The sequence below is a fragment of the Qingrenia yutianensis genome (genome assembly GCF_014385105.1).
GTDB classification, from domain to species: domain Bacteria; phylum Bacillota; class Clostridia; order UMGS1810; family UMGS1810; genus Qingrenia; species Qingrenia yutianensis.
The window spans coordinates 173,014-268,698 of record NZ_JACRTE010000002.1 but is presented as its reverse complement, the minus strand read 5'-3'; the positions used below and the strand labels follow the sequence as shown (position 1 = coordinate 268,698).

The 95,685-nt window shown below is 43.6% G+C and carries 112 protein-coding genes (1 of these 112 only partly in view); 74 read left to right on the top strand and 38 right to left on the bottom strand.

Translation table 11 applies throughout. The features are described 5' to 3' along the window. The 9 genes from H8706_RS12405 to H8706_RS03245 all read right to left on the bottom strand — a co-directional run. A partial coding sequence (locus tag H8706_RS12405) for an IS3 family transposase (protein ID WP_394354513.1) occupies positions 1 to 263 on the bottom strand: 263 nt, incomplete at its 3' end. Continuing rightward, a complete protein-coding gene (locus H8706_RS12400) occupies positions 218 to 532 on the bottom strand; it encodes an IS3 family transposase (protein ID WP_394354512.1) in 315 nt (104 codons plus the stop codon). The genes H8706_RS12405 and H8706_RS12400, both read right to left, overlap by 46 nt. Positions 533 to 642: 110 nt before the next feature. Beyond that, positions 643 to 954, bottom strand: coding sequence for a transposase (locus H8706_RS03275; RefSeq protein ID WP_262431467.1), 312 nt, complete (start codon positions 952 to 954; stop codon positions 643 to 645). Between the two features lie 152 nt (positions 955 to 1,106). Further along, positions 1,107 to 1,451, bottom strand: coding sequence for a TnpV protein (locus H8706_RS03270; protein WP_002593326.1), 345 nt, complete (start codon positions 1,449 to 1,451; stop codon positions 1,107 to 1,109). Beyond that, entirely contained in the window at positions 1,448 to 4,363 is a 2,916-nt protein-coding gene (locus H8706_RS03265) for a DUF4368 domain-containing protein (RefSeq protein WP_262431466.1), read from the bottom strand. The genes H8706_RS03270 and H8706_RS03265 overlap by 4 nt, the downstream gene beginning before the upstream one ends. Continuing rightward, entirely contained in the window at positions 4,360 to 4,830 is a 471-nt protein-coding gene (locus H8706_RS03260; RefSeq protein WP_262431465.1) for a PcfB family protein, read from the bottom strand. The genes H8706_RS03265 and H8706_RS03260 overlap by 4 nt, the downstream gene beginning before the upstream one ends. A gap of 57 nt (positions 4,831 to 4,887) precedes the next feature. After that, complete coding sequence (locus H8706_RS03255; RefSeq protein ID WP_262431464.1) at positions 4,888 to 9,933, bottom strand: S-layer homology domain-containing protein; 5,046 nt, start codon at positions 9,931 to 9,933, stop codon at positions 4,888 to 4,890. A 112-nt stretch (positions 9,934 to 10,045) separates the two neighbouring features. Further along, positions 10,046 to 10,927 carry a helix-turn-helix domain-containing protein gene (locus tag H8706_RS03250; RefSeq protein ID WP_262431463.1) on the bottom strand — a complete coding sequence of 294 codons (882 nt, stop codon included), beginning with the start codon at positions 10,925 to 10,927 and terminating at the stop codon, positions 10,046 to 10,048. Between the two features lie 50 nt (positions 10,928 to 10,977). Next, positions 10,978 to 11,148: a hypothetical protein gene (locus H8706_RS03245; RefSeq protein ID WP_262431462.1), complete on the bottom strand. Its 171-nt coding sequence runs from the start codon at positions 11,146 to 11,148 to the stop codon at positions 10,978 to 10,980. 431 nt (positions 11,149 to 11,579) lie between these two features. Between H8706_RS03245 and H8706_RS03240 the strand changes: the two genes are divergently transcribed. The 5 genes from H8706_RS03240 to H8706_RS03220 all read left to right on the top strand — a co-directional run bounded on the left by H8706_RS03240 (position 11,580) and on the right by H8706_RS03220 (position 16,594). Beyond that, the gene (locus H8706_RS03240; protein ID WP_262431461.1) at positions 11,580 to 13,079 is read left to right on the top strand and encodes an acyl-CoA carboxylase subunit beta; all 1,500 of its coding nucleotides are present in this window, start codon (positions 11,580 to 11,582) and stop codon (positions 13,077 to 13,079) included. 16 nt (positions 13,080 to 13,095) lie between these two features. After that, positions 13,096 to 13,464: an OadG family protein gene (locus H8706_RS03235; RefSeq protein WP_262431460.1), complete on the top strand. Its 369-nt coding sequence runs from the start codon at positions 13,096 to 13,098 to the stop codon at positions 13,462 to 13,464. Between the two features lie 18 nt (positions 13,465 to 13,482). After that, positions 13,483 to 13,869 (top strand): biotin/lipoyl-containing protein, encoded by a 387-nt coding sequence (locus H8706_RS03230; RefSeq protein ID WP_178347638.1) that lies wholly within the window; start codon positions 13,483 to 13,485, stop codon positions 13,867 to 13,869. Between the two features lie 164 nt (positions 13,870 to 14,033). Next, positions 14,034 to 15,152: a sodium ion-translocating decarboxylase subunit beta gene (locus H8706_RS03225; protein WP_394354514.1), complete on the top strand. Its 1,119-nt coding sequence runs from the start codon at positions 14,034 to 14,036 to the stop codon at positions 15,150 to 15,152. A gap of 38 nt (positions 15,153 to 15,190) precedes the next feature. After that, on the top strand, positions 15,191 to 16,594 hold the full coding sequence (locus tag H8706_RS03220; RefSeq protein WP_262431458.1) for an oxaloacetate decarboxylase subunit alpha: 1,404 nt from the start codon (positions 15,191 to 15,193) through the stop codon (positions 16,592 to 16,594). 47 nt (positions 16,595 to 16,641) lie between these two features. Here the strand turns inward: H8706_RS03220 and H8706_RS03215 are convergent, their stop codons facing one another. Next, the gene (locus H8706_RS03215; RefSeq protein WP_262431457.1) at positions 16,642 to 17,448 is read right to left on the bottom strand and encodes an AraC family transcriptional regulator; all 807 of its coding nucleotides are present in this window, start codon (positions 17,446 to 17,448) and stop codon (positions 16,642 to 16,644) included. A gap of 129 nt (positions 17,449 to 17,577) precedes the next feature. Between H8706_RS03215 and H8706_RS03210 the strand changes: the two genes are divergently transcribed. Beyond that, entirely contained in the window at positions 17,578 to 18,534 is a 957-nt protein-coding gene (locus tag H8706_RS03210) for an HAD family hydrolase (RefSeq protein WP_262431456.1), read from the top strand. Positions 18,535 to 18,581: 47 nt separating this feature from the next. Here the strand turns inward: H8706_RS03210 and H8706_RS03205 are convergent, their stop codons facing one another. From H8706_RS03205 to nifJ, 10 genes are all read right to left on the bottom strand, one after another. After that, entirely contained in the window at positions 18,582 to 20,234 is a 1,653-nt protein-coding gene (locus H8706_RS03205; RefSeq protein ID WP_262431455.1) for a sensor histidine kinase, read from the bottom strand. Further along, positions 20,231 to 20,908 carry a response regulator gene (locus tag H8706_RS03200; protein ID WP_262431454.1) on the bottom strand — a complete coding sequence of 226 codons (678 nt, stop codon included), beginning with the start codon at positions 20,906 to 20,908 and terminating at the stop codon, positions 20,231 to 20,233. The genes H8706_RS03205 and H8706_RS03200 overlap by 4 nt, the downstream gene beginning before the upstream one ends. 30 nt (positions 20,909 to 20,938) lie before the next feature. Next, entirely contained in the window at positions 20,939 to 21,592 is a 654-nt protein-coding gene (phoU, locus tag H8706_RS03195) for a phosphate signaling complex protein PhoU (protein WP_262431453.1), read from the bottom strand. Then, positions 21,592 to 22,347: a phosphate ABC transporter ATP-binding protein PstB gene (gene pstB, locus H8706_RS03190; protein ID WP_262431452.1), complete on the bottom strand. Its 756-nt coding sequence runs from the start codon at positions 22,345 to 22,347 to the stop codon at positions 21,592 to 21,594. The genes phoU and pstB overlap by 1 nt, the downstream gene beginning before the upstream one ends. Next, positions 22,344 to 23,207 carry a phosphate ABC transporter permease PstA gene (gene pstA / locus H8706_RS03185; RefSeq protein WP_262431451.1) on the bottom strand — a complete coding sequence of 288 codons (864 nt, stop codon included), beginning with the start codon at positions 23,205 to 23,207 and terminating at the stop codon, positions 22,344 to 22,346. The genes pstB and pstA overlap by 4 nt, the downstream gene beginning before the upstream one ends. A 3-nt stretch (positions 23,208 to 23,210) precedes the next feature. Further along, on the bottom strand, positions 23,211 to 24,101 hold the full coding sequence (gene pstC, locus H8706_RS03180; protein ID WP_262431450.1) for a phosphate ABC transporter permease subunit PstC: 891 nt from the start codon (positions 24,099 to 24,101) through the stop codon (positions 23,211 to 23,213). A 61-nt stretch (positions 24,102 to 24,162) separates the two neighbouring features. Then, positions 24,163 to 25,014 (bottom strand): phosphate ABC transporter substrate-binding protein, encoded by an 852-nt coding sequence (locus H8706_RS03175; RefSeq protein ID WP_178347628.1) that lies wholly within the window; start codon positions 25,012 to 25,014, stop codon positions 24,163 to 24,165. A 168-nt stretch (positions 25,015 to 25,182) separates the two neighbouring features. Beyond that, a complete protein-coding gene (locus tag H8706_RS03170) occupies positions 25,183 to 25,863 on the bottom strand; it encodes a VanW family protein (RefSeq protein WP_316636457.1) in 681 nt (226 codons plus the stop codon). A gap of 3 nt (positions 25,864 to 25,866) precedes the next feature. Continuing rightward, positions 25,867 to 26,808 (bottom strand): peptidoglycan binding domain-containing protein, encoded by a 942-nt coding sequence (locus H8706_RS03165; RefSeq protein ID WP_262431448.1) that lies wholly within the window; start codon positions 26,806 to 26,808, stop codon positions 25,867 to 25,869. 141 nt (positions 26,809 to 26,949) lie between these two features. Next, positions 26,950 to 30,468, bottom strand: a complete 3,519-nt coding sequence (nifJ, locus tag H8706_RS03160) for a pyruvate:ferredoxin (flavodoxin) oxidoreductase (RefSeq protein ID WP_262431447.1) — start codon at positions 30,466 to 30,468, stop codon at positions 26,950 to 26,952. Positions 30,469 to 30,756: 288 nt separating this feature from the next. Between nifJ and H8706_RS03155 the strand changes: the two genes are divergently transcribed. Further along, positions 30,757 to 32,511 (top strand): Rqc2 family fibronectin-binding protein, encoded by a 1,755-nt coding sequence (locus H8706_RS03155; RefSeq protein WP_262431446.1) that lies wholly within the window; start codon positions 30,757 to 30,759, stop codon positions 32,509 to 32,511. 2 nt (positions 32,512 to 32,513) lie between these two features. Here the strand turns inward: H8706_RS03155 and H8706_RS03150 are convergent, their stop codons facing one another. Together H8706_RS03150 and H8706_RS03145 are read right to left on the bottom strand one after the other, a co-directional pair. After that, positions 32,514 to 33,002, bottom strand: a complete 489-nt coding sequence (locus tag H8706_RS03150) for a TspO/MBR family protein (RefSeq protein WP_262431445.1) — start codon at positions 33,000 to 33,002, stop codon at positions 32,514 to 32,516. Beyond that, positions 32,999 to 34,045: a nucleoside recognition domain-containing protein gene (locus H8706_RS03145; RefSeq protein ID WP_262431444.1), complete on the bottom strand. Its 1,047-nt coding sequence runs from the start codon at positions 34,043 to 34,045 to the stop codon at positions 32,999 to 33,001. Before H8706_RS03145 ends, H8706_RS03150 begins: the two co-directional genes overlap by 4 nt. A gap of 73 nt (positions 34,046 to 34,118) precedes the next feature. Between H8706_RS03145 and H8706_RS03140 the strand changes: the two genes are divergently transcribed. The 8 genes from H8706_RS03140 to ppdK all read left to right on the top strand — a co-directional run bounded on the left by H8706_RS03140 (position 34,119) and on the right by ppdK (position 41,745). Further along, positions 34,119 to 34,385, top strand: a complete 267-nt coding sequence (locus H8706_RS03140) for a YabP/YqfC family sporulation protein (protein ID WP_262431443.1) — start codon at positions 34,119 to 34,121, stop codon at positions 34,383 to 34,385. Positions 34,386 to 34,395: 10 nt separating this feature from the next. After that, entirely contained in the window at positions 34,396 to 35,589 is a 1,194-nt protein-coding gene (gene yqfD / locus H8706_RS03135; protein ID WP_262431442.1) for a sporulation protein YqfD, read from the top strand. Between the two features lie 4 nt (positions 35,590 to 35,593). Next, the gene (locus H8706_RS03130) at positions 35,594 to 36,577 is read left to right on the top strand and encodes a PhoH family protein (protein ID WP_178347620.1); all 984 of its coding nucleotides are present in this window, start codon (positions 35,594 to 35,596) and stop codon (positions 36,575 to 36,577) included. Further along, positions 36,574 to 37,062, top strand: coding sequence for an rRNA maturation RNase YbeY (gene ybeY, locus H8706_RS03125; RefSeq protein ID WP_262431441.1), 489 nt, complete (start codon positions 36,574 to 36,576; stop codon positions 37,060 to 37,062). The genes H8706_RS03130 and ybeY overlap by 4 nt, the downstream gene beginning before the upstream one ends. Positions 37,063 to 37,075: 13 nt before the next feature. Next, a complete protein-coding gene (gene era / locus H8706_RS03120; protein WP_262431440.1) occupies positions 37,076 to 37,966 on the top strand; it encodes a GTPase Era in 891 nt (296 codons plus the stop codon). Positions 37,967 to 38,054: 88 nt separating this feature from the next. Continuing rightward, positions 38,055 to 38,195, top strand: a complete 141-nt coding sequence (locus tag H8706_RS03115) for a YqzL family protein (protein ID WP_178347617.1) — start codon at positions 38,055 to 38,057, stop codon at positions 38,193 to 38,195. Next, positions 38,155 to 38,925: a DNA repair protein RecO gene (gene recO, locus H8706_RS03110; protein ID WP_262431439.1), complete on the top strand. Its 771-nt coding sequence runs from the start codon at positions 38,155 to 38,157 to the stop codon at positions 38,923 to 38,925. The genes H8706_RS03115 and recO overlap by 41 nt, the downstream gene beginning before the upstream one ends. A 189-nt stretch (positions 38,926 to 39,114) precedes the next feature. Next, a complete protein-coding gene (gene ppdK / locus H8706_RS03105) occupies positions 39,115 to 41,745 on the top strand; it encodes a pyruvate, phosphate dikinase (RefSeq protein ID WP_262431438.1) in 2,631 nt (876 codons plus the stop codon). 238 nt (positions 41,746 to 41,983) lie between these two features. On the opposite strand, the gene H8706_RS03100 is transcribed toward ppdK, so the two are convergent. Beyond that, positions 41,984 to 42,718, bottom strand: a complete 735-nt coding sequence (locus H8706_RS03100) for a copper amine oxidase N-terminal domain-containing protein (RefSeq protein ID WP_262431437.1) — start codon at positions 42,716 to 42,718, stop codon at positions 41,984 to 41,986. Between the two features lie 210 nt (positions 42,719 to 42,928). On the opposite strand from H8706_RS03100, the gene proC reads away from it, so the two are divergent. From proC to H8706_RS02880, 44 genes are all read left to right on the top strand, one after another. Further along, the gene (gene proC, locus H8706_RS03095; RefSeq protein WP_262431436.1) at positions 42,929 to 43,708 is read left to right on the top strand and encodes a pyrroline-5-carboxylate reductase; all 780 of its coding nucleotides are present in this window, start codon (positions 42,929 to 42,931) and stop codon (positions 43,706 to 43,708) included. Positions 43,709 to 43,768: 60 nt separating this feature from the next. Then, positions 43,769 to 44,353, top strand: coding sequence for a stage II sporulation protein M (locus tag H8706_RS03090; protein ID WP_262431435.1), 585 nt, complete (start codon positions 43,769 to 43,771; stop codon positions 44,351 to 44,353). 40 nt (positions 44,354 to 44,393) lie between these two features. Beyond that, positions 44,394 to 45,275 (top strand): site-specific tyrosine recombinase XerD, encoded by an 882-nt coding sequence (xerD, locus tag H8706_RS03085; protein WP_262431434.1) that lies wholly within the window; start codon positions 44,394 to 44,396, stop codon positions 45,273 to 45,275. A 427-nt stretch (positions 45,276 to 45,702) separates the two neighbouring features. After that, positions 45,703 to 46,014, top strand: coding sequence for a 30S ribosomal protein S10 (rpsJ, locus tag H8706_RS03080; RefSeq protein WP_178347610.1), 312 nt, complete (start codon positions 45,703 to 45,705; stop codon positions 46,012 to 46,014). 110 nt (positions 46,015 to 46,124) lie between these two features. Then, on the top strand, positions 46,125 to 46,757 hold the full coding sequence (gene rplC, locus H8706_RS03075; RefSeq protein ID WP_178347609.1) for a 50S ribosomal protein L3: 633 nt from the start codon (positions 46,125 to 46,127) through the stop codon (positions 46,755 to 46,757). Between the two features lie 25 nt (positions 46,758 to 46,782). Continuing rightward, positions 46,783 to 47,406, top strand: coding sequence for a 50S ribosomal protein L4 (rplD, locus tag H8706_RS03070; protein ID WP_178347608.1), 624 nt, complete (start codon positions 46,783 to 46,785; stop codon positions 47,404 to 47,406). Further along, positions 47,406 to 47,696: a 50S ribosomal protein L23 gene (gene rplW / locus H8706_RS03065; RefSeq protein WP_178347607.1), complete on the top strand. Its 291-nt coding sequence runs from the start codon at positions 47,406 to 47,408 to the stop codon at positions 47,694 to 47,696. Before rplD (H8706_RS03070) ends, rplW (H8706_RS03065) begins: the two co-directional genes overlap by 1 nt. Before the next feature lie 24 nt (positions 47,697 to 47,720). Further along, on the top strand, positions 47,721 to 48,554 hold the full coding sequence (gene rplB / locus H8706_RS03060; RefSeq protein WP_178347606.1) for a 50S ribosomal protein L2: 834 nt from the start codon (positions 47,721 to 47,723) through the stop codon (positions 48,552 to 48,554). 39 nt (positions 48,555 to 48,593) lie between these two features. Further along, a complete protein-coding gene (gene rpsS / locus H8706_RS03055) occupies positions 48,594 to 48,872 on the top strand; it encodes a 30S ribosomal protein S19 (protein WP_262431433.1) in 279 nt (92 codons plus the stop codon). Positions 48,873 to 48,914: 42 nt separating this feature from the next. Beyond that, the gene (rplD, locus tag H8706_RS03050) at positions 48,915 to 49,601 is read left to right on the top strand and encodes a 50S ribosomal protein L4 (RefSeq protein WP_262431432.1); all 687 of its coding nucleotides are present in this window, start codon (positions 48,915 to 48,917) and stop codon (positions 49,599 to 49,601) included. Further along, positions 49,601 to 49,891, top strand: a complete 291-nt coding sequence (rplW, locus tag H8706_RS03045; protein WP_178347607.1) for a 50S ribosomal protein L23 — start codon at positions 49,601 to 49,603, stop codon at positions 49,889 to 49,891. The genes rplD (H8706_RS03050) and rplW (H8706_RS03045) overlap by 1 nt, the downstream gene beginning before the upstream one ends. Positions 49,892 to 49,915: 24 nt before the next feature. Next, complete coding sequence (gene rplB, locus H8706_RS03040; protein WP_178347606.1) at positions 49,916 to 50,749, top strand: 50S ribosomal protein L2; 834 nt, start codon at positions 49,916 to 49,918, stop codon at positions 50,747 to 50,749. A 39-nt stretch (positions 50,750 to 50,788) separates the two neighbouring features. After that, positions 50,789 to 51,067, top strand: coding sequence for a 30S ribosomal protein S19 (gene rpsS, locus H8706_RS03035; protein ID WP_178347605.1), 279 nt, complete (start codon positions 50,789 to 50,791; stop codon positions 51,065 to 51,067). A 42-nt stretch (positions 51,068 to 51,109) separates the two neighbouring features. Beyond that, positions 51,110 to 51,463 carry a 50S ribosomal protein L22 gene (rplV, locus tag H8706_RS03030; protein WP_178347604.1) on the top strand — a complete coding sequence of 118 codons (354 nt, stop codon included), beginning with the start codon at positions 51,110 to 51,112 and terminating at the stop codon, positions 51,461 to 51,463. A 16-nt stretch (positions 51,464 to 51,479) separates the two neighbouring features. Continuing rightward, positions 51,480 to 52,157 carry a 30S ribosomal protein S3 gene (rpsC, locus tag H8706_RS03025; protein WP_178347603.1) on the top strand — a complete coding sequence of 226 codons (678 nt, stop codon included), beginning with the start codon at positions 51,480 to 51,482 and terminating at the stop codon, positions 52,155 to 52,157. A gap of 3 nt (positions 52,158 to 52,160) precedes the next feature. After that, a complete protein-coding gene (rplP, locus tag H8706_RS03020; protein ID WP_178347602.1) occupies positions 52,161 to 52,601 on the top strand; it encodes a 50S ribosomal protein L16 in 441 nt (146 codons plus the stop codon). Further along, the gene (gene rpmC, locus H8706_RS03015) at positions 52,591 to 52,791 is read left to right on the top strand and encodes a 50S ribosomal protein L29 (protein WP_178347601.1); all 201 of its coding nucleotides are present in this window, start codon (positions 52,591 to 52,593) and stop codon (positions 52,789 to 52,791) included. Before rplP ends, rpmC begins: the two co-directional genes overlap by 11 nt. Positions 52,792 to 52,869: 78 nt before the next feature. Continuing rightward, positions 52,870 to 53,124: a 30S ribosomal protein S17 gene (rpsQ, locus tag H8706_RS03010; RefSeq protein ID WP_178347600.1), complete on the top strand. Its 255-nt coding sequence runs from the start codon at positions 52,870 to 52,872 to the stop codon at positions 53,122 to 53,124. Between the two features lie 23 nt (positions 53,125 to 53,147). After that, complete coding sequence (gene rplN, locus H8706_RS03005; protein ID WP_178347599.1) at positions 53,148 to 53,516, top strand: 50S ribosomal protein L14; 369 nt, start codon at positions 53,148 to 53,150, stop codon at positions 53,514 to 53,516. Between the two features lie 21 nt (positions 53,517 to 53,537). Next, on the top strand, positions 53,538 to 53,864 hold the full coding sequence (rplX, locus tag H8706_RS03000) for a 50S ribosomal protein L24 (protein ID WP_178347598.1): 327 nt from the start codon (positions 53,538 to 53,540) through the stop codon (positions 53,862 to 53,864). A gap of 23 nt (positions 53,865 to 53,887) precedes the next feature. Beyond that, on the top strand, positions 53,888 to 54,433 hold the full coding sequence (rplE, locus tag H8706_RS02995) for a 50S ribosomal protein L5 (protein WP_178347597.1): 546 nt from the start codon (positions 53,888 to 53,890) through the stop codon (positions 54,431 to 54,433). A 16-nt stretch (positions 54,434 to 54,449) separates the two neighbouring features. Continuing rightward, positions 54,450 to 54,635 carry a type Z 30S ribosomal protein S14 gene (locus tag H8706_RS02990; protein WP_178347596.1) on the top strand — a complete coding sequence of 62 codons (186 nt, stop codon included), beginning with the start codon at positions 54,450 to 54,452 and terminating at the stop codon, positions 54,633 to 54,635. 51 nt (positions 54,636 to 54,686) lie between these two features. Further along, the gene (gene rpsH / locus H8706_RS02985; protein ID WP_178347595.1) at positions 54,687 to 55,085 is read left to right on the top strand and encodes a 30S ribosomal protein S8; all 399 of its coding nucleotides are present in this window, start codon (positions 54,687 to 54,689) and stop codon (positions 55,083 to 55,085) included. A gap of 27 nt (positions 55,086 to 55,112) precedes the next feature. After that, the gene (gene rplF, locus H8706_RS02980) at positions 55,113 to 55,658 is read left to right on the top strand and encodes a 50S ribosomal protein L6 (RefSeq protein ID WP_178347594.1); all 546 of its coding nucleotides are present in this window, start codon (positions 55,113 to 55,115) and stop codon (positions 55,656 to 55,658) included. Positions 55,659 to 55,701: 43 nt separating this feature from the next. Beyond that, positions 55,702 to 56,052, top strand: a complete 351-nt coding sequence (gene rplR / locus H8706_RS02975) for a 50S ribosomal protein L18 (protein WP_178347593.1) — start codon at positions 55,702 to 55,704, stop codon at positions 56,050 to 56,052. Positions 56,053 to 56,097: 45 nt separating this feature from the next. Continuing rightward, complete coding sequence (gene rpsE / locus H8706_RS02970; RefSeq protein ID WP_178347592.1) at positions 56,098 to 56,598, top strand: 30S ribosomal protein S5; 501 nt, start codon at positions 56,098 to 56,100, stop codon at positions 56,596 to 56,598. A gap of 41 nt (positions 56,599 to 56,639) precedes the next feature. Next, positions 56,640 to 56,819 carry a 50S ribosomal protein L30 gene (gene rpmD, locus H8706_RS02965; protein ID WP_178347591.1) on the top strand — a complete coding sequence of 60 codons (180 nt, stop codon included), beginning with the start codon at positions 56,640 to 56,642 and terminating at the stop codon, positions 56,817 to 56,819. 20 nt (positions 56,820 to 56,839) lie between these two features. Then, on the top strand, positions 56,840 to 57,280 hold the full coding sequence (gene rplO / locus H8706_RS02960) for a 50S ribosomal protein L15 (RefSeq protein WP_178347590.1): 441 nt from the start codon (positions 56,840 to 56,842) through the stop codon (positions 57,278 to 57,280). Between the two features lies 1 nt (position 57,281). Then, complete coding sequence (gene secY, locus H8706_RS02955) at positions 57,282 to 58,529, top strand: preprotein translocase subunit SecY (RefSeq protein WP_178347589.1); 1,248 nt, start codon at positions 57,282 to 57,284, stop codon at positions 58,527 to 58,529. A 26-nt stretch (positions 58,530 to 58,555) separates the two neighbouring features. Continuing rightward, positions 58,556 to 59,188, top strand: coding sequence for an adenylate kinase (locus H8706_RS02950; protein ID WP_178347588.1), 633 nt, complete (start codon positions 58,556 to 58,558; stop codon positions 59,186 to 59,188). A gap of 2 nt (positions 59,189 to 59,190) precedes the next feature. Then, positions 59,191 to 60,237, top strand: coding sequence for a preprotein translocase subunit SecY (secY, locus tag H8706_RS02945; RefSeq protein WP_262431431.1), 1,047 nt, complete (start codon positions 59,191 to 59,193; stop codon positions 60,235 to 60,237). 26 nt (positions 60,238 to 60,263) lie between these two features. Next, positions 60,264 to 60,896, top strand: coding sequence for an adenylate kinase (locus tag H8706_RS02940; RefSeq protein ID WP_178347588.1), 633 nt, complete (start codon positions 60,264 to 60,266; stop codon positions 60,894 to 60,896). Between the two features lie 2 nt (positions 60,897 to 60,898). Then, positions 60,899 to 61,648, top strand: a complete 750-nt coding sequence (gene map, locus H8706_RS02935; RefSeq protein WP_178347587.1) for a type I methionyl aminopeptidase — start codon at positions 60,899 to 60,901, stop codon at positions 61,646 to 61,648. Between the two features lie 46 nt (positions 61,649 to 61,694). Further along, positions 61,695 to 61,964 carry a KOW domain-containing RNA-binding protein gene (locus H8706_RS02930; protein WP_178347586.1) on the top strand — a complete coding sequence of 90 codons (270 nt, stop codon included), beginning with the start codon at positions 61,695 to 61,697 and terminating at the stop codon, positions 61,962 to 61,964. 29 nt (positions 61,965 to 61,993) lie between these two features. Next, complete coding sequence (gene infA, locus H8706_RS02925) at positions 61,994 to 62,212, top strand: translation initiation factor IF-1 (RefSeq protein ID WP_178347585.1); 219 nt, start codon at positions 61,994 to 61,996, stop codon at positions 62,210 to 62,212. Between the two features lie 106 nt (positions 62,213 to 62,318). Next, positions 62,319 to 62,432: a 50S ribosomal protein L36 gene (gene rpmJ / locus H8706_RS02920; protein WP_178347584.1), complete on the top strand. Its 114-nt coding sequence runs from the start codon at positions 62,319 to 62,321 to the stop codon at positions 62,430 to 62,432. Between the two features lie 114 nt (positions 62,433 to 62,546). After that, positions 62,547 to 62,915, top strand: coding sequence for a 30S ribosomal protein S13 (gene rpsM / locus H8706_RS02915; protein ID WP_178347583.1), 369 nt, complete (start codon positions 62,547 to 62,549; stop codon positions 62,913 to 62,915). A gap of 18 nt (positions 62,916 to 62,933) precedes the next feature. Then, positions 62,934 to 63,323, top strand: coding sequence for a 30S ribosomal protein S11 (gene rpsK, locus H8706_RS02910; protein WP_178347582.1), 390 nt, complete (start codon positions 62,934 to 62,936; stop codon positions 63,321 to 63,323). Between the two features lie 17 nt (positions 63,324 to 63,340). Continuing rightward, a complete protein-coding gene (rpsD, locus tag H8706_RS02905) occupies positions 63,341 to 63,967 on the top strand; it encodes a 30S ribosomal protein S4 (RefSeq protein ID WP_178347581.1) in 627 nt (208 codons plus the stop codon). A 49-nt stretch (positions 63,968 to 64,016) separates the two neighbouring features. Then, the gene (locus H8706_RS02900) at positions 64,017 to 64,973 is read left to right on the top strand and encodes a DNA-directed RNA polymerase subunit alpha (RefSeq protein WP_178347580.1); all 957 of its coding nucleotides are present in this window, start codon (positions 64,017 to 64,019) and stop codon (positions 64,971 to 64,973) included. Positions 64,974 to 65,003: 30 nt separating this feature from the next. After that, positions 65,004 to 65,345: a 50S ribosomal protein L17 gene (gene rplQ / locus H8706_RS02895; RefSeq protein ID WP_178347579.1), complete on the top strand. Its 342-nt coding sequence runs from the start codon at positions 65,004 to 65,006 to the stop codon at positions 65,343 to 65,345. 279 nt (positions 65,346 to 65,624) lie between these two features. Beyond that, positions 65,625 to 66,641, top strand: coding sequence for an ABC transporter substrate-binding protein (locus H8706_RS02890; protein WP_262431430.1), 1,017 nt, complete (start codon positions 65,625 to 65,627; stop codon positions 66,639 to 66,641). A 64-nt stretch (positions 66,642 to 66,705) separates the two neighbouring features. Continuing rightward, positions 66,706 to 67,605 carry an ABC transporter permease gene (locus tag H8706_RS02885; protein ID WP_262431429.1) on the top strand — a complete coding sequence of 300 codons (900 nt, stop codon included), beginning with the start codon at positions 66,706 to 66,708 and terminating at the stop codon, positions 67,603 to 67,605. After that, positions 67,598 to 68,371, top strand: coding sequence for an ABC transporter ATP-binding protein (locus tag H8706_RS02880; RefSeq protein WP_262431428.1), 774 nt, complete (start codon positions 67,598 to 67,600; stop codon positions 68,369 to 68,371). Before H8706_RS02885 ends, H8706_RS02880 begins: the two co-directional genes overlap by 8 nt. A gap of 45 nt (positions 68,372 to 68,416) precedes the next feature. Here the strand turns inward: H8706_RS02880 and ytfJ are convergent, their stop codons facing one another. From ytfJ to H8706_RS02855, 5 genes are read right to left on the bottom strand one after another with little or no spacing between them, the layout of a single operon-like run. Further along, positions 68,417 to 68,860: a GerW family sporulation protein gene (gene ytfJ, locus H8706_RS02875; protein WP_262431427.1), complete on the bottom strand. Its 444-nt coding sequence runs from the start codon at positions 68,858 to 68,860 to the stop codon at positions 68,417 to 68,419. A 12-nt stretch (positions 68,861 to 68,872) separates the two neighbouring features. After that, positions 68,873 to 69,514 carry a DUF2953 domain-containing protein gene (locus tag H8706_RS02870; protein ID WP_262431426.1) on the bottom strand — a complete coding sequence of 214 codons (642 nt, stop codon included), beginning with the start codon at positions 69,512 to 69,514 and terminating at the stop codon, positions 68,873 to 68,875. Positions 69,515 to 69,526: 12 nt separating this feature from the next. Beyond that, positions 69,527 to 70,162 (bottom strand): SMC-Scp complex subunit ScpB, encoded by a 636-nt coding sequence (gene scpB / locus H8706_RS02865; protein WP_262431425.1) that lies wholly within the window; start codon positions 70,160 to 70,162, stop codon positions 69,527 to 69,529. Between the two features lie 9 nt (positions 70,163 to 70,171). Further along, the gene (locus H8706_RS02860; RefSeq protein ID WP_262431424.1) at positions 70,172 to 70,927 is read right to left on the bottom strand and encodes a segregation and condensation protein A; all 756 of its coding nucleotides are present in this window, start codon (positions 70,925 to 70,927) and stop codon (positions 70,172 to 70,174) included. A gap of 9 nt (positions 70,928 to 70,936) precedes the next feature. After that, positions 70,937 to 71,602: a site-2 protease family protein gene (locus H8706_RS02855; RefSeq protein WP_262431423.1), complete on the bottom strand. Its 666-nt coding sequence runs from the start codon at positions 71,600 to 71,602 to the stop codon at positions 70,937 to 70,939. Positions 71,603 to 71,744: 142 nt separating this feature from the next. On the opposite strand from H8706_RS02855, the gene H8706_RS02850 reads away from it, so the two are divergent. From H8706_RS02850 to H8706_RS02830, 5 genes are all read left to right on the top strand, one after another. After that, on the top strand, positions 71,745 to 72,032 hold the full coding sequence (locus H8706_RS02850) for a Dabb family protein (RefSeq protein WP_262431422.1): 288 nt from the start codon (positions 71,745 to 71,747) through the stop codon (positions 72,030 to 72,032). A gap of 71 nt (positions 72,033 to 72,103) precedes the next feature. Then, entirely contained in the window at positions 72,104 to 73,705 is a 1,602-nt protein-coding gene (locus H8706_RS02845; protein WP_262431421.1) for a spore germination protein, read from the top strand. A 30-nt stretch (positions 73,706 to 73,735) separates the two neighbouring features. Continuing rightward, positions 73,736 to 74,809, top strand: coding sequence for a GerAB/ArcD/ProY family transporter (locus tag H8706_RS02840; RefSeq protein ID WP_262431420.1), 1,074 nt, complete (start codon positions 73,736 to 73,738; stop codon positions 74,807 to 74,809). After that, positions 74,802 to 76,016: a Ger(x)C family spore germination protein gene (locus tag H8706_RS02835; RefSeq protein ID WP_262431419.1), complete on the top strand. Its 1,215-nt coding sequence runs from the start codon at positions 74,802 to 74,804 to the stop codon at positions 76,014 to 76,016. The genes H8706_RS02840 and H8706_RS02835 overlap by 8 nt, the downstream gene beginning before the upstream one ends. 15 nt (positions 76,017 to 76,031) lie before the next feature. Further along, positions 76,032 to 76,193, top strand: a complete 162-nt coding sequence (locus H8706_RS02830) for a hypothetical protein (protein WP_262431418.1) — start codon at positions 76,032 to 76,034, stop codon at positions 76,191 to 76,193. 67 nt (positions 76,194 to 76,260) lie between these two features. Here H8706_RS02830 and groL read toward each other — a convergent pair whose 3' ends face one another. The 4 genes from groL to H8706_RS02810 all read right to left on the bottom strand — a co-directional run bounded on the left by groL (position 76,261) and on the right by H8706_RS02810 (position 79,923). Continuing rightward, positions 76,261 to 77,901: a chaperonin GroEL gene (gene groL, locus H8706_RS02825; RefSeq protein WP_178348557.1), complete on the bottom strand. Its 1,641-nt coding sequence runs from the start codon at positions 77,899 to 77,901 to the stop codon at positions 76,261 to 76,263. 33 nt (positions 77,902 to 77,934) lie between these two features. Beyond that, positions 77,935 to 78,219: a co-chaperone GroES gene (locus tag H8706_RS02820; RefSeq protein ID WP_262431417.1), complete on the bottom strand. Its 285-nt coding sequence runs from the start codon at positions 78,217 to 78,219 to the stop codon at positions 77,935 to 77,937. Positions 78,220 to 78,450: 231 nt separating this feature from the next. Further along, a complete protein-coding gene (gene ychF, locus H8706_RS02815; RefSeq protein WP_178348559.1) occupies positions 78,451 to 79,548 on the bottom strand; it encodes a redox-regulated ATPase YchF in 1,098 nt (365 codons plus the stop codon). 219 nt (positions 79,549 to 79,767) lie between these two features. Next, on the bottom strand, positions 79,768 to 79,923 hold the full coding sequence (locus tag H8706_RS02810; RefSeq protein ID WP_262431416.1) for a copper amine oxidase N-terminal domain-containing protein: 156 nt from the start codon (positions 79,921 to 79,923) through the stop codon (positions 79,768 to 79,770). Between the two features lie 188 nt (positions 79,924 to 80,111). On the opposite strand from H8706_RS02810, the gene H8706_RS02805 reads away from it, so the two are divergent. The 9 genes from H8706_RS02805 (at position 80,112) to gpmI (ending at position 88,040) form a co-directional block, all read left to right on the top strand. Then, complete coding sequence (locus H8706_RS02805; protein ID WP_262431415.1) at positions 80,112 to 80,549, top strand: dehydroquinate synthase/iron-containing alcohol dehydrogenase family protein; 438 nt, start codon at positions 80,112 to 80,114, stop codon at positions 80,547 to 80,549. 197 nt (positions 80,550 to 80,746) lie between these two features. Beyond that, positions 80,747 to 81,256 (top strand): VanZ family protein, encoded by a 510-nt coding sequence (locus H8706_RS02800; RefSeq protein WP_262431414.1) that lies wholly within the window; start codon positions 80,747 to 80,749, stop codon positions 81,254 to 81,256. Further along, entirely contained in the window at positions 81,240 to 81,719 is a 480-nt protein-coding gene (locus H8706_RS02795; RefSeq protein ID WP_178348562.1) for an Lrp/AsnC family transcriptional regulator, read from the top strand. Before H8706_RS02800 ends, H8706_RS02795 begins: the two co-directional genes overlap by 17 nt. Before the next feature lie 44 nt (positions 81,720 to 81,763). Further along, positions 81,764 to 82,903 (top strand): aminotransferase class I/II-fold pyridoxal phosphate-dependent enzyme, encoded by a 1,140-nt coding sequence (locus H8706_RS02790; protein WP_262431474.1) that lies wholly within the window; start codon positions 81,764 to 81,766, stop codon positions 82,901 to 82,903. Then, on the top strand, positions 82,900 to 83,394 hold the full coding sequence (gene trmL, locus H8706_RS02785; RefSeq protein WP_178348563.1) for a tRNA (uridine(34)/cytosine(34)/5-carboxymethylaminomethyluridine(34)-2'-O)-methyltransferase TrmL: 495 nt from the start codon (positions 82,900 to 82,902) through the stop codon (positions 83,392 to 83,394). The genes H8706_RS02790 and trmL overlap by 4 nt, the downstream gene beginning before the upstream one ends. A gap of 17 nt (positions 83,395 to 83,411) precedes the next feature. Then, on the top strand, positions 83,412 to 84,266 hold the full coding sequence (locus H8706_RS02780) for a DegV family protein (RefSeq protein ID WP_178348564.1): 855 nt from the start codon (positions 83,412 to 83,414) through the stop codon (positions 84,264 to 84,266). Positions 84,267 to 84,413: 147 nt separating this feature from the next. Continuing rightward, positions 84,414 to 85,601 (top strand): phosphoglycerate kinase, encoded by a 1,188-nt coding sequence (locus H8706_RS02775; RefSeq protein ID WP_178348565.1) that lies wholly within the window; start codon positions 84,414 to 84,416, stop codon positions 85,599 to 85,601. Between the two features lie 87 nt (positions 85,602 to 85,688). Beyond that, positions 85,689 to 86,435, top strand: coding sequence for a triose-phosphate isomerase (gene tpiA / locus H8706_RS02770; RefSeq protein WP_262431413.1), 747 nt, complete (start codon positions 85,689 to 85,691; stop codon positions 86,433 to 86,435). An 87-nt stretch (positions 86,436 to 86,522) separates the two neighbouring features. Continuing rightward, entirely contained in the window at positions 86,523 to 88,040 is a 1,518-nt protein-coding gene (gene gpmI, locus H8706_RS02765) for a 2,3-bisphosphoglycerate-independent phosphoglycerate mutase (RefSeq protein ID WP_262431412.1), read from the top strand. Positions 88,041 to 88,104: 64 nt separating this feature from the next. On the opposite strand, the gene H8706_RS02760 is transcribed toward gpmI, so the two are convergent. The 6 genes from H8706_RS02760 to asnA form a co-directional block, all read right to left on the bottom strand. After that, positions 88,105 to 88,776 carry a dTMP kinase gene (locus H8706_RS02760; protein WP_262431411.1) on the bottom strand — a complete coding sequence of 224 codons (672 nt, stop codon included), beginning with the start codon at positions 88,774 to 88,776 and terminating at the stop codon, positions 88,105 to 88,107. After that, positions 88,777 to 89,511, bottom strand: coding sequence for a WecB/TagA/CpsF family glycosyltransferase (locus H8706_RS02755; protein ID WP_178348569.1), 735 nt, complete (start codon positions 89,509 to 89,511; stop codon positions 88,777 to 88,779). Between the two features lie 76 nt (positions 89,512 to 89,587). Then, the gene (locus tag H8706_RS02750) at positions 89,588 to 90,922 is read right to left on the bottom strand and encodes a glucosyltransferase domain-containing protein (RefSeq protein WP_262431410.1); all 1,335 of its coding nucleotides are present in this window, start codon (positions 90,920 to 90,922) and stop codon (positions 89,588 to 89,590) included. Continuing rightward, positions 90,903 to 91,628 carry a glycosyltransferase gene (locus H8706_RS02745; RefSeq protein WP_178348571.1) on the bottom strand — a complete coding sequence of 242 codons (726 nt, stop codon included), beginning with the start codon at positions 91,626 to 91,628 and terminating at the stop codon, positions 90,903 to 90,905. The genes H8706_RS02750 and H8706_RS02745 overlap by 20 nt, the downstream gene beginning before the upstream one ends. A 120-nt stretch (positions 91,629 to 91,748) precedes the next feature. Next, entirely contained in the window at positions 91,749 to 93,839 is a 2,091-nt protein-coding gene (locus H8706_RS02740) for a glutamine synthetase III family protein (RefSeq protein ID WP_262431409.1), read from the bottom strand. An 18-nt stretch (positions 93,840 to 93,857) separates the two neighbouring features. Beyond that, the gene (asnA, locus tag H8706_RS02735) at positions 93,858 to 94,865 is read right to left on the bottom strand and encodes an aspartate--ammonia ligase (protein ID WP_262431408.1); all 1,008 of its coding nucleotides are present in this window, start codon (positions 94,863 to 94,865) and stop codon (positions 93,858 to 93,860) included. A gap of 298 nt (positions 94,866 to 95,163) precedes the next feature. Here asnA and H8706_RS02730 point away from each other — a divergent pair, with 298 nt between their 5' ends. Beyond that, positions 95,164 to 95,685, top strand: partial view of a carbamoyl phosphate synthase small subunit gene (locus H8706_RS02730; protein ID WP_262431407.1) — the beginning only. 540 nt of this gene lie beyond the right edge of the window; only the first 522 of its 1,062 coding nucleotides appear in the window; its start codon is at positions 95,164 to 95,166; the stop codon falls past the right edge of the window.

The window sequence follows — 95,685 nt, the reverse complement described above, 5'->3', positions numbered from 1 at the left end:
GGTTTGTCTGCCGCAAAATCTCTTTTAAGAAGATTTGGCGAAACGGCATAATTATGTTTGGAGTTTGTAGTAATTTTGAAGGCTCTTTTGCGTATTGAGTGTATGTTATATAATTTCATAAGTCGGTGTACGGTGTTTCGAGAGCACGGACACTCTTTTCTTATCATTGCAGCCAAAGTATCAAGCCCGGCTGCCGGATACCTCTCATGAAGTGATATTAAAATACGCAAAAGTTTTTGTTCGTGCAGTTTACGAGCTGACACGCTGCGATTTTTCCAAGCATAATAGCCGCTCCGAGAGATTTCGAGCAAACGGCATAATTATGTTTGGAGTTTGTAGTAATTTTGAAGGCTCTTTTGCGTATTGAGTGTATGTTATATAATTTCATAAGTCGGTGTACGGTGTTTCGAGAGCACGGACACTCTTTTCTTATCATTGCAGCCAAAGTATCAAGCCCGGCTGCCGGATACCTCTCATGAAGTGATATTAAAATACGCAAAAGTTTTTGTTCGTGCAGTTTACGAGCTGACACGCTGCGATTTTTCCAAGCATAATAGCCGCTCCGAGAGATTTCGAGCAGACGGCATAATTTATCTATAGAGACCTCGGAGCAAATAGCATCAATAAAATGATACTTATCTTCTATAGTTTTGAAAATATGCCGACGGATTTTTTTAATACATCAATGACCTCATCTTTCTCGGCAAGCTGCTTGCGAAGCGAGCGTATTTCCGTTTCAAGTTCACGCTGACGCTTGTCGTTACGATTTTGTCTGTCGGTCGCACCGGGTTGAAAACCTGCACGTTTGAGCCATGATTTGAGGGTTTCAACGCAAATACCAAGCTCGGCGGCAACTTCTTTTGATGGGCGGCCTTGTTCAGTAACCATTTTGATTGCGCCACTCTTGAATGTTTCGTCATAACGAGGTGGCATTGTTCCTTTTTTGATTGACATAAAAATTCCTCCTGTGATTTTGAATTTGTTTGCGTCCATTTCATTATATCACACTTTTTTCTGTCCATCAAATCTGGGAAGACGGCAAATTCTACCGCAACTTTGGACTACATGAGAAAAGTCCGAACAGTTTTCTGCCCGGACTTCCTCGCTCAATCATAAATCAATTCCACTTTCACAATCTCCTCTGCCTGTGCCTTGCAAGCGTTCATCTGCCGCACCCATTCCATTTGGTTTTCGGCTTTCAGTTGCTCGGTCACGCCGTTTTGCTCTGCCAGTGACCGCACGATCAGCTCCATGCGGTTTCGTGCTGTTTCGTCAATCTCGGCGCAATGCTCAAAGAGCTTGTCGGATAGCACCAGCTCATTGAACAGTATCGGACGGTGCATTTCCAGATACGCCTTGCGAAGTCTGCCGTAGTGTCCGAGGGGCTTGGTCTTGCGGATAATGATGTTTGGGATAAGATAATCGCCGTTCTGTGTGTAAGTGATATTCATGCTGTTTGTACTCCTTTCATCGGCTCTCTCTGCGGTAAACTGCTGACAGGGACGAACACGCCCTTTGCAATGTCCTCCGCACGAATGGCGGCTTTCTTGGCTTCGATTTCTGCCTTTTTCCGCTTTTTGATTTTGTCCTCGTATCGCTTCTGTGCTCCGCTGGCTTTCCGCTTCAAGTAGTTCTGGTGGAGCCTGTCCTTGCGTTCCTCACGCTTGCGGATTTCCTCTAATTCCTCCGGGGTAAGCTCCACTTCGCCAAACGCAGGGGGAACGAAACGACCCACGAAATTGAAGTAAATCTCGACCTCCTGTGTGGTCTGAATACTGCCCTTGCGGTCACGCTCATGCACAAGGATTTTCTCAATAAACTCATTGAGCATGGCAATCGTCAGCTTGTCGAAGTTCTCATACTTGTCAATCAGAGCGATAAAACGGTCAGCGTCCTTTTCGTGCTTCTCGTAGCTCTTGATAGCCTTTTCCAGAACAGAGATTTCAGCGGTAAGCTCGGTCTGCTCCTTTTCATATTGAGCGTCCAGAGTGGCATATCTGCTGTCAGACAGCTTTCCTAAAATGTTGTCCTCATAGATTTTGCAGAGCAGGACTTCCAGCTCGGAAACTCTCTGCTTTGCGGTGGCAAGGCGTATCCGCTGTTTCTTGACCTCTGCCGTCTGCTGGCTGGACTGCGCTTCCTGCACCACTCGGACAAACTCGGCTCTGTCATGCTTCGCATACTCGGCAATAGCTTTGAGCATTTCGGAAACAAGGGACAGTACCACATCTTCATTGATACGGTGCTGTGTCGTGCAGAGCTTTCCAACTGGGACTTTGCTGTATTGGGAACAGGTATATTGAGAAATACGCTTGCCGTTGTTGGTACGGTGGACATACATCTTGCCGCCGCAATCGGCACAATAAAGCAAGCCTGTGAGGGGAGCTGCTTCGCCCCAGCCGTCCGGGTAGCGTCTGACATTCCCACGGATTTTCTGCACAAGGTCAAAGGTCTGCTGGTCAATGATAGCTTCATGGGTATTCTCGAAAATTGTCCATTCGTCCTCCGGGACATAATGGCTTTTCTTGTCCTTGAAGTGCTTTCGGGTCTTGAAGTTGATGGTGTGTCCCAGATATTCACGCTTTTCAAGAATGTTGCAGATGGTGGAAGAACCCCAGCCGTACACATCTTTGAAGGTCTTATTTTTGTTCACGCCCTCGCCGTGCCGGGCAAGGTAAGCGGACGGAATGAGGACTTTTTCTTCTTTCAGCTTGCTGGCGATCTGATACGGACCGTAGCCGTCAATCGTCATGGCAAAGATGCGCTTGACCACCTCGGCGGCTTCGGGGTCAACCAACCATTGGTCTCTGGCTTCGTTCCAAAGATAGCCGTAAATGACCGTGCCTGTGAGGTGCTTGCCGGACTTGCCTTTGGACTGGAAAGTGGAACGGATTTTACGGCTGGTGTCTCTGGCGTAGTATTCGTTCATAATGTTGCGGAAAGGGGTAAAATCATCGTCCCCTCTGGCACTGTCCACGCCGTCATTGATGGCGATAAGGCGAACGCCACGCTGACGCAGGATTTCCATAATCTGACCGACTTTCAGATAGTCACGACCCATGCGGCTCATGTCCTTGATGCACAAATACTCCACATTCCCGGCTTCCACTTCTTTCATCATTGCTAAAAATCCGGGACGGTCAAAGCAAGTACCACTAATGCCATCGTCCGTGAAATGGACAATGTTTGTAAAGCCCTGCCGTGCGGCGAACTCCTCCAACATTGCCTTTTGATTGGATATGGAATTGCTCTCACGCTGTTGGTCATCATCTTTGCCAAAGTCATCACGGCTCAGTCGTTCGTACAGAGCTGTGATTTTCTCATTTTTTCTCATAACTTGCGCTCCTTTCTTCGGTTTTAGGTTGTGTGTTCTAAGAGACTTCCCAACCGCTTGATTAAGAAGTCTTTTAGAGCATACAACACCGGCGGCCTGTTTGAATTTGACATATTGCTTAACCGCAAAATGCTCCGGCTCACGCTCTGCGAGCCTGTCAAATAGCATATCCACGGGACTTTTGTAATTTTCGTCGTCCTCACGGGCTTCACTTGCGTTGATTAAATCCAAAAGCGTGATGAAGTTCTTTTCTTCTTCGGGCGCTTCATAGTAAATGTAGCCGATTAGAGCGCAATACAAAAGCCGTTCCGCCTTAACCCAAAAATCCTCGCCCGACTTTTCGCCGTCGCCTTTGGTGTTTGCGATTATGACATTTACCAGCTTCAAAATATCCTTTTCGCTGCGAATATAGGCAAAGGGATTGTAGTGCATACTCTTTTTGAAATTTATCGTATTGAGTGAACGGATTTTGTAACCGCCTTTTTGCAGCATTTTTCCGCACTCGACAAGGATAGTCCCTTTCGGATCGGTCACACAGTAGCTTGTCGTCATCTGCATAAGATTTGGTTTTACAAAAAATCTTGTTTTTCCGCTGCCGCTGCCGCCGATTACAAGCACATTCTTGTTTCGTGCAAATTTCAGATTTTTCGGACGGCTGTTCATTGTCAGCCGTTCCGTGTTCGTCAGCAGAATATTGTTGTAAAAATCCGCGTCAATGTACGGCTTAATATCCTCCGGCGTACCCCAGCGTGCAGAGCCGTATTCAATGCCTTTTCTGAATTTCTTTGCGTTTTTGCTCCGCAGATACAAAATGCACTTGACCGCTAACGCTCCGACAATTCCGGCGGAAATATCGGTAAAATGAAAAGAGAGCAGCGGCGCTTTTGTAAGCTCCGATACTCCCTTAACAACCGATATTAAAATGTTTTCTTCCGACAGCCGCACGGTATATGACAGTTTATCGAATATCCAAAAGAAAATGAGAAACGGCAGATTTGAAATGATTTTTTTCTTATCCGCTGCCGTCATCGCTCAATGCTCCTGTCTTTGATTTTTTCACGGTCTTTATGCTGTGATTTTACTATTTCCGCTAACTTGCGGATAGCCTGTCTAACAGAGGGCTTTTCTTTCTGCCGTAATATTTTCTGAGAATACTCGTTAAACGCCATTGTCAGAACATCTGCGTCCCTACCTTTGAAAAAGACAAGGTATCGGGGCGGCTTTTCGGAATTATCTTTTTTGAGTGCAAAGTCAATCCCGTACTTTTTCGCCGTAGATTCAAACGACCTGATATTTTTATCGGTAATTTCAATGTTTGAAAGAGCCGTGTTGTGTTTCATCAGGTCTCTGATTGTCTGCCTGCCGTGCTTTAAGTCCGGCAGTTTTCCTTTGCGGTGATTTAGGTAAACGGAAATCGCTTTTGCAAGCGTCCGCCCGGTAATTTTGCTGCCGGATATGGCAAGCGCAATCGTTTTCTTTTCAATTTCTTCCTGCAATAAGCAACACCTCCTTGAAAATTTGTCAATTTATGCTCAATTTTTGCTCATTGACATTTATTTTACCCAAGTTTCGGAATTGTCGTGAGAATTTGCAAGGTGTGTGTTTGCCGATTCGCATATTGAATAAAATGCCCAATGCGAATTATTTTTAAGGTCGGTAAATTTATTCAGCAACGAGAGATTTTTATTGATATACCCCTCGTCTGCAATTCTGCCGGTTGCCTTGTTTACGACGGTTACGACCTCCGCACGGGTAATAGCGTTATCGCCCTTGAATGAGCCGTCAGCGTAGCCATTAAGCCAGCCTGCGTGTTTTGCATAAGCAATGTCAGCATACGCCCAATAGTTACTTGCAACATCGGTGTATTTAACGGTGTAGCTGCCTTTTTTAACCTTATTAAACAGAGAATTAAATCTGACCGTCATAGCCACAAATTCCGCACGGGATATATTTTCGTCCGGCTTAAAAGTGTTGTTGTCATAGCCTTTGATAATGCCGTATTTTTCGATATATCCTATAAATTTTGAATACCATTCACTTGACTTAACATCTGCAAAATCGGATTTGCCGCTTATTTTTTCGCCTTTCTGTTCGGAAATAAGCCTTGCGAAAATTGCAGCAGCTTCGGCACGGCTCATATTGTTATCGGGGCGGAAAGTGCCGTCATTATACCCGAAAATGTACGCCGTATGTGTTTTTCCCGGAATTGTTACAACACCGTTTTTATCTGTCGTTCCTGTTGCTTCGCCTTTATTTCTGTCTTTGAGCAGAACGGTAACATTCTCTTTTGCGTTGCCTTTGTTATCGGTTACGGTAACAGTATAAAAGTTTCCGTTATCAAGCGTTTTTCCGTTCGGCAGGATAATTGTTATATTTCCCTTGCTGTCGGTGCTCTTTGAGAAGTTTGTAACGGCTTTTCCGTCCTTGTCAGTGATTTTAACATTTACGGTTGTATAATATCCGCCGCCGGAGCTGCCGCCGCGACCGCCGCCACCGCCGGAAGATGAGCCGCCGCCACCTGTTGACTTAACGGGAAGTGTAACCTTGCCGTTTGCGTCGGTAGTAGCCGTCTTTTCGGTTGTCTTGTCCTTAATTGTAACAGATACACCCTTTATAGCTTTGCTATCCTTATCAAGAACGGTTACGGTTGTCTGATTATCCATTGTTAAGGTCTTGCCGTCGGGAAGCGTAACAAAAATTTTTCCGTCCTTAATTTCAATAAATGCGTTCTCAATCTTGCCCTTTGTGTCCTCAACGGTAATGTTGTATTCTGTTTTCGTTTCCTCTGTGTCGTCCTTGCCGTCGCCGTCTGTGTCCTTGCCCGGTGTAGTTTCGGAAATGTCTGTATTTCCGTCCTTATCCGTTACGCCCTCGCTTGCAGGGGGAATATAGATTTTGCCGTCTTTGTCGGTAACAGCCGTTGCGGTTTTAGGCTCCGCTGCATTTTCGGCAGTTTCGGAAACGGTTTCTTTTACGGTTACGGAAATATCCTTAACCCCCTTGTTATCCTTATCAAGCACGGTTACGGTTATTCTGTTGCTATGCTCAATTTTTATATTTTCGGGAAGTAAAACCGAAATTGTACCGTCAGCAGTTAAGGTTATATATGCGTTTTCGATTTTTGACTTTACATTCTCAACGATAATTGTATAGCTGCCGACTTTTGCAATGCCGTCCTTGTCTGTGTAGTCCTCGCTCATAGGCGGCACAACGATTTTTCCGTTTTCGTCCGTCTTGTCCGTAATGGATTTTTCCGCAGCGTCCGAAACGGTAACGGAAATGTCTTTCAGCGGTGCGCCGTCCTTATCAAGTACGGTTACGGTAATTCGGTTTGCATAGTCAATCATATTTTCAGCCGGAAGTTTTACGCTGAAAGAATTATCCTCATTCAGAGTAACAAGAGCGTTTTCGATATAACCCTTTTCGTCATTTACGAAAACATAATAATTCTGCAAATTAACCTTTCCGTCTTTATCGGTAATTCCCGAATTTACGGGCGGTACAGTCAGCTTTCCGTACATATCGGTCGTGCCTTTTTCGATATAGTCCTTGTCGGCTATTACGATAACAGATACACCCTTTTGAGGATTGCCGTTTTGGTCGGTAACGGTGATAATTGCAGGGCTGTCCTGTGTCAAAATCAAACCGTCGGGCAGCTTCACAACAATGTTATTGCTTTCGCCAATGTAGGTTTCGCAGTTCGGGATTGTAACATTGAGCTTATCCGTAACTTTGATAACATAGGTAAATTTGCTGTCGCCGTCGTCTTTTCCGATAGTTCCGTTGTCGTCGCCTGTCGAGGATTTTTTGTCGGGAGCGATAAACTGTCCGTTTTCGTCCGTTACGCCTGTTGCGTTATTGCCGTTGTCGTCTGTAACAAAGATATTCAAACCCGTTGCTGCTGTCTGCTTTTCGGTATTGAATACGGTTACTGTCGTTCTGTCCGCAAAGTCAAGCAGTCTGTTTTTCGGCAAGCGGATTGAAATGTTATCGTCCTTGTTAATCGTGATTTCGGAATTAAACACGGGCTTGTTGTTCTTGTCCGTGAGAATGACGGAATATTTGCCGATTTCAGCCTTGCCGTCCTCATCCGAATTATCCTTTGCCACAAGCTGCGGAATATCCGCAGTCTGCAATATCGCTTTACACTCAATACATTCAATATGCTTTCTGCCGCCGTGCTCAATGGTAGCCGCTTCGTCAATTATCCATTCTGACGGTGCGTGCCCCTTTGCATTTTTGTAATCACTCTTAACCGTGTCGCCGCACACCTCGCAAACGGAAGTTGTAAATCCGATTTCGGTACAGGTCGGCTCGGTTACGGTCTTTTTGTAAGTATGAGCGATTTTATCGGTATATTCGCCTTTGTAGGTATCGCCGCAATCGCAAGTGAAAATGGTATATCCCATTTCCGTACAAGTCGGAGCAATTACGGTTTTAGTGTAATTATGGTTTTTATGCTCGGTATAATCTCCGATGTACTCTTTACCGCAGTCTGGGCAAGTGTAAACCGTGTAGCCGTGCTCGGTACAAGTTGGGGGAATAACCTTTTTGTCATAATTGTGTTCGGTTTTATCCGTATAGTCCGCAACATAGCTATCGCCGCAGTCAGCACAGGTGTAGGTGGTATATCCAAACTCCGTGCAAGTCGGTTTTGTGATTACGACATTGTAATTATGCGGTTTCTTTTCGGTATAGTCTGAAATATAGCTATCATCACAGTCTACGCAAATATATCTTGTAAAGCCGTGTTCGGTGCAGGTAGGCTCCGTAACATTTGCATTGTAATTGTGCGGAAGTTTATCCGTGTAATCGCCAACATAACTGTCATCGCAGTTATCGCATTTATATTCCGTATATCCCATAGCCGTACAAGTAGGCTTAACAACATTTTCTGAATAGCTGTGTCCTTTTGGTAATTCTAAAACCGTACCGCACTTTTCGCAAGTCCGGGGATCTGTGCAGGTCGCCGCCTTGCCGGGTGTGTGTCCCGTTGCGGATTCCGCTTTAATCATTTTTTCCGAACAGTTATCGTTTTTACAACGGTATTCAATTACGCCGTCAGCGGTACAGGTGGAATAAGTAACCGAATATCCCTCGTCCCAATTATGACCTGTCGGCTCGGTGTAGTCGCTGACATAATTTAAGCCGCACATCGTACAAGTTGAAGTTGTGTAACCTTTATCGGTACAAGTCGGTTCTTTGGTAATACGCTCATAAGCGTGTGAGATAATCGGCGTCATATCTGTTATATATGAATTACCGCAAATTTCGCAGATGTGATTTGTATAGCCTACATTTCTGCAAGTGGGTTGTACTTTTTCAGTCTTGTATTTATGCTCACCGACGGGAGTTGTTTCCTCATAAAAGCTGCCGCATTTGTCGCAGAGGTTTAATTTCAAGCCGCCTTGCTTGCAGGTTGCTTCACGAATTGTAATTGCCTTGTAATTATGTCCGGTCGCTTTGGTGTAATTTCTCTTGTCAAGATTTCCGCAGCCATCGCATTGCCAGCGTTCATAGCCGAGGTTATCACAGGAGGGAGCAACGGTTTCCAAATATCTGTAATCGTGTTCGTGTTTTTCGGGAAGTACAATAACAGTTCCGCCGCTGTTATCGTCCTTTTTGTCCTCCAGCAGCCACACATACGATACACCGTTTTCCGTCATTGTTTCGCCCTGATACTTATATGAGATTTCATAGTACACGGGATAATATCCGGCGTCGGTGTAGTTCGGAGCAGAAGTGAGATTGCATTTGCCTGCACTCGTTCCGTAGCGAATACTTGTATGTACGCCGCTGTCCGACAAGTCGCTGACGGTTACGGTGTGGGATTTATTATCCGCATTTCCGTAGTATGACGAAACAACAGATTTTGCGGTTACATACTCGCTTGTGGAATATCCGCAGTCATCGCATTTTTCGGATATGAAAAAACGGTTGTTGCCAATCTGACCGTCAACCGTTTCTGTAAAATTGTGTGATTCTCGTTTCTCGGAGGCTCTTGCTTTCGTACCCTTGCAAAACTGACAATATCGTCCGGCTTTTAACACTGTTGTATGATAATTCTCGTTATATGGTGTGTATGTGGTATTGTCAAAGTCCAAGAAAAAATTGTGGTCGCAGGAGTTTAAGCCATAAACATTACGGCTGAATCCGTATGCGTCTTTGCCGTCAACGGAGTTTATTGTTCCGCAGGTCTGACAAATTGATTTTGTCCAATGATATGTTGAGTAGCTTGCGTCTTGATTCGGCCGCCCGCTGTCAAGGTTGCCCTTTGTTTTTCCGTCAACCATAGTTCCGTCCGAAAATTTAACGCCCCTGTTTAATGCGGTTGTTCCGCTTTTGGTATATTCGGGCGTTCTGTAAGTAAGCATTATCGTGTCTTTGTTACATACCGTGCACCAGCTTGTTTCCTGCGTGATAGTCGCATTAAAATCAAGCTCGTTTGTTCTGCCGTTTGCAGATACCCATATATCCGCAGGATCGACATATTCGTTTACCTGTGCCGCATAGGTCGTTATCGGCGTAAATCCCGAAAGCAGCGTTGACACCGCCAATGCCGCCGACAGAATATTTTTTAATTTGCTTTTGAAATTCATTTTATTTTTTCCTTTCTCGATTTTATTAAAACGCGTTTTATCTGTATCAAAGCCGTTTATTTAAGGCGGTCTGCACTTTTTGTAATCTGATTTTCTCATAGACAAAACCGCCTTAAAAATGTTTCATATCGTGATTGACCTTCGCTCTGTAATAGCTGTCAATGGTGGAGGGGGCGTTAAACAGAGCCGCAAGCATATATTTTTTGATATTGCGAATATCCGTTGTGTTTTCCCTCATACAGTCGATAACATACTCGATATGCTCAGAATTTAATTTTAACAGCTTTGATTTCACGATTGCCGCCGGGTAGGTATCGCCGGCAATGACAAGACTTGCTTTCTGTGTGCAAACCGTTTCTGTCATAAGGTCAACGATTTCGTCAAGCATAGCAGCGTCACGGTTAAGGTTGACGCTTAAAACATCATAGTCGATATTTTCTTTGATTATCTGTCTGTATGTTTCCACCTCATCATATCCAATCCTATCCGATTTTTCTTTTGTGGGCTGTGCCGCATTTGTCGGCTCCGGCTCTTTTTGATATGATTTGATAGGATAAGTATTTGATATATCCGTATTTAATTCTTTTTTATTTAATCTATTAGTATTTAATTGTGCGGTGTTTTCCGTACACGGCATTTCCGTATCTGGTATATCCATATACGGATTTTCCGTATATGGCTGTGCCGTATCGGGATTGTCCTGCGGCTTTTCAAATATGACATATTCCGTATCGGTAATCTTGCCTTTTTCATCACGGAGACGGTTGCGCTTGATATATCCTGCACGCTCCAATTCTTTTAATGCCGTTCCGATACTGTCAACACCCTCTTTGCATATTGCCGCAAGTCCTCTGGTGGTATAATTCCAATCCTCCGGCAATGACAAAATCAGCGACAAAAGTCCTTTCGACTTTAAGGATAAACTTCTGTCCTTTAAGTGAAAGTTTGACATCACGGTGTAGTCTTGCGTCTTGTTTATTCTGAAAACTGCCATTACAAAAAATCTCCTTTCCTCTGAAATTAAAAAAGCGTCGGGATTTTTTATCAATCCTGACGCTCTCGGTCTGTATTTTCTTTTAACGGTTTGAACATTGCGCAGCTCGTTCCTTTGTGACAATGAATGTACGGGCAAAACGGACTTTTATTATCGAGTAAATAGGTGTCATAGCCCGTCTGACATTTAGGGCATAGCTGCTCGTTATTTTTCTGTTTCATTTTCAAAATTCCTTTCGTTTCAAGGTACAAAAAAAGACAGATATTTCTATCTGCCGTTTTTCAAATATTTTGTTTTGTGCTTGCAATTCAAAAGATTTTCAACGGTTATATCAAAGGTCTTTCCGTCAAAAGTAGTAAATTAGTAGTAAATTTGCTTTGAAAATCTTTTGAATGTGCCTATTTTACAGGTTTTCTTGAAATAATCTTAATTTTTATACAAAAAATTAAAAAATAAAAAAAGGAAACAGAGGGAAAATGTCGAATATATAAGAATAAGGCGTTGAAGTTGGATTTATTGGAAAAATCAGGTAAAATCGCAATTTTTACGCAGGGTTTTAAGATTTTTTTCTTTGGGAAAAATCCCTTAAAAACAATACATTCCGGCAATCGCGCAATGCGAAATATGCCGAAGAAAAGAGGTTCTATTTTTTATGCACAGTCTTGATACTTTAAGAGCCGAGCAGGAGAAAATTTTGTCGCTCGGCGGTAAGGCTCGGATTGAAAAGCAGCACAGCTTGGGCAAAATGACGGCAAGGGAGAGAATAAACGCGCTCATCGACGAGGGTACTTTCGTTGAATTGGACGCATTTGCCGGTCAGAGAGCAAACATTGATTATTCAGACAAAACGCTTGCTGCGGACGGAGTTGTTTGCGGTTACGGTGCGGTTAACAACCGTCAGGTGTGCGTTTTTGCACAGGATTACACCGTACTCGGAGCGTCGCTCGGCGAAGTCGGCGCAGAAAAAATTGTTAAGGTTATGGAGCTTGCCTCCAAAACGGGCGTTCCCGTTATCGCACTTGCAGAAAGTGCAGGTGTAAGGCTTTCCGAGGGGCTTGACGCTTTAAACGGCCTTGGAAAAATCCTTAAAACAAGCGCAAAAATTTCGGGCGTTGTTCCGCAGATTTCAGCGGTTATGGGTCCGCTTGCCGGTGTTGCGGCGGCGTATTCACAGCTTTGCGATTTCACGCTCGTAACAGAAAAGAACACAGCGGTATTTTTGAACGGTCCGCAGGTTGTAAAGGGCAGTACAAATGCCGACATCACCGCGGAAAATCTCGGCGGTGCGGCGGCTTGTGCAAAGTCGGGCAAGGCGCATATTGTGTGCGAAAACGATGCCGACTGCATTGAAAAAATCAAAGCGCTTCTCGATTATCTTCCCGATAACAATTTGAGCGCATCGCCTTTTGGCGGTGAGAATGACGACATCAACAGAACGAGCGAGGTTTTAAACTCGGCAGATACAGAAAATCTCGATATCCGCACGGTTATAAACGAAATCAGCGACGCATCGAGCGTTCTCGAACTTTCAAAAGATTTTGCACCGAACGTTGCGACCGCACTTGTAAAACTCGGCGGTGAGAGCGCGGCAGTTGTTGCGGCAAGCGGTGAGCTTGACATTACAGGGTGCAAAAAAGCATCACGTTTTGTAAGATTTGCCGACAGCTTTAACATTCCCGTTGTGACAATCACAAACGTTACGGGATTTAAAGCGGACAAAAACGAGGAGGACGCGAACAGTCTTGCATCGGCTGCAGAGCTTATCAGTGCGTATGCCGAGGCTACAACAGCTAAAATCGACATTATCGCAGGCTCGGCTTGCGGAGGAGCTTATCTTGCTCTCGGCTCGAAATATATCGGCTCCGATATGACAATCGCTTGGCCGGGTTCCGAAATTTCGGTTCTCAATTCGTCGGCGTGTGCAAATATTATGTTTAAAGATGACATTGCTGAAAGCGACGATCCTCAAAAAGAGCGCGACGCAAAAATCGCAGAATATAAAGAAAACTCAAATGCGTATTCGGCGGCAAAAAGAGGCTATGTTGACAGCATCATCGAGCCGGCGCTCACGCGTCCTGTTGTAATTTCCGCTTTGGAAATGCTCGCCGGAAAACGTGAGTCGGGACTTTCCAAAAAGCACAAAAGCAATTAAGGGATAGGTGATATATATGGTAAACTGGGGCAATGCCTTATTGGTTGTTGTTTTGGGTATGGGCATAGTTTTTATCGTCCTTGCGCTCATTATGTTCGTTCTTATCATAATGGAAAAAGTTCTTGCGCCGAAGGTTAATAAAGACGTTAAAACTGCCGAAAAAACCGAAACGGTTCAAAAAGCACCCGAAACCGCACCGAAAAGGGCTGTTGAAGCAAAAACAAACGGCGACGGCGAAATTATTGCCGCGATAACCGCCGCAATCTGCGCGTCGCTTAATACTTCATCATATAACATTAGAATTAAATCGTACAGAAAACTCGGCGAGAGCGCGTCTGCGTGGAACAGAGCGTCGCGAAACGAGAATGTTTACAAGGGATTTTAAGAAAGGGGTTTAAAAATTATGAGAAAGTTTAATATAAAAGTAAACGGAACTGCATACGAAGTTGAGGTTGAAGAAATCGGCGGTGCAGTATCGAGCGCACCTGCTGTGAGCGCGCCCGTAAGCGCACCTGCCGCGGCGCCTGCTCCCAAAGCAGAGGCTCCCAAGGCCGCCGCTCCGTCGGGAAGTGCAGGAAGCGTAAAGGTTGAGGCTCCTATGCCGGGTACCGTTTTGAGAGTTAACGTAAACGTGGGCGACACTGTTGAAGAAGGTCAGGCGGTTGTAATTTTGGAGGCTATGAAAATGGAAAACGAAATTGCCGCACCGAAGTCGGGAACAGTTGCGTCCATCAACGCAACACAGGGTTCTGCCGTTAACACCGGCGACCTTTTAATCACCCTTAACTGATTTGGAATTTTTAATTTAACTGACAGAAAGGGTGAAAAATTTTGGGAGATTTATTTATTAAAGGTATAACAAGCTTTATGCAGAGTACGGGTATCGCCCGAATTTTCGCCGCGACGCAAAACAGTGCAATCGCCTTTGCAGGGGTAGATTTCGGCACAATTATTATGATTTGCATTGCTTGCGTACTGCTTTATCTTGCTATTGTAAAAGGCTTTGAACCGCTTCTTTTAATGCCGATTGCTTTCGGTATGCTCCTTGCAAATATGCCGGGCGCAAACATTATGCACAACGAAATGTTTGTCGGCACGGGAAACGAAGAACATTTTGTGATGAATTTTTCGGATATTCTTCACAACGGCGGTCTTTTCGATTTGCTTTATCTCGGTGTTAAGCTTGGAATTTATCCGTCGCTGATATTTATGGGAATAGGCGCTATGACAGACTTTTCTCCGCTTATTTCAAACCCCAAAAGCCTTCTTTTGGGTGCGGCGGCACAGCTTGGTGTATTTACGGCATTTTTGGGCGCGCTTGCGCTCGGGTTCACAATGAACGAGGCTATGAGTATCGGTATTATCGGCGGTGCGGACGGCCCGACGGCGATTTTGGTTACAAAAACGCTCGCTCCCATGCTCCTTCCGGCAATCGCTATCGCGGCATATTCGTATATGGCGCTTATCCCGATTATTCAGCCTCCTATTATGAAACTTCTCACCACCAAAAAGGAAAGAAGCATTAAAATGGAAAACCTGCGCCAGGTAAGCAAAACGGAAAAAATCATTTTCCCGATTGCCGTTTCCATTATCGTTGCTTTAATCGTTCCCGACGCAGTACCGCTCGTTGGTATGCTTATGCTCGGCAACCTTTTCAAAGAGTCGGGCGTTGCGGACAGACTTTCAAACACCGCACAGAACGAGCTTTGCAACATCGTAACGATTTTCCTCGGCGTAACGGTCGGCGCAACCGCGTCGGCAGACAGTTTTCTTAAGCTCAAAACGCTTTACATCATTCTTCTCGGACTTTGTGCGTTTTGTTTCAGCACTGCCGGCGGTGTGCTTTTCGGAAAACTTATGTGCAAGGTTACAAAAGGCAAAATCAATCCTCTTATCGGCTCGGCAGGCGTTTCTGCCGTTCCTATGGCGGCGAGGGTTTCGCAGGTTGTCGGACAGAAAGAAAACCCGACAAACTATTTGCTTATGCACGCTATGGGTCCTAACGTTGCAGGTGTTATCGGCTCCGCGGTTGCGGCAGGCGTGTTCCTCACAATGGCTAAATTTTTAGGATAATTATTTTTAGATATTCACTTTTAAGGAGGTAGATATATATGGCAAAAAATCCCGTTAAAATTACCGAAACGGTATTAAGGGACGCTCACCAGTCGCTGATTGCAACAAGAATGACGACCGACGAGATGCTTCCTATCATAGACAAAATGGACAAAATCGGCTATCATTCGCTTGAGGCTTGGGGCGGTGCAACTTTCGATTCGTGCCTTCGCTTTTTGAATGAGGACCCGTGGGAAAGACTCCGTAAAATCAGAGCGGCGGCGAAAAACACAAAACTTCAGATGCTTTTCAGAGGTCAGAACATTTTGGGTTACCGCCACTATGCCGATGACGTTGTTGAATATTTTGTTCAGAAATCAATCGCAAACGGCATTGACATTATGCGTATTTTCGACGCATTGAACGACGTAAGGAACCTTAAAACAGCAATCAACGCGTGCAAAAAGGAAAAAGGTCACGTTCAGGCAACTGTTTGCTACACAATAAGCCCTGTTCACACCATTGAAACATACACAAAAATGGCGAAACAGCTTGAAGAAATGGGTGCAGACAGCATCTGCATCAAGGATATGGCGGCGCTCCTTGTTCCGTACGAGGCATACAAACTTGTAAAAGCGCTTAAAGAAACGGTTAAAATCCCCATTCAGCTCCACACGCACTGCACAAGCGGTGTCGGCGAAATGACGTATCTTAAAGCAATCGAAGCAGGTGTGGACATTGTGGACTGTGCAATTTCTCCGCTTGCGCTCGGCACAAGCCAGCCGGCAACAGAACCGCTCGTTGCCACACTTCAGGGCACAGACAGAGATACCGGTCTTGACCTCGGCGCGCTCACCGAAATTGCGGATTACTTCAAACCGCTCCGCGAAAAATATCTTGAAAGCGGTCTTATGAACACAAAAGTTCTCGGCGTTGACATCAACACGCTTTTGTATCAGGTTCCGGGCGGTATGCTCTCAAACCTTGTTTCACAGCTTAAACAGGCAAACGCAGAGGATAAATTCGACGAGGTGCTTAAAGAAGTTCCGCGCGTAAGAAAAGATTTCGGCTATCCTCCGCTCGTTACGCCTACAAGCCAGATTGTCGGCACACAGGCAGTTTTGAACGTTCTTATGGGCGAGAGATACAAAATGGTTACAAAAGAGTCGAAAGGTCTTGTTAAAGGCGAATACGGCAAAACTCCCGTTCCCGTAAGCGACGAAATCAAGAAAATCATTATCGGTGACGAAAAGCAGATTACCTGCCGTCCTGCGGATAACATCAAGCCCGAGCTTGACAAAATCAGAAACGAATGTAAAGAATATATCGAACAGGACGAGGACGTTTTGTCGTACGCTTTGTTTGACAGTGTTGCAACGAAGTTTTTTCAGCAGCGTCAGGCGGCAAAATATAAGGTAGACTCCTCGCTTGCAGATGTAAACGACAAAGTTTATCCCGTTTGATTTTAACAAAAAAGCGAATGATTTTAACAAAAAATCATTCGCTTTTTTTATTTCATAATTTTTGACGGCGGTGCGGAAAAACGTTTTTTGAACATTCGCGAGAACACCGAGAACGACGAAAACCCCGAACTGAAACACACCTGCGTCACTGAAACATCGGTAGATGTCAGCAGTGCATAAGCGTAGTCAAGACGGAGATTGTTTATATAGTCGTTTATCCCGACACCGAAAGTTTTGTTGAAAAGATGGCTGAAATAATTTTTGCTGTATCCCGCACTTTTTGAAAGTTCGTCAAGGCTGATTTTTGCGCGGAAATTGCGGTTTATGTATAAAATACTGCGGTATATCGACCTGCTTGCGGTCGGCTCTTTCGGCACAATTTTAAGCTTGTCGTAAATTGTGAGCATCATACATTCGCAAAGATTGCGGATATACCGAATGTTCAGATTGGCGTCCGAGGTCGGTTTTTGCGCGATAAGCTCAAAAACGGGCGCAAGACGGTCAAATTCCTCGTCGCTCAAACGGCAGGTGAGCATTTTGCCCGACGCGAAAAAATCGTAAACAAACGTCGGCGAAATGACCTGCTCGGTATACATAATATTTATCAGCGTGATAGGCTCAATCACCTTTATAGAGTGAAAATCGGACGGCGAGAGCATATAAACGTCGCCCTTTTTGAGCGTGTATGTATAGCCGTTCACCGTGTGAATTGCTTTGCCCGACAGTATAAATTCGATTTCAAAATAGTTGTGCGTGTGAATTTCAACGTCGGTCGTTTTTGTTCGCTTTATCGCCGAAATTTTAAAATTTTCGTCAATTTCGTATTTTTTTTCAAGATATGCCGTGCCTTTCATTTTTGATCAGCTCCCAACACCATTATAATATATCACCGTAATATTTGCAATGTTTTTGTTGAAAAAATTATATTTAACGTTATGCGCATTTGGTATAATAAGCCTGTAAAAAATTTTGGAGGTAAAACTATGCTGAAAATTAAAAATACAGGCGCAAAAATTGTTGTAAACGATTTTGCGGAGCACGAAATTACATACGCTTTTCACGATATTGACGGCACTCATTCGCTTATCCGCGAGTGGCCGCCGGTTATGAGCATTTGCTTGTTTGACGTTATACAAAACGGTCTTTCGGACGATTTTGACAGTGAGGAAAATGAAAAACGTCTTATAAATCTTGCAGGAAAAGAGCCTCACCCCGAAACCGACAGATTTTGCGTTGAGTCGGCAGGGCTCTCGGCGCTCACACAGATGGAATGGGCAATCAGACGTGCGGTTGAGGATGGCAAAATTTCGGTTGACTGCGACAAAGAAAAAAATTCCGAGATTATTAAAAGAATTTGGAACGGCGAGGAGCAGTTTGACGGTTTCGGCGAGAAAAAGGAAATGCTCGATATGCTGACCGAAAAAACACCGCGCCTTTTTAAGCTTTATGAAAAGGTTTTAAACGGATACTGCCGTGACAAAAACCTTGCTGACGCGATTAAAAATCCCGATAAATACCGTGTAGGCGGTTCGATGGAGTTTATGAAATTTCTGCACGGCAACGGCGTAAAAAACTATTTTGTGACGGGCGCGGTTGTTGAGAAAGGTATGGGAATGTGGGAAGAGGTTGTCGGACTCGGCTACCCGATAGGCAAGGGCGAAATCGCCGAGGATATTATCGGCTCGACCTGGACGGAAAAGCTCCCGAAAGAGGTTATTATGAAGCATTTGCGCGAAAAACTCGGCATTGACGGCAAAAATATTTTAGTTGTCGGCGACGGCAGAGCGGAAATTCTTGCAGGCGCGGAAATGGGCGCGGTGACGGTGAGCAGACTCCCCGAAAGCGCAAAGGAACAGCGTGCACTGCACAAAAAACTCGGCACGAATATTATTGTTGAGGACTACAACAACGAGGAATTTAAAAAACTTTTCAGTAAATAATGAAAAAACAACCCCGAAATCAAACGATTTCGGGGTTTATGTTTATATCAGTTTATCGGAAAATCGACGGTTATTTCCGTGCCCTCGCCGAGCGTGCTTTTAATACTTACTTTTGCGTTTAAGCAGTCCGCCGCGTGTTTTACAATCGAAAGCCCCAGTCCCGTACCGCCGGTTTGCTTTGAATGGCTCTTGTCCACACGGTAAAAACGCTCGAATACGCGCGAAATATGCTCATCGCTTATGCCTATTCCCGTGTCCGCAACGGTGAAATGCGCAAATTTTCCGTCGTTTGCAACCGAAATTTTAACTTCTCCGCCGTGCTTGTTGTATTTCACCGCGTTTTCGCAAAGGTTTCTCACAATCTCGTACACAAGGCGGCGAACACCCTTTATCACGGTGTTTTCGCCGTCAAGCGAAATTTTAATGTCCTCTGCGTCCGCCATAGGTTTTAATTCCTCTGCGGTCGACTTTGCAATTTCAAGAAGGTCAACGTTTTCAAATTCAAGCTGTTGTTTTTCGTCCAGTGCGGAAAGGCGGATAATATCGTCAATCAGCGCGACAAGGCGCTGTGCCTCGGTGCGTATGTTCCTTGCAAAACGCGGAATGTCGTCTGTCTTAACCAAGCCGTTTTCAATAAGCTCGGCACTGCCCATTACCGACTGCAAAGGCGTTTTTAATTCGTGCGAAACGTTCGCGGTGAACTCTTTTCTGTTGCGCTCTGCAAAAACTTTGTCGGTTACGTCAAATGCTAAAATAACCGTTCCGATTATGTTTCTTCTGCCGATTTTGCTCACATTTACGCGGTATTCTCTGCCGTTTCGGCTTATCGACGTTTCGCTTTTTCCGTTTTCGTCAGCCTGTTTTATCGCGTTGTCAATGTCAATACTGCGGTCGGTCAAAAGAAAACTTCTGCCGATACACGATTTGTCGGTGTTGAAAAGTTTCATCGCCGATTTGTTCGCACAAATCACGGCTTCGTCCTCGTCAAGCAAAACGAGTGCTTCGTTCATATTTTCTATAACCGCGTCAAATTTTTTGCGGTTTTGCTTTAGCTCTTCAATCTGATATTTTATCCGCCTGTTTTGCTGTTCAATGTGCAGAAGGAGAGGGGATATTTCGTCGTAAACGTCGTTGTCAAGCGGTTTTTCAAGGTCAAGGTTGTTAAGCGGTTCGACGATTTTTTTGGACATTCTGCGCGAAAGGAGCGCCGACAGAATGATTGCAAACACAAAAATTATTACAATCGGGTGAAGTATTCCGAGCACGAGCGTCAGCACCGAATACTGTGTTGCGGAAATTCTTAAAATACAGCCGTTTGAAAGTTTTTTCGCGCGGTAAAATGTTTTTTCGAGGAGTGTCGACGAAAAACGTTCGCTCTCGCCCTCGCCATTTTGCACAGCGTCGCGGATTTCGGTTCGGTCGGCGTGATTGTCCATTGCACCGGCGTCCGCGTTTGTGTCGTAAATAACCTTGCCGTCAGCTCCGATAAGCGTCAGACGGTAATCGCTTTTTTGAAGATTTTCAAGGTAAGAAACCCCCTCGCGCCCGGTTGCGGCATACGCAAGCTCAAGCTGGGATTTCAGCTGATTTTGCATAGATGCGCTGAAATAATTATACAAAACTCCCGTAATGATGACTGCCGCCGCCAAAAAAACGCAGACTGCAACGGCAAGTGTAGAGCGGAAAATTCTCTTTGTCATACGTTTACCTCCATACGGTACCCTACACCGCGCACGGTTGTGATGTACGAGGCGCAGACACCGATTTTTTGCCTTAACGTTCTTATGTGCATATCAACGGTGCGCGTTTCTCCGCAGTAGTCCATACCCCAAACGGCGTTAAACAACTGCCCGCGCGTATATGCCACGCCGATGTTGGACATAAAAAGCTTTAAAAGTTCAAATTCTTTCAGGGTGAGGGTTACGTTTTCGCCGTTCGCGGTAACGGAATGTTCGCGCAGATTGAGCGTGAGAAGTCCGTGCGAGAGTATGTAATCGCCGCCTTTTGGCGCACTTCGGCGCAGAACCGCCTTTATACGCGAGGTCATTTCAAGCATACCGAACGGTTTGGTTAAATAATCGTCCGCACCGAGGTCAAGACTTTGAATTTTGTCGTATTCCATACCCTTTGCGGTTGCCATTATAACGGGCAAATCCTTGGTTTTTTCGTTTGCCTTCAGCCGTTTTAAAATTTCCACACCGTCGGTGTCGGGGAGCATAATGTCAAGCACAACAAGGTCGGGAATTTCTGCCTCCAGCGCGGTGAAAAACGTTTTGCCGTCCTCAAATCCGCTTGCGTCAAAGCCCGTCGCTTTGAGGGTGTAAACCTCAATGTCACGGATAGACTTGTCGTCCTCAACACACCATATTTTCATAACCTATCAACTCCTGTTTCTTTTGACTGATTAAAGTTCGTCAACACCTTTGTGAATACCCGTTACCGAAAATTCCACCCACTCGGCAATGTTCGTCGCGTGGTCGCCGATACGTTCAAAATATTTCGCAATCATCACAAGGTCGATTGCATATTCGCCGTCGTCAGGATTTTTTGAAATCATTTCGATAAGCTCAGTTTTGATTTTCTTAAAATAATCGTCTACAACGTCGTCGTGCGAAATTACCTTTTTCGCAATTTCAACGTCCTGTTTAACATACGCGTCCACGCTTTCGGTGACCATTTTTATTGCCGCGCGCGCCATATTTTCAATATCACCGCATTTTCGGTCGGTGCGTTCGCCCATAAATCCGATAATCTCGGCAATATCCGACGCCTGGTCGCCTATGCGCTCCATATCGGTTATCATTTTAAGCGCCGCGGAAATCTGCCTTAAATCGCGCGCAACGGGCTGTTGCTGAAGGAGCATTTTAAGGCACATAGACTCAATGTCGCGCTCCTTTTGGTCTATTTCATCGTCGAGCGGAAAAATCTTTTTCGCCGTTTTAATATCGCCCTCCGCAAGCGATTTTGCCGCAAGCGCGATAACCTGCTCGCACAGAGCGCCCATTTCTATAAGTTCTTTGTTAAGATTTGCAAGCTGCATATCAAATTTACTTCGCATTATCCGAACCTCCCCGTAATATAATCCTCTGTTCGTTTGTCCTTAGGATTTGCAAACATCTTTTCGGTTTCGCCGTATTCCACAAGCTCGCCGAGCAGGAAAAATGCCGTGTTGTCGGATATACGCACCGCCTGCTGCATATTGTGCGTAACTATGATTATAGTATAGCATTTTTTCAGCTCGCTTGCAAGTTCTTCTATTTTAGATGTTGAAATCGGGTCGAGCGCGCTTGTCGGCTCGTCCATAAGAAGAATTTTCGGTTCAACCGCAAGTGCGCGCGCAATGCACAGCCTTTGCTGCTGACCGCCCGAAAGTCCGAGTGCGCTTTTTTTGAGTCTGTCTTTAACCTCGTCCCAAATCGCCGCGCCTTTTAATGATTTTTCAACTATATCGTCAAGTTTTGCTTTGTTTTTTATGCCGTGCGTGCGCGGACCGTAAGCGATGTTGTCGTAAATGCTCATCGGGAACGGGTTAGGTTTTTGGAAAACCATACCGATTTCCTTTCGCAGTTCGTTTACGTTAACCGCCGGGTCAAAAATGTTTTGTCCGCCGTATTCCACGTTTCCCTCAATGCGGACGCCCGGAACAAGGTCGTTCATTCTGTTTATGGTTTTTAAAAATGTGGATTTTCCGCAGCCCGACGGCCCGATAAGCGCGGTTATGCTTTTTTCGGGGATTTCTATGTTGATGTCTTTGAGCACCTTGGTCTGCCCGTACCACAAATTAAGGTTTTTAACCGAAATTATGCCGTTCATATGTTTCTCCTTTTCTCAAAATATTTGCCGGTGAGTGCTGCCGCAAGGTTTATGATAAGCGTTAAAAGCATAAGTATAGCGGCAATCGCGAATGCAACGCCGAATTCGCCCTGTTCCTTTGCGTAAACGTAGAGCGCTACGGTGAGCGTTGCGCCTGCGTTTCCGAGCGCGTCTTTCATACCGTTTAATGCGTGCGCAAAACCTGCCGTAAATAGCAGTGCCGCCGATTCGCCGAGTATTCTGCCGACCGAGAGTATACAGCCTGTTATTACACCGTCAACACAGCCCGGAAGAACAACCGTGCGCACAACGTGCCATTTGCCGGCTCCCAGTCCGAACGCGCCCTCGCGGTAGCTTTGCGGAACGGTTTTAAGGCTTTCCTGTGTCGTTCGCATAATCGTCGGCAAATTCATTATAACAAGTGTTAAACTGCCGGCGAGAAGCGATGTTTTCATATTGAGAAACCGGCAGAAAAACAACATTCCCACAAGTCCGTATATTACCGACGGTATGCCCGAAAGCGTTTCCGCGGCGTATTCGATTACCGCAACAATTTTTTTGTTGGACGCGTATTCGGTGAGATATACCGCCGCGCCGACGCCGAGCGGAAGCACGATTGCAAGCGTTGCGATAACGATATAAACAGTGTTTAAAATATCGGGAAGTATGCCTATTCTTTCGGTTAAATAGCTCGGTGCGGTGGACAAAAACTCCCACGATATGTTCGGTATGCCTTTTGCAAACACGAAAATCATAAGAAAAAGCACCAGCGCGCTTGTGATAATTACAGAAAGCATCATAAGCGTTTTAAGTGTGCCGATATATATTTTTCGTTTTTTTGATATTTGATTTGAAAGCATATTTTATTTCTCCTTATCGCGCTTTAAAAGGAAATTCAAAGCCGCGTTTATAAGCATTATAAACAAAAACAGTACCAGTGCGATTGAAAAAAGCGCCTGTCTTTGAAGTCCTGCCGAGTAGGACATTTCGCTCGCAACGGCGGTTGTCAAAAAGCGCACGCTTTCAAAGATTGACGGCATATTGGGCGCATTGCCCGATACCATCATAACTGCCATTGCCTCGCCGATTGCACGTCCCACGCCCAGCACAACCGCCGCCGCGATACCGCTTTTTGCCGCCGGGACGGACACCCTGAAATATGTTTCTATATCGGTCGCGCCGAGTGCAAGCGATGCGTCCTCATATTCTTTCGGCACTGCCTCAAGCGCCGTGAGCGACACTTTTATTATGGACGGCAAAATCATTATCGCAAGCACGATTATCGCCGCGAAAAGGCTTGAGCCGTCGGGAAGATTGAAAACTTTTCGGATTGCCGGCACGAGAAAAAGCATACCCACCAAGCCGTATACAACCGACGGGATACCCGCGAGCAGGCTGACTGCCGATTCGACCGCGTTTTTGAGCTTTTTCGGCGCAAGCTTTGCAAGATACACCGCTGTGAAAAAGCCGAGAGGCACGCCGATGAGTATTGCTCCGCCCGTGCCGTAAATGCTTGTTAAGATAAACGGAAGTATGCCGTACTGCGGTGCTGATGCGGTCGACGCCCAGGTTTTGCCGAACATAAATTTGAAAAATCCGATTTTGAGTATTGCCGGCAAGCCCGAAATTATAAGGTAAACCGTGATGAGAAGCACGCTCCCGACGGTGATTAAACCGAGTATTAAAAACACCGCGTGGATAATGTTTTCCGCGTCAATAAGCTTTTTTTTGAATGTAAGTTGTGTGTTTTTCATAATTTAACCCTTAATCCTCTCTAATGCTGAAAAAGGCGGTTTTGCACCGCCTTTATGGTTTTCAGTTTGCCGATACCGCTCCTGCTTTGCTGATGATTTCAGACGCTGAAGATGATGTTGCGTAATCGAAGAATTTCTGTGCGGTTTCGGATAAGGGTGTGCCTTCTTTTGTAACCAGCACAAACGGACGCTGAACAACATACGAGCCGTCTTTTACCGTGCCTTCGGAGGGTGTAACTCCGCCGACTTTAAGTGCTTTTACAGTGTCTTTTACCGACGCGAGCGAGGCATATCCGATTGCGTTCGGGTTCTGCGCCACCGTTGTGATAACGTCGCCTGTTGAGGTAAGTTCCTGACGGTATTTGCATTTGTCTTTTGTGTCGGTAATGCTTTCAAAACCGTCCCTTGTACCGCTTCCTGCTTCTCTGCCGATAAGAACGATTTCGCCGTCTGCTCCGCCGACTTCGCTCCAGTTTGTAATTTCGCCGGTGTAGATTTTCTTAATCTGCTCAACCGTTAAATCTTCAACCTTGCTCTGCGGATTTACTATGATTGCAATTCCGTCGTATGCAAGGATTGTTTCTTTAAGTCCCGATGCTTTTTCGTCGTCTTTAAGCGCACGGCTTGAAAGTCCGATGTCGCATCTGCCCTCCGACACTGCGGTAATTCCCGAGCCGGAGCCTGTGGGATTGTATGTGAATGTTACGCCTGCGTTCTGTTCTTTAAACGATTCGCCGAGTGCGCCGATAACTTTTTCCATTGACGTTGAACCGTCTGTCGATACCGTGCCCGATATCTTTGACGAGCCTTGACTGTCTGCGCCGTTGTCACCGTTGTTCTGACAAGCTGTCATTGCTGTGCACGCGAGAAGTGCGCACATAATGAGTGCCGCTAATTTTTTTGTTCTTTTCATAATGTAAAACCCCTTTACAATTTTATTTTTTATCCTTTTCCTTTTTACAATTCTAATTTTAAACTGCGATTGTCAAATCGGAAAGTCAGCTTTTGTAAAGTTTTTGTAAAATGAAAAAAGACTGTTTTCATAAGGAAAACAGTCTTAAAATTCTTTTGTTTTACATTGCTACTGCTGGATTGTGTCGTCGCCGACGTAGGTTTCGCCGAATGCCGCCGCGGCAGGTGTGTCGGCAATTTCGTTTTTCTTTGTGCCGACAAGTTCGATTTGCGTTATTGCCGAGTAGTTACTGCGCGAAATTTTGTTTGTCCCCTGGCTTTCGCCGTTAATGTAAACCGTTTTGAACGTGTCAACAACACTGCCCTCACTGCCTGCCTGCTTAACCTTGCGTTTGCCGTCGGGGAGAGTGCTGTCCTCAACTTCTTTCACCGTAAACGGCGTGGTGCTGACGGTCTGTGTGGTGATTTCCACCTTTTTGTTTTGCAGTTTAATGCCGTAAACCGAACAGGTCAAGCGTCCGTTTGACGCACTGCAGCCAAGCTTTATGGGATAACCCTGATTGTTTGAAAATTTAAAGTCGATACTGCCGTATGACACCGTTGCGTCGCGTCCTGACGGGACATATGAAACTGGCATTGAGTGGTTTGTTCGGTAAACGATTTTTAAATCAGAGTAAAGCGCCGCGTTGTAAAGGGTAGTGGAAACCTGGCAAATTCCTCCGCCTATGCCGTCCACAATTTCACCGCCCTGATAAACCTTTGCGGTTTTAAAGCCGGTTTGCGCCGAACGCTGACCGACAACGCCGTTGAACGAAAACTGCTGACCCGGCATAAGCACAAGTCCGTTGATTTTCTACGCCGCAAGCGCGATATTGTGCGAGCGTTCGTAGTTTCCCGCGTTGTAAACGGTGGAAAAACTGCCGAGCGTGTCGGACAGCTTGTTGTCGATAAACCACTGCGTGGTTTTTTCGGGCTGTGTGATTTCTACCGGTATGCTGTACGGCTCAATGTTATGCTTGTTTTGGTCGAGAATTTTCTGCGCCTCGTTAACGTCAAAGGTTACGCCCGTGACGTGCTCTGAAAAATGAACTTCGCCGTTTTCGTGCGAAAATTCCACATCTTTCGGCTCTTTGTGAAATTCGTCGTAAAGCGCCTGTGCAGTGGGAATTTTCGGTTTGATTTCGGTGATTTTCACCTCAATTTTATCAGTTAATTTGTTTTTTGAAACAACTTTTTCAACGTCTTTTTTTATTTTATCAATGTCAACTCCGTTGCCTTTTTTGCCGTTTTGAATGACAAGATTGCCGTCTTTAAGCTCGGTTACCGTATCGGTAACGGGATTTTCGACATCTGTTGCTTTCTCTTTTAAAATATTGTAAAGCTTTTCCTGGTCAAAGGTGATTTCCACAGGAATTTCCTTTTTGAAAAGCGAATATTTTACCGCATTAAATCCACGGCTTATAAAATTTTTGCCTTTGCCTGCCTGATATGCGTTTTCGCTTGTTTTGTCAAGGTCGTATTTTAGGTCAAAATCTGCACCGTTAACCTCAAAATCGGTGTTTTTGTATGTAAAAATCACATTCGTGTTTTCGGGCGAGTATTTTTCTTCGAGTGCCGTTTTGATGTCAGCGGTATTCTTTTTCCCGACGCACAAATCGTTGACATATATTTTGCCGTATGCAGTGTCTGTTTTAGCCAATACTCCCGCAATCGCACAAAGCGACGCGATAAGCACGGCGATAACTGTCAAAACTATGATTTTCGCATTTTTTCTGCGCGCCTTTTTTTCACTCATTATTGAAATTCACCTCATAATAAAAACTATATAAAACTAAAAATCTTCTTATTAAATATATTCGTGCAAAATAAAATTTATCATAAATCCCGTCCGAGATAATTCGGGCGGGATTATGATATTTAAGCGGATAAATTTTAATTATTTATCTGCCATTCTTTTGTAAACTTCGTATCTGTCTTTGAGGTCTTTTTCAGCCTTTTCAAAGAGTTGAGCAGCGATTTCCGGATGAGCCTTCTTAAGAAGGAGGTATCTGTTCTCGCCGTTCATAAAGTCTGTAACCGCGCCTGTGGGTTCTTTAGAATCAAGGATAAACGGATTTTCGCCTTTCTCTTTGAGTTCGGGGTTAAATCTCCACAAATGCCAGTAACCTGTTTCAACAGCCTTTTTCTCCTCAAGGATTGTGTTAGCCATACCAACCTTGATACCGTGGTTGATACAGGGTGCGTATGCAATGATAAGCGAAGGACCGGGATAAGCTTCAGCTTCTTTGATTGCCTTGATAGCCTGGTTCATATTCGAGCCGATAGCAATCTGTGCGACGTATACATAGCCGTATGTTGTAGCAATCATACCGAGGTCTTTCTTCTTAACTTTTTTACCCGATGCGGCAAATTTTGCAACAGCCGCGGTCGGTGTAGCCTTTGAGGACTGTCCGCCGGTGTTGGAGTAAACTTCTGTATCTACAACGAAGATGTTGATGTCCTCGCCCGATGCGAGAACGTGGTCCAATCCGCCGTAACCAATATCGTAAGCCCAGCCGTCGCCGCCGAACGCCCACTGCGAACGTTTAACGAGGAAGTCTGTTCTGTCTGAAATTTCTTTAAGTTCGGGCATTGTAAGATCTGCCGATTTGATAAGCTCTTTAATGTCGGAAGCCGCCGCTTTCGATTTTTCAGCGTCGTTCATACCGTCAATCCAAGCTTTGAAAGCGTCTGCAAGTTTAGAGTCAACGCCTTTTTCAATAGCCGTTTCCATTCTTGCTTTAAGAGTGTTTCTTACTTTCTTAACCGCAAGAATCATACCCATACCGAATTCAGCGTTGTCCTCGAAGAGCGAGTTAGCCCAAGCAGGACCTCTGCCGTTTTCGTCTTTGCAGTAAGGCATACTCGGTGCGCTGCCGCCCCAAATTGAAGTACAGCCTGTTGCGTTTGCAATCATCATTCTGTCGCCGAAGAGCTGTGTGATAAGCTTAATGTAAGGTGTTTCACCGCAGCCTGCGCAAGCGCCGGAGAACTCAAGGTAAGGTTTCGCGAACTGTGAGCCTTTAACCGATGCTTTATCCATAAGGTTGTCTTTAACCTTAACAGTCATAGCGTAATCCCAGTTGTCAGACTCTTTTTCAACCATAGGATCAAGCGGTTTCATAACGAGAGCCTTCTCTTTTGCCGGACATACCTGTGCACAAACACCGCAGCCCAAGCAGTCACGGGGGCTGACCTGAATACGGAATTTGAGTCCTTTAAGCTGAGGACCGATAGCGTCTTTTGTTTCAAAGCCGGCAGGAGCTGCAGCCGCCTCGGCGTCGTCCAAAAGAACAGGTCTTATAGCCGCGTGCGGACATACGAGTGAGCACTGGTTACACTGGATACATTTTGCAATATCCCAGTCGGGAACGTTAACCGCAACGGTACGTTTTTCAAATTTCGATGTACCCTGCTCGAAAGTACCGTCCTCGTAGCCGAGGAATGTGCTTACAGGAAGTTTGTTACCTTTCTGTGCGTTAACGGGTTCGCAAATCTTTTTAACGAATTCCGGAGCGTCGGAGGTGTGAGCCTCTTCTTCTTTAGCGTCTTTCCACGATGCGGGAACTTTAACCTCGTGGAGCGCCTCAACAGCGCCGTCAACCGCGTCGCAGTTCATTCTTACGATTTCGTCGCCTTTTTTGCCGTAGGTTTTCTTGATTGCTTCTTTAATAAGAACAACTGCCTCGTCAAACGGGATAACGTTTGCAAGTTTGAAGAATGCGCCCTGTGTTACCATATTTATTCTTGTGGGTCCGAGACCTACTTTAACGGCAACGTCAACAGCGTTGATTGTATAGAATTTAATATCGTGGTCAGCGATATATTTTTTAACGTGAGCAGGAAGCTTTTCATCAAGCTCGTCCTCCGACCATACACAGTTGAGGAGGAATGTTCCGCCCTGTTTCAAACCTTCGAGAACATCATACTGATAGATGTAAGCAGGCTTATGACAAGCGATATAGTCAGCCTCGTCGAGGAGGTATGTTGACTTAATCGGTTTTTTACCGAAACGCAAGTGCGACATTGTTACGCCGCCGCTCTTTTTGGAGTCGTAATCAAAATATGCCTGTGCATAAAGGTCGGTGTTGTCGCCGATGATTTTGATTGCGTCTTTGTTGGCACCAACGGTACCGTCGGAACCGAAGCCCCAGAATTTACATCTTGTTGTGCCCTCGGGAGCAGCGTTAATTCTGTTGCCGAGTTTGAGCGAAAGATGTGTAACGTCGTCGTTGATACCGATTGTGAAGCTGTTGATAGGCTCTTTAGCGTCGAGATTATCGTAAACCGCAACAATCTGTGTCGGTGTGGTGTCTTTTGAACCCAAACCGTAACGTCCGCCTACAATCATCGGAGCGTTTTTCTTTCCGAAGTAAAGGTTGCAAACGTCAAGATAAAGAGGCTCGCCGAGCGAACCGGGCTCTTTTGTTCTGTCGAGAACTGCGATTTTTTCAACAGTTTCGGGCATTACATCAAAGAAATATTTAGCCGAGAACGGTCTGTAAAGGTGAACTTTAAGAACGCCGACTTTCTGACCCATAGCGTTGAGGTAGTCAACCGTTTCTTCAATAGCTTCGCAAACAGAACCCATTGCAACGATAACTTTTGTTGCGTCGGGAGCGCCGTAGTAGTTGAAGGGTTTGTACTCTCTGCCTGTGATTTTTGAAATTTCACCCATATAATCGTTAACGATATCGGGAATTTTTTCGTAGTATTTGTTAGCAACCTCTCTGCCCTGGAAGTAGATATCCGAGTTCTGCGCACTTCCGCGGAGAACGGGGTGTTCGGGGTTTAGCGCTCTGTCTTTAAACGCTTTAACAGCGTCCATATCGATAAGCTTTTTGAGGTCTTCATAGTCCATAACCTCAATTTTCTGAATTTCGTGCGAAGTTCTGAAACCGTCGAAAAAGTGGAGGAACGGAACTCTGCCTTTGATAGCTGCAAGGTGAGCGATACCTGCCAAATCCATAGTTTCCTGAACACTGCCCGAAGCGAGCATTGCATAGCCTGTCTGACGGCAAGCCATAACGTCCTGATGGTCGCCGAAAATGTTAAGTGCGTGAGCAGCGAGCGCTCTTGCGCTTACGTGGATAACGGAGGGGAGCAATTCACCCGCCATTTTATACATATTCGGTATCATAAGAAGAAGACCCTGCGAAGCGGTAAATGTGGTTGTGAGCGCACCGCCCTGGAGTGAGCCGTGAACTGCGCCCGCCGCACCTGCCTCGGACTGCATTTCGCAAACGTCAACGGTCTGACCGAAAATGTTTTTCTGACCTTTCGAGCTCCATTCGTCGACATATTCTGCCATTGTTGACGAAGGAGTGATAGGATAGATAGACGCTACTTCTGTGAACGCATAGGCGCAATGCGCGGCGGCACAGTTACCGTCCATCGTTTTGAATTTCTTTGCCATTTTTTAAGCCTCCTTAAAATATTGCCATACCGGTTTTTAAAACCGATATTGTTACACAACTAATAACCCTTGTATTATAACACGTTTTTTTAAAATTTTCAAATGTATTTTTTAAAATATACATTCAAATCGGCAAAAAAATTAAATTTTGTGTATTTTTTATATATTTTAAACTTTTGAATTGTATAAAATTGTGGGTTTTATACACCAAAATTATTTATTTTCAATAAAACTTGATAACCTTAGGCGGAATATGTTAATATAAACAAGGAAAAAACTTTTTAAGGAATGAGAAATATGGCGCTTGACGGCAGTGTGCTTTGCGCGCTGAAAAACGAATTTACAAAAAAACTTATCGGCGCAAGGGTTGAAAAGGTTTATCAGCCCGAACGCGACGAAATAGTTTTGTCAATAAGAAATTTTAAGGACAGTTATAAGTTGCTTTTGTGCGCGCACCCGTCATTTGCGAGGGTGGGTTTTATCAGCGTGACAAAGGATAATCCCGATACTCCGCCTCTTTTTTGCATGCTTTTGCGAAAGCACCTTTGCGGAGGAAAAATCGTCGGAATAAGGCAGGTTGACTTTGAAAGAATTATAGAATTTGACGTTGAAAGCTATAACGAACTGGGCGATTTGTCGGTTAAAACGCTGATTTGCGAGATTATGGGAAAACATTCAAACATAATTCTCACCGACTGCAGCAGAAAAATTATCGACAGTATTTTTCACGTTGACATCACAATGAGCCGTGTAAGGCAGATTATGCCCGGGCTTATCTACGAAAACGCGCCGTCGCAGGGAAAGCAAAATCCGCTTGAGGCCGGTTATAACGATTTTCTGTCCGCAATCGGCGAAATTCAGGGCGGTTACGACAAAAAAATTATGTCGTCGTTTATGGGAATAAGTCCCTTAACCGCACGCGAAATCGCATACCGCGCACTCGGCGCGGATACCGAAATAAGCTATGAAAACGACAAAAAAGTTGCGGACGAATTTTTCAAAGCTTTTAAGAGAATTGAAAAAGGCGAATTTTCGCCCGTTGTGCTGACCGACGCGCAAAGCGGAAAAATGCTTGAATTTTCGGCGCTCGGCATAAACCAGTACGGCGAAATGGCGGAAAAAGAATATTTTGAGTCGATGAGCCTTGCGCTGGAAAGTTTTTATGAGAAAAAGGCGGCAAAAGAGAGCGTAAAGCAGAAAACCGCAGATATTACCAAGGTGATTTCAAACAATCTTGCAAGGTGCAGAAAAAAACTTCAGCTTGAGTGCGAAACGCTTGAAAAATGCAAAAAAAGAGAGCTTAACAAGGTTAAAGGCGACCTTATCACCGCGAACATTTACCGCATAAACAAGGGCGATAAAAAAGCGGTTTTGGAGAATTTTTACGACGGCGGAAAAATAATTGAAATCGCGCTTGATGAAACGCTCACACCGTCGCAGAACGCGCAGAAATATTATAAAAAATACAACAAGGAGAAAACCGCCGAGGCGGAAACGCTTGTTCAGAAAAAACTCAACGAGGCGGAAATCGACTATCTCGAAACGGTTTTGCTCAATATGGAAAACGTTGAAACAAAAGAGGAAATCGCGCAGATTAAAGAAGAACTTGTCGAGCAGGGATACCTTAAAAAGCGCAATATAAAAGGAAAAAAGAAACAGGCACAGATAAAGCCTATGGAATTTGTAAGCAGTGACGGATATGAAATTTTTGTCGGAAAAAACAACAAGCAAAACGACTATGTGACGCTCAAGCTTGCGCGTTCGACCGATATTTGGCTTCACACAAAAACCATTCACGGTTCGCACGCGGTTATTAAAACAGGCGGTGACGAAAACATTCCCGAACGCACAATTTTTGAAGCGGCAATGATTGCCGCTTATTACAGCAAGGGCAGAAACAGCGCGAACGTGAGCGTGGACTACACGGCGGTTAAAAACGTAAAAAAACCGTCGGGCGCGAAACCCGGTATGGTTATTTATGTGAATAACAAAACCGCGGTAGTTACACCCGACGAGAAAACCGTTGAAAGTTTAAAGAAGTAAATTTATTTGTTCAGCCACCAAATCGATATGTTTAAAACGGTTGCAAACAAAATCCACAAAACAAGCGGCAGGTAGAGATAACCTGCTGCTTTATTTATGTTATAAAACTTGAAAAACACAGTTATTGCGGTGAAAAGCGAAATTATAATCACAATCACCGACAGCCACAGATTGTTGAAGTTAAAGAAAATAATCGGCCATAAAAACAGCAGAACAAGATTGAAAATGTATGTTTTAAAGCTTTCGGACACGCCGGAATTGTCTATTCCGCTCTTTACAATCAAAAACGACGCTATGCCGATGAGAATATACAAAATTGTCCATACAATGCCGAAAATATATGCCGGCGGTGCAAACGGCGGTCTTGTGAGGGTGTTGTAAAAATCCTGCGAATTACGCGTTAAAAACGCGCTCAAACCGCCCGTGCCGAGGCTGATTGCAAGGCAGATTAAAAACTTTTTTAAATTTTTTGCGTTAAACGTTTTTATCATATTTTTTCGTCCTTTCCGTTTTTGTGTCTTAATAAAATTATATTCAAATAAAACAGATATATTCCCAAAATTACCGTGCATACAAGCGATGCTATGTTGAGCGAAACCGCGGTTTTTTCAAATGCGGACGAAAATGTTTTGAACGGCAGAGGCACAATTTTTATTGCGATAAGCGCGTAGACAAACGCGAAAACCGAGTGGATAAACTTTGCAGAAACGTATTTTTTAAGCGAAAGCGAATATTTTGACAAAATTCCGTAGGTTTGCATATGCACCGAAAGTCCGCCCCAAGACGAGAAAAATGCGGAAAAAACAAATTTTTGCCAAAGCGGAAAATCAAGCAGTGAAATTTTTTTCAGTGCGTTTGTTATCTCGAAAATTCCTACGATAAACGGATTTTTGACAAACGACGTCAGCACCGCGAAAAAAATCACATATCCGAAAACGTTCAAAATCGTGCCGACGCTCTCCTCAACCGCGGTGACGAATATGTTTTCGTTCACAGCCGTGTTTTTCGGCGCACTGCCGTGAACGATGCTTTTTTTATCAATACCTTTTCCGCGGAAGATTATTCCGACGGAAAGCGCGGAAAGAATGTGAACCGCATACAGCAAAATTCCGGCGGACGGGCACATAAGCATACCGGCGCCCACCGCGCCGATTAAAAAAAGAGGTCCGGAATTATTGCAAAATCCGCAAAGACGCTGTGCCTCGTCCTTTGTAATAACTCCCTCGCCGTAAAGCTCCGCCGCGGTTTTCGCGCCGACGGGGTAACCGCACAGAATACCTAAAATTATCGGCACAATGCACCCTCCGCTCATATTAAAAAGCGGTTTTGTGACGAATGCAAGCTTTTTCGCCAGCAGGTCAGCACCGCCCGACAAAATGAAAATCCGCGAAAACACAAAAAACGGAAACAGCGACGGCAAAAGCGTGTAAAGGCACATATTAAGAGCGTCGGACGCGCTTTTTGTGCACTGCGCCGAAAAAACGCAGGTCAGCACGATAAACGCAAACGCAGAAAACGGGATAAGTTTTTTCATAAATTCCACCTCTTTTTGTTATGTATATTCAAAAAATGCCGAGCATATTATTTAAAGACGGGGGGCAGGCAATATGAAACGGAAAATCAAACAGAAAATAAAGGAAACTCTTGCGTTTCCTGCCGAGGTTATAATGGATTCGCCCAAAATTGTGCTGGAGGCAAATTACAACGTCTGGATTGAAAACTATATCGGGATTATAGAATATTCCGACAAAGAAGTGAAGGTGAACACTGCCGATTTTATTGTTAAAATCACGGGCGAGAGCCTGCTTATGGATTTTGTCACAAACGAGGATTTGAGTATTTCGGGAAAAATTACTTCGGTGGTTTACGAGTGAGGTGTGCCTTTTGTTTGTAAGATTTTTCAATTTTTTAAGAGGATATGTGTTTTTGGGCGTTAGGGGATTTTTTCTTGAACGCTTTTTAAATTTGTGTTTAAAAAAAGATATTTGCTTATGGGACGTAAAATACGGCGGTGAAAACAATCTTGAAATGAAAATGAGCATAAACGGCTTTAAACAGGTGCGCGGTGCGGCATACAAAACGCGCTCCGAGGTGAAAATAAAAAAGCGGGCAGGACTGCCGTTTATCATACAAAAGTACAAAAAGCGCAAGGCGTTCGCGGCGGGATTTTTAATCGCGGTGATTTTGTTTTCCGCGCTTTCAAGCTTTATCTGGCGCATAGACGTTACAGGAAACGAAAAAGTTCCCGAAAGCGTTATAATAAACCGCCTTGCCGAGCTTGGGTTCAAGGTCGGAACACCGCGGTTTAATGTGGACGTTTACCGCTTGCAGAACGAAATTTTAAAGAAAGAAAAAGCGCTTTCGTGGCTGTGGGTAGACATTAAAGGCACGCGCGCGAATGTGTCGGTGAAAGAAAAGGTGCCGGCGCCCGAAATTGTGGACGATACCGTGCCGTCGAACATTGTTGCGTCGAAAGACGGGCTTGTGACGCGCGTTGTTGCGTTAAACGGCGAAGCGTCGGTGCGCGAGGGCGATATTGTGGACAAAGGCGATTTGCTGATTTCGGGAATTGTTTCGCTCGGCGAGGCAGGCGAAAAAATCGGCTCGGCGCGCGGTGAGGTGACGGCGCGGACGTGGTATTCAAAAGACGGCGAATTTCCGCTTGAAAAGGTTGAATACATACGCACCGACAAAAAAATTTCAAAAAACACTGTAAATTTTTTCGGTTTTGATGTATCATTATATATAAAGGACGAAATTCCATTTGAATTTTACGACAAAGAGAGCAAAACGTCCGCTTTCCATATCGGCAAAAACTTCTTTTTGCCGTTGTCGAACAAAAAAGATGTGTATTACGAAAAAAATAAAATAGAAACAAAGTTGACAACCGAGGGCGCTTTGGTGTATTATGGCGGTATAATAAAAAAAGAACTTGACAAAGAAATCGGAAAAGACGTAAAGGTTGTGAACGCGAGCACAGACCATATGATGCAGAAAAACGGAAAAATTTATATAAAAGTGACGTATGAGTGCATACAGAGCATAGGCGAGAATGTGAAAATAGAAAACGGAGGTTAACGGCTTGGAGAGAAACATATCCTTACAAAACGGCGAGCAGATTTTGGCGGTGTTCGGCGATTTTGACAAAAATCTTAAAAAAATTCAGACTGCGTTTGACGTGAGCATTGTAAACCGAGGCGGCGACATTAAAATAAGCGGCGGCGAAACGGGCACGGCGCTTGCGCAAAAGGCGATAGAGAGTCTTGCGAAAATTTTTAACACCGAGGGTGAAATTACCGACCAGGCGGTGAACTACACAATCGACAGCGTGCGCGACGGAATTGACCACGAGGCGCTTTACGGCAGCGACTGCGTGTGCATTACGGCAAAGGGAAAGCCGATAAAAAGCAAGACTATGGGACAGAAAAAATACGTCGAGGCAATAAAAAACAACACCATAACTTTCGGTATCGGCCCTGCCGGCACGGGAAAGACCTATCTTGCTGTTGCGCTGGCGGTTAAGGCGTTCAAAAATAAAGAAGTGTCGAGGATAATTTTAACGCGTCCGGCGGTTGAAGCAGGCGAAAAGCTCGGTTTTCTGCCGGGCGACTTGCAGAATAAGGTAGACCCGTATCTGCGCCCGTTATACGACGCGCTGTATGAAATGTTCGGATTTGAAACCTATCAGAAACACGTCGAGCGCGGAAGCATTGAGGTTGCACCGCTTGCGTATATGCGCGGACGAACCATAGACGACAGTTTTATAATTCTGGATGAGGCGCAGAACACCACGCCCGAGCAGATGAAAATGTTTCTTACGCGCGTCGGCTTTAATTCGCGCGTTATCGTCACCGGCGACGTCACGCAGATTGACTTGCCGGACGGCAAAAAATCAGGACTTAAAGAGGTTGAAAAAATACTCAAAGATATTGACGGCATAAGCTTTTGCTATCTTTCGGACAAGGACGTTGTGCGCCATCAGCTTGTCCAGAAAATCATAAAAGCGTACGACAGGTTTGAGCAAAAGAAACTTGCAAGGCAAAACGAAAAAAGGGGAAACAGATGATAAGAATTTTTACCGATAACACCCAGGACAAAATCGAGGTCACGGACGCGCTTGAAAAGCTTATAAAAAGCGTTGCCGAGGGTGTTTTGGAGTTTGAAGAAATAGACGAAAAATGCGAAGTAAACGTTATGTTTGCCGACAATGAGCAAATACGTGAAATCAACCGCGAACAGCGCAGCATTGACCGCGCGACCGACGTTTTGTCGTTTCCGTTTCTCGATGCTAAAAACGGTGACATAACCGTGTCGGACGAGGATTTTTACGAGGGTTATCTGTCGCTGGGCGACATTGTTATTTCGCTTGAACGCGCAAAAGAACAGGCGGAGGAGTACGGTCATTCGTTCGAGCGCGAGGCGGGATTTTTAACCTGTCACAGTATGCTTCATCTTTTGGGATACGACCACATAGACGAGGCGGACAGAGCGATTATGCGCAAAAAAGAGGAGGAAATCCTCAAAAAATTAAAGCTTACAAGAGATGAATAAAGAGGTTGAATTTATGGAAAACAAAAATTTTAAATCGGGATACGTCGGCATTGTGGGCATACCGAACGTTGGAAAAACCACGCTTTTAAACGCGCTTATAGGTCAGAAAATAGCGATAATTTCGCCCAAACCGCAAACCACGCGCGGAAAAATTTTGGGTATTATGTCGGAGAGCGGTATGCAGGCGGTTTTTCTCGATACACCGGGATTTCACAAGCCTAAAAACAAGCTTGGCGAAAATATGCTCAAAGCCGTTAACGAAACAATCGGCGAGGCGGATTTTGTTCTCGTTGTGGTTGAGCCGACCGACGAGGTGAGAAACGCCGAACTTGAAATTATCGAAAAAACAAAGAACATACCTGCGATTTTGGTCATAAACAAGTGCGATACTGCAAGAAAAGACGCGCTTTTGCCCGTTATAGAAAAATACAGCAAACTGCGCGAATTTGCCGAAATTGTGCCGATAAGCGCAAAGACGGGCGACGGCATAGACGCACTTAAAGAGGAAGTAAGAAAACTTCTTCCCGAAGGCCCGATGTACTATCCCGAAGATATGGTGACCGACCAGCCCGAAAAGCAGATTGTCGCGGAAATCATAAGGGAAAAGACGCTTTACACGCTTGATAAAGAAGTACCGCACGGCATTGCGGTGGAAATCGTCAAAATGAAAGAGGAAAAAGACATTGTTTCCATTTCCGCAAACATTTTCTGTGAAAAAGACTCGCATAAGGGTATAATTATCGGGAGCGGAGGAAGAACGCTCAAAAGAATAGGCTCGCTCGCACGGCGCGACTGTGAGAAATTACTGGACAAAAAAGTGTTTCTGGAGCTTTGGGTAAAGGTTAAAAAGGACTGGAGAAATTCAAACTTTTTAATGAAAGAATTTGGGCTTAAAAACGACTAAATTTTTAATTTGCCAAATTTTTATAAACATCAAAAATCTTTTTTCGGACAAGCTAAAAGCATAAAAATATGCTTTTGGAGGGATTTTTGTGGAGGAAAACTTTTTTTGGAGTGTATTTGAAAAAACAGGCAATGTTGAGAGCTATCTCGGCTACAGGGAAATTTGCGATTATGAGGGAGCAATAAAGAATGATGAGCAAGGCAAGGGGACTGATTCTGAAAGTAAATAAGCTGTCCGACAACGACGCGCTTTTTACCGTTTTATGTGAGGATATGACAAAAATAACCGTCATAGCAAAGGGCATAAGAAGTATGAAACACAAATCTTTTTCCGCTATGCAGCAGTTTTGTTACAATGATTTTGAATTAAACGGGAGCGGCGGATTTTTCTCGCTTTCGAGCGCCGCCCTGCTTAATAATTTTTACAATATCCGTTCAAGCGTGGACAAGCTCAGTTTCGGTGCGTATCTTGCAGAGGCGGCAAAGGTTGCGTCTGAATATTTGGAGGGCGACAACGAATATTTCCGCTTTTTGCTCAACTGCCTTTATTTTATCGAAAATGCCGAGAAAAAAGCGGTTAACGGCGACGTTTTGACCGAACTTAAAAGGATAAAAGGAATATTTGAGCTTAAAACGGTGTCGGACGCAGGGTTTGCCCCGTCGCTCGATATGTGCGCGCACTGCGGTGCGAAAACCGACCTTGAATATTTTGACGTTTCGGCAGGCGGAGCTGTGTGCAAAAACTGCTCCGGCGACGGTTCGGTGAGAATTTATCCCAAACTTTCGGGATTTATGAAATTCATTCTCGCAAAAGATATGAAAACAGTTTTCAATACGTCAAATATCGGCAAGGCGCTTATAGAAGATTTGAATTATATAACCGAAAAATACTTTCAATTCAGGCTTGAATATTACTTCAAAAGCCTTGATTATTTGAATAAAGTTATTGAAAATATGTAATGTGTTGTGAAAAATACATAAAAATCAATCTTAAAATCCAATAAATTACATTAAAAATTACAGAAATTTAACGAACAAAGTAATTTTTAAAAAAAACAGTGGAAATTTTTCAAAAAATGGTTTAAAATTATAGAGATGCGAAGAATAAAGTACAAAGTGTCTAAATTTAACTAGGGGGTAATTGATTAAATGGCTAAAAAGTATGTTTACCTTTTTTCCGAAGGTGATGCCTCAATGAGAAATCTCTTGGGCGGCAAAGGTGCCAACCTCGCAGAGATGACAAGACTCGGAATGCCTGTTCCGCAGGGATTTACCGTTACTACGGAAGCCTGCACAAAGTATTACGAGGACGGAAAGAAAATCAATGATGAAATCCAGGCTGAAATTATGGAGTACATCATAAAAATGGAAGAAATCACGGGAATGAAATTCGGCGATACCGAAAATCCGCTCCTCGTATCGGTACGAAGCGGTGCAAGAGCGTCGATGCCCGGTATGATGGATACCATTCTTAACCTCGGTCTTAACGAAACCGTTGCCGAAGTTATGGCGAAAAAGTCGAACAATCCCAGATGGGCTTACGACTGCTACAGAAGATTTATTCAGATGTATTCCGACGTTGTTATGGAAGTCGGCAAAAAATATTTTGAACAGCTCATCGACGAAATGAAAGAGAAAAAAGGCGTAACCCAAGACGTTGAGCTTACCGCTGAAGATTTGAAAGAGCTTGCAAATCAGTTTAAAGCTGAATACAAAGCTAAAATCGGCGAAGATTTCCCGGACGATCCGAAGGAACAGCTTATGGGCGCTATCAAAGCCGTATTCCGTTCGTGGGACAACCCGCGTGCAAACGTTTACAGACGTGACAACGACATTCCTTATTCGTGGGGTACTGCCGTTAACGTTCAGATGATGGCATTCGGTAATATGGGCGATACATCGGGTACCGGTGTTGCGTTCACAAGAAACCCTGCTACAGGTGAAAAGAAACTCTTCGGTGAGTTCCTTCTTAACGCACAGGGCGAGGACGTTGTTGCAGGTGTAAGAACACCGCAGCCGATCGACCAGCTCAAAGACGTTATGCCCGAAGTTTACAACCAGTTTGTAGACATCTGCTCTAAACTTGAAAACCATTACCGCGATATGCAGGATATGGAATTCACAATTCAGGACAAAAAACTTTATATGCTCCAGACAAGAAATGGTAAAAGAACGGCTGCCGCTGCTCTTAAAATTGCTTGCGACCTTGTTGACGAGGGTATGATTACAGATAAAGACGCGGTTAAGATGATCGACCCGAGAAACCTCGATTCGCTCCTCCATCCGCAGTTTGACCAGGTTGCGCTTAAGAAAGCCGACGTTCTCGGCAAAGCGCTTGCCGCATCGCCCGGTGCCGCTTGCGGTAAAGTTGTATTCACGGCTGACGACGCAAAAGCTTGGGCTGAAAAAGGCGAAAAAGTCGTTTTGGTACGTCTTGAAACTTCGCCTGAAGATATTGAAGGTATGAAAGCCGCACAGGGTATCCTCACTGTAAGAGGCGGTATGACCTCTCACGCAGCGGTTGTTGCAAGAGGTATGGGTACTTGCTGTGTATCGGGCTGCTCCGATATTATTATGGACGAAGAAAACAAAAAGTTCGTTCTCGCAGGCAAAACCTTTACAGAGGGTGACGAAATCTCCATCGACGGTTCGACAGGTAACATTTACGACGGTATTGTTCCCACAGTTGAAGCTTCTATCGGCGGTGACTTCGGCAGAATTATGGCTTGGGCTGACAAATACAGAACTCTTAAAGTAAGAACAAACGCAGACACACCGGCTGACGCTGCAAACGCAGTTAAACTCGGCGCTGAAGGTATCGGTCTTTGCCGTACGGAGCATATGTTCTTCGAGGGCAACAGAATTGACGCATTCAGAGAAATGATTTGCGCTGACACTGTTGAAGAAAGAGAAGCTGCACTTGATAAAATTCTTCCTATGCAGCAGGGCGACTTTGAAAAACTCTACGAAGCTTTGGAAGGCAACCCGGTAACAATCCGTTTCCTCGATCCTCCGCTCCACGAGTTTGTTCCCACAGAGGAAGCTGATATTGAAATTCTCGCAAAAGCACAGGGTAAAACAGTAGGCGAAATCAAAGACATCATCAACAGCCTCCACGAAGCTAACCCGATGATGGGTCACAGAGGATGCCGTCTTGCGGTAACTTACCCCGAAATTGCTAAAATGCAGACAAAAGCGGTTATCCGCGCTGCTATAAAAGTTCAGAAAGCACACCCCGACTGGAAGATTGTTCCCGAAATTATGATTCCGCTCGTATGTGAAGTTAAAGAGCTTAAATTCGTTAAAAACGCGGTTGTTGAAACTGCTGACGCTGAAATCAAAGCATCGGGCATCGATCTTAAATATGAAGTTGGTACTATGATTGAAATTCCGCGTGCGGCTCTTACAGCTGACGAAATCGCAAAAGAGGCTGATTTCTTCTGCTTCGGTACAAACGACCTTACACAGATGACATTCGGTTTCTCGCGTGATGACGCAGGCAAATTCCTCGAGTCTTACTATGATACAAAGATTTTCGAGAACGATCCGTTTGCTAAACTCGACCAGAACGGCGTAGGCAAGCTTATGGAAATGGCTATCAAACTCGGTAAGCCTGTTAATCCGAAACTTCACGTTGGTATCTGCGGCGAACACGGCGGCGACCCCTCGTCTGTTGAGTTCTGCCACAAGATTGGTCTTGACTATGTATCCTGCTCGCCGTTCAGAGTGCCGATCGCACGTCTTGCGGCTGCACAGGCTAAAATCAACGAACTTAACTAATCGATTTTCGGTTTGTTAAAACAATAATTAAAAGCCTTTCCGTTTATCGGAAAGGCTTTTTCTGTTGTGCTTTTTTGAGCTGATGTGCAATTTTTATGTTCGTATGTTCTTGAACGGCGGTGCAGTGCCGGTTATGAAAGAGCAAATTATAAAAGTACAAAACGCCCCGCAAATTTTGCAGGACGCCTTGTAAGGGTGTTATGAATTTGATATGGCAGAAATTTGCCGTTAAAGCTAATTATTGTTTATCCGATTTTCCAACTGCGATTGTTACTTTTTCGTCGGATTTTCCCGCTTCAACCGTGTTGTTTGTTTCGGCTTCGCCTTTGGTAATCATATCGGTAATGTGCAATTCGCCGTTCTTCACCTCAATGTATTTATCCAAAACGTCGGTAAAAAAGCTTGCCGGGACGTATGTTTTGTCATCAACAAGAACGGGCGCGCAATCAAGCTCGAGAGCTTTCATTCTGCCTTTGATGTATTTGTTTTCGCCGAGCGTAACCGAGAACATTCCTGAATTAAGTACCGCGGTGTTGGTGTCTTCCTCCCATTCAACGGTCAAGCCGTCAGCCTCTGCAAGTTCACGCAGGGGGAGCATAACAACACCGTCTTTAACAACGGGAGCGCCCTTGATTTCAGCGCCGTCCGTGCCGAAAACAATTTTCGAAAGCGTAACCGCTTCCGCTTTATAGGGCACGCCTTCTTCGCCGTTCTCCGAAATAAGCATAATGCCGTTTTCACCAATTTGATTTTCGTCTGCTGCAACGGGAATTGAATCTTTTTCCAATGAGGTGAGCGCTGCTGTGAGGTTGGGGTCGCCGCCGTCGTAAACGGGCGCAGCATCAGCCTCGGTGGCAGGGAGGGTAACTACGAGGTCGTCGTAATTTGCGGATTCGTCGGAGTTTGCAAATGCGGCAATCGCAGATGCAGGAATGGTAAGTGCAAGTGTTAAAGCCAAGATTTTCTTTTTCATATTATGTACTTCCTTTCTTTTTGCATTTTTCGTTTTGCCGTAAGCAAATTCAAAATGCTTTTATTTTTTTGTTATCACTTATTAGACGTTTGAAGCTTAAAAAAGTTCCGTAAATTTTAAAAATTTTTTAAAAAATTTTAAATTTCTATATACAAAAAATTTAAATTGTGCTAAAATAAACTTATATTCATATAAGAAACGGTGATTTTTATGACAAACAAAATTTTGGGATTTATAGGAACGGGCAATATGGGTTCCGCGATAATCGGCGGAGTTATCGGCAAAACCGATACCGTAAATGCCTATGATATAAAAAAGAATGAAAATCTGGCGGTTAATTATAAGGAAAGCATTGCGGATTTGGTAAATCCGAGCGGTGTTATCGTTTTGTGCGTTAAGCCGAATATGTTTGAAACAGTGCTTGCGGAGGTGAAAAACGCCGACTACAAGGACAAGCTTTTTATATCAATTGCGGCAGGAATTACAAAGGATTATATAAAAGAAAAACTCGGCGATGTAAAACTTGTGCGCGTTATGCCCAATCTTCCGCTTTGCGTGGGCGAGGGTATGAGCGTTGTTTGCCCCGATGACGGTTTGCCGGACAGCGATATGGAAATTGTAAAACTGATTTTTGAGTCGTCTGGCAAAATGTGCATTATGAGCGAGGATTACATCAACAAGGCTATTGCGGTTAACGGGAGCGGCCCGGCATACGTGTTTATGTTTATCGAGGCTATGGCGGACGCACTTGTGAAAAACGGCGTTGACCGAAAAAATTCGTATACGCTCGCGGCGCAGACGGTGCTCGGCTCGGCAAAAATGATGCTCGAAACAGGACTTCACCCCGGCATTTTGAAGGATATGGTCTGCTCGCCCGCCGGTACAACCATTGACGCGGTAATCGACCTTGAAAAAACGGGTTTCCGTCACGCGGTGATGAGCGCGGTTCAGAAATGCACCGACAAATCTGTTGAAATGAGCAAAAAATAAGGTTATATTTTGTCCTTCTCCTCATATAATTTATTATTAAAACATATGAGGAGTGGGAAAATGAAACGTGCGGCAGAATATTTAAAACGGAATTCTTACATATATATAACGGCATTTGTGCTGTTTGTAATCGGCGTGTGCATCGGTGCGCTCGGCGCGGCAGGCATTGAGGGCGGTGAGCTTTCGTCACTTAAAGAATATGCGGAAAGTTTTTTCGGCAGTGCGCAGAAAATCGCGCACGCGGAGGTTTTCAGAAAATGCGCGGTTAAAAATTTTGAACTCGTCTTTGTGTGCGGATTTTGTGCGATGTTTGTCTTTACAATGCCGGTATGCTTTGCCGCGGTGGGATTTAAAGGCTTTACAACGGGATTTGCGGCAGGATTTATATTAAAAGCGTTCGGCTCAAAAGGTGCGCTTTTTATTTTTTCGTCATTTATACCGTCGCTCGTGTTTTTAATTCCCGTTATGTTTCTGATGTGCGGATTTTGCGTGCGTTTTGCGTTTATGTGCCATAAAAATACAGCAAGACGCAAAAAAGAGCTTGTGCCGTTTGCGCTTTCGATGTCGGCAATGTGGGCGGCTATGAGCATTATTGATTTAACCGACAGTTTTGTGTCGGAATTTGTTGTAAAAGGAATATTTTAGTTGTTATACGGGGCATAAAGCCTTACGAAAGGATAAAAAGATGGCGGATTTACTTGACGATTTTGCCGAATATATGCAGTCTGAACGAAGCTCGTCAAAAAGCACTGTTCAGGCTTATATGCGCGATATAAAGCAATATATGGTTTATGCGAAGGACAACCTTGTTGACGTTACAAAGGCGACGAGGCAGAATGTTTTGTCGTACGTTATGTATCTCGAACGGAGCGGAAAGGCTCCGTCCAGCGTGACGAGGGCGGTTGCCGGGATACGTATGTTCTACAAGTATCTTCTAAAGGAAGGAAAAACGAGGGACAACCCTGTTTACAGATTAAAGCTTCCCAAGGGTGACAAAAAACTTCCTGATATTCTCACGGTGGAGGAAGTTGACCTGCTTTTGAGCCAGCCGTCGCAGTCGACGTTTAAGGGCAAGCGCGACAAAGCTATGCTCGAACTTATGTATGCGTCGGGAATGAAAGTGTCGGAGCTTGTGTCGCTCGGCGTTGACGACGTTGACATTGATTTGGGATTTGTAAAATGCGTGTCGCTTCCGCACGCGAGAATTGTTCCGCTCGGTGCGCCGTGCATTGCCGCGCTCGCCGACTATTTGCAGTACGCAAGGTTTTATATGATAAAAAGCGAGGGCGAGAAAAAGCTTTTTGTAAATTGCAGCGGAACAAAAATCACGCGTCAGGGATTTTGGAAAATTATAAAAGAATATGCGAAAAAAGCGAATATCGACAAGGACATCACACCGCATACGCTCCGCCATTCATTCGCGGCGCATCTTATAGAAAACGGCGCGTCGCTTTCGGCGGTGCAGGAGATGCTCGGACACAGCGATATTGCCTCAACTCAAATGTATTCGCGCCTTGCACGTCCGAGAATTAAGGACGTTTACACAAAAGCTCACCCGAGAGCGTGAAAAGCGGCGGAAAAGAGCTGATTTTGCCTGCTTTTTCGTTAAAAATGACGAAATTATGCACATAAATTTTATATATCTGCAAATATATTTTGTGTATATTTAACGAAATTTTGAAAAATATGCCGTTTTCGGTGTTAAAAGTTAAAAAAAACTTGCAAAAATGTTGTATATGATGTAAAATATACGAGTGTGGCTTGACATACGATGATGCGGGAGGTTACGGCAATACGCCAATTTCCGCGGAGAATGTCCGAATCATTGAACTCGGGCGGCTTGCATCACAGTACAATATTTTTGTGTTGTATTATGCCCGGTTTGCACGTGTCAAAACCGGGATTTATAATGCAAAAAGCGTGAAACACACGGCTATGTGTACTGTTTGTGATGTCGTAATGCACAACAAAATTACGATAAGGAGGTACTACAAATGGCTAATCAGAAAATCAGAATTAAGCTTAAAGCTTATGACCATCAGTTGGTTGACCAGTCGGCACAGAAAATTGTGGAAACAGCGCAGAGAACGGGCGCTAAAGTTTCGGGCCCTATCCCGCTTCCGACAAAGAAAGAAATCGTTACAATCCTGCGTGCGGTTCACAAGTATAAAGATTCCCGTGAACAGTTCGAAATGAGAACTCACAAAAGATTGATTGACATTCTTGAACCCACTTCAAAAACAATCGACACATTGCTTAAAATTTCATTGCCCGCAGGCGTTGATATTGAAATCAAGCAGGTGTGATTGAATTTTAACATCAAGGTATAAGACAGCGTGACTGCAGAAAAAAGTGCAGTCGGTCAATGTTGGAGAGAATATCTTCAACCAATAACCGAATCAGGAGGAAGAAAATTATGCAAAAAGCAATTTTAGGAAAAAAGCTTGGAATGACTCAAGTTTTTGCAGAAGACGGCACAGTAATTCCCGTTACCGTTGTTCTTGCAGGTCCTGTAACCGTTACACAGCTTAAAACTGTTGAAAACGACGGCTACAAAGCGGTTCAGGTTGGTTTTACCGACATTCCCGAAAGAAAGGTAAACAAGCCTTTGAAAGGTCATTTTGACAAAGCGGGCGTCAGCTATAAGAAAACTTTAAGAGAGTTCAGATTTGACGGCGGCGTTGAATACAATGTCGGCGACGAGATTAAAGCTGATGTATTTGCCGCAGGCGATAAAATCGACGTTACCGGTACGAGCAAAGGTAAAGGTTTTGCCGGCACAACAAAAAGATGGGGAACTCACAGAGGCCCTATGTCGCACGGCTCAGGCTATCACAGAGGCGTAGGTTCTATGGGTGCTTGTTCAACTCCTTCGAGAGTTATGAAAAACAAAAAGCTCCCCGGACATATGGGTGTTGAAAAGGTTACAATTCAGAACCTTGACGTTGTTAAGGCAGACGCTGAAAACAACCTTCTTCTCATTAAAGGAGCAGTTCCCGGCCCTAAAGGCGGATTGTTGAAAATAGTAAACACAGTTAAAAGCAAATAAGATTTTTAGAAAGGAGGACTAAAATATGCCTAAAGTAGGTTTATATAAAATGGACGGAAATAAAGTCGGCGACATCGAGCTGAACGAAGCGGTATTCGGTCAGGAAGTAAACAAAAGCGCTTTGCATCAGGTTGTCGTTAACTATCTTGCAAATCAAAGACAGGGCACGCAGAGCACCAAAACTCGTTCAGAGGTTTCGGGCGGCGGTATCAAACCGTGGCGTCAGAAAGGTACAGGCCGTGCAAGACAGGGCAGTATCAGGGCTACACAGTGGATTAAGGGCGGTATCGCATTAGGTCCCAAACCCAGAGATTACAGCTACACTCTCAACAAAAAACTTAAAAGAGTTGCTCTTAAATCGGCGCTCAGCGCAAAGGTTTTGGAGGACGAAATCAAAGTTGTTGAAGATATGAAGGTTGAAGGCTACAAAACAAGTGTTATCGCTAATATGCTTAAGAGTCTTGATGTTAACTCAAAGGCGCTTATCGTTACTTGCGACAAGGACGATTTAATCGTTAAATCGGCAAGAAACATCAAAGGCGTTACACCTACATTTGTAAATGTTTTGAACGTTTACGATATTTTAAGTCACGACCAGCTTATTATCGCTAAAGAAGCGGTAGCAAAGATTGAGGAGGTGTTCGCATAATGTTTGCACACGACATCATCATTAGACCGATAATCTCTGAAAAGAGTATGGATCAGTTGGCTGATAAAAAATACACCTTCGAGGTTAGAAAAGACGCCAACAAAATTGAAATCAAAAGAGCCGTTGAAGAAATCTTCAATGTAAAGGTTGTGTCTGTCACAACATCGAATGTTCTCGGAAAAATTAAGAGAATGGGAGCAACTTCGGGTAAAAGAGCGGATTGGAAAAAGGCAACCGTTAAACTTTCGGCTGACTCCAAGACGATTGAATTCTTTGAAGGCTTGGCTTAATAACGAAAAAGGAGTGTAACGAAAATGGCGATTAAAAAATTTAATCCTACTTCTCCTGCACGCAGATTTATGACGGTGTCAACCTTTGAGGAAATCACAAAGGCAGAGCCGGAAAAATCGTTGCTTGAACCTCTTAAAAAGAATTCAGGCAGAAACTCTTACGGCAGAATTACTGTTCGTCACAGAGGCGGCGGGAACAAGAGAAAATACAGAGTTATAGATTTTAAGAGAAACAAAGACGGTATGAACGCTAACGTTATCGCAATCGAGTACGATCCCAACAGATCGGCAAACATTGCGCTTATCGAATATGAGGACGGCGTAAAGAGCTACATCATCGCTCCTTACACACTCAAAGTAGGTGACGTTGTACGTTCGGGATCTGACGCTGATATTAAGCCGGGTAACGCGCTTATGATTGCAGACATCCCCGTTGGTACCTTAATTCACAATATCGAGCTTGCTCCGAATAAGGGCGGTCAGCTTGTAAGAAGTGCCGGAAACTGTGCACAGCTTATGGCTAAAGAGGGCAAATTTGCCCAGGTAAGACTTCCTTCGGGCGAAGTTAGAATGATAAGAATTGACTGCAGAGCTACAATCGGTCAGGTAAGCAACCTCGACCACGAAAATATTTCTATCGGTAAAGCCGGAAGAAAAAGACATATGGGTTGGAGACCTACCGTCCGCGGTGTTGTTATGAACCCCTGTGATCACCCCCACGGCGGCGGTGAAGGTAAATCTCCTGTCGGTATGCCGAGCCCTGTTACTCCCTGGGGTAAACCCACACTCGGTTACAAAACACGTAACAAGAAGAAACAGAGCAACAAATTTATCGTTAAGAGAAGAAACGCAAAATAATATAAAACTTATTTTTATATTTCGGAAGGAGGTTTATCAATGGGCAGATCGGTTAAAAAAGGTCCCTTTGTCGAAGAACGTCTTTTAAAAAGAATTATTGATATGAACGACGCAGGTGAAAAGAGAGTTATCAAAACCTGGTCGAGAGCGTCCACAATTTTCCCTGAAATGGTAGGACACACAATCGCGGTTTATGACGGCAGAAAACACGTTCTGGTTTATGTGAGCGAGGATATGGTCGGTCATAAGCTCGGCGAATTTGCACCCACAAGAACTTTTAAAGGTCACGCAGGCGCAAAAACAACCGGAGTTAAGTAATTTTAATAAAATATCCTATTACTTGAGAGGAGGATTTATTTAATGGAACAGACAGTTTCAAGCGAAGCAAGAGCAAAAGTTAGCTATGCTCGCATTTCTTCGAGAAAAGTTAAAATCGTTATTGATTTAATCAGAAACAAATCTGTCGGCGACATCGAGCTGAACGAAGCGGTATTCGGTCAGGAAGTAAACAAAAGCGCTTTGCATCAGGTTGTCGTTAACTATCTTGCAAATCAAAGACAGGGCACGCAGAGCACCAAAACTCGTTCAGAGGTTTCGGGCGGCGGTATCAAACCGTGGCGTCAGAAAGGTACAGGCCGTGCAAGACAGGGCAGTATCAGGGCTACACAGTGGATTAAGGGCGGTATCGCATTAGGTCCCAAACCCAGAGATTACAGCTACACTCTCAACAAAAAACTTAAAAGAGTTGCTCTTAAATCGGCGCTCAGCGCAAAGGTTTTGGAGGACGAAATCAAAGTTGTTGAAGATATGAAGGTTGAAGGCTACAAAACAAGTGTTATCGCTAATATGCTTAAGAGTCTTGATGTTAACTCAAAGGCGCTTATCGTTACTTGCGACAAGGACGATTTAATCGTTAAATCGGCAAGAAACATCAAAGGCGTTACACCTACATTTGTAAATGTTTTGAACGTTTACGATATTTTAAGTCACGACCAGCTTATTATCGCTAAAGAAGCGGTAGCAAAGATTGAGGAGGTGTTCGCATAATGTTTGCACACGACATCATCATTAGACCGATAATCTCTGAAAAGAGTATGGATCAGTTGGCTGATAAAAAATACACCTTCGAGGTTAGAAAAGACGCCAACAAAATTGAAATCAAAAGAGCCGTTGAAGAAATCTTCAATGTAAAGGTTGTGTCTGTCACAACATCGAATGTTCTCGGAAAAATTAAGAGAATGGGAGCAACTTCGGGTAAAAGAGCGGATTGGAAAAAGGCAACCGTTAAACTTTCGGCTGACTCCAAGACGATTGAATTCTTTGAAGGCTTGGCTTAATAACGAAAAAGGAGTGTAACGAAAATGGCGATTAAAAAATTTAATCCTACTTCTCCTGCACGCAGATTTATGACGGTGTCAACCTTTGAGGAAATCACAAAGGCAGAGCCGGAAAAATCGTTGCTTGAACCTCTTAAAAAGAATTCAGGCAGAAACTCTTACGGCAGAATTACTGTTCGTCACAGAGGCGGCGGGAACAAGAGAAAATACAGAGTTATAGATTTTAAGAGAAACAAAGACGGTATGAACGCTAACGTTATCGCAATCGAGTACGATCCCAACAGATCGGCAAACATTGCGCTTATCGAATATGAGGACGGCGTAAAGAGCTACATCATCGCTCCTTACACACTCAAAGTAGGTGACGTTGTACGTTCGGGATCTGACGCTGATATTAAGCCGGGTAACGCGCTTATGATTGCAGACATCCCCGTTGGTACCTTAATTCACAATATCGAGCTTGCTCCGAATAAGGGCGGTCAGCTTGTAAGAAGTGCCGGAAACTGTGCACAGCTTATGGCTAAAGAGGGCAAATTTGCCCAGGTAAGACTTCCTTCGGGCGAAGTTAGAATGATAAGAATTGACTGCAGAGCTACAATCGGTCAGGTAAGCAACCTCGACCACGAAAATATTTCTATCGGTAAAGCCGGAAGAAAAAGACATATGGGTTGGAGACCTACCGTCCGCGGTGTTGTTATGAACCCCTGTGATCACCCCCACGGCGGCGGTGAAGGTAAATCTCCTGTCGGTATGCCGAGCCCTGTTACTCCCTGGGGTAAACCCACACTCGGTTACAAAACACGTAACAAGAAGAAACAGAGCAACAAATTTATCGTTAAGAGAAGAAACGCAAAATAATATAAAACTTATTTTTATATTTCGGAAGGAGGTTTATCAATGGGCAGATCGGTTAAAAAAGGTCCCTTTGTCGAAGAACGTCTTTTAAAAAGAATTATTGATATGAACGACGCAGGTGAAAAGAGAGTTATCAAAACCTGGTCGAGAGCGTCCACAATTTTCCCTGAAATGGTAGGACACACAATCGCGGTTTATGACGGCAGAAAACACGTTCCGGTTTATGTGAGCGAGGATATGGTCGGTCATAAGCTCGGCGAATTTGCACCCACAAGAACTTTTAAAGGTCACGCAGGCGCAAAAACAACCGGAGTTAAGTAATTTTAATAAAATATCCTATTACTTGAGAGGAGGATTTATTTAATGGAACAGACAGTTTCAAGCGAAGCAAGAGCAAAAGTTAGCTATGCTCGCATTTCTTCGAGAAAAGTTAAAATCGTTATTGATTTAATCAGAAACAAATCTGTCGGCGAGGCACTTGCAATTTTGAAATTCACACCCAAGGCTGCTGCCGAAATAGTTGAAAAACTTTTAAAATCTGCTGTTGCGAACGCAGAAAATAATCATAATATGGACGTTGAAAAACTTTATGTTGCCGAGATTTTCGCAAATCAGGGTCCGACATTAAAGAGAGTTCAGCCCAGAGCACAGGGCAGAGCGTTCAGAATAAGAAAAAGAACAAGCCATATTACTGTTGTATTGAAAGAGAAAGAATAAGAAGGAGGTAAGAGTTTTGGGCCAAAAAGTACATCCGCACGGATTAAGAGTAGGCGTTATCAAAGATTGGGATTCCAAATGGTACGCTAATAAAAAAGACTTTGGTGATAATCTCGTAGAAGATTATAAAATCAGAAAGTTCCTTAAGAAATCACTTTTTGCTGCAGGTATTGCAAAAATTGAAATCGAAAGAAACGACAATAAAGTAAGAATTAACATTTTCTCGGCTAAACCCGGTATCATCATCGGCAGAGGCGGCGCAGAAAAAGACAAAATTAAGGCAAACGTAGAAAAACTCATCAATAAAAACGTTATTATCAATATCGTTGAGGTTAAAGGTGCTGAAGCAAACGCACAGCTCGTTGCAGAAAATATTGCTGCACAGCTTGAAAGACGTATTTCCTTCAGACGTGCTATGAAACAGTGTATGCAGAGAGCTATGAAGCTCGGCGTTAAAGGTATCAAAACCTCTGTTTCGGGACGTTTGGGCGGTGCTGAAATTGCAAGATGCGAACAGTATCACGAAGGTACTATTCCGCTTCAGACTTTGAGAGCCGACATTGACTACGGTTTCTATGAAGCTGATACAACTTACGGCAAAATCGGCGTTAAGGTTTGGATTTACAAAGGCGAAGTTCTTAAATCAAACAAACCCAGCAAGCCGGCTGCCGCTAAAGGCGAAGGAGGTAAATAATCTATGTTGTTACCTAAAAGAGTAAAATACAGAAGAGTTATGAGAGGTCGTATGACCGGTAAAGCAACAAGAGGAAATAAAGTAAGCCACGGCGAGTATGGTATTCAGGCTTTGGAACCCGCTTGGATTACAAGCAACCAGATTGAGGCTGCCAGAATTGCAATGACACGTTATATCAAAAGAGGCGGTCAGGTTTGGATTAAAATATTCCCCGACAAGCCGGTAACGGAAAAACCTGCTGAAACTCGTATGGGTAGCGGTAAAGGTTCACCCGAATACTGGGTAGCTGTTGTTAAACCGGGCAGAGTAATGTTTGAAATCGGCGGCATTAGTGAAGATGTTGCAAAAGAGGCGCTCCGTCTTGCTATGCACAAGCTTCCGGTAAAATGTAAAATTGTTTCCCGCCAATCTCAGGAAAGTGACGGTGATTCGAGTGAAAGTTAATGAAATCAGAGATTTTGCAGATATGGAATTGGAGCAGAAGCTCACAGAGCTTAAAGCCGAATTATTCAATTTGAGATTTCAGCTTGCTACAAACCAGCTTGACAATCCCAAAAGAGTAACAGAGGTTAAAAGAACGATTGCAAAAATAAAAACAGTCCTTCGCGAAAGAGAGTTAAAACAATCTGTTTAATGTAATTCTGATTGGCAGATAAGATAATTCTGAAGGAAAAACCGTATTTTATTTTGTAAAAAGGAGGATTTAAGCAAAGTGGAACGTAATTACAGAAAAGTTCGTATAGGCAAAGTTGTAAGCGACAAAATGGACAAAACAATCGTTGTTGCCATTGAATACAACGTTAAACACAGCTTGTACGGCAAAATCGTTAAAAGAACTTATAAATTAAAAGCTCACGATGAAGAAGGCGTTGCAAAGATCGGCGATAAGGTTAAAGTTATGGAAACCAAACCTATTTCCAAAGACAAACGCTGGAGATTGGTTGAGATTTTAGAGAAAGCTCAATAATACTCGGAAAGGAGAGGTTTGTAGTGATACAGCAACAAACTTTGTTAAAAGTTGCCGATAACACAGGTGCGAAAGAAATTATGTGCATCAGAGTGCTCGGCGGCAGCAAAAGAAGATTTGCCAACATTGGTGACACTATTATTGCTTCGGTTAAAAAAGCAACACCAGGCGGTGTTGTAAAAAAAGGCGAAGTTGTTAAAGCCGTTGTTGTAAGAAGCGTTAAAGGCTTAAGAAGAGCAGACGGCACATATATTAAATTTGATGAAAATGCGGCTGTTATAATCAGAGATGATAAAACTCCGAAAGGAACTCGTATATTCGGACCCATCGCCCGTGAATTAAGGGAAAAAGAGTATATGAAGATATTGTCTTTGGCACCCGAAGTTTTATAAGACAAGGAGGCGTTTTGGTTAATGAGAACTAAAGTTCATATTAAAAAAGGGGACGACGTTATTGTTTTATCCGGTGTTGACAAAGGCAAAAAGGGTAAAGTTTTAAGCGTTATTCCCAAAGAAAGAAAAGTAATCGTTGAAGGCGTGAATATGGCTACAAAGCACAAAAAGCCCAAGAGCCAGACAGATCCGGGCGGAATTATCCACCAGGAAGCTCCGATTTATGCCTGCAAGGTTATGCACGTTTGCAACAAGTGCGGAAAACCGACTCGTATCGGTCACAAGATTTTGGCTGACGGCGAGAAGGCAAGAGTTTGCAAAAATTGCTTGGAAGTTTTTGATAACTAATTAAGAGAGGAGGATTTTCGCTTATGGCAAGCAGATTAAATGCGCATTACGAAAACGAAGTTAAAAAAGCGCTTATGGAAAAATTCGGCTACAAAAGCCCGATGGAAATTCCTAAATTAGAAAAAATCGTTATAAATATCGGCGTCGGCGAAGCTAAAGACAACTCTAAAGCTTTGGACGCAGCGGTTAACGACCTTGCGCTTATCACAGGTCAGGCTCCCGTGGTAACAAAGGCACGCAATTCGGTTGCTAACTTTAAAATCAGAGAGGGTATGAATATCGGCTGCAAGGTTACACTCCGCAAAGATAAGATGTATGAGTTCCTTGACAGACTCTTCAATATCGCTCTTCCCCGTGTAAGAGACTTCAGAGGTATCAACCCCAACTCTTTCGACGGCAGAGGAAACTATTCTCTCGGTATTAAAGAGCAGCTCATATTCCCTGAAATCGATTACGATAAAATCGACAAAATCAGAGGTATGGACATTATTATGGTAACTACCGCAAAAACAGATGAAGAAGCACGCGAACTTTTAACACTTATGGGTGCTCCGTTCATCAGAGCGTGAGAGGAGGAAATAAATCGTGGCTAAAAAAGCGATGGTATTAAAACAGCAGAAAAAGCAGAAGTATTCTACAAGAGAATACAACAGATGCAAAATATGCGGACGACCTCACGCATACCTCAGAAAATACGGTATTTGCCGTATTTGCTTCAGAGAATTGGCTTACAAAGGTCAAATCCCCGGCGTAAGAAAAGCAAGCTGGTAAGGCTTTGAAAAAATATATTCGGATTAGATTTTAAAAAGGAGGTAGCACAATATGCAGATAACCGATCCTATCGCTGATATGCTTACCCGTATCAGAAACGCAAATTCATCAAAACATGAATCAGTTTTAATCCCTTCTTCTAAAATGAAAGTTGCAATCGCTAAAATTCTTGACGATGAAGGTTATATAAACGGTTATGAAGTTATAGATGACGGTAAACAGGGCGTTATTAAAGTTACTCTTAAGTACGGCGCTAACAAAACTAAAGTTATTACCGGCATTAAAAGAGTGAGCAAGCCCGGTCTCAGGGTTTATGCCAACAAAGAAGAAATGCCTAGAGTTTTGAGAGGTCTTGGTATTGCCATTGTATCCACTTCAAAGGGTATTATGACAGACAAAGACGCGAGAAAGAATAACGTAGGCGGCGAAGTTTTGGCATTTATTTGGTAGTATTTTTACTAATTGGAGGTGAACACATTGTCAAGAATAGGCAGAGCACCGATTGACATTCCAAGCGGTGTAGAAGTTAAAATAAATCCCGATAACGAGGTTATCGTCAAAGGCCCTAAAGGTACATTGACAAAGAAACTCCACAGGGATATGATTATAAAAACCGAAGGCGCGGTTTTGGTTGTTGAAAGACCTTCCGAGGATAAGGCGCACAAAGCTTTGCACGGTCTTACAAGGTCGCTTTTGGCAAATATGGTGACGGGCGTAACCGAAGGCTTTTCAAAAACTTTACAGATTAACGGTGTTGGTTACAGAGCCGCAAAACAGGGTAAAAAGGTTGTTTTAAACCTTGGCTATTCGCACCCCGTTGAGGTTGAAGATTCTGATGATTACACATTGGAGGTTCCCGATCCGAACACAATCATTGTTAAAGGTATTGACAATCAGATTGTCGGTGAGGTAGCAGCTAAAATCAGAGAAAAAAGACTTCCCGAACCCTACAAGGGCAAAGGTATCAAGTATGCTGATGAAGTTATCAGAAGAAAAGAAGGTAAGACCGGCGCTAAAAAATAATTGTACGGTCTTTGAAAAGTTTAAGAAAGGAGCATAAGCTTTTATGATAAAGAAACAGAGCAGTAACGTATCAAGATTGCGCAGACATAAAAGAGTCCGCAAAACTATCTCGGGTACGGCGGAACGTCCCAGACTTAACGTATACAGAAGTCTTAAAAATATCTATGCTCAAATTATCGACGATACAACAGGCACAACACTCGTTGCGGCTTCCTCGCTTGATATGGAAGCAGGCGGAAACAAAGACGCTGCAAAAGAAGTTGGCGCACTCGTAGCTAAAAAAGCTCTTGAAAAAGGTATCAGCGAAGTTGTATTCGACAGAGGCGGATATATATATCACGGCCGTGTAGCGGCTCTTGCGGAAGGTGCAAGAGAAGGCGGTCTTAAATTCTAATTTTTGAAATTTATACATTACTCTAAAAGGAGGTTAACAGCTTTTATGGAAAACATTGATGTAAACGCTATGGAATTAAAAGAAAAAATTGTTAGCATAAATCGTGTTGCAAAGGTTGTTAAAGGCGGCAGAACCTTTAGATTCAGCGTTTTGGTTGTTGTCGGCGACGAGAACGGTCATGTCGGCGCAGGCACCGGCAAAGCTGCTGAAATTCCCGATGCAGTCAGAAAAGCGATTGACGATGCTAAAAAGAATATGATTACAGTACCGATTGTAAACACAACTATTCCGCACGAGAAAATCGGCGTTTTCGGTGCGGGCAGAGTGCTTTTAAAACCTGCCGGTTTAGGTACAGGCGTTATCGCCGGCGGCGGTGTAAGAGCAGTGCTCGAGCTTGCCGGTATTAAGAATATCAGAACAAAATCTCTGCGTTCAAACAATCCGCGCAATATGGTTAATGCGACGATTGAGGGCCTCAAAGAAATGATGGTTGCTGAAGAAGTGGCTAAATTAAGAGGCAAATCGGTTGAAGAATTGTTGGGTTAATTTAGCAGGTACGCTAAAAAATATTGCAGGAGGAAATGAAAATGGCAAAGATTAAAGTAACTTTGGTTAAAAGCTTCCACGGCTGCAAAAAAGACCAGATTGCAACCGTAGCCGCTTTGGGCCTTAAGAAAATACGAGATGAAAAAACACATGAAGATTGTCCTCAAATCAGAGGTATGGTTACAAAAATCAAGCACTTGGTTAAGGTTGAGGAAATATAAACTAAAAGGAGGTGTCTTGTATGAAATTATTTGAACTTGCTCCAAGCAAAGGCGCTGTTAAGGACAGAAAGAGAGTCGGCAGAGGTCACGGTTCGGGCAGCGGAAAAACATCGGGCAGAGGTCATAAAGGACAGAATGCCAGAAGCGGCGGCGGTGTAAGAGTCGGCTTTGAAGGCGGTCAGATGCCTATTTACAGAAGATTGCCGAAACGCGGCTTTACAAATATCTTTGCTAAGGAATATGTTGAAGTAAAAATTTCAGATTTGAATAAATTTGAATCCGGTGCAGTTGTAGACGCTCAAGCTTTGAAGGAAGCCGGAATCATTAAAAAGGTTTGCGACGGCGTTAAAGTGTTGGGTAACGGTGAAATAAACGTTAAACTCACAGTTAAGGCTGCGAAGTTTACAGAAGCTGCTAAGGAGAAGATTGAAGCAGCCGGAGGAAAGGCTGAGGTGATGTAAGGTGTTTCAGACCATTAGAAATGCTTGGAAAATCCCGGACCTTAGAAAAAAGATTTTGTTTACTCTGTTTATGATTGCGGTATTCAGACTCGGTTCCTATATTCCGGTCCCCGGTCTTGACAGAGGCGCGCTTCAGAGTATGATAGGCGAGGGCAATAACCTTTTCGGTATGCTCGATTTGTTCTCGGGCGGTGCGTTCGGTAATGCAACCATTTTTGCAATGAGTATTACCCCGTACATCAACTCGTCGATTATAATTCAGCTTTTGACAGTTGCAATCCCTGCTTTGGAACGTCTTGCCAAAGAGGGCGAAGAAGGAAGAAAAAGACTTGCTTCCTGGACAAGATACGGCACGGTTATTTTGGCGTTTATCCAGGCAACCGGTTTGTATTTTGCACTCCGCAGCGGTTTAACCAACAGCGGTGTTGTACCGTTCATCTTGGTTACCTTCTCGTTTACGGCAGGTACGGCATTTCTTATGTGGCTTGGAGAGCAAATCACCGAGTACGGCGTAGGAAACGGTATTTCGATTATCATCTTCGCAGGTATCGTATCGAGAGTTCCGAGCTCTGTTATCGGCCTTGTTAACAACTTCAAGGCAGTTCAGGGTGCACAGGGAATTATCTCGCTCGCTGCGATTGTAATTGTATCGGCGGCTTCGATTTTGCTCGTTGTATTCATCAACGATGCTGAAAGAAGAATTCCCGTACAGTATGCAAAGAGAATGGTAGGACGTAAAATGTACGGCGGTCAGAGCACACATATTCCGATTAAAGTTGCTATGGCAGGCGTTATCCCGATTATCTTTGCGATGTCGATTTTGTCTTTCCCGCAGACGATTGCACAGTTTATGGGCAAAAACATTCAGATTTTTAACACCACATCGTGGTGGTACATTGTATTGTACTTTGTGCTTATTATCTTCTTCACATATTTTTACACTGCAATTCAGTTCAATCCGATTGAAGTTGCAAACAATATGAAGAAGAACGGCGGATTTATTCCCGGTATCAGACCGGGCAAACCTACAAGCGATTTTATTAACAGAGTTTTGGTTAAAATCACCTTGGCAGGTGCAGTGTTCTTGGGACTTATCGCGGTATTGCCGCAGATTGTCGTAAAATACACCGCATTCCACCTTACACTCGGCGGTTCGTCGCTCCTCATCTTGGTCGGCGTTGCGCTTGAAACGGTTAAGCAGATTGAATCTCAAATGCTTATGCGTCATTATAAAGGTTTCTTGGATTGATAAAATTGATTTGTCAGGAGATATTTATGAAAATTATTATGCTTGGTGCCCCCGGTGCGGGCAAAGGAACGCAGGCTGAAATTCTCAATAAGAAATACGGCATACCCACAATTTCGACGGGCGCGATTATAAGAGAAGCTATAAAAAGCGGCTCCGAGCTCGGAAATAAGGTTAAAGCTATCATTGAGAGCGGTAATCTTGTGTCAGACGATATAGTAATCGAAATCATAAAAAAACGTCTTGCCGAAAAGGATTGCGAAAACGGTTTCATTCTGGACGGTTTTCCGCGAACTGTTGCGCAGGCGGACGCACTTTATGATATGGGCATTTCGATAGACAAGGTTATTTCTATCGAAGTGGACGACGACGATATTATCAAAAGACTTTCGGGCAGACGTGAGTGCTCGGGCTGCAGGTCAACATATCACGTTGACAGCAAGCCGTCGGCAAAAGGCGATGACTGTGAAAAATGCGGTGCGCCTCTTACAATCCGTCCCGATGACGAACCCGAAACAATCAAGAAAAGACTTGATGTCTACCACGAGCAGACCGAGGCTTTGAAAGATTATTACGAGGGCAAGAAAATTCTTCACAAGGTATGCGGCAGCAATGGAATCGAGGCTACCACCAAGAGCATTGTAGCAGTATTGGAGAATTGAAAATGATTTATATTAAGTCAGCAGGCGAGGTGGCAAAGATGCGCCGCTCCGGCAGAATTACGGCAAACATCTTCGAGGTGTTAAAGCCGGAACGTCTTGCCAAAGAGGGCGAAGAAGGAAGAAAAAGACTTGCTTCCTGGACAAGATACGGCACGGTTATTTTGGCGTTTATCCAGGCAACCGGTTTGTATTTTGCACTCCGCAGCGGTTTAACCAACAGCGGTGTTGTACCGTTCATCTTGGTTACCTTCTCGTTTACGGCAGGTACGGCATTTCTTATGTGGCTTGGAGAGCAAATCACCGAGTACGGCGTAGGAAACGGTATTTCGATTATCATCTTCGCAGGTATCGTATCGAGAGTTCCGAGCTCTGTTATCGGCCTTGTTAACAACTTCAAGGCAGTTCAGGGTGCACAGGGAATTATCTCGCTCGCTGCGATTGTAATTGTATCGGCGGCTTCGATTTTGCTCGTTGTATTCATCAACGATGCTGAAAGAAGAATTCCCGTACAGTATGCAAAGAGAATGGTAGGACGTAAAATGTACGGCGGTCAGAGCACACATATTCCGATTAAAGTTGCTATGGCAGGCGTTATCCCGATTATCTTTGCGATGTCGATTTTGTCTTTCCCGCAGACGATTGCACAGTTTATGGGCAAAAACATTCAGATTTTTAACACCACATCGTGGTGGTACATTGTATTGTACTTTGTGCTTATTATCTTCTTCACATATTTTTACACTGCAATTCAGTTCAATCCGATTGAAGTTGCAAACAATATGAAGAAGAACGGCGGATTTATTCCCGGTATCAGACCGGGCAAACCTACAAGCGATTTTATTAACAGAGTTTTGGTTAAAATCACCTTGGCAGGTGCAGTGTTCTTGGGACTTATCGCGGTATTGCCGCAGATTGTCGTAAAATACACCGCATTCCACCTTACACTCGGCGGTTCGTCGCTCCTCATCTTGGTCGGCGTTGCGCTTGAAACGGTTAAGCAGATTGAATCTCAAATGCTTATGCGTCATTATAAAGGTTTCTTGGATTGATAAAATTGATTTGTCAGGAGATATTTATGAAAATTATTATGCTTGGTGCCCCCGGTGCGGGCAAAGGAACGCAGGCTGAAATTCTCAATAAGAAATACGGCATACCCACAATTTCGACGGGCGCGATTATAAGAGAAGCTATAAAAAGCGGCTCCGAGCTCGGAAATAAGGTTAAAGCTATCATTGAGAGCGGTAATCTTGTGTCAGACGATATAGTAATCGAAATCATAAAAAAACGTCTTGCCGAAAAGGATTGCGAAAACGGTTTCATTCTGGACGGTTTTCCGCGAACTGTTGCGCAGGCGGACGCACTTTATGATATGGGCATTTCGATAGACAAGGTTATTTCTATCGAAGTGGACGACGACGATATTATCAAAAGACTTTCGGGCAGACGTGAGTGCTCGGGCTGCAGGTCAACATATCACGTTGACAGCAAGCCGTCGGCAAAAGGCGATGACTGTGAAAAATGCGGTGCGCCTCTTACAATCCGTCCCGATGACGAACCCGAAACAATCAAGAAAAGACTTGATGTCTACCACGAGCAGACCGAGGCTTTGAAAGATTATTACGAGGGCAAGAAAATTCTTCACAAGGTATGCGGCAGCAATGGAATCGAGGCTACCACCAAGAGCATTGTAGCAGTATTGGAGAATTGAAAATGATTTATATTAAGTCAGCAGGCGAGGTGGCAAAGATGCGCCGCTCCGGCAGAATTACGGCAAACATCTTCGAGGTGTTAAAGCCGCACATTAAGCCGGGCGTGTCTACCGCCGAGCTTGATAAAATCGCGAAAGAATATATACTACGCTCCGAGGCAAAACCGTCATTTTTAAACTATAACGGTTTTCCCGCCAGTATATGTTCCTCAATTAACGACGTGGTTATTCACGGCATACCCAGTCATTCAAAAATCCTTAAAGACGGCGATATTATAAGTATCGACGTCGGGGTTATAAAAGACGGGTATCACTCGGACGCGGCAAGAACGTATGCTGTCGGAAATATCAGTGATGAAGCCGCAAGACTAATCGACGTCACCGAAAAAAGCTTTTTTGAAGGAATACGTTATGCAAAACAGGGCGAAAGGCTCTTTAGCATATCGGCTGCAATTCAGGATTATGTTGAAAGCGCGGGATACAGTATAGTTAAAAATTACTGCGGTCACGGCGTCGGCAGAAATCTTCACGAAGACCCCGAAATTCCGAATTACGGAAAGTTCGGTCACGGAAACAGACTTATGCGTAATATGACGCTTGCCATTGAACCTATGGTTAATATGGGCGGCGCGGCGACAAGAGTTTTGTCCGACGGCTGGACGGTTGTTACACAGGATAAATCGTATGCGGCGCATTACGAAAACACCATTGTGATAACCGACGGCGAGCCGATTATTTTAACCGCACTGTAAGCGGATTTTGTTAACGTGTTGTATAATTAAGTAGAGGTGATATGTGTTGGACGCTCAACCCGGCGGGTTTGTATATGCAGTTGCCGGCAGAGATTCGGGAAAATGTTTCATCATTTTGTCCGTTAAAGACGGTTTCGCGTACATCGCGGACGGCAAGGGCAGAAAGGTGGGCGCACCCAAAAAGAAAAGCTTAAAGCATATAAAGCTTGCTTTGAAATCCGATAAGTTTATAGCTGAAAAGCTTGAAACGGCCGGAAAGGTTACAAACAAAGAAGTAAGACACGCTATCAAAGCGTTTTTGGGTGAAAATGAATGACGAAAATGTTGTAAAAGGAGGTTTTTATTATGGCAAAAGAAGATGTATTGGAGCTTGAAGGTACAGTCATTGAGGCACTGCCCAATGCAATGTTTCAGGTTGAATTTGAAAACGGTCACAGAATACTTGCTCATATTTCGGGTAAGCTTCGAATGAATTTCATCAGAATTCTGCCGGGCGATAAGGTTACTGTTGAAATGTCGCCTTATGACCTTACAAGAGGAAGAATTACTTGGCGCGCAAAATAATGCCGGAAAAATGCACATTCAAGACGAAAATGCAGTTTTTTGCGCATAAGAAAAACCTTTAAGTGTAGAATTTTTCGAGATTTTTTAAAGAACAGGAGGAGAAATTATGAAAGTCAGACCTTCGGTAAAACCTATTTGCGAAAAATGCAAAATTATTAAAAGAAAAGGCAACGTTATGGTTATTTGCCAGAACCCCAAGCACAAACAGAAACAGGGTTGATGACAAGCCTTTAGCCTAAAAGGGGGCGGCTGTACGGATTTTTCGTAACCCCTTTTAAGGTTTTATATAAATTTAAAATTATAAGCTTTGTTAAATTTTTAAGGAGGTGTAAGAATGGCTCGAATAGCTGGCGTAGATTTGCCTAACGAGAAAAGAGTTGAGATTGGCCTTACCTATATTTTCGGTATCGGCAGAAAATCTTCAAACAAAATTTTAAGTGAAACAGGTATAAATCCCGATACTCGTGTTAAAGACTTAACAGAGGACGAGATTTCTAAATTAAGAGCTGCGATTGATAAGGATTATCACGTTGAAGGTGACTTAAGACGTCAAACAGCGCTTGATATAAAAAGACTTATTGAGATCGGCTGTTACAGAGGACTCCGTCACAGAAGAGGTCTTCCTGTAAGAGGTCAGAGATCTAAAACTAATGCAAGAACAAGAAAAGGCCCGAGAAAAACAATGGCTAACAAAAAGAAATAGAAAGGGAGGGGTATTAAAATGGCTCAAGTTAAAAGAACACGTAAAAGACGTGAAAAGAAAAACGTTGAAAAAGGAGCTGCACATATCCGTTCCTCTTTCAATAACACGATTGTTACTATCACAGATACCGCAGGCAATGCTCTTTCGTGGGCAAGTTCAGGCGGATTGGGCTTCAGAGGCTCAAGAAAAAGCACACCGTTCGCATCGCAGATGGCTGCTGAAACAGCGGCAAAGGCTGCTATGGAGCACGGTTTGAAATCTGTTGAAGTTTACGTTAAAGGTCCCGGCGCAGGACGTGAAGCTGCTATCAGAGCGCTCCAGACTGCCGGCTTGGAGGTTAGTATGATTAAAGACGTAACCCCCATTCCGCACAACGGCTGCAGACCGCCCAAGAGAAGAAGAGTTTGATATAGGAGGTGCAATAAATGGCTAGATATACAGATGCTGTGTGCCGTCTTTGCCGCCGCGAGGGTCAGAAGCTCTTCTTAAAAGGCGCAAGATGCTACAGTGATAAATGTTCCGTAGGAAAAAGACAGTATGCTCCCGGTCAGCACGGTCAGGGCAGAAAGAAACTTTCCGAGTACGGTATTCAGTTGAGAGAAAAACAGAAAGCAAAGAGATATTACGGCGTTTTGGAATCGCAGTTTGAAAAATATTTCGATATGGCAAGCAATAAAAAAGGTATCACCGGTGAAAACCTTTTGCAGATACTCGAAAGCCGTTTGGACAACGTTGTTTACAGACTTGGCTTCGCTCTTTCAAGACCCGAAGCAAGACAGCTTGTAAGACACGGTCATTTCACGGTTGACGGTCATAAGGTTAATATTCCGTCTTACCTCGTAAAACCGGGCGCTGTTATCACAATTAAAGAAAACAGCAGAAGCCTTCCCAAAATGAAAGCAATTTTGGAACAGACCGACGGTAAAGTTATTCCGAAATGGCTCGATTTGGACAGAAATACATTGCAGGCAAAAGTTGTTAACCTTTGCGACAGGGAAGATATCGACTTAGACGTTCAGGAACACTTAATCGTTGAGTTGTATTCTAAATAAGCCTTCCCCATAAAATTATTTTTAATACTGGAATGGAGGGTTGTTAAGTATGATAGAAATGGAAAAACCCAAGGTTGAATGTGTGGAAAGAAGCGAGGACGGAACATATGCGCGTTTTGAGGTTGAACCTCTTGAGCGAGGCTACGGTATAACATTAGGCAACTCAATCAGACGTGTTTTGCTTTCGTCACTTCCCGGTTCTGCCGCAACGTCCGTAAAAATCGACGGCGTACTCCACGAGTTTTCCACAATTCCCGGAGTTAAAGAAGATGTTACGGAAATAATTTTAAATATCAAAAAGCTTATAACCATTGTTTACAGTGAAGTGCCCAAGACCGTTTATATCGACGCGACCGGCGCAGGCGAGGTTCTCGCAGGCGATATTAAGTGCGACTCCGAAGTTGAAATCATCAACAAAGATTTGCACATTGCAACACTTGACGACAATGCAAAGCTTTATATGGAAATTACTCTTGCGAACGGCAGAGGCTACGTTTCGGCCGAGAAGAATAAGGAAAATATGCAGAGCATAATCGGCGTAATTCCCGTTGATTCTATCTATTCGCCCATCTGCAAGGTAAACTATAATGTAACCAACACCCGTGTTGGTCAGGTGACCGATTACGACAAGCTCTCGCTCGAGCTTTGGTCGGACGGTACAATTACACCTGAAGAGGCATTAAGCCTTAGCGCAAAAATCTTAAACGACCATATGAGCTTGTTTATCGACCTTACCGACGAAATCAAGCACAAGGATATTATGGTTGAAAAAGAGGATAACAAGAAGGATAAGGTTCTGGAACTCACAATCGAGGAGCTTGACCTTTCCGTTCGTTCGTTTAACTGCTTGAAGAGAGCCGGCATCAACACCGTTGAAGATTTGGTAAACAAATCCGAAGGCGAAATGATGAAGGTGAGAAACCTCGGCAGAAAATCGCTCGAAGAAGTTATCGCAAAACTTGCCGCTTTGGGATTGGTGTTCTCAAAAGAAACTTATGATGACTAAAATATTAGTAGCAAAGGAGGTATATGTGTTATGCCGGGTACAAGAAAATTAGGTAAAGCTACCGATCATAGAATTGCTATGCTGAAAAACCTTACAACTGCGCTTTTGGAAAACGGCAAAATTGAAACAACCGTTGCAAAGGCTAAAGAAGTAAGAAGCTTGGCTGAAAGAATGATAACCTTGGGTAAACAAAATACTCTTCATACAAGAAGGCAGGCGCTTTCTTATATTACGAAAGAGGACGTTGTTACAAAGCTGTTTGGCGAAATAGCTCCCAAATATGCCGATAGAAACGGCGGATATACCAGAATTGTAAAGATTGGTCCCAGACGCGGCGATGCTGCTGAAATGGCGATTATCGAATTGGTATAATTTTTAAATTTTAAGCGATGTCAAGTATTTTGGCATCGCTTTTAAAATTTTTGTTGAAAAAATTCGAAAAAAGTGTTGACAAAACAAGGTTTGTGTGATAAAATGACTTCAAGATTTAGGATTAGTTTAGTTTTGAAAAGTTAAGTTTAGACGAGTTTAGAGTAGATTAGTTTTATGTTAATATGCTGAATATACCCTTTTCGTCTTGCGGAAAGGGTTTTTGTTTTTTTAACTTTCAAATGTAAATCCTAAACAAATTTAAAAAGGGGTAGATTTACAATGAAAAAAACAAACGGAACAATGAGAAAGAAATTTTTGTCGGCAGTGGGTGTCGTTTGTACGGCGGCGCTTTTGTTTACCGGCTGCGGTGCAAATCAGACCGGCGAAACAGGCGTGGAGAAAAACGATAAGGTCTACAAAATCGGTGTAACACAGTATGCCGACCACCCGTCGCTTGATAACTGCCGTGAGGGATTTATTCAGGGACTTGCAAACGAGGGATTTAAAGAGGGCGAAAACATCGAAATTGAAACTGTAAACGCACAGGCGGAAATGTCGAAGGCAACGCAGATTGCACAGACATTCGCAAGCGCAGGCAAAGATTTGGTTTGCGGTATTGCAACACCGTCCGCACAGGCCTTGTACGCATCTTGCGCAGAGAAAAATATCCCGGTTATATTCAATGCGATTTCCGACCCGGTTGCGGCTAAACTTGCAAAATCGGAAACCGAAGCACTTCCGGGTATAACAGGTATAAGCGACAAGCTTCCTGTTGAGGACCAGTTAAAGCTTATCCGCGAGATTTTGCCCGACGCTAAAAAAATCGGAATTATCTACACCACGGGCGAGGCAAACTCGGTAAGTACCATTGAGGAATACAAAAAACTTGCACCGACTTACGGTTTTGAAATTGTTGACAAAGGTATCACAAAACAGGCTGAAATTCCGCAGGTTATGGACGTTATCTTAACACAGGTTGACTGCATTTCAAACCTCACCGATAACACGGTTGTTGCGGCGCTCGGCGTTGTTTTGGAAAAAGCAAACGCGGCGAAAATCCCCGTTTTCGGTTCGGAGGAAGAACAGGTTAAAAACGGATGTGTTGCATCTGCCGGTCTTGATTATGTAAAACTCGGCGTTCAGGCAGGCGAGATGGCGGCTAAAGTGCTCAAAGGCACAAAGATTGACACAATTCCGTTTGAAACACTGAAAGAAACAAAATATACTTTCAACGAGGACGCGGCAAAGGCACTCGGAATTACAATCAGTGCAGAAACGCTTGCAAAAGCAAAATAATTTAAAATTTCCGCCGTGAGGAAAACTTACGGCGGATTATCTTGATATTAAACGGGAGATTAAAATGGGAATTTTATCAATAGCCTCGGGAATTTTGGAACAAGGCTTTATATTCGGAATAATGGCGCTGGGAATTTACATTACATATAAAATTTTGGACTTTCCCGACCTTTCGGTTGACGGAACATTTCCGCTCGGCGCGGCGGTTTCTACAAAACTGATACTTTCGGGTGTAAACCCGTGGCTCGGTCTTTTGGGTGCGTTTGTTTCGGGAACGCTTGCAGGTATGCTGACGGGATTTTTTCACGTTAAACTCAAAATTAAAGACCTTTTAAGCGGTATTCTCACAATGACACTGCTCTATTCGGTGAATTACCGAATTGTCGGCAAACCGAATGAATTTTTTATGGGCGAAAGCACGGTGTTTTCAACCGTAAATTCGCTTTTCCCAAATATGCCGCCCGCATATAAGCCGTACACCGCGCTTTTGACGGTGTTTGTGATTGCGGTGATTGTAAAATACGTGCTGGATTGGTATCTCGGCACAAAATCGGGATTTCTGCTCAAAAGCGTAGGCTCAAACGAGGCGCTTGTAATTACGCTTGCCGAGGACCCCGGAAAAGTTAAAATAATCGGTCTTGCGATATGCAACGGCCTTGTTGCACTTGCAGGTGCGATATACAGCCAAAGAAGCACACAGTTCGATATTTCAAGCGGTACGGGTATGCTCGTTATGGGACTTGCCGCGGTTATAATCGGCACAACGGTATTCTCAAAAATGAAGTTTTTGCGTGTGACGACAGGCGTTTTGGTGGGTATGATTGTGTATAAAGCGTGCATTACGCTTGCAATCAGCTCCGGTTTGCAGTCGTCCGATATGAACCTTGTTGTGACGGTTCTGTTTGTTTTAACTCTCGTTTTCAGTGATATTTCAAAAAAGAAAGGGGCGGCAAAAAATGCTTAAACTCGAAAATATTTGTCAAACCTTCAACAAAAATACAATCAACGAAAAAGTGCTTTTCGACGGGTTTTCGCTTTCGGTTGCGAAAGACGAATTTGTGTCGGTTGTGGGCAGTAACGGCTCGGGAAAAACCACGCTTTTAAATATCGTTTCGGGAAACCTTATGCCCGATGACGGCAAGGTTTTCGTCGGCGGAAAGGACGTTACAAAGCTTAAAAATTACAAACGCGCAAAAAATATCGCGCGCGTTTTTCAGGATCCGTCGCTCGGCACCTGCCCGTCGATGACAATTTTTGAAAATATGTCAATCGCGGACAATAAACTTAAACCGTATAACCTCACCGGCGGATTAAATCATAAACGCAAGGATTTTTACCGTTCACAGCTTGAACTTTTGGGGCTTGGACTTGAGGACAGAATGGACACAAAAACGCGGACGCTCTCGGGCGGTCAGAGGCAGGCTTTGGCGCTTATTATGGCGACTATGGTTAAGCCCGACATTCTTCTTCTTGATGAGCACACCGCGGCACTCGACCCGAAGTCCAGCGACATAGTGATGGGACTTACCGAAAAGGTTGTGACCGAGAAAAAAATTACAACGCTTATGGTTACGCATAATCTGCGCTATGCGATTGATTATTCGGACAGATGCATTATGATGCACGAAGGAAATATTCATCTTGATATAAGCGGTGACGAAAAGAAAAATAAGACTATTGCCGACCTTTTGACGGTGTTTAACGAAATAAGCATAGAATGCGGAAATTGAAAACAAGATAATAAAAAACGGAGCGGTTTAAACCGCTCCGTTTTTCTATTCTTCGGTATCTTCTTTTACAACCGTTTCTTCTTTTATAACAACTTCATCATCATCTTTCGACTTGAAATTCTTGATAAATCCGTTAACCTTGTTCAAAATATCGGGAACGGCATCAATAATTCTGTCCGCAGTGGTTACGCTGTTTGTAATAGGCAGGATACGTACGCTTTCTTTGCCGATAACCAAAAACGCGATTGGGTTTATTGACACACCGCTTCCTGCTCCGCCGCCGAACATTTTGCCGTCAGCTTCGGGATTATCCTTTAAATCCTGTGCAAATTCCGAACCGCCCGCGCCAAATCCGAACGACACCTTTGAAACGGGGATAACCGTTGTGCCGTCGGCGGTTGTAACCGGGTCGCCGACGATTGTGTTAACGTCTACCATAGCCTTGATTTTTTCCATTGATACATTGAGCAAACCTTCGATTGGGTTCATAAAAACACCGCCTTATTTATAATCTTTTATTTTTTTGTCCGAAATTTCGGGTTTATATTCTTCAAAAAGCTTTTTCGCTTTTGAGTAATTCCTGAAAATAATGATTGCCGCCGCCAAAATATCAACCAAACGCGTGTAAACCACGCCGCCGAGGTTTATTTTCATAATGTTTTTGTTGAAAATCGGGTCGATTGAAAATTTGTGCTCTTTCACGGTGAAAAGCTTGCAGACAAGTGCAAAAGCGGAGTAAATCACGCCCCACAAAACGCCCGTCGAAATCCCCGTCAGCGCCGCGTCGCCAAGACCGAAATCCATACTAAAATTGACGTATTTTACAGTGATTGACTTTTTTATATGTCCTTTCGATGCGGAAAACGTGTTTTTCAAGATGTTTATGTTATTTTTGACACGCTTTGCCTTGTCGATAAAACTGTCCTTGCCCTCGGCCTTTCCGGCTTCTTTTTTCTCTTTTTCCTTTTTTGTTTCTTTAAATTTTATGTTAAAACCAAGCTTTTTTGTGAAAACATAAAACCGCAGCATAAAGTTTTTGCTCTCGTTGTTGAAGTAACCCTCGAAGTAAAAATTAAGCCTTATAAAAAGCAAAAATAAAATCAAAACCGAAAGTACGGCAAGGCAAATAAGCAAAATTTTCATATGCGCACCGCCTTAAATGTTTTGTTCGGCATTTCCGGCATCGGCATCGGTGTGGATTTCCTGTGCTGTGTTTTCTGCGTTTTCGCCGTTTTGTGCCGAGTCAATGTCAAATTCCTGCTGAATTATTATGTCATTGGGGTTGTCCACGGCAGGCAGACTGCTTAATGAGGTTAAACCGAAGCAACGCAAAAATTCCTCTGTTGTACCGAACAAAATCGGTCTGCCGGGTGCGTCGAGCCTGCCTTTTTCCTCAACGAGTCCCAGTTCAACAAGCTTTGAAAGCGAGCCGTCGCTGTTTACACCGCGGATAAATTCGATACTGCTTCGCGTTACCGGCTGATTGTATGCCACAATGCTCAAAACCTCAAGCGCGGCATTCGACAGGCTGACCTTGCTTTTTTTCTCGGCAACCGTGCGGATATAGCCGTAATATTCGGTTTTGGTGCAAAGCTGAAAGCTGTCTTCAAGACGCAGAATTTTTATTCCGCGCGATTGGTCGTTTTCATATTCCGACTGCATTTTTTCCATAATGATTTCGGCATTTTTTCTGTCGATTTCAAGCGCCTCGCAAATCCTGTCGATCGGCACCGATTCGCCCATTGCAAAGAGTATGCTCTCTATCACCGCTTTAACTTTTTCTTCTTCCATATTTAACCTCTATAAGTAATTGTTGTCAATTTCTTCGGTATTTATATCAACTTCGGTACGTTTTATAAAAATTTTTCCGTCCTCTTCATATGACGAAAAAACGCCCGAGCGCATAAGCTCGAGAATTGCAAGAAATGCGGAAACCGCCTCACTTCGGCTTTCTATGCTGTCAAACATATCTTCAAAACTTCGGCTTTCGCCCTTTTTGATGCTTTTGAGATAATGCGCGGTTTTGTCCTCAACGCTCACTGTGACGTGCGCCACAATGCCCTCGAATTTTTCTTTCGGAGGAGGCATTTTGCGCTCGGTTTTCTCGATTACCGTCATAAAAGCCTCAGTCAGCTTTTCAATGTCTATATGTTCAATGCGTTTCGGTTTGTTCTCCTTTTCGGGGAGCGTGGGGAGCTTGTAAAACGAAAGATACCCCTGAAACTGCATTTTTTCAAGCTTTTCTTTCGCCTTTTTGATTTTTTCGTATTCAATGAGCCTGTCCGCAAGGTTTTGACGAGGATCCTCTTCTTCCTCCTCGTGGCGCGGAAGGAGCATTTTCGACTTTATCAGCAAAAGCTCCGATGCCATATACAAAAATTCCGACGAAATTTCAAGGTCGAATTCCTCCATTTTGTTAAGATAATCAAGATACTGCTCGGTGATTTCGACAATCGGAATATCATAAACGCTCACTTTATTCTTTTTTATAAGATGAAGCAACAAATCCAAAGGACCCTCAAAGGTTTGAAGCTTAAAGGATAATTTATCGTCCACAAAATTCTCCTAAATAAAGTTTACAAGGTTTAGTATCGGCTGCATAATAAGGCTTGTAAGACCGTTTAAAATCGGGTCGAGAATACCTGTGTAAATTATGAGTAACAATACCAAAAACGAATATCGTTCGTACTGATAAAATTTATATTTTATTCTGCCGGGCAGAAATTCGGTCAGCACACGCGAGCCGTCCAGAGGCGGAATGGGGATAAGGTTGAAAATCATAAGTCCCACGTTTATGACTATGCAGTAGTAGAGCATAACCACCAAAACGTTCAAGCCCTTGAGCGATGTCACGTTTGAAAAAAGCGCCGCAAAACCGACGAATTTTCCCGCAATACCCAAAAGAATTGCGCTGATTATTGCCATTGCAAGGTTTGAAACCGGACCTGCAAGGCTTACCAATATTACGCCTTTTCTGCGGTTTTTGAAGTTGTCGGGGTTAATCGGCACGGGGCGCGCCCAGCCGAAGTGGAAAAAGAGCATACACAAAAATCCGATAAGGTCAAAATGTACAAAAGGGTTAAGCGACAGCCGTCCGCTGTATTTCGCGGTAGGGTCGCCCATTTTATATGCCGCATAGCCGTGCGCGGTTTCGTGAACGCTGATTGCGAGCAGAACCGCAGGCAATGTCAAAATAAGGCTTAAAAATCTGTTTAATAAGTTGCCGAACAAAATATGCACCTCCAAATGCTATATTTAGTTAATTATACACTATTTTTTTGAAAAATACAAGTCCTATCGAAAAAATCGCATTGACATTTTGTGAAAATTTGGTATAATTTAGATATATACTTTATGAAATGAGGGCGAAAAAATGCTGAAACATATTATATTTTGGAAATTGAACGACAAATCGAAAGCGGACGAAATTGCGGCGGATTTAAACTCGCGTTTTAAGGCTCTTTTGGGCAAGGTTGACGGTCTTAAAGAGGCTGAAGTCGGCAAAAACGTAAACGGCGGTGACTTTGACATCACGCTTTACACCGTTTTTGAGAGCGCAGAGGACGAGAAAGCGTATCAGACAAATCCGCTCCATATCGAAATTAAAAAAGTTGTTCACTCGGTTGTGTGCGACAGAATTTGCATTGACTATTTGGTGTAATATCTTGTAAAAATTGAATAATTTTCTTCAAATCTTCCGATAATATTAAAAAATATTGGGAGATTTTTATTTTGAAAAATATATTTTTGTATTCACCGCCCGTCAAAAAAGCAGAATTTGAGCTCAAGAGCGACGGCAAAAACACAGAAAATAAGACCGATATGGAAAAGGTAAGCCGAAAAATCGCCGAAAACAAGCGGTACGTTGAAGAAACGTTTTCCGTTCCGCTCAACGGCGATATTGTGGTGCGCGACTTTAAAATTTTCGTCGGTTCGAAATCCTACAACGCGTTTTTTGTAATCTGCGACGGTCTTGCCGACGGCGACAGCGTGAATGAGTGCGTTTTAAAGCCGTTTATGTATCTTAAAAATTCCGTTATCCCGAAGGGCGAAACGCTGGATAAAATCATTACCGGCGCGCTCCTGCCTCAAAATCAGATAAGTGTGATGAGCAAAATCAAGCCGATTTGCGACGAAGTGAACTTTGGTTTGTGCGCACTTTTTGTCGACACGCTCGAGGTTGGATTTTCCATTGATTTAAAAGGCTGGGAGCACAGGGGAGTTGACGTGCCCCAAAACGAAAAGGTGATTTTGGGTCCGCACGAGGGATTTAACGAAATGCTCCGCACAAACACCGCGCTTATCCGCAAAACGGTGAAAAATTCAAACCTTGTTATGGAGAGTATTTCGCTGGGCAAAAAGAGCCAAACAGGCGCGTCAATCGCCTATATAAAAGGCGTTACAAACAAAAACCTTATCGACGAGGTGCGGTTCAGATGCGAAAACATCAACGTTGATTACATTTTTACGTCGCACGATTTGGAGCAGTATATTGAAGATAATTCTTTTGTTCCCGCACCGCAGATTTTCTCCACCGAGCGCCCCGACAGGGTGTGCAAAGCGCTGGTGCAGGGCAGGGCGGCAATAGTGGTCAGCGGAAGTCCGAACGTGCTTGTCGTGCCGGCAACGTTTCTGGATTTCACCAAAACCGCCGAGGACGAATATCTGCGTTATCCTTTCGCGGTGATGCTTCGCCTTATACGTATGCTCGCGATTTTTCTCACGCTTTTTGCGTCCGCGCTGTTCATTGCGATAACAAATTATCACCAGGATTTAATTTTGACCAACATACTTTTCTCGCTGGAATACGCGCGTCATCTTGTGCCGTTTCCGTCGGCGGTGGAGATAATTATGATGGAAATTTCATTTGAACTGATAAAAGAGGCAGGCGTGCGCGTGCCCGACCCGATAGGGCAGACGCTCGGAATTGTGGGCGGTCTTATTCTGGGACAGGCGGCGGTTGAGGCGAACATTGTAAGCCCTATTGCAATAATAATCGTGTCGATAACGGGACTTTGCTCGTTTATAATTCCGAGTTATTCGTTCGCGTTTTCGTTCCGCCTTCTGCGGTTTGCTTATATAATCGGCGCGGCGGCCGGCGGATTTTTGGGTATATTAACTGTGCTTTTTGTAAACCTCGCGGTGCTGTTCTCGCTTAAATCGTTCGGTGTAAACTACACCTCGCCAATCGCACCGAAAAACAGTAAAAATGCTTTTGCATCGCTGTTTGCCGTGCCGTTGTGGAAGAAAGAACGGCGCCCCGATTATCTTAAACCCGAGGAAGAATTCAAGCAGGCGAAAATCTCGCGCGAATGGAAATACAAAAAAAGATAGGTTCGATTTTTCGGACGGAAAGGCAAAAAAATGAAGGTTACGTCAAAGGACTTATCAAGGCTTTTAACAATTATGATTGTGTCGAAAATTTTGTTTTCCGACATAAATATTTTTGTGAAAAATTCAGGCTCGGCGGCATATATGGAGGCGATTTTGTGCGCGGTGTCGGGCATTGTGATTTTTCTTGCAATATCTTTCTTCTATAAAAAAATAGGTTGCCCCGATATTTTTTCGTCGGTGGAATTTTCGTTTGGAAAACTTGCGAAAAGTATAATCGGAACGCTGTTTTTTATACTGTCAACGGTCTACAACGCGCTGTCGTTAAAACTGTATTCCGACGCGATAATAACCATTGCATACCCCAATTCACACGCATTTTACGTTATGGCGTTTATTGTTGTAACAATGCTTGTAACCGCATATAACGGCATTGACACGGTGACGAAATTCTGCTCGGTGTGCCTTGTGTCAATGCTTTCTCTGCTTGTGATTTTATATGCGTTAACGCTCAAAAACGCCGACGTGTCAAACCTGTTTCCAATATTCGGCAGTGGTGCGAAAAGTATAATTTTTGGTGCTAAAAATGTTTATATGTATAACGAAATTTTGTTTTTGTTCTTCCTTTCGAGCTATCTCGAAAAAAAGGAGGACGCGGCAAAAGTAGGGATTAAGGCGATTTTGATTTCGTCGGCGGTAATTATTGCGTCAACGTTTATATACAACCTCTGCGTGCCGTATCCCGTGTCGAAAATGTTTAATATGCCCCTTTTACAGCTCGCATCGTCAACCGAAATGGACATGTTTTTTCAGCGCACAGAGGGAATTTTCTTTCTTTTGTGGATATATTCGTCGTTTCTGTACCTTGGAACAAGCTTTTATTTCACGCTTTACTCATTCAAAAAAACATATAATTCCACCGATTTTAAGGCGCTTATCCCGTCTCTCATTGTGATAATCGTAATAATCACGTCATTTTTCAAAAGCACCGACGAGGTGTCACGGTTTTATGTCACCGCGACGTGGGTTTTTTCGGTTTTTGCGTTTGCAGTGCCGTTTATAAGCTTTGTGACCGAGTATTTCAAAAGGAGGAAGAAAAATGCTTAAAAAAGTGATTTTGATTTTTCTTTCTGTGATTTTGCTTCTCCTCTCGGGCTGTGCCGACCGAAAGGAAATTGACGATTATGCATATGTTATCGCGGCAGGTATTGACAAGGCGGACGGCGAAAAATATAAGTTTACCGTTTCGCTTGCAAACGTTAATGCAATTGGCGAGTCAAAAGGCGGAACAAACGGTATAACAAACGTTTCGGCGGTTGCGACCGATTTTTATTCGGCACTCGACATCATAAACAATACCGTAAGCAAAAAAATGAACCTTTCGCATACAAAGCTTATCATTTTTTCGGCAGACACTGCGCGAAACGGAATTAAAAATTTTACCGATTCGTTTGTGCGCGAGTTGAAAATCCGCCCCGGCACCATTGTAGCCGTCAGCGAAAACTGCGGAGATTATCTTGAAAATTTAAGTCCCGTTTTGGAGATAAATCCCGAAAAATATTTCAAAGAAATTTTTGAAACTGACAACACAAATTATTCCGTGCGCTCGTATTTGTCCGACTTTTTTTATGCGTCAAACGGTGCGGATAAAACTATGGTTTTGCCGTTTTTGGGTGTTATGGGCGAAAATGCGCTTGAAAAATCCGATGCCGGCGAGAACGAAAATCCGCTCGGCGAAAACGATTTTGACATAAACCAACTCCCGATTAAGGCAAAAAACAAGGCTATGATTTCGGGTATTGCGTATTTTTCGGGAGATAAAATGGTTGCCGGCGGTACTTTGCACGAGAATATTTATCATCTTTTGATGACGAAATCCGCGAAGAAAACCGCGTATGCCGTAAAAACGGACGGTGAGATTCTTGCGGTGTTGCTGTCCGAATTTCGAAAGCCCGAAATAAATGTGAAATGCGGTGAAAATCCGAAAATCGGGATAAATCTTTTTCTCGACTGCGAAACGGTTTATCTGCCCGATAAGGTATCGGAAAAACTCGGCTCGGACGGCTTGGAAAAGTTTGTTTCGGAGGATTTAAAGAAAAATTTAAAGTCGTATTTGTCCAAAACAAGCACATTTTTAAAAACCGACACCGAAAATTTTTCGCGCTATGCAAAGCGGAATTTTCTGACGCAGAAAGCGTGGGACGAATACGGCTGGGCGGAAAAATACAAAAATGCGGAATTTGACGTAAACGTTGAAGTGAACGTCGCGAAATTCGGTGTGTTAAAGGATAATATAAACGACAGTAAAAAGTGATGGTGATGTTTAAAAATGGTTGTAATCTATGCGCTTGTGATAATTCTCACAGCGGTTTACACCGCAAGCTACGCGGTGGTTGAGGCAAAAAGCAAACACTATCTTTCGTGCGCGGCGACGATAGGTGTGTGCGCTTTGGAAATCGCGTTGCCTGTTGTGATGCTGATTTTAAGATGATAAAAACAACCCCGAAGTTTTTAAAAACTTCGGGGTTAAATTTTTGGTTTTCAGTACGTTTTTGATTTTAGTACATTCCCATTCCGGGAGCACCCATACCAGCGCCTGCCGCCGCAGCTGCGTTTGCATTGGGGTCTTCTTTATCCGCAACAAGGCTTTCTGTTGTAAGAACCATACTTGCAACGCTTGCCGCGTTCTGAAGTGCGCTTCTTGTAACCTTTGTCGGGTCAACAATACCTGCCGAAACCATATCAACATATTCTTCGGTGAGGAAGTTGAAACCAACGCCTTTTTTGCTGTTCTTGATTTTGTCGATAATTACCGAACCCTCAAGACCTGCGTTTGCGGCAATCTGTTTAACAGGCTCCTCCAAGGCTTTAAGAACAATTCTTACACCCGTTTTTTCGTCGCCGTCAACCGTGTCGATAAGTTTTTCTATGCTTGCAAGAGAATTGATGTAGCTTGTGCCGCCGCCTGCAACGATACCTTCTTCAACCGCCGCTTTTGTAGCCGCCAAAGCGTCCTCAATACGGAGTTTCAATTCTTTCATTTCGGTTTCTGTTGCCGCACCTACTTTGATAACCGCAACACCGCCGGAAAGTTTTGCAAGTCTTTCCTGGAGTTTTTCTTTGTCAAATTCCGAAGTAGATTCTTCGAGCTGACTTCTTATCTGCGAAACTCTTGCTTTGATGTCGTCTTTGTTTCCGCCGCCGTCTACAATGATGGTGTTTTCTTTCTGGATTTTAACCTGTTTAGCGGTACCGAGCATATCAAGAGTTGTTTCTTTAAGGTCAAAGCCGAGTTCGTCCGAAATAACCTCACCGCCTGTAAGGATTGCAATATCACGGAGCATTTCTTTTCTTCTGTCGCCGAAGCCCGGAGCTTTAACAGCGATGCAGGTGAATGTTCCGCGGAGCTTGTTAACAACCAATGTTGCAAGCGCCTCACCCTCGATGTCTTCAGCGATTATAAGGAGCTTTTTGCCCTGCTGAACAATTTTTTCCAAAACGGGGAGAATTTCCTGAATATTTGAAATTTTCTTGTCTGTGATAAGAATGTACGGGTCGTCGAGAACAGCCTCCATTTTGTCGGTATCCGTTACCATATAAGGCGAAATGTAGCCTCTGTCAAACTGCATACCTTCAACAACTTCACTGTAAGTAGACGCTGTTTTCGATTCTTCAACAGTGATAACACCGTCGTTTGTAACTTTTTCCATAGCGTCTGCAATAAGGCTGCCGATTGTTTCGTCTGCCGAAGAAACCGACGCAACACGCGCGATGTCATCTCTGCCCGAAACTTTCTGACTGTTTGCAACGATATATTCAACCGCCGCGTCAACGGCCTTCTGAATACCTTTTCTTACAATCATCGGATTTGCGCCCGCCGCAACGTTTTTAAGACCTTCTCTTATAAGAGCCTGTGCCAAAAGAGTAGCGGTTGTTGTGCCGTCGCCTGCGATGTCGTTTGTTTTTGTTGCAACTTCTTTAACAAGCTGTGCGCCCATATTTTCAAACGGGTCTGCAAGTTCGATTTCTTTTGCGATTGTCACACCGTCGTTTGTGATGAGGGGAGAACCGAATTTCTTGTCAAGAACAACGTTTCTGCCTTTGGGTCCGAGTGTGATTTTAACTGTATTTGCAAGCTGATTTACGCCGGCTTCGAGCGAGCGTCTTGCTTCTTCGCCGTACTGTATCTGTTTAGCCATAATTATTACCTCCGATTATAATTTATTATTAAATTATTCAACTATTGCCAAAATGTCATCCTCGCCGAGAATTGTGTACTCAACGCCGTCCATTTTAACTTCCGTACCTGCATATTTGTTTGTAAGCACTTTGTCGCCGACTTTAACTTCGGGTTTTACAAGTGTGCCGTCTTTAACCTTGCCGGGGCCTACCGCAACAACCTCTGCAACCTGCGGTTTTTCTTTAGCCGAGCCGGTTAAAATAATTCCGCTTTTTGTGGTTTCCTCGGTTTCAACCATTTTGATAACAACTCTGTCTGCTAACGGTTTGATGTTCATATATATTACCTCCCAAAAATTTTTGATTTTATATTTAGCACTCTTTAATGCTTAGTGCTTAACCAACTGTGATTATATTACTCCATAAGGCAAAAAAAATCAAGGTTTACCAGTTGTTGCTATTTGGCAAAATTACAAAATATACCGATAAACCTCTCGTTTTCTTCGATTTTCTAAATTTTTCTTTAAATTTTATGTTTTAGCAATCGTGCGCAAAGTGTGCTATGGGCATTATACGTTAAATCTGAACAAAACAATGTCGCCGTCGTTCATAACGTAATCCTTGCCCTCAAGCCTTACAAGACCCTTTTCCTTCGCCGCCGCGTGAGATCCGCACTCTATCAAATCATTATATGCAACAACCTCGGCGCGTATGAAGCCTTTTTCAAAATCGGTGTGGATTTTTCCTGCCGCCTGGGGCGCTTTTGTGCCTTTTGTAATCGTCCACGCTCTTACCTCCGGCTCGCCCGCGGTGAGATAGCTTATAAGTCCCAAAAGCGAATAGCTCTTTTTAATAAGTCTGTCCAATCCCGACTCTTTTAAACCGAGTTCCTCCAAAAATGCCTGTTTTTCTTCGTCGTCAAGCTCGGAAATTTCCTCCTCAATTCTTGCAGAAACGGGGAGAACCTCCGCTTTTTCTTTTTCGGCAATTTCGCAGAGCGTTTTGTAGTATTTATTGTTTTCAATGCCGTTTGCCATATCGTCCTCCGATACGTTTGCGGCGTAAATAACGGGTTTTGATGTAAGAAGCGCAACGTCTTTCATAAACTTTGCCTCTTCGTCGTCAAAATCAATACTGCGCGCAGGAAGTCCTGCCTCGAGAGTTTCTTTAACCTTTTCGTAAACCGCAAGCTCGGCAAGATATTTCTTGTCGCCCGATTTAAGGTTTTTCTTTGTTTTGTCAATTCTTTTGTCAATCATTTCAATGTCGGCAAAAATAAGCTCAAAATTTATGGTTTCCACATCGCGCGCCGGGTCTACACTGCCGTCAACGTGAACAATGTTTGTGTCGTCAAAGCACCTTACAACGTGTACAATCGCGTCAACCTCGCGGATATGCGACAAAAATTTGTTGCCCAGTCCTTCGCCTTTGCTCGCGCCCTTTACAAGACCTGCAATGTCCACAAACTCCACCGTAGCAGGGGTGATTTTCTGCGGATTATACATTTTTGCAAGAACGTTCAGTCTTTCGTCGGGAACCGCAACAATGCCGACGTTCGGCTCGATTGTGCAGAACGGATAGTTCGCCGATTCCGCGCCTGCCTTTGTTATAGCGTTGAAAAGTGTGCTTTTTCCGACGTTAGGAAGTCCCACTATACCTAATTTCATATTTATTTACATCTCCTTGATTTAGCTTTCGGCTAGGCATCAGAGGATCAATCATCTGATGACTATCATACGTTAATTATTTTTCAATAAGAAAAGTTGATACAATACAAGCAATTATATCACATCAACTTTCTTTTTTCAATAGTTATAAACTATTTTGGCATAATTTTGGATAAATTTACCGCATAAAAGACGTTATACACCGTGATTGCCGATATTTCAGGGTTTTGTCATAACAACCTTTTGTTCCGCCTCAATCCATTCAACGTCTGCGCCGAGATTTTCGGCAATAAAGCGTGCAGGGAGCATTGTGCGGTCATTTGCGATTATCGGTGCAACGTCGTTTCCTTTGGATACTTTCCGCTTTGTCGTCATGCCAAAGTATGATTTTTAAAGTTGTTAAATCCGCGCGAAATTGTGCTTTAGCATATTTTTAACGGTTTATTTTTGTGTTAAGGCAACAAATTTAAAAAAATGTGTTGACATTGCAAAACCTATGATGTATCATAGGCACATAATTTAAAAACGAACACGGCAGACAAGGACGTCTAACAAAAGACGCCTTGTCTGCCGCGGCGCTTGAGGCAGGCATTTGCATAAACAACTCGTCGGTTACGGTCGTTCACGGAATGAGCCGTCCGATAGGCGCACTTTTCCACGTTCCTCACGGGCTTTCAAATGCAATGCTTCTTGAAAAGTGTATGAAGTTTGCCTATGACGGCGCACTCGAAAGGTTTGCCGACCTTGCGTTTGCGGTAGGCGTTGCCGAAAAGGGCGACTCGCCGCTTTGCGCCGCCGAAAAATTTGTGTTTGCGCTCGGCGCGCTCTGCAAGGAGTGCAATGTTCCGACAATTTCGGAATACGGCATAGACGCGGCTGAATTTGAAAAGGCAATTCCGAAAATGACTGCAGACGCGCTTGCAAGCGGAAGTCCGCAGAATACGCGTAAGAACGTAAGCAAAGATGACGCGGAAAAAATTTATAAGTCGCTTATAATGTAAAAAGTCGCTTATAATGTAAATTTATAGTGTAAAATATGAAAATTTCCGAATGTTTGTTATATAAATACTACCCTTCAAAAAAGTCTTTCCCGAAAGGGAGAGGCTTTTTTGCGTATTTTTGTTGTTTTTATTGACAAACACCGTTATTTGTGAGATAATTTGAATAATATGGATTTTAATTGATTGGAAGTAAAACAATGAAATTTTGGCGATATGTAATATGTGTTTTTGCATACATCTGTCTTGGAGTCCTGATGTTCACCGCGTTCGGATTTTCCGCGCAGGAGGGCGAAAAGTCGGACGACGTGAGCAAAAAGGTTACAAGCGTTGTTACGGGCAAAAGCATTGAAGAAATTGATAAGCTCGAAGCCGAAAAGGGCGACGATAAGGTTACCGCAAACGGAATTGTAAGAAAATTCGCGCATTTTTCGATATATCTTTTAATGGGAATTTTTGCATACATTGCAATATTTTCGACATTCGGAAAAAACGACGCGCTGTGCATTGCAATCGCGCTTGCAATATGCTTAATTTATGCGTCGAGCGACGAGATACATCAGTATTTTTCGGGCGGACGGACAGCAACGGCGCGCGACGTTTTGCTTGATTTTGCCGGCGCCGATATAGGAATATTTTTAACATATTTGATAAAAGATAAAATTTTCGATAAATTTTTTGGGGGTATGAACTATGGAAAGAATTCTTGAAATTTTGGAAAACGACTGCAACACAAGTCCTGCGCAGATTGCGCTTATGCTTGATATGAAAGAAGAGGACGTTGTCGCCGCCATAGAAGATTTTAAAAAGAGAGGAATTATCCTCAAAAACAAAAGCGTTATAAACTGGGAAAAAACCGACAAACCGATTGTAACCGCGCTTATCGAGCTTAAGGTTACACCGCAGAGAGGTTTGGGATTTGACAAAATAGCTGAGCGAATTTATCAGTATCCCGAAGTTAAAACCGTGTTTCTTATTGCCGGCGCATACGATTTGACGGTTATAATTGAGGGCAAAACAATGAACGAGGTTGCGCGCTTTGTTCACAGAAAGCTTGCGCCCATGGAGTGCATTGTCAGCACCGCTACGCATTTTGTGCTTAAAAAATACAAGGTTGAAAACATTATTTTTGACGATAAAATAGAAGATGACAGGCAGGTGATTACGCTGTGACAAATTTTAATCCCGAAGATTTTTTGAATGAACATATAGCAAAAATGCCTCCGTCGGGCATACGAAAGTTTTTCGACGCGGCAAACAATATGGAGGGCGCGATTTCTCTCGGCGTGGGCGAACCTGATTTTATGACACCGTGGCATATCCGAGACGCAGGTATTTATGCGCTTGAAAGGGGCAAAACCCACTACACCGCAAATGCGGGCTTAAAAGAACTCCGCGAGGAAATTTGCCTTTATTTAAAAAGAAGATTTAAACTTGACTATACACAAAGCGAGGTGCTCGTTACCGTCGGCGGCAGCGAGGCTGTTGATATTGCGCTTCGTTCGCTTATAAACCGCGGTGATGAGGTGCTTATTCCCGAGCCGTCGTTTGTTTGCTACAAGCCGTGTGCCGAAATGGCAGGCGGTGTTGCAGTGCCTATCGCAACAAAGGCGGAAAATGGATTTAAGCTTACAAAAGATGACATTTTGTCGCATATAACCGACAAAACGAAAATTCTTATTTTGTCGTATCCGAACAATCCCACCGGTGCTATTATGACAAAAGAAGATTTGGAAAAAATCGTTCCCGTTATAAAAGAGCATAATATTATGGTTATTTCGGACGAAATTTACGCCGAGCTTACATACGAGGGACATCACACCTCCATTGCGTCGCTTGACGGTATGAAAGACAGATGTATTGTCATAAACGGTTTTTCAAAGGCTTATGCTATGACCGGCTGGCGCTTGGGATATGCCTGCGGAAACGAAAAAATTATAAAAATTATGACAAAAGTGCATCAGTATGCCATTATGTGCGCGCCGACGACAAGCCAGTTTGCGGCGATTGAGGCGCTCAAAAACGGCGACAAGTCAATAGAAACAATGGCGCACGAATACAACTACCGCAGAAAGGTTATTGTAGACGGCTTTAACAAGCTCGGTCTTACCTGTTTCAATCCGCAGGGCGCGTTTTACATTTTCCCGTGCATAAAATCTACGGGAATGAGTTCGGACGAATTCTGCAAAAAGCTTCTCGAAGAAGAAAAGCTTGCTATCGTGCCGGGAACGGCGTTCGGCGAGTGCGGAGAAGGTTTCTTGCGCGTGTCGTACGCATACTCGATAGAGCAGATTAACGAAGCGCTTATAAGAGTTGAAAGATTTTTGGAAAAAATTAAAAAAGGTGATATAAAGTGAGCTACAACGTAGTTTTGGTAGAACCCGAAATTCCGCAGAATACGGGAAACATTGCAAGAACGTGCGCGGTTACAAACACAAAGCTGCACATTGTAAAGCCTATGGGATTTGAAATTACCGATGCAAAGTTAAAGCGTGCAGGTCTTGATTACTGGCATTTTCTCGGTGTTAAATATTATGAAAACATTGACGAATTTTTTGAAATAAACAAGGGCGGACGTTTCTTTTTTTCCACCACAAAGGCGGTGAACAACTACTGTGACGTAAAATTTTGCGACAACGATTTTATTTTGTTCGGCAAGGAAACGAAAGGTCTTGACGAGGCGCTTTTAAAGGCGAATAAGGAGCATTGCATAAGAATACCCATGATTGACGAGGCACGTAGCTTAAACCTTTCAAATTCGGTTGCCGTTGTGCTTTACGAGGCACTCAGACAGCAGAATTTTGAAGGTCTTAAAGAAAAAGGTGCACTCACAAAATTTGAATGGTAACAAAGGAGTTTTTGACTGTGAAAAATGTTAAAATTTTGATAGATTCAGCGTCCGATATAAGTCTTGAAACGGCGAAAAAGTATAATATCGACATACTCGGACAAAATATAATATTCGGTGACGAAACGTTTGTTGAAACAACCGAACTTTCGCCGTCGGAGTTTTACAAAAAGCTTGAAAAATTCGGCGGTATTCCGAAAACCGCACAGATTAACATTACAAAAATAACCGAAAAATACGAGCAGTATTACAAGGATTACGACATTATTTTTATAACGATTTCGTCAAAGGCGAGCGGAACATTCCAGAGCGCAAATCTTGCAAAGGATATGTTTCTGGAGGAGCACCCCGACGCGTCGATAGATGTTTTCGACGGATTTAACCTTTCTTTGGGATACGGCAGACTCGGCATTGCTGCGGCAAAAATGGCGCAAGACGGCAAGGGCAAAGACGAAATTTTAAAAGAGATTGCAAGACTGCGCGATAAAGCCGAAGTAATCTTTGTTGTGGACGATTTAAGTTATCTCCAAAAGGGCGGACGTATAAGCCCCACCGCAAAAATTCTCGGCAATGTTTTGGACATTAAACCCGTTCTCACAATAAAAGACGGACTTGTTACAAACCTTGACAAAGTGCGCGGTGCAAAAAAAGTTTATGCGAAATTGGTTGACATTATGATGTCGAACATTGACACGGACGAGAAGCACACCGTTTATATTATCCACGGCAACGCGCCCGGCAAGGTGGAAAAACTCAAAGAAAAAATTGCAGAAACGACAAATATCACCGATATTGAAGTGGGCGAGGTCGGCGCGAGTGTCGGCACAAACACGGGCGCAGGCGTAATTGCGCTTACTTATCTTAAAAAATAACGTAAAATTTCATTAAATAAGTTAAATTTTTGTCAAAGTTTCAGAAAATTTTGCTTAAATACTTGAAAAATTTTTTCATATGGTATATAATGTGACTTGGCAAATAACGTATATAAAAAAATTATATAAATGAAAGGCTGATGAATTATGCTTAATAAGAAAACTATTGAGGATATCGAAGTTGCAGGCAAAAAAGTGCTTGTAAGATGCGATTTTAACGTTCCTCTCGATGAAAACAAAAATATCACCGACGAAAACAGACTTATCGGTGCGCTTCCCACAATCAAATACCTTATCGACCACAAAGCGAAAGTTATTCTTTGCTCGCACCTTGGCAGACCGAAGGGTGAATTTAATCCTAAATTCAGTCTTGCTCCCGTTGCAAAAAGACTTTCCGAGCTTTTGGGACAGGAAGTAAAAATGGCTGACGACGTTATCGGCGACAGCGCGAAAGCGCTTGCGGCATCGCTTAAAGACGGCGAAGTTATGCTTCTTGAAAATGTAAGGTTCCATAAAGAAGAAGAAAAGAACGACCCCGAATTTGCGAAAGCGCTTGCGTCTTTGGCGGAGGTTTATGTTAACGACGCTTTCGGTACCGCTCACAGAGCGCACGCGTCAACAGCAGGCGTTGCGAACTATCTTCCTGCGGTTTGCGGATACCTTATCAAAAAAGAAATCGAAATTATGGGCAAGGCTCTTTCAAACCCCGAGCGTCCGTTTGTTGCAATCCTCGGCGGTGCGAAAGTTTCCGATAAAATCGGCGTAATCGAAAACCTTCTCGACAAGGTTGATTACCTCATTATCGGCGGTGGTATGGCTTATACTTTCCTCAAAGCAAAAGGCTATGAAATCGGCACATCTATCTGCGAGGACGAAAAAATCGAACTCGCTACAAATATTATGGAAAAAGCACAGCAGAAAGGCGTTGAACTTCTTCTCCCCGTTGAAACTGTTGTTGCAAAAGAATTCAGCGCAGACTCCGAGCCTGTTGTTGTTCCGTCGGACAAAATTCCTGCGGATATGATGGGTATGGACATCGGCCCCAAAACAATCGAACTTTTCTCGGAGGTTGTTAAAAAGGCTAAAACCGTTATCTGGAACGGACCTATGGGCGTTTTTGAATTCCCGAAATTTGCAGTCGGCACAAAAGCTATTGCAAAAGCTTTGGCAGAAACAGATGCTGTTACAATTATCGGCGGCGGCGACAGTGCGGCGGCAGTTGCACAGCTTGGCTTTGCCGACAAGATGACACACATCTCAACCGGCGGCGGCGCATCGCTCGAATACCTTGAGGGTATCGAACTCCCCGGTATCGCGGCTTTAAACGATAAATAATTTTAAAACAACAAAAAGGCATAGGATTGTTTCTTATGCCTTTTGACTGTATTTTTATATTGAAATATACAAAAGGAGATAATCACTATGAGAAAAATAGTTGCTGCAGGTAACTGGAAAATGAACAAAACTCCCGCACAGACGCTGGAGCTTATAAACGAACTCAAACCGCTTGTTGAAAACAGCAAAAACGACGTTATCATCTGCGTTCCTTTCACATCGCTCGCAACCGCGGTTGAGGCTTGCAAAGGCACAAAAATCAAAGTCGGCGCACAGAATATGTATTTTGAAGAAAGCGGTGCGTTCACAGGCGAAATCGCTCCCGATATGCTCACCGAAATCGGCGTTGAATACGTTGTAATCGGTCACTCCGAGAGAAGACAGTATTTCGCTGAAACCGACGAAACTGTTAACAAAAAAGTTAAAAAAGCATTCGAGCATAATCTTCTTCCCATCATCTGCGTGGGCGAGTCGCTCGAACAGAGAGAAATGGGAATAACTTTCGAGCTTGTTGCTATGCAGACAAAAATCGCGCTTTTGGGACTTACCAAAGAGCAGGCTAAAAAAGTTATCATCGCATATGAGCCTATCTGGGCAATCGGAACGGGCAAAACCGCTACAAGTGACCAGGCGCAGGAGGTTTGCAAGAAAATCAGAGAAACCGTTGCGGAAGTGTTCGGCAAAGACGTTGCGGACGAAGTTACAATTCAGTACGGCGGCAGCGTAAATGCAAAAAATGCGGCTGAATTATTTGCAAAAGAGGATATCGACGGCGGTTTGGTCGGCGGTGCAAGCCTTAAAGCAAACGATTTTTCGGTTATTGCAAACAGCTGATTTTAATTTTCAAATCCGACCGTATATTTTAAACTAAATATACGGTCACATTTTTAACAATACTTTTTTAGAAAGGCAATGATTTTTATGTCAAAAAAACCGATTGTTTTAACAATACTTGACGGCTACGGTATAAATAAAAACCACAAGGGCAATGCGGTTTACGAAGCAAAAACGCCCAATATGGACAATTTTATGAAAAACTATCCCAACAACGTTATCCACGCGAGCGGTCTTGACGTCGGACTTCCCGACGGTCAGATGGGAAACAGTGAAGTCGGTCATACAAATATCGGCGCCGGCAGAATTGTTTATCAGGAACTTACAAGAATTACAAAAGAAATTGAGGACAGAACGTTTTTTGAGAACGATGCTTTCAAAAAAGCGGTTGAAAACTGCAAAGAAAACGGCTCGGCTCTCCATCTTCTCGGACTTTTGTCCGACGGCGGTGTTCACAGCCATATAAGACACCTTTTCGGTCTTTTGGAACTTGCTAAAATCAACGGACTTACCGATGTTTACGTTCACTGCTTCACCGACGGACGTGACGTTTCGCCCACGAGCGGTGTTGAATTTGTAAAAATGCTTGAGGACGAGATGAAAAAACTCGGCGTCGGCAAAATTGCAACGCTTATCGGAAGATATTACGCTATGGACCGCGACAACCGCTGGGAGAGGGTTGAACAGGCATACAACGCTATGGTTAAAGGCATCGGCGCAAAGGCAGACGACGCTGTTTCCGCTATGGAAAAGTCGTATGCAAACGACGTAACAGACGAATTTGTTGTTCCTACCGTTGTTTGCGAGGACGGCAAAATCAAAAAGAACGACTCGGTTATTTTCTTCAATTTCCGCCCCGACAGAGCGCGCGAAATTACAAGAACAATCGTTGACGAAGATTTTAACGGTTTTGCAAGAGAATATTTTAAAACATATTACGTTTGTATGACACAGTATGACGCGCTTATGCCCAACGTTGACGTTGCGTTTAAACCGCAGAAACTGGTTAATACTTACGGCGAATATATCAGCAAGCTTGGCAAAAAACAGCTTCGAATTGCCGAAACGGAAAAATATGCGCACGTTACATTTTTCTTTAACGGCGGTGTAGAGGCAACGTATGAGGGCGAGGACAGAATTCTGGTGCCGTCGCCGAAGGTTGCAACCTACGATTTGAAGCCCGAAATGAGCGCTTACGAGGTTTGCGATAAGGTTGTTGAGGCGATTGAAAGCGGTAAATACGACTCTGTAATTCTCAACTTTGCAAACTGCGATATGGTCGGTCATACCGGTGTTATGGAGGCTGCCGTAAAGGCGGTTGAGGCGGTTGATAAGTGTGTAGGAAAGGTTGCGGACGCGGTTAAGAAAATGGACGGCGTTATGCTTATCACAGCGGACCACGGCAATGCAGAGCAGATGATTGACCCTGCCGACGGTTCGGTATTTACGGCGCATACAACAAACGTTGTTCCGCTTGTTGTTATGGGCTGCGGAGATATTAAACTCAAAGAGGGCAGACTTGCGGATTTGACGCCGACAATGCTTGATATTGCAGACATTGAAAAACCTGCCGAAATGACGGGCGAAAGCTTGATTGTAAAATAGTAAATAAACAAAAATCGGGATTTTAAAATCCCGATTTTTTTATGTTCTGAAACGTTTTTGATTCTTATAAAACTTCCTTCGCCGTGTCCAGAATTTCGCCTGCAATATCGTCAATCGAACGCACTTTTTCGTCTTTTACGCACAAAATCTTGTGCCAGCCGAATTTATCTGCTACGTAATGCGCATTTTGGTATGAATGATTAAGATATTCCGTGTCCGACTCGTGAATGTCGAGCGTCTGCGAATTGTTTATCTTGTTCGGGCGGTTCGCCATAAGTATTTTTGCGTACGGCACGGGCATATCGAGGAAAATCGTAAGGTCGGGTTTCGGCAGTCCGAGCTTGTTATACTCAAAATCAGACACCCAGTCGAGAAATTTGTCCTTTTCCGCTTTGTCCGAAATTTTTGCCGCCTGGTGAATAAAATTCGACGTTGTGTATCTGTCGGCAAGCACGATTTTGCCGTCGTCAAGGCTCTTTTTCCAGTTCGTGAGGTATGACGCAACTCTGTCCACCGCAAAAAATGCCGACGCGGAATAGGGGTTCACATCTTCGGCATTTTTACCGAATTCACCGCCGAGATACATCTTTACCAAAGCCGAAGAATTACTTTTGTAATCGGGAAATTCAACGCTTTGAACATCATAGCCGATGCTTTTTAAATTTTCGAGAAGCTTTTTTGCCTGCGTTGCCTTTCCGCTGGAGTCCACGCCCTCGATAACCAGCAGTTTACCCATTTATTTCGCCCTCTTTCCTTTTAAAATAACCGTAACCGCGAACTTCGGCAAGTCCATCATTCTGCCTATTCGCCACGGCTCTTTGCAAAGACGGTAAAACCATTCCATATTAAGCTTTTGGAAAATTTCGGGCGCACGCTTTGCCTCGCCGGCGATAACGTCAAGACTTCCGCCGAGTCCCATCATAACTTTAACGTTGAGCTTGCCTTTGTGCTCGTAAATCCACTTTTCCTGCTTGGGAAAACCAAGACAAACGAACAGAACGTCGGGGCTTTTTTCGTTTATGTCATCAATAATTTTTTTCTCTTTTTCTGCGTTAAAATATCCGTCCGCACAGCCCGATATAACAATATTCGGGTGCATTTTTTTAATTTTTTCCGCCGCACGGTCGGCAACACCGGGTTTCGAGCCGAAAAGATAAAGACTTTTTTTGCCGTCGTTCATTTTTTTGAGAAGTTCCATAGCGGTGTCAAAGCCTGCGGCGCGTTCCGTTATGGGATTTTTCAGTATTTTTGACGCATAAACAACGCCTATTCCGTCAGCGGTGAGAATATCCGCGGAATTAAGTATTTTTTTAAAGTTTTCGTCGCGGTGCGCCGCCATAATAATTTCGGAATTGGGTGTAAAAACGCAGTGATGACCGCCGTCCTCCAAAAAAGAATATATTTTTTCGCTCGCATCTTTGATGCCGAGCTTGTCTATATTAACGCCGAGAATGTCAACCTTGTTATCCATAATTTTCTCCTTAAAAAACATTATACACTACTATTATATTTTAAAATCGGCGCAATGTAAATAGGAATTTGAAAATTTATCTATATTTTTTAATTTCGAGGTTACCGTCAATATAAATTTTTTCATAATTCTGCGTTGCAAGGCTTTCGTTTTCAATCGGAATAATGCGTTTTATATTTTTGTTGTGCGAATATGCCCTTACCGCGCCGGTGAGCGACCAGTCGGCTTGCGTAACGTTTAAAATATGCTCGGCAAACGGCGCGTTTATGTTGTTATACATACGCTTTGCCCCGATAAGATAATACATTTTGTTATCCTCGATAAGATGAGAGTTTATAATGTTTTCGCAAATTGTTTTGTCGGTTTCGTATACTGATTTATATTCAAAAAATTCACTTGCCGAGCCGGCGAGAAAGAGGCTTAAAACAAGTGCGGAAACGGTGTTTGCGGTGCGCTTTGAAAGGGTGATGTTATCCAGAAAAATGCCGAGCGCCGTTACGGAGAAAAAAGTGCTTCGCAGTGAGAGATATGAATTTTTGAGAATAAAATGCGGCAGGAGCGGACATACAAAAACAAGCAATGCGCAGATAATTCCGCTAAAGCTTTTGTTTTGATTTTCTTTGCGAAATTTGTGTAAAACAAATATTGAAACAGCAAAAATAATTATTGACAAAATTAAATATTTTGACTTAAAAATCATCTTCGGGAGAACCGAAAAAAATATTTCCGCAAGTGATTTTATGTGCGGAAATATTTTAAATCCGATTTCCGCACGTGCGGAAAAACGGTCGAACGGCGCACAGATTATGTAATATCCGCCCGTCAAAACGATGTTTAAAATCGGTATTGCGGTAAGCTTTTTATTTTTGAAAAACAGAAAAAATACGGTTGTTACACACGAAAAAATAAGTGCCTGTTCATAGAAAAGATATGACAAAAGATTAAAAAACCAAAATGCAAAAATCCCGATTTTCCGCTTTGAAAAGGTGATTATATAGAGCGACAACGTGCAGAAAAACAAACCCGTTACAATGCGCGACGAAGCGGAAAGCCAATAAACCGCCTCAAGATTAAGCGGACAAAAAAGCATAAAAGCACCGCTGAAAATACCTATGGTTATATTTACGGTTTTAAAAACCTCTTTCAGCATAAACAGTGAAAAAACAAGCATAACGGTAATAATGATTACCGAAACGGGCATCTTGAAATTTTGCCATACGAACAAATCAAAAATTGCTGCGGCGGGACGTTTGTAAATTGTACCGACGGTAAAGAGAATATATTTTTTTGTGTAAAGCGAATATGCACTGTACTGAATATGGTCGTCGAGAATGGGGAAGTATCCGAATATAAGATTTTTTAAAATCAGCAAAAACGAAAGCGGTAAAATTTTATAAATGTGTTTTTTCATTTAAAAACTCGTCCTCAAAATCTGCATTTTTAAAGGCATTGCGCAAAACAACCTTTACAACGTCGCGTATCATAAAAATCGGGTCGCGAATGATGCGGACGGTGCTTTTTTCGGTTTTTTGCATAGTTACGGGAATTTCGGAAATTTTAAATCCAAAGCGGTGTGCAAGATACAAAATTTCAAAATCAAAGGCAAAACCGTTTGTTTTAACGTGCGGAAAAATCGCCCTTGCCGCCGATTTTGAAAAGCATTTCATACCGCACTGAACGTCGGCAATTTTGCCGAGAAACGGCGCGGTGACGATGTCGAACGTCTGTGAAAAAAGACGTCTTAACGGCGAATATCCGACGCGCGATACATCACGCCTGCCGATGGAAATATCGGAATTTACAAGGCTTTGCACCATATTTTTTATTTTTTCCGCGCCGTAACAAAGGTCGGCGTCGGTAAAGATAACCGCGTCGCCTGTCGATATTTGAGCGCCTTTTTTCACCGCGTAACCCTTGCCGTGATTTGTTTGCAGATTTACAAATTTAATGCCCGAAATGCTTTTAAGAATTTCGGCGCTTTTGTCACTGCTCCCGTCGTTTACCGCGATAATTTCGTAAAATTCAAAATTTTTGGCAAGGTAATTTTTCAGCGTGCAAACGGTGCTTTCTATCACTTTTTCCTCGTTGTAAACGGGCAGAACAACCGAAATTTTCATAAAAAATCTTCCTTTAAATGTGTCTTAAAAAAACATCTTTAAAGAAAGTATTTACATAAAATTTTCGATTATACAAAAAGGAGCAAAAGTCTTTTGCACTTTTGCTCCGTAAAATTTTTATCAAACACCGAAAAGGAGTTTTACATATGTCGGGAACGGCCAGTATTTTTCAGCCGTCAGAGTTTCGGCGGTGTCTGCCGCCGCGCGCAGAAGCTTCATTTCGGAAAGAACGTTTTCAAGATAAAATCTTGCGTTTTCGTTTATGTCCGAAATGTCTTTCGCTTTATAGAGCGCATTTTCGATTTTTTCGGCGTGTTCAAGACAGCCGTCGCTCAATTTTGAAAGACTTTCGATAAGCCTTTCCTCCGCTTTAAACGCCGCGCCCTTAACAGCGTTTTTCTTTGCGGTAAGCGCGTTCGCAAGCACGAGTGTGTATTCCGAAATAGCCGGAATTATGTCTTTCATGGTCATATCGAGCATCGTCAGCGCCTCGATATTTATAACCTTTGAATAGTTTTCCATAAGAATATCACGGCGCGACGCAAGTTCGGTTTCGTTGAAAATGTGATGTTTTGTGAAAAGTTCAACGTTCTTTTTGTCGGTAAAATGCGGAATTGCGTCAACCGAGGTTTTGAGGTTTAAAAGACCGCGCGCCTCCGCCTCTTTCACCCATTCGTCCGAATAGTTGTTGCCGTTGAAAATTATTCTCTTGTGCTTTTTAACGGTATCTTTTATAAGCTTGTCAACCGCTTTGTCAAAGTCTTTCGCGACCTCAAGTTCGTTTGCAAACTGCTCCAGCGCATCCGCAACGATTGTGTTCAAAACAATGTTGGGGTCGGCGATTGAGAATGACGAACCGAGCGAACGGAATTCAAACTTGTTTCCCGTAAACGCGAACGGACTTGTGCGGTTGCGGTCGGTGGTGTCTTTCGAGAAATTCGGCAGAACGTCAACGCCGATTTCAAGCTTAACTTTCTTTTTCTGTTCATAATCTGTTCCCGTTTCGATAGATTCCAAAATTTCGGTAAGTTCGTCGCCGAGGAAGATTGACATAATTGCCGGAGGTGCTTCGTTTGCGCCCAGACGGTGGTCGTTGCCCGCGCTTGCAACCGAAATTCTCAAAAGATCCTGATAGTCGTCAACCGCTTTGATAACCGCGGAGAGAAACAGCAAAAATCTCTTGTTTTCATACGGACGTTTGCCCGGATCCAAAAGATTTGCGCCGTCTTTAACCGAGAGCGACCAGTTGTTGTGCTTACCGCTTCCGTTTACGCCGTCGAACGGCTTTTCGTGCAAAAGGCACACAAGACCGTGACGCTCGGCAACCTTTTTCATAATCTCCATAGTGAGCTGATTGTGGTCGGTTGCAATGTTCGTCGTCGAGAAAACGGGCGCAAGTTCGTGCTGTGCCGGCGCAACCTCGTTGTGCTTGGTTTTTGAGAAAACGCCGAGTTTCCAAAGTTCTTCGTCCAGTTCTTTCATATATTCCGAGACACGCGTTTTAATTGTGCCGAAGTAGTGGTCGTCAAGCTCCTGACCTTTCGGAGGCATTGCACCGAAAAGCGTTCTGCCCGTAAGCTTTAAATCCTCGCGCATATCAAAATATTTTTTGTCAACGAGGAAATATTCCTGCTCCGCGCCGACGGTGGTTACAACCTTTTTGGATATATCGTCGCCGAAAAGCCTTAAAATACGGAGTGACTGCGCGTTGATAAGTTCCATTGAACGCAGAAGGGGCGTTTTTTTGTCCAGCGCCTCACCGCTGTACGAACAAAACGCGGTGGGTATGCAAAGCGAACCGTCCTTTATAAAAGCGTAGGAGGTCGGATCCCACGCGGTGTATCCGCGCGCCTCAAAGGTTGCCCTTATACCGCCCGACGGGAAAGATGACGCGTCAGGCTCGCCCTTTATAAGCTCCTTGCCCGAAAATTCCATTATAACGTGCGCGTCGTCGGTGGGAGATATAAAGCTGTCGTGCTTTTCCGCTGTAATGCCCGTCATAGGCTGAAACCAGTGCGTAAAATGCGTCGCGCCTTTTTCAATCGCCCAGTCTTTCATCGCATTTGCAACGATATTTGCAACGTGAATGTCGAGCGGCTCGCCGTCGTTGATTGTCTTTTTTAAAGCTTTGTACGTTTCTTTCGGTAATTTTTCACGCATTACCGTATTGTTAAATACATAACTGCCGAAAATTTCGGATACGCTGCTCATTGGTTAACCTCCGTAAAATTATAGTAATTCAATGCCTGCATTTCTGCATTTTTCTTTCGTTTCATCATCCCAGATGGAAACCTGAACTTCGCCGATATGCGCCTTTGACAAAAGGAGCATACACAGCCTCGACTGTCCTATTCCGCCTCCCATTGTGAGAGGATATGTGCCATTTAAGAGCATTTTGTGAAATTCAAGATTTCGTCTGTCGTCACAGCCTGCTTTTGTAAGCTGTTCGTCGAGCGATTTTGCGTCGACGCGTATGCCCATTGACGACACCTCAAACGCACGGTCTAAAAGTTCGTTATAGAAAAGAATGTCGCCGTTTAATTTCCAGTCGTCGTAGTCTGGTGCTCTGCCGTCGTGCTTTTCGCCCGATTTTAATTTGTCGCCGATTTGCATAATGAATGCGGTTTTATTCTCTTTAAGATAGGTGTTTTCGCGCTCTTTCGGGGTAAGGTCGGGATACATATCTTCAAGCTCCTGCGTTGTGACAAAGCTTACCTCGCGCGAAAGATTTGTTTTTATTGCGGGATATTTCGCCTTGACCGCGTCGAGCGTGTTGCGGATTGCTTTTACAATAGCTTTAACGGTGGTTTTAAGATATTCAATATTTCTTGTTTCCGCGTCGATAATTTTTTCCCAGTCCCACTGGTCAACGTATATCGAGTGGAGATTTGTCATTTCTTCATCGCGCCTTATGGCGTTCATATTTGTGTAAAGTCCCTCGCCGACGGAAAAACCGTATTTGTATAATGCGGCTCTTTTCCATTTTGCAAGCGAATGAACTATCTGTGCCTCGGTTCCCGTTTCGGCAATGTCAAACGTTACGGGGCGTTCGACGCCGTTCAAATCGTCGTTAAGACCTGTTTTGCCGTCTACGAAAAGCGGTGCGGAAACTCTTATGAGGTTGAGCGATTTTGAAATTTCATTTTCAAAATTACGCTTTACAAGCTCAATCGCGCCCTGCGTCTGATAGGCGCTCAAATTGCTTTTATATCCTTTCGGAATTATTACCTTGCTCATAAATTTTGCTCCTTAATGTTTTGTATGTCAAAAATAAATACAACTTTTATTATATAATAAAGCACATAAATTTGCAACATAAATATTGTAAATAATTCTTTTTTGTGAATAATTTGCAAAAACGGCATACCAAAGCACATACAGTATGTACGGCAAAATAAAAATATACACATTTTTATGCAAAATATACTTTGAATTTGAATAATTATACAAAAATTAAAAATTTATTGCACAAAACTATTGATTATATTTTGCTTTAATGATAAAATATAATCAATATACTGTGGGAGGCTTTTGAATGAACGATATTATGTACTTAATTCTTGCGAACGGCACTGTTTTTGAAGGCAAAAGCTTTGGAGCTGACAAAGAGGTTGTCGGCGAGGTTGTTTTTACAACCGCAATGACGGGTTATATTGAAACGCTTACCGACCCGAGTTATTTCGGACAAATTGTTGTTCAAACATTTCCGCTTATCGGAAATTACGGCATTATAAGTGCCGATTTTGAAAGTAAAAAGCCTTGTTTAAAGGCATATATAGTGCGTGAATGGTGCCGGGAGCCTTCTAATTTCAGATGTGAAGGTAATCTTGGCATTTTTTTAAAGGAAAACGGTATTCCGGGCATTTGCGGAATTGACACGCGCCGTCTTACGAAAATTGTGCGCGAGGCAGGCGTTATGAACGGTATGATTGCAAAAAAAATCCCCGGCGATTTTGAGGTTATCAAAAAATATTCGGTAACGGATGCGGTTAAAAGCGTCACCGCCGACAAAACCGAGGTTTTGGAGGGAAACGGCAAAAACGTTGTTCTTATGGAC

Excerpts from the sequence above, each read along its gene's own strand:
- H8706_RS03275 (WP_262431467.1), bottom strand. The coding sequence starts at position 954 with ATGTCAATCAAAAAAGGAACAATGCCACCTCGTTATGACGAAACATTC.
- H8706_RS03270 (WP_002593326.1), bottom strand. The coding sequence starts at position 1,451 with ATGAATATCACTTACACACAGAACGGCGATTATCTTATCCCAAACATC.
- H8706_RS03265 (WP_262431466.1), bottom strand. The coding sequence starts at position 4,363 with ATGACGGCAGCGGATAAGAAAAAAATCATTTCAAATCTGCCGTTTCTC.
- H8706_RS03255 (WP_262431464.1), bottom strand. The coding sequence starts at position 9,933 with ATGAATTTCAAAAGCAAATTAAAAAATATTCTGTCGGCGGCATTGGCG.
- H8706_RS03250 (WP_262431463.1), bottom strand. The coding sequence starts at position 10,927 with ATGGCAGTTTTCAGAATAAACAAGACGCAAGACTACACCGTGATGTCA.
- H8706_RS03245 (WP_262431462.1), bottom strand. The coding sequence starts at position 11,148 with ATGAAACAGAAAAATAACGAGCAGCTATGCCCTAAATGTCAGACGGGC.
- H8706_RS03240 (WP_262431461.1), top strand. The coding sequence starts at position 11,580 with ATGCACAGTCTTGATACTTTAAGAGCCGAGCAGGAGAAAATTTTGTCG.
- H8706_RS03235 (WP_262431460.1), top strand. The coding sequence starts at position 13,096 with ATGGTAAACTGGGGCAATGCCTTATTGGTTGTTGTTTTGGGTATGGGC.
- H8706_RS03230 (WP_178347638.1), top strand. The coding sequence starts at position 13,483 with ATGAGAAAGTTTAATATAAAAGTAAACGGAACTGCATACGAAGTTGAG.
- H8706_RS03225 (WP_394354514.1), top strand. The coding sequence starts at position 14,034 with ATGATTTGCATTGCTTGCGTACTGCTTTATCTTGCTATTGTAAAAGGC.
- H8706_RS03220 (WP_262431458.1), top strand. The coding sequence starts at position 15,191 with ATGGCAAAAAATCCCGTTAAAATTACCGAAACGGTATTAAGGGACGCT.
- H8706_RS03215 (WP_262431457.1), bottom strand. The coding sequence starts at position 17,448 with ATGAAAGGCACGGCATATCTTGAAAAAAAATACGAAATTGACGAAAAT.
- H8706_RS03210 (WP_262431456.1), top strand. The coding sequence starts at position 17,578 with ATGCTGAAAATTAAAAATACAGGCGCAAAAATTGTTGTAAACGATTTT.
- H8706_RS03205 (WP_262431455.1), bottom strand. The coding sequence starts at position 20,234 with ATGACAAAGAGAATTTTCCGCTCTACACTTGCCGTTGCAGTCTGCGTT.
- H8706_RS03200 (WP_262431454.1), bottom strand. The coding sequence starts at position 20,908 with ATGAAAATATGGTGTGTTGAGGACGACAAGTCTATCCGTGACATTGAG.
- phoU (WP_262431453.1), bottom strand. The coding sequence starts at position 21,592 with ATGCGAAGTAAATTTGATATGCAGCTTGCAAATCTTAACAAAGAACTT.
- pstB (WP_262431452.1), bottom strand. The coding sequence starts at position 22,347 with ATGAACGGCATAATTTCGGTTAAAAACCTTAATTTGTGGTACGGGCAG.
- pstA (WP_262431451.1), bottom strand. The coding sequence starts at position 23,207 with ATGCTTTCAAATCAAATATCAAAAAAACGAAAAATATATATCGGCACA.
- pstC (WP_262431450.1), bottom strand. The coding sequence starts at position 24,101 with ATGAAAAACACACAACTTACATTCAAAAAAAAGCTTATTGACGCGGAA.
- H8706_RS03175 (WP_178347628.1), bottom strand. The coding sequence starts at position 25,014 with ATGAAAAGAACAAAAAAATTAGCGGCACTCATTATGTGCGCACTTCTC.
- H8706_RS03165 (WP_262431448.1), bottom strand. The coding sequence starts at position 26,808 with ATGAGTGAAAAAAAGGCGCGCAGAAAAAATGCGAAAATCATAGTTTTG.
- nifJ (WP_262431447.1), bottom strand. The coding sequence starts at position 30,468 with ATGGCAAAGAAATTCAAAACGATGGACGGTAACTGTGCCGCCGCGCAT.
- H8706_RS03155 (WP_262431446.1), top strand. The coding sequence starts at position 30,757 with ATGAGAAATATGGCGCTTGACGGCAGTGTGCTTTGCGCGCTGAAAAAC.
- H8706_RS03150 (WP_262431445.1), bottom strand. The coding sequence starts at position 33,002 with ATGATAAAAACGTTTAACGCAAAAAATTTAAAAAAGTTTTTAATCTGC.
- H8706_RS03145 (WP_262431444.1), bottom strand. The coding sequence starts at position 34,045 with ATGAAAAAACTTATCCCGTTTTCTGCGTTTGCGTTTATCGTGCTGACC.
- H8706_RS03140 (WP_262431443.1), top strand. The coding sequence starts at position 34,119 with ATGAAACGGAAAATCAAACAGAAAATAAAGGAAACTCTTGCGTTTCCT.
- ybeY (WP_262431441.1), top strand. The coding sequence starts at position 36,574 with ATGATAAGAATTTTTACCGATAACACCCAGGACAAAATCGAGGTCACG.
- era (WP_262431440.1), top strand. The coding sequence starts at position 37,076 with ATGGAAAACAAAAATTTTAAATCGGGATACGTCGGCATTGTGGGCATA.
- recO (WP_262431439.1), top strand. The coding sequence starts at position 38,155 with ATGATGAGCAAGGCAAGGGGACTGATTCTGAAAGTAAATAAGCTGTCC.
- ppdK (WP_262431438.1), top strand. The coding sequence starts at position 39,115 with ATGGCTAAAAAGTATGTTTACCTTTTTTCCGAAGGTGATGCCTCAATG.
- H8706_RS03100 (WP_262431437.1), bottom strand. The coding sequence starts at position 42,718 with ATGAAAAAGAAAATCTTGGCTTTAACACTTGCACTTACCATTCCTGCA.
- proC (WP_262431436.1), top strand. The coding sequence starts at position 42,929 with ATGACAAACAAAATTTTGGGATTTATAGGAACGGGCAATATGGGTTCC.
- H8706_RS03090 (WP_262431435.1), top strand. The coding sequence starts at position 43,769 with ATGAAACGTGCGGCAGAATATTTAAAACGGAATTCTTACATATATATA.
- xerD (WP_262431434.1), top strand. The coding sequence starts at position 44,394 with ATGGCGGATTTACTTGACGATTTTGCCGAATATATGCAGTCTGAACGA.
- rpsJ (WP_178347610.1), top strand. The coding sequence starts at position 45,703 with ATGGCTAATCAGAAAATCAGAATTAAGCTTAAAGCTTATGACCATCAG.
- rplC (WP_178347609.1), top strand. The coding sequence starts at position 46,125 with ATGCAAAAAGCAATTTTAGGAAAAAAGCTTGGAATGACTCAAGTTTTT.
- rplD (WP_178347608.1), top strand. The coding sequence starts at position 46,783 with ATGCCTAAAGTAGGTTTATATAAAATGGACGGAAATAAAGTCGGCGAC.
- rplW (WP_178347607.1), top strand. The coding sequence starts at position 47,406 with ATGTTTGCACACGACATCATCATTAGACCGATAATCTCTGAAAAGAGT.
- rplB (WP_178347606.1), top strand. The coding sequence starts at position 47,721 with ATGGCGATTAAAAAATTTAATCCTACTTCTCCTGCACGCAGATTTATG.
- rpsS (WP_262431433.1), top strand. The coding sequence starts at position 48,594 with ATGGGCAGATCGGTTAAAAAAGGTCCCTTTGTCGAAGAACGTCTTTTA.
- rplD (WP_262431432.1), top strand. The coding sequence starts at position 48,915 with ATGGAACAGACAGTTTCAAGCGAAGCAAGAGCAAAAGTTAGCTATGCT.
- rplW (WP_178347607.1), top strand. The coding sequence starts at position 49,601 with ATGTTTGCACACGACATCATCATTAGACCGATAATCTCTGAAAAGAGT.
- rplB (WP_178347606.1), top strand. The coding sequence starts at position 49,916 with ATGGCGATTAAAAAATTTAATCCTACTTCTCCTGCACGCAGATTTATG.
- rpsS (WP_178347605.1), top strand. The coding sequence starts at position 50,789 with ATGGGCAGATCGGTTAAAAAAGGTCCCTTTGTCGAAGAACGTCTTTTA.
- rplV (WP_178347604.1), top strand. The coding sequence starts at position 51,110 with ATGGAACAGACAGTTTCAAGCGAAGCAAGAGCAAAAGTTAGCTATGCT.
- rplP (WP_178347602.1), top strand. The coding sequence starts at position 52,161 with ATGTTGTTACCTAAAAGAGTAAAATACAGAAGAGTTATGAGAGGTCGT.
- rplX (WP_178347598.1), top strand. The coding sequence starts at position 53,538 with ATGAGAACTAAAGTTCATATTAAAAAAGGGGACGACGTTATTGTTTTA.
- rplE (WP_178347597.1), top strand. The coding sequence starts at position 53,888 with ATGGCAAGCAGATTAAATGCGCATTACGAAAACGAAGTTAAAAAAGCG.
- rpsH (WP_178347595.1), top strand. The coding sequence starts at position 54,687 with ATGCAGATAACCGATCCTATCGCTGATATGCTTACCCGTATCAGAAAC.
- rplR (WP_178347593.1), top strand. The coding sequence starts at position 55,702 with ATGATAAAGAAACAGAGCAGTAACGTATCAAGATTGCGCAGACATAAA.
- rpsE (WP_178347592.1), top strand. The coding sequence starts at position 56,098 with ATGGAAAACATTGATGTAAACGCTATGGAATTAAAAGAAAAAATTGTT.
- rpmD (WP_178347591.1), top strand. The coding sequence starts at position 56,640 with ATGGCAAAGATTAAAGTAACTTTGGTTAAAAGCTTCCACGGCTGCAAA.
- rplO (WP_178347590.1), top strand. The coding sequence starts at position 56,840 with ATGAAATTATTTGAACTTGCTCCAAGCAAAGGCGCTGTTAAGGACAGA.
- H8706_RS02950 (WP_178347588.1), top strand. The coding sequence starts at position 58,556 with ATGAAAATTATTATGCTTGGTGCCCCCGGTGCGGGCAAAGGAACGCAG.
- secY (WP_262431431.1), top strand. The coding sequence starts at position 59,191 with ATGATTTATATTAAGTCAGCAGGCGAGGTGGCAAAGATGCGCCGCTCC.
- H8706_RS02940 (WP_178347588.1), top strand. The coding sequence starts at position 60,264 with ATGAAAATTATTATGCTTGGTGCCCCCGGTGCGGGCAAAGGAACGCAG.
- map (WP_178347587.1), top strand. The coding sequence starts at position 60,899 with ATGATTTATATTAAGTCAGCAGGCGAGGTGGCAAAGATGCGCCGCTCC.
- infA (WP_178347585.1), top strand. The coding sequence starts at position 61,994 with ATGGCAAAAGAAGATGTATTGGAGCTTGAAGGTACAGTCATTGAGGCA.
- rpmJ (WP_178347584.1), top strand. The coding sequence starts at position 62,319 with ATGAAAGTCAGACCTTCGGTAAAACCTATTTGCGAAAAATGCAAAATT.
- rpsM (WP_178347583.1), top strand. The coding sequence starts at position 62,547 with ATGGCTCGAATAGCTGGCGTAGATTTGCCTAACGAGAAAAGAGTTGAG.
- rpsK (WP_178347582.1), top strand. The coding sequence starts at position 62,934 with ATGGCTCAAGTTAAAAGAACACGTAAAAGACGTGAAAAGAAAAACGTT.
- rpsD (WP_178347581.1), top strand. The coding sequence starts at position 63,341 with ATGGCTAGATATACAGATGCTGTGTGCCGTCTTTGCCGCCGCGAGGGT.
- H8706_RS02900 (WP_178347580.1), top strand. The coding sequence starts at position 64,017 with ATGATAGAAATGGAAAAACCCAAGGTTGAATGTGTGGAAAGAAGCGAG.
- rplQ (WP_178347579.1), top strand. The coding sequence starts at position 65,004 with ATGCCGGGTACAAGAAAATTAGGTAAAGCTACCGATCATAGAATTGCT.
- H8706_RS02890 (WP_262431430.1), top strand. The coding sequence starts at position 65,625 with ATGAAAAAAACAAACGGAACAATGAGAAAGAAATTTTTGTCGGCAGTG.
- H8706_RS02885 (WP_262431429.1), top strand. The coding sequence starts at position 66,706 with ATGGGAATTTTATCAATAGCCTCGGGAATTTTGGAACAAGGCTTTATA.
- H8706_RS02880 (WP_262431428.1), top strand. The coding sequence starts at position 67,598 with ATGCTTAAACTCGAAAATATTTGTCAAACCTTCAACAAAAATACAATC.
- ytfJ (WP_262431427.1), bottom strand. The coding sequence starts at position 68,860 with ATGAACCCAATCGAAGGTTTGCTCAATGTATCAATGGAAAAAATCAAG.
- H8706_RS02870 (WP_262431426.1), bottom strand. The coding sequence starts at position 69,514 with ATGAAAATTTTGCTTATTTGCCTTGCCGTACTTTCGGTTTTGATTTTA.
- scpB (WP_262431425.1), bottom strand. The coding sequence starts at position 70,162 with ATGGAAGAAGAAAAAGTTAAAGCGGTGATAGAGAGCATACTCTTTGCA.
- H8706_RS02850 (WP_262431422.1), top strand. The coding sequence starts at position 71,745 with ATGCTGAAACATATTATATTTTGGAAATTGAACGACAAATCGAAAGCG.
- H8706_RS02840 (WP_262431420.1), top strand. The coding sequence starts at position 73,736 with ATGAAGGTTACGTCAAAGGACTTATCAAGGCTTTTAACAATTATGATT.
- H8706_RS02835 (WP_262431419.1), top strand. The coding sequence starts at position 74,802 with ATGCTTAAAAAAGTGATTTTGATTTTTCTTTCTGTGATTTTGCTTCTC.
- H8706_RS02830 (WP_262431418.1), top strand. The coding sequence starts at position 76,032 with ATGGTTGTAATCTATGCGCTTGTGATAATTCTCACAGCGGTTTACACC.
- groL (WP_178348557.1), bottom strand. The coding sequence starts at position 77,901 with ATGGCTAAACAGATACAGTACGGCGAAGAAGCAAGACGCTCGCTCGAA.
- H8706_RS02820 (WP_262431417.1), bottom strand. The coding sequence starts at position 78,219 with ATGAACATCAAACCGTTAGCAGACAGAGTTGTTATCAAAATGGTTGAA.
- ychF (WP_178348559.1), bottom strand. The coding sequence starts at position 79,548 with ATGAAATTAGGTATAGTGGGACTTCCTAACGTCGGAAAAAGCACACTT.
- H8706_RS02810 (WP_262431416.1), bottom strand. The coding sequence starts at position 79,923 with ATGACGACAAAGCGGAAAGTATCCAAAGGAAACGACGTTGCACCGATA.
- H8706_RS02800 (WP_262431414.1), top strand. The coding sequence starts at position 80,747 with ATGAAATTTTGGCGATATGTAATATGTGTTTTTGCATACATCTGTCTT.
- H8706_RS02795 (WP_178348562.1), top strand. The coding sequence starts at position 81,240 with ATGGAAAGAATTCTTGAAATTTTGGAAAACGACTGCAACACAAGTCCT.
- H8706_RS02790 (WP_262431474.1), top strand. The coding sequence starts at position 81,764 with ATGCCTCCGTCGGGCATACGAAAGTTTTTCGACGCGGCAAACAATATG.
- H8706_RS02775 (WP_178348565.1), top strand. The coding sequence starts at position 84,414 with ATGCTTAATAAGAAAACTATTGAGGATATCGAAGTTGCAGGCAAAAAA.
- tpiA (WP_262431413.1), top strand. The coding sequence starts at position 85,689 with ATGAGAAAAATAGTTGCTGCAGGTAACTGGAAAATGAACAAAACTCCC.
- gpmI (WP_262431412.1), top strand. The coding sequence starts at position 86,523 with ATGTCAAAAAAACCGATTGTTTTAACAATACTTGACGGCTACGGTATA.
- H8706_RS02760 (WP_262431411.1), bottom strand. The coding sequence starts at position 88,776 with ATGGGTAAACTGCTGGTTATCGAGGGCGTGGACTCCAGCGGAAAGGCA.
- H8706_RS02755 (WP_178348569.1), bottom strand. The coding sequence starts at position 89,511 with ATGGATAACAAGGTTGACATTCTCGGCGTTAATATAGACAAGCTCGGC.
- H8706_RS02750 (WP_262431410.1), bottom strand. The coding sequence starts at position 90,922 with ATGAAAAAACACATTTATAAAATTTTACCGCTTTCGTTTTTGCTGATT.
- H8706_RS02745 (WP_178348571.1), bottom strand. The coding sequence starts at position 91,628 with ATGAAAATTTCGGTTGTTCTGCCCGTTTACAACGAGGAAAAAGTGATA.
- H8706_RS02740 (WP_262431409.1), bottom strand. The coding sequence starts at position 93,839 with ATGAGCAGCGTATCCGAAATTTTCGGCAGTTATGTATTTAACAATACG.
- asnA (WP_262431408.1), bottom strand. The coding sequence starts at position 94,865 with ATGAGCAAGGTAATAATTCCGAAAGGATATAAAAGCAATTTGAGCGCC.